118 protein-coding genes and 1 tRNA gene (1 of these 119 cut by a window edge) are annotated in these 115343 nt (G+C 63.3%); 65 read left to right on the plus strand and 54 right to left on the minus strand.

The genetic code is table 11. The features are described 5' to 3' along the window. The 5 genes in view from C0606_11260 to C0606_11280 are tightly spaced (at most 24 nt apart) and all read left to right on the plus strand, a layout consistent with a single transcriptional unit that may run on beyond the window. Nucleotides 1–524 carry the end of a nitric-oxide reductase large subunit gene (locus tag C0606_11260; protein ID PLX37084.1) on the plus strand. Its footprint begins 847 nt before the window's first position, so the window shows 524 of its 1371 coding nt (coding positions 848–1371); the start codon falls outside the window, past its left edge; the stop codon is at nt 522–524. Between the two features lie 24 nt (nt 525–548). Continuing rightward, nucleotides 549–1376, plus strand: a complete 828-nt coding sequence (locus C0606_11265) for an AAA family ATPase (protein ID PLX37085.1) — start codon at nt 549–551, stop codon at nt 1374–1376. A gap of 14 nt (nt 1377–1390) precedes the next feature. Next, nucleotides 1391–3346, plus strand: a complete 1956-nt coding sequence (locus C0606_11270) for a nitric oxide reductase D protein (protein ID PLX37086.1) — start codon at nt 1391–1393, stop codon at nt 3344–3346. Between the two features lie 14 nt (nt 3347–3360). After that, nucleotides 3361–3987: a copper oxidase gene (locus tag C0606_11275; GenBank protein ID PLX37320.1), complete on the plus strand. Its 627-nt coding sequence runs from the start codon at nt 3361–3363 to the stop codon at nt 3985–3987. Between the two features lie 6 nt (nt 3988–3993). Further along, on the plus strand, nt 3994–4293 hold the full coding sequence (locus tag C0606_11280; GenBank protein ID PLX37087.1) for a hypothetical protein: 300 nt from the start codon (nt 3994–3996) through the stop codon (nt 4291–4293). A 356-nt stretch (nt 4294–4649) separates the two neighbouring features. Here C0606_11280 and C0606_11285 read toward each other — a convergent pair whose 3' ends face one another. The 3 genes from C0606_11285 to C0606_11295 form a co-directional block, all read right to left on the minus strand. Beyond that, nucleotides 4650–5381, minus strand: a complete 732-nt coding sequence (locus tag C0606_11285; GenBank protein ID PLX37088.1) for a cyclic nucleotide-binding protein — start codon at nt 5379–5381, stop codon at nt 4650–4652. A gap of 232 nt (nt 5382–5613) precedes the next feature. After that, entirely contained in the window at nt 5614–7263 is a 1650-nt protein-coding gene (locus C0606_11290) for a putative transporter (protein PLX37321.1), read from the minus strand. A 155-nt stretch (nt 7264–7418) separates the two neighbouring features. Continuing rightward, nucleotides 7419–9458, minus strand: coding sequence for an N-methylproline demethylase (locus tag C0606_11295; protein PLX37089.1), 2040 nt, complete (start codon nt 9456–9458; stop codon nt 7419–7421). Here C0606_11295 and C0606_11300 point away from each other — a divergent pair. Both C0606_11300 and C0606_11305 read left to right on the plus strand, forming a co-directional pair. Beyond that, the gene (locus C0606_11300) at nt 9417–10268 is read left to right on the plus strand and encodes a hypothetical protein (protein PLX37090.1); all 852 of its coding nucleotides are present in this window, start codon (nt 9417–9419) and stop codon (nt 10266–10268) included. The two genes, C0606_11295 and C0606_11300, sit on opposite strands and share 42 nt — an antisense overlap. Before the next feature lie 111 nt (nt 10269–10379). Next, nucleotides 10380–11462 (plus strand): ABC transporter substrate-binding protein, encoded by a 1083-nt coding sequence (locus C0606_11305; GenBank protein PLX37322.1) that lies wholly within the window; start codon nt 10380–10382, stop codon nt 11460–11462. A 75-nt stretch (nt 11463–11537) separates the two neighbouring features. Here C0606_11305 and C0606_11310 read toward each other — a convergent pair whose 3' ends face one another. From C0606_11310 to C0606_11335, 6 genes are read right to left on the minus strand one after another with little or no spacing between them, the layout of a single operon-like run. Beyond that, entirely contained in the window at nt 11538–12605 is a 1068-nt protein-coding gene (locus C0606_11310; GenBank protein ID PLX37091.1) for a peptidase, read from the minus strand. Nucleotides 12606–12631: 26 nt separating this feature from the next. After that, entirely contained in the window at nt 12632–13399 is a 768-nt protein-coding gene (locus C0606_11315) for an ABC transporter ATP-binding protein (protein PLX37092.1), read from the minus strand. Beyond that, nucleotides 13396–14232, minus strand: a complete 837-nt coding sequence (locus C0606_11320) for a peptide ABC transporter ATP-binding protein (protein PLX37093.1) — start codon at nt 14230–14232, stop codon at nt 13396–13398. Before C0606_11320 ends, C0606_11315 begins: the two co-directional genes overlap by 4 nt. Then, on the minus strand, nt 14229–15140 hold the full coding sequence (locus C0606_11325; GenBank protein ID PLX37094.1) for a D-ala-D-ala transporter subunit: 912 nt from the start codon (nt 15138–15140) through the stop codon (nt 14229–14231). Before C0606_11325 ends, C0606_11320 begins: the two co-directional genes overlap by 4 nt. Continuing rightward, nucleotides 15137–16168, minus strand: a complete 1032-nt coding sequence (locus C0606_11330; protein ID PLX37323.1) for a peptide ABC transporter permease — start codon at nt 16166–16168, stop codon at nt 15137–15139. The genes C0606_11325 and C0606_11330 overlap by 4 nt, the downstream gene beginning before the upstream one ends. A gap of 57 nt (nt 16169–16225) precedes the next feature. After that, complete coding sequence (locus C0606_11335; GenBank protein PLX37095.1) at nt 16226–17824, minus strand: ABC transporter substrate-binding protein; 1599 nt, start codon at nt 17822–17824, stop codon at nt 16226–16228. 545 nt (nt 17825–18369) lie between these two features. On the opposite strand from C0606_11335, the gene C0606_11340 reads away from it, so the two are divergent. Continuing rightward, on the plus strand, nt 18370–19056 hold the full coding sequence (locus C0606_11340) for a hypothetical protein (protein ID PLX37096.1): 687 nt from the start codon (nt 18370–18372) through the stop codon (nt 19054–19056). 456 nt (nt 19057–19512) lie between these two features. Here C0606_11340 and C0606_11345 read toward each other — a convergent pair whose 3' ends face one another. Both C0606_11345 and mmsA read right to left on the minus strand, forming a co-directional pair. Beyond that, nucleotides 19513–19743 (minus strand): hypothetical protein, encoded by a 231-nt coding sequence (locus tag C0606_11345; GenBank protein ID PLX37097.1) that lies wholly within the window; start codon nt 19741–19743, stop codon nt 19513–19515. Nucleotides 19744–20010: 267 nt separating this feature from the next. Next, nucleotides 20011–21510: a methylmalonate-semialdehyde dehydrogenase (CoA acylating) gene (mmsA, locus tag C0606_11350; GenBank protein ID PLX37098.1), complete on the minus strand. Its 1500-nt coding sequence runs from the start codon at nt 21508–21510 to the stop codon at nt 20011–20013. Nucleotides 21511–21944: 434 nt separating this feature from the next. Here mmsA and C0606_11355 point away from each other — a divergent pair, with 434 nt between their 5' ends. Next, a complete protein-coding gene (locus C0606_11355; protein PLX37099.1) occupies nt 21945–22406 on the plus strand; it encodes a hypothetical protein in 462 nt (153 codons plus the stop codon). A 369-nt stretch (nt 22407–22775) separates the two neighbouring features. Here the strand turns inward: C0606_11355 and C0606_11360 are convergent, their stop codons facing one another. Together C0606_11360 and C0606_11365 are read right to left on the minus strand one after the other, a co-directional pair. Then, nucleotides 22776–23237 carry a hypothetical protein gene (locus C0606_11360; GenBank protein PLX37100.1) on the minus strand — a complete coding sequence of 154 codons (462 nt, stop codon included), beginning with the start codon at nt 23235–23237 and terminating at the stop codon, nt 22776–22778. Nucleotides 23238–23332: 95 nt separating this feature from the next. Next, the gene (locus tag C0606_11365; GenBank protein ID PLX37101.1) at nt 23333–23686 is read right to left on the minus strand and encodes a divalent-cation tolerance protein CutA; all 354 of its coding nucleotides are present in this window, start codon (nt 23684–23686) and stop codon (nt 23333–23335) included. Nucleotides 23687–23885: 199 nt separating this feature from the next. On the opposite strand from C0606_11365, the gene C0606_11370 reads away from it, so the two are divergent. From C0606_11370 to C0606_11380, 3 genes are all read left to right on the plus strand, one after another. Beyond that, nucleotides 23886–24668 carry an NAD kinase gene (locus C0606_11370; GenBank protein ID PLX37102.1) on the plus strand — a complete coding sequence of 261 codons (783 nt, stop codon included), beginning with the start codon at nt 23886–23888 and terminating at the stop codon, nt 24666–24668. 118 nt (nt 24669–24786) lie between these two features. After that, nucleotides 24787–25320: a two-component system response regulator gene (locus C0606_11375; GenBank protein ID PLX37324.1), complete on the plus strand. Its 534-nt coding sequence runs from the start codon at nt 24787–24789 to the stop codon at nt 25318–25320. A 57-nt stretch (nt 25321–25377) separates the two neighbouring features. Further along, complete coding sequence (locus C0606_11380) at nt 25378–25845, plus strand: histidine kinase (GenBank protein ID PLX37103.1); 468 nt, start codon at nt 25378–25380, stop codon at nt 25843–25845. Here the strand turns inward: C0606_11380 and C0606_11385 are convergent, their stop codons facing one another. Next, nucleotides 25846–27042, minus strand: coding sequence for a hypothetical protein (locus tag C0606_11385; GenBank protein PLX37104.1), 1197 nt, complete (start codon nt 27040–27042; stop codon nt 25846–25848). It abuts the gene before it with no gap. Nucleotides 27043–27326: 284 nt separating this feature from the next. Between C0606_11385 and C0606_11390 the strand changes: the two genes are divergently transcribed. Together C0606_11390 and C0606_11395 are read left to right on the plus strand one after the other, a co-directional pair. Next, nucleotides 27327–27683 (plus strand): hypothetical protein, encoded by a 357-nt coding sequence (locus C0606_11390; protein ID PLX37105.1) that lies wholly within the window; start codon nt 27327–27329, stop codon nt 27681–27683. A gap of 15 nt (nt 27684–27698) precedes the next feature. Continuing rightward, nucleotides 27699–28181, plus strand: coding sequence for a hypothetical protein (locus tag C0606_11395; GenBank protein ID PLX37106.1), 483 nt, complete (start codon nt 27699–27701; stop codon nt 28179–28181). Between the two features lie 13 nt (nt 28182–28194). Here C0606_11395 and C0606_11400 read toward each other — a convergent pair whose 3' ends face one another. Beyond that, nucleotides 28195–29205: a lytic transglycosylase gene (locus C0606_11400; protein ID PLX37107.1), complete on the minus strand. Its 1011-nt coding sequence runs from the start codon at nt 29203–29205 to the stop codon at nt 28195–28197. Between the two features lie 210 nt (nt 29206–29415). Between C0606_11400 and C0606_11405 the strand changes: the two genes are divergently transcribed. Beyond that, entirely contained in the window at nt 29416–29874 is a 459-nt protein-coding gene (locus C0606_11405; protein PLX37108.1) for a dehydratase, read from the plus strand. 4 nt (nt 29875–29878) lie between these two features. Beyond that, nucleotides 29879–30760 carry a CoA ester lyase gene (locus C0606_11410; protein ID PLX37109.1) on the plus strand — a complete coding sequence of 294 codons (882 nt, stop codon included), beginning with the start codon at nt 29879–29881 and terminating at the stop codon, nt 30758–30760. Between the two features lie 15 nt (nt 30761–30775). Here C0606_11410 and C0606_11415 read toward each other — a convergent pair whose 3' ends face one another. From C0606_11415 to C0606_11425, 3 genes are read right to left on the minus strand one after another with little or no spacing between them, the layout of a single operon-like run. Further along, a complete protein-coding gene (locus C0606_11415) occupies nt 30776–31399 on the minus strand; it encodes a negative transcriptional regulator (protein ID PLX37110.1) in 624 nt (207 codons plus the stop codon). A gap of 39 nt (nt 31400–31438) precedes the next feature. Next, nucleotides 31439–32044 carry a flavin reductase gene (locus tag C0606_11420; GenBank protein PLX37111.1) on the minus strand — a complete coding sequence of 202 codons (606 nt, stop codon included), beginning with the start codon at nt 32042–32044 and terminating at the stop codon, nt 31439–31441. Between the two features lie 4 nt (nt 32045–32048). Next, nucleotides 32049–32618: a nitroreductase gene (locus C0606_11425; protein PLX37112.1), complete on the minus strand. Its 570-nt coding sequence runs from the start codon at nt 32616–32618 to the stop codon at nt 32049–32051. 485 nt (nt 32619–33103) lie between these two features. Here C0606_11425 and C0606_11430 point away from each other — a divergent pair, with 485 nt between their 5' ends. After that, a complete protein-coding gene (locus tag C0606_11430; protein PLX37325.1) occupies nt 33104–34054 on the plus strand; it encodes a hypothetical protein in 951 nt (316 codons plus the stop codon). Nucleotides 34055–34082: 28 nt separating this feature from the next. Next, a complete protein-coding gene (locus tag C0606_11435) occupies nt 34083–34490 on the plus strand; it encodes a thioesterase (protein PLX37113.1) in 408 nt (135 codons plus the stop codon). Nucleotides 34491–34508: 18 nt separating this feature from the next. Here C0606_11435 and C0606_11440 read toward each other — a convergent pair whose 3' ends face one another. Together C0606_11440 and C0606_11445 are read right to left on the minus strand one after the other, a co-directional pair. Next, entirely contained in the window at nt 34509–35342 is an 834-nt protein-coding gene (locus tag C0606_11440) for a glycerol acyltransferase (protein PLX37114.1), read from the minus strand. A 148-nt stretch (nt 35343–35490) separates the two neighbouring features. Next, nucleotides 35491–37446 carry a threonine--tRNA ligase gene (locus C0606_11445; protein ID PLX37115.1) on the minus strand — a complete coding sequence of 652 codons (1956 nt, stop codon included), beginning with the start codon at nt 37444–37446 and terminating at the stop codon, nt 35491–35493. Nucleotides 37447–37776: 330 nt separating this feature from the next. On the opposite strand from C0606_11445, the gene C0606_11450 reads away from it, so the two are divergent. Together C0606_11450 and C0606_11455 are read left to right on the plus strand one after the other, a co-directional pair. Beyond that, nucleotides 37777–38625, plus strand: coding sequence for a hemolysin-type calcium-binding protein (locus C0606_11450; protein ID PLX37116.1), 849 nt, complete (start codon nt 37777–37779; stop codon nt 38623–38625). A 151-nt stretch (nt 38626–38776) separates the two neighbouring features. Further along, nucleotides 38777–39148 (plus strand): hypothetical protein, encoded by a 372-nt coding sequence (locus C0606_11455; protein PLX37117.1) that lies wholly within the window; start codon nt 38777–38779, stop codon nt 39146–39148. Nucleotides 39149–39273: 125 nt separating this feature from the next. Here the strand turns inward: C0606_11455 and C0606_11460 are convergent, their stop codons facing one another. After that, nucleotides 39274–39600 carry a membrane protein insertion efficiency factor YidD gene (locus C0606_11460; protein PLX37118.1) on the minus strand — a complete coding sequence of 109 codons (327 nt, stop codon included), beginning with the start codon at nt 39598–39600 and terminating at the stop codon, nt 39274–39276. 120 nt (nt 39601–39720) lie between these two features. Between C0606_11460 and C0606_11465 the strand changes: the two genes are divergently transcribed. Both C0606_11465 and C0606_11470 read left to right on the plus strand, forming a co-directional pair. Further along, entirely contained in the window at nt 39721–40146 is a 426-nt protein-coding gene (locus tag C0606_11465; GenBank protein ID PLX37119.1) for a GNAT family acetyltransferase, read from the plus strand. Between the two features lie 14 nt (nt 40147–40160). Continuing rightward, nucleotides 40161–40712 carry a phosphohydrolase gene (locus C0606_11470; protein ID PLX37120.1) on the plus strand — a complete coding sequence of 184 codons (552 nt, stop codon included), beginning with the start codon at nt 40161–40163 and terminating at the stop codon, nt 40710–40712. A gap of 97 nt (nt 40713–40809) precedes the next feature. Here C0606_11470 and C0606_11475 read toward each other — a convergent pair whose 3' ends face one another. Further along, nucleotides 40810–41247: an iron-sulfur cluster assembly scaffold protein gene (locus C0606_11475; GenBank protein ID PLX37121.1), complete on the minus strand. Its 438-nt coding sequence runs from the start codon at nt 41245–41247 to the stop codon at nt 40810–40812. A gap of 255 nt (nt 41248–41502) precedes the next feature. On the opposite strand from C0606_11475, the gene folE reads away from it, so the two are divergent. The 3 genes from folE (at nt 41503) to C0606_11490 (ending at nt 43821) form a co-directional block, all read left to right on the plus strand. After that, nucleotides 41503–42135 carry a GTP cyclohydrolase I FolE gene (folE, locus tag C0606_11480; GenBank protein PLX37122.1) on the plus strand — a complete coding sequence of 211 codons (633 nt, stop codon included), beginning with the start codon at nt 41503–41505 and terminating at the stop codon, nt 42133–42135. A 119-nt stretch (nt 42136–42254) separates the two neighbouring features. After that, a complete protein-coding gene (locus tag C0606_11485; GenBank protein ID PLX37123.1) occupies nt 42255–42704 on the plus strand; it encodes a phosphoribosyl-AMP cyclohydrolase in 450 nt (149 codons plus the stop codon). Between the two features lie 106 nt (nt 42705–42810). Further along, complete coding sequence (locus tag C0606_11490; protein PLX37124.1) at nt 42811–43821, plus strand: NTE family protein rssA; 1011 nt, start codon at nt 42811–42813, stop codon at nt 43819–43821. Between the two features lie 10 nt (nt 43822–43831). Here C0606_11490 and C0606_11495 read toward each other — a convergent pair whose 3' ends face one another. Continuing rightward, nucleotides 43832–44263, minus strand: coding sequence for an inosine-5-monophosphate dehydrogenase (locus tag C0606_11495; protein PLX37125.1), 432 nt, complete (start codon nt 44261–44263; stop codon nt 43832–43834). A gap of 170 nt (nt 44264–44433) precedes the next feature. Then, nucleotides 44434–45207 (minus strand): rhomboid family intramembrane serine protease, encoded by a 774-nt coding sequence (locus tag C0606_11500; protein PLX37126.1) that lies wholly within the window; start codon nt 45205–45207, stop codon nt 44434–44436. A gap of 578 nt (nt 45208–45785) precedes the next feature. On the opposite strand from C0606_11500, the gene C0606_11505 reads away from it, so the two are divergent. From C0606_11505 to C0606_11515, 3 genes are all read left to right on the plus strand, one after another. After that, the gene (locus C0606_11505; GenBank protein ID PLX37127.1) at nt 45786–46430 is read left to right on the plus strand and encodes a PAS domain-containing protein; all 645 of its coding nucleotides are present in this window, start codon (nt 45786–45788) and stop codon (nt 46428–46430) included. A 135-nt stretch (nt 46431–46565) separates the two neighbouring features. Further along, complete coding sequence (locus C0606_11510) at nt 46566–47198, plus strand: pilus assembly protein PilZ (protein ID PLX37128.1); 633 nt, start codon at nt 46566–46568, stop codon at nt 47196–47198. 420 nt (nt 47199–47618) lie between these two features. Then, the gene (locus C0606_11515; GenBank protein ID PLX37326.1) at nt 47619–48140 is read left to right on the plus strand and encodes a transglutaminase; all 522 of its coding nucleotides are present in this window, start codon (nt 47619–47621) and stop codon (nt 48138–48140) included. A 177-nt stretch (nt 48141–48317) separates the two neighbouring features. Here C0606_11515 and C0606_11520 read toward each other — a convergent pair whose 3' ends face one another. Both C0606_11520 and C0606_11525 read right to left on the minus strand, forming a co-directional pair. Further along, nucleotides 48318–48851: a gamma carbonic anhydrase family protein gene (locus C0606_11520; GenBank protein PLX37129.1), complete on the minus strand. Its 534-nt coding sequence runs from the start codon at nt 48849–48851 to the stop codon at nt 48318–48320. Nucleotides 48852–49158: 307 nt separating this feature from the next. Beyond that, nucleotides 49159–49479: a hypothetical protein gene (locus tag C0606_11525; GenBank protein ID PLX37130.1), complete on the minus strand. Its 321-nt coding sequence runs from the start codon at nt 49477–49479 to the stop codon at nt 49159–49161. Nucleotides 49480–49758: 279 nt separating this feature from the next. Between C0606_11525 and C0606_11530 the strand changes: the two genes are divergently transcribed. After that, nucleotides 49759–50418, plus strand: a complete 660-nt coding sequence (locus tag C0606_11530) for a hypothetical protein (protein ID PLX37131.1) — start codon at nt 49759–49761, stop codon at nt 50416–50418. Between the two features lie 91 nt (nt 50419–50509). Here the strand turns inward: C0606_11530 and C0606_11535 are convergent, their stop codons facing one another. Continuing rightward, the gene (locus tag C0606_11535) at nt 50510–50722 is read right to left on the minus strand and encodes a DUF3126 domain-containing protein (protein PLX37132.1); all 213 of its coding nucleotides are present in this window, start codon (nt 50720–50722) and stop codon (nt 50510–50512) included. 243 nt (nt 50723–50965) lie between these two features. Then, nucleotides 50966–51802, minus strand: coding sequence for a serine O-acetyltransferase (cysE, locus tag C0606_11540; GenBank protein ID PLX37133.1), 837 nt, complete (start codon nt 51800–51802; stop codon nt 50966–50968). Between the two features lie 262 nt (nt 51803–52064). Here cysE and C0606_11545 point away from each other — a divergent pair, with 262 nt between their 5' ends. Then, nucleotides 52065–52871: an enoyl-CoA hydratase gene (locus C0606_11545; GenBank protein ID PLX37134.1), complete on the plus strand. Its 807-nt coding sequence runs from the start codon at nt 52065–52067 to the stop codon at nt 52869–52871. 378 nt (nt 52872–53249) lie between these two features. Here C0606_11545 and C0606_11550 read toward each other — a convergent pair whose 3' ends face one another. Both C0606_11550 and C0606_11555 read right to left on the minus strand, forming a co-directional pair. Further along, nucleotides 53250–54119, minus strand: coding sequence for an alpha/beta hydrolase (locus tag C0606_11550; GenBank protein PLX37135.1), 870 nt, complete (start codon nt 54117–54119; stop codon nt 53250–53252). Between the two features lie 56 nt (nt 54120–54175). Next, nucleotides 54176–54928 (minus strand): alpha/beta hydrolase, encoded by a 753-nt coding sequence (locus C0606_11555; protein ID PLX37136.1) that lies wholly within the window; start codon nt 54926–54928, stop codon nt 54176–54178. A gap of 267 nt (nt 54929–55195) precedes the next feature. Here C0606_11555 and C0606_11560 point away from each other — a divergent pair, with 267 nt between their 5' ends. From C0606_11560 to C0606_11580, 5 genes are all read left to right on the plus strand, one after another. Next, the gene (locus tag C0606_11560) at nt 55196–55444 is read left to right on the plus strand and encodes a zinc-finger domain-containing protein (protein PLX37137.1); all 249 of its coding nucleotides are present in this window, start codon (nt 55196–55198) and stop codon (nt 55442–55444) included. Between the two features lie 14 nt (nt 55445–55458). Beyond that, a complete protein-coding gene (locus C0606_11565; GenBank protein PLX37138.1) occupies nt 55459–56634 on the plus strand; it encodes a monooxygenase in 1176 nt (391 codons plus the stop codon). Nucleotides 56635–56743: 109 nt separating this feature from the next. Next, nucleotides 56744–57517: a competence/damage-inducible protein A gene (locus tag C0606_11570; protein PLX37139.1), complete on the plus strand. Its 774-nt coding sequence runs from the start codon at nt 56744–56746 to the stop codon at nt 57515–57517. A gap of 47 nt (nt 57518–57564) precedes the next feature. Further along, nucleotides 57565–58077 (plus strand): xanthine phosphoribosyltransferase, encoded by a 513-nt coding sequence (locus C0606_11575; protein PLX37140.1) that lies wholly within the window; start codon nt 57565–57567, stop codon nt 58075–58077. 171 nt (nt 58078–58248) lie between these two features. Further along, nucleotides 58249–58334: transfer RNA gene (locus tag C0606_11580), tRNA-Leu, on the plus strand. Nucleotides 58335–58494: 160 nt separating this feature from the next. On the opposite strand, the gene C0606_11585 is transcribed toward C0606_11580, so the two are convergent. The 7 genes from C0606_11585 to C0606_11615 all read right to left on the minus strand — a co-directional run bounded on the left by C0606_11585 (nt 58495) and on the right by C0606_11615 (nt 62815). Next, a complete protein-coding gene (locus tag C0606_11585; protein PLX37327.1) occupies nt 58495–58980 on the minus strand; it encodes a cytochrome C in 486 nt (161 codons plus the stop codon). Nucleotides 58981–59007: 27 nt separating this feature from the next. Further along, complete coding sequence (locus C0606_11590) at nt 59008–59541, minus strand: L,D-transpeptidase (GenBank protein ID PLX37328.1); 534 nt, start codon at nt 59539–59541, stop codon at nt 59008–59010. A 216-nt stretch (nt 59542–59757) separates the two neighbouring features. After that, on the minus strand, nt 59758–60141 hold the full coding sequence (locus C0606_11595) for a hypothetical protein (protein PLX37141.1): 384 nt from the start codon (nt 60139–60141) through the stop codon (nt 59758–59760). Nucleotides 60142–60271: 130 nt separating this feature from the next. Beyond that, nucleotides 60272–61168, minus strand: a complete 897-nt coding sequence (locus C0606_11600; protein ID PLX37142.1) for a cytochrome C — start codon at nt 61166–61168, stop codon at nt 60272–60274. Continuing rightward, entirely contained in the window at nt 61165–61725 is a 561-nt protein-coding gene (locus tag C0606_11605; GenBank protein ID PLX37143.1) for a cytochrome C, read from the minus strand. The genes C0606_11600 and C0606_11605 overlap by 4 nt, the downstream gene beginning before the upstream one ends. 62 nt (nt 61726–61787) lie before the next feature. After that, nucleotides 61788–62102 (minus strand): hypothetical protein, encoded by a 315-nt coding sequence (locus C0606_11610; protein ID PLX37144.1) that lies wholly within the window; start codon nt 62100–62102, stop codon nt 61788–61790. A 227-nt stretch (nt 62103–62329) separates the two neighbouring features. After that, nucleotides 62330–62815, minus strand: coding sequence for a hypothetical protein (locus C0606_11615; protein ID PLX37145.1), 486 nt, complete (start codon nt 62813–62815; stop codon nt 62330–62332). Nucleotides 62816–63158: 343 nt separating this feature from the next. On the opposite strand from C0606_11615, the gene C0606_11620 reads away from it, so the two are divergent. After that, nucleotides 63159–65048 carry a transcriptional initiation protein Tat gene (locus C0606_11620; protein PLX37146.1) on the plus strand — a complete coding sequence of 630 codons (1890 nt, stop codon included), beginning with the start codon at nt 63159–63161 and terminating at the stop codon, nt 65046–65048. A gap of 241 nt (nt 65049–65289) precedes the next feature. Continuing rightward, a complete protein-coding gene (locus C0606_11625; protein ID PLX37329.1) occupies nt 65290–65502 on the plus strand; it encodes a rubredoxin in 213 nt (70 codons plus the stop codon). A 19-nt stretch (nt 65503–65521) separates the two neighbouring features. On the opposite strand, the gene C0606_11630 is transcribed toward C0606_11625, so the two are convergent. Next, complete coding sequence (locus tag C0606_11630) at nt 65522–67675, minus strand: hypothetical protein (GenBank protein PLX37147.1); 2154 nt, start codon at nt 67673–67675, stop codon at nt 65522–65524. Between the two features lie 252 nt (nt 67676–67927). Between C0606_11630 and C0606_11635 the strand changes: the two genes are divergently transcribed. From C0606_11635 to C0606_11650, 4 genes are all read left to right on the plus strand, one after another. Continuing rightward, nucleotides 67928–69502, plus strand: a complete 1575-nt coding sequence (locus C0606_11635; protein PLX37148.1) for a hypothetical protein — start codon at nt 67928–67930, stop codon at nt 69500–69502. Nucleotides 69503–69600: 98 nt separating this feature from the next. Continuing rightward, nucleotides 69601–70863: a hypothetical protein gene (locus C0606_11640; GenBank protein ID PLX37149.1), complete on the plus strand. Its 1263-nt coding sequence runs from the start codon at nt 69601–69603 to the stop codon at nt 70861–70863. Nucleotides 70864–70891: 28 nt separating this feature from the next. Further along, nucleotides 70892–72394, plus strand: coding sequence for a hypothetical protein (locus C0606_11645; protein PLX37150.1), 1503 nt, complete (start codon nt 70892–70894; stop codon nt 72392–72394). A gap of 402 nt (nt 72395–72796) precedes the next feature. Continuing rightward, entirely contained in the window at nt 72797–74539 is a 1743-nt protein-coding gene (locus C0606_11650; protein PLX37330.1) for a hypothetical protein, read from the plus strand. 82 nt (nt 74540–74621) lie between these two features. Here the strand turns inward: C0606_11650 and C0606_11655 are convergent, their stop codons facing one another. After that, nucleotides 74622–75677, minus strand: a complete 1056-nt coding sequence (locus tag C0606_11655; protein ID PLX37151.1) for an AraC family transcriptional regulator — start codon at nt 75675–75677, stop codon at nt 74622–74624. Nucleotides 75678–76028: 351 nt separating this feature from the next. On the opposite strand from C0606_11655, the gene C0606_11660 reads away from it, so the two are divergent. From C0606_11660 to C0606_11720, 13 genes are all read left to right on the plus strand, one after another. Further along, nucleotides 76029–76895, plus strand: coding sequence for a Fis family transcriptional regulator (locus tag C0606_11660; GenBank protein ID PLX37331.1), 867 nt, complete (start codon nt 76029–76031; stop codon nt 76893–76895). 125 nt (nt 76896–77020) lie between these two features. After that, nucleotides 77021–78541, plus strand: coding sequence for an aldehyde dehydrogenase (locus C0606_11665; GenBank protein ID PLX37152.1), 1521 nt, complete (start codon nt 77021–77023; stop codon nt 78539–78541). A gap of 103 nt (nt 78542–78644) precedes the next feature. Next, the gene (locus C0606_11670; protein ID PLX37332.1) at nt 78645–79067 is read left to right on the plus strand and encodes a DUF779 domain-containing protein; all 423 of its coding nucleotides are present in this window, start codon (nt 78645–78647) and stop codon (nt 79065–79067) included. A gap of 94 nt (nt 79068–79161) precedes the next feature. Further along, nucleotides 79162–80844 carry a hypothetical protein gene (locus C0606_11675; protein PLX37153.1) on the plus strand — a complete coding sequence of 561 codons (1683 nt, stop codon included), beginning with the start codon at nt 79162–79164 and terminating at the stop codon, nt 80842–80844. A gap of 254 nt (nt 80845–81098) precedes the next feature. Then, nucleotides 81099–82790, plus strand: a complete 1692-nt coding sequence (locus C0606_11680; GenBank protein PLX37154.1) for a 2-acylglycerophosphoethanolamine acyltransferase — start codon at nt 81099–81101, stop codon at nt 82788–82790. 208 nt (nt 82791–82998) lie between these two features. Next, on the plus strand, nt 82999–83865 hold the full coding sequence (locus tag C0606_11685; protein ID PLX37155.1) for a quercetin 2,3-dioxygenase: 867 nt from the start codon (nt 82999–83001) through the stop codon (nt 83863–83865). A gap of 188 nt (nt 83866–84053) precedes the next feature. Next, entirely contained in the window at nt 84054–85007 is a 954-nt protein-coding gene (locus C0606_11690) for an ABC transporter permease (GenBank protein ID PLX37156.1), read from the plus strand. A gap of 104 nt (nt 85008–85111) precedes the next feature. Next, nucleotides 85112–85993 carry an ABC transporter permease gene (locus tag C0606_11695; protein PLX37157.1) on the plus strand — a complete coding sequence of 294 codons (882 nt, stop codon included), beginning with the start codon at nt 85112–85114 and terminating at the stop codon, nt 85991–85993. Further along, on the plus strand, nt 85990–86784 hold the full coding sequence (locus tag C0606_11700) for an ABC transporter ATP-binding protein (protein ID PLX37158.1): 795 nt from the start codon (nt 85990–85992) through the stop codon (nt 86782–86784). The genes C0606_11695 and C0606_11700 overlap by 4 nt, the downstream gene beginning before the upstream one ends. Nucleotides 86785–86811: 27 nt before the next feature. Beyond that, entirely contained in the window at nt 86812–87525 is a 714-nt protein-coding gene (locus C0606_11705; protein ID PLX37159.1) for a DNA/RNA nuclease SfsA, read from the plus strand. A gap of 165 nt (nt 87526–87690) precedes the next feature. Further along, nucleotides 87691–88524: a type I methionyl aminopeptidase gene (gene map / locus C0606_11710; protein PLX37160.1), complete on the plus strand. Its 834-nt coding sequence runs from the start codon at nt 87691–87693 to the stop codon at nt 88522–88524. Between the two features lie 11 nt (nt 88525–88535). Next, on the plus strand, nt 88536–89246 hold the full coding sequence (locus C0606_11715; protein PLX37161.1) for a hypothetical protein: 711 nt from the start codon (nt 88536–88538) through the stop codon (nt 89244–89246). Between the two features lie 127 nt (nt 89247–89373). Next, nucleotides 89374–91629, plus strand: a complete 2256-nt coding sequence (locus tag C0606_11720) for a bifunctional diguanylate cyclase/phosphodiesterase (protein PLX37162.1) — start codon at nt 89374–89376, stop codon at nt 91627–91629. Nucleotides 91630–91655: 26 nt separating this feature from the next. Here the strand turns inward: C0606_11720 and C0606_11725 are convergent, their stop codons facing one another. The 4 genes from C0606_11725 to pcaD all read right to left on the minus strand — a co-directional run bounded on the left by C0606_11725 (nt 91656) and on the right by pcaD (nt 93870). After that, a complete protein-coding gene (locus C0606_11725; GenBank protein ID PLX37163.1) occupies nt 91656–92084 on the minus strand; it encodes a cytochrome C in 429 nt (142 codons plus the stop codon). After that, nucleotides 92077–92484, minus strand: a complete 408-nt coding sequence (gene cueR, locus C0606_11730; GenBank protein ID PLX37164.1) for a Cu(I)-responsive transcriptional regulator — start codon at nt 92482–92484, stop codon at nt 92077–92079. Before cueR ends, C0606_11725 begins: the two co-directional genes overlap by 8 nt. A 152-nt stretch (nt 92485–92636) precedes the next feature. Continuing rightward, a complete protein-coding gene (locus C0606_11735) occupies nt 92637–92969 on the minus strand; it encodes a cytochrome C (protein ID PLX37333.1) in 333 nt (110 codons plus the stop codon). A gap of 118 nt (nt 92970–93087) precedes the next feature. Continuing rightward, on the minus strand, nt 93088–93870 hold the full coding sequence (gene pcaD, locus C0606_11740; protein PLX37165.1) for a 3-oxoadipate enol-lactonase: 783 nt from the start codon (nt 93868–93870) through the stop codon (nt 93088–93090). 148 nt (nt 93871–94018) lie between these two features. Between pcaD and C0606_11745 the strand changes: the two genes are divergently transcribed. Together C0606_11745 and C0606_11750 are read left to right on the plus strand one after the other, a co-directional pair. After that, on the plus strand, nt 94019–94948 hold the full coding sequence (locus C0606_11745) for an ATPase (GenBank protein PLX37166.1): 930 nt from the start codon (nt 94019–94021) through the stop codon (nt 94946–94948). After that, entirely contained in the window at nt 94945–96201 is a 1257-nt protein-coding gene (locus tag C0606_11750; protein ID PLX37167.1) for a VWA domain-containing protein, read from the plus strand. The genes C0606_11745 and C0606_11750 overlap by 4 nt, the downstream gene beginning before the upstream one ends. 24 nt (nt 96202–96225) lie before the next feature. Here C0606_11750 and C0606_11755 read toward each other — a convergent pair whose 3' ends face one another. Then, a complete protein-coding gene (locus C0606_11755) occupies nt 96226–97944 on the minus strand; it encodes a hypothetical protein (protein PLX37168.1) in 1719 nt (572 codons plus the stop codon). A gap of 122 nt (nt 97945–98066) precedes the next feature. Continuing rightward, complete coding sequence (locus C0606_11760; protein PLX37169.1) at nt 98067–98573, minus strand: 4-hydroxyphenylacetate 3-monooxygenase; 507 nt, start codon at nt 98571–98573, stop codon at nt 98067–98069. A gap of 496 nt (nt 98574–99069) precedes the next feature. Here C0606_11760 and C0606_11765 point away from each other — a divergent pair, with 496 nt between their 5' ends. From C0606_11765 to C0606_11790, 6 genes are all read left to right on the plus strand, one after another. Next, complete coding sequence (locus C0606_11765; protein ID PLX37170.1) at nt 99070–100005, plus strand: branched-chain amino acid ABC transporter permease LivH; 936 nt, start codon at nt 99070–99072, stop codon at nt 100003–100005. Nucleotides 100006–100009: 4 nt separating this feature from the next. Next, nucleotides 100010–101353, plus strand: a complete 1344-nt coding sequence (locus C0606_11770) for a branched-chain amino acid ABC transporter permease (protein PLX37171.1) — start codon at nt 100010–100012, stop codon at nt 101351–101353. Next, nucleotides 101350–102195 carry an ABC transporter ATP-binding protein gene (locus C0606_11775; GenBank protein PLX37172.1) on the plus strand — a complete coding sequence of 282 codons (846 nt, stop codon included), beginning with the start codon at nt 101350–101352 and terminating at the stop codon, nt 102193–102195. Before C0606_11770 ends, C0606_11775 begins: the two co-directional genes overlap by 4 nt. Continuing rightward, nucleotides 102192–102923: an ABC transporter ATP-binding protein gene (locus C0606_11780; protein PLX37173.1), complete on the plus strand. Its 732-nt coding sequence runs from the start codon at nt 102192–102194 to the stop codon at nt 102921–102923. The genes C0606_11775 and C0606_11780 overlap by 4 nt, the downstream gene beginning before the upstream one ends. Nucleotides 102924–103025: 102 nt before the next feature. Further along, nucleotides 103026–103379 carry a hypothetical protein gene (locus C0606_11785; protein PLX37174.1) on the plus strand — a complete coding sequence of 118 codons (354 nt, stop codon included), beginning with the start codon at nt 103026–103028 and terminating at the stop codon, nt 103377–103379. 139 nt (nt 103380–103518) lie between these two features. Then, the gene (locus C0606_11790; protein ID PLX37175.1) at nt 103519–104622 is read left to right on the plus strand and encodes a branched chain amino acid ABC transporter substrate-binding protein; all 1104 of its coding nucleotides are present in this window, start codon (nt 103519–103521) and stop codon (nt 104620–104622) included. A 93-nt stretch (nt 104623–104715) separates the two neighbouring features. On the opposite strand, the gene C0606_11795 is transcribed toward C0606_11790, so the two are convergent. From C0606_11795 to C0606_11830, 8 genes are all read right to left on the minus strand, one after another. After that, nucleotides 104716–105057 (minus strand): alkylhydroperoxidase, encoded by a 342-nt coding sequence (locus C0606_11795; GenBank protein ID PLX37176.1) that lies wholly within the window; start codon nt 105055–105057, stop codon nt 104716–104718. A gap of 108 nt (nt 105058–105165) precedes the next feature. Continuing rightward, complete coding sequence (gene fghA / locus C0606_11800) at nt 105166–106011, minus strand: S-formylglutathione hydrolase (protein ID PLX37177.1); 846 nt, start codon at nt 106009–106011, stop codon at nt 105166–105168. Nucleotides 106012–106100: 89 nt separating this feature from the next. Beyond that, nucleotides 106101–106502 (minus strand): hypothetical protein, encoded by a 402-nt coding sequence (locus tag C0606_11805; GenBank protein PLX37334.1) that lies wholly within the window; start codon nt 106500–106502, stop codon nt 106101–106103. A gap of 80 nt (nt 106503–106582) precedes the next feature. After that, complete coding sequence (locus tag C0606_11810; protein PLX37178.1) at nt 106583–107692, minus strand: S-(hydroxymethyl)glutathione dehydrogenase/class III alcohol dehydrogenase; 1110 nt, start codon at nt 107690–107692, stop codon at nt 106583–106585. Between the two features lie 81 nt (nt 107693–107773). Then, entirely contained in the window at nt 107774–108964 is a 1191-nt protein-coding gene (locus C0606_11815; protein ID PLX37179.1) for a methylamine utilization protein MauG, read from the minus strand. A gap of 4 nt (nt 108965–108968) precedes the next feature. After that, complete coding sequence (locus tag C0606_11820) at nt 108969–109703, minus strand: SCO family protein (GenBank protein PLX37180.1); 735 nt, start codon at nt 109701–109703, stop codon at nt 108969–108971. An 88-nt stretch (nt 109704–109791) separates the two neighbouring features. Continuing rightward, nucleotides 109792–111111, minus strand: a complete 1320-nt coding sequence (locus C0606_11825) for a selenium-binding protein (GenBank protein PLX37181.1) — start codon at nt 111109–111111, stop codon at nt 109792–109794. A gap of 110 nt (nt 111112–111221) precedes the next feature. Continuing rightward, the gene (locus C0606_11830) at nt 111222–112049 is read right to left on the minus strand and encodes an IclR family transcriptional regulator (GenBank protein ID PLX37182.1); all 828 of its coding nucleotides are present in this window, start codon (nt 112047–112049) and stop codon (nt 111222–111224) included. Nucleotides 112050–112225: 176 nt separating this feature from the next. Here C0606_11830 and C0606_11835 point away from each other — a divergent pair, with 176 nt between their 5' ends. The 3 genes from C0606_11835 to C0606_11845 all read left to right on the plus strand — a co-directional run bounded on the left by C0606_11835 (nt 112226) and on the right by C0606_11845 (nt 114944). Continuing rightward, nucleotides 112226–113593, plus strand: coding sequence for a TrpB-like pyridoxal phosphate-dependent enzyme (locus C0606_11835; GenBank protein PLX37183.1), 1368 nt, complete (start codon nt 112226–112228; stop codon nt 113591–113593). 532 nt (nt 113594–114125) lie between these two features. Beyond that, nucleotides 114126–114341 (plus strand): hypothetical protein, encoded by a 216-nt coding sequence (locus tag C0606_11840; protein ID PLX37184.1) that lies wholly within the window; start codon nt 114126–114128, stop codon nt 114339–114341. A gap of 54 nt (nt 114342–114395) precedes the next feature. Continuing rightward, entirely contained in the window at nt 114396–114944 is a 549-nt protein-coding gene (locus C0606_11845; GenBank protein ID PLX37185.1) for a hypothetical protein, read from the plus strand. A gap of 23 nt (nt 114945–114967) precedes the next feature. Here C0606_11845 and C0606_11850 read toward each other — a convergent pair whose 3' ends face one another. Further along, the gene (locus tag C0606_11850; GenBank protein ID PLX37186.1) at nt 114968–115336 is read right to left on the minus strand and encodes a hypothetical protein; all 369 of its coding nucleotides are present in this window, start codon (nt 115334–115336) and stop codon (nt 114968–114970) included. Nucleotides 115337–115343: the final 7 nt, after the last annotated feature.

Here is a 115343-nt window from a genome sequence, read left to right on the forward strand (position 1 = left end):
GGAAGGGTGGCCGGGATCATCCGAACAAAGCGGCGATCCTGTGGGCGCTGGGCTGCTCGACGCTTGCCTTCTTCGGCGCCGGCGTGTGGGGCTTCCTGCACACGCTTGCCCCGATCAACTACTACACGCACGGTACCCAGATTACCGCTGCCCATGGTCACCTCGCTTTCTTCGGTGCCTATGTGTCGCTCAATCTCGGTATCATCACCTTCGCGATGCCGCACCTGACCAACCGGGCACCGTACAACCAGGTGCTGAACATGCTCAGCTTCTGGCTGATGTCCGGCGGTATGGCGTTCATGACCTTCACCCTGACCTTTGCCGGTGCGGTTCAGACCCACCTGCAGCGCGTCAACGGCGAATACTTCATGGACGTCCAGGATCAGCTCGCGATCTTCTACTGGATGCGCTTCGGCTCAGGTGCCGTGGTCGTGATCGGCGCCCTGCTCTTCCTGTACTCGGTCCTCGTGCCGCGTTCCACGGAAGTGATCTCGGGTCCGGCTTCTGCTGCCCCGGCCGAATAAGGCCAACCAGAAAAGGCACATGCAATGAGCCTTACGACATCCGACAGGATCGTCTCCAGCGGGGAAGGGAGCGACAGCTCCCTTCCCTTCTACTCGCCGACCGCCGACGAGTGCGCGATCTTCGAAACCGCCTACCGCAACAAGCTGCCGCTCCTGCTCAAGGGACCGACCGGCTGCGGCAAGACCCGGTTCGTCTCGCACATGGCCGCCCGGCTCGGCCTGCCACTTCACACCGTCGCTTGCCATGACGACCTCACCGCCGCCGACCTCACCGGTCGCTACCTATTGAAGGGCGGAGATACGGTCTGGGTTGACGGGCCGCTGACCCGCGCCGCGCGCGAAGGCGGCATCTGCTATCTCGACGAGGTTGTGGAAGCGCGCAAGGACGTCACCGTCGTGCTGCATCCGCTGACCGACGATCGCCGCATCCTGCCGCTCGATCGCACCGGCGAGATCCTCGAAGCACCCGACAATTTCATGCTGGTGGTGTCCTACAACCCCGGCTACCAGAACATCCTGAAAACGCTGAAACCGTCGACCCGGCAGCGTTTTCTGGCCCTTGATTTCACCTTCCCCGCACCCGACCGCGAGGCGGAGATCGTCGCCAAGGAAAGCGGTCTCGAGATTAACCGCTGCAAGGCGCTTGTCCGGTTGGCCGGCAAGATCCGCGAACTCGCCGGCCAGGATATCGAGGAAGGTGTCTCGACCCGCCTGCTCGTCTATTGCGCCAGCCTCATTCGCGACGGCTTGACCATGGAGCGGGCCATCCACGTCGCACTGATCGAGCCGATCACCGACGACAACGACGTCAAGCGCGGTCTCGCCGACATCGTCGTCGCCGTCATCGGCTGACGTGGGGGTCGCCCATGTCCGGCATCAACTTTTGGGAACCGGAAGAGGCCATAGGCACGCTATGGCACCGCTTCGTCGAAAAACTCGACGAAACGCCGCGTTTTCCCGAAGCTGCCGTGACGCTGGAGACCATGCGCACCCGCCTTAGCGTCTTCTTCCACGGACTTGGCGGCGACAAGGGTGTCGAAATCGTCCAGGCCGTCAAAAGTGAATCGGGCCACCGGCTGTCGTGGCGCCGCCGCCTCGGCCGCGCCAAGGAGCGCGAGGAACGCCCGAGCTATGACGGTGAGCGGCTTTCCCTGCCGCAAAGCGTCGACGCGTTCCCCGAGAAAGACCTCAACGAGGCACTCTTCCTGTGGGTAGCAGCCTGGACGGCCTTTGCCGGCGAAGCGCCGGAACTACCGCCGGGCAAGTTGCGCGCCGACATCGCCACGCTGCGCTACTCGCTCGAAGTGACCCGCCGAACCCTCGACGCCTGCCCCGGCCTGCGACCGATCTACGGACGCCTGTGCAAATCGCTGCGCGAAACCCGGCCGCGCTGGAAACTTCCGCCGGAAGAAGCCGCGATGGAGACGGTCGTTCGCCATCTCATCGGCGAGCAGGCTTGCGTCGAGGACGAAGCGGTCGCCCGCCTCCTGGCGGCCGTGAGCAATGACGATATCGACCTCGCCGACCTCAAGCCTGTCAGCGGCTATCGCCCGTTCCGCCCGATCGTTCTGTGGCCGGACCACCGCCGGCTGGCGACCTCCGGCCGACGTCAGCGCGAGGACGCGGATCCGGCCAGCAACAAGGCGAGCGAGGAAAAGGAACAGTCGCAAAAGAAGCGGTTCCGCGCCAAGCGGCAGAAGTCCGACGAGGCGAACCGCCGCGACAGCATCATCCTGCACCGGTTCGAATCGATCCGCTCCTGGGCCGAATTCCTCAACATCAACCGCACCATTGACGATGAGGAACCGGATCAGGCGCGCAAGGTCGCCGACGATCAGGACGAAATCGGCCTGGTCGAAACGAAGAAGCGGCCGGCGACCCGGCTCGCCTTCGATCTCGATCTGGCGCCCGAAGACGTCGACCGCGAGCGGCTCGCCGGAGAGCATCTCTACCCCGAATGGGACTATCGCAGCAGCTCCTACCTGCCCGAACAATGCCGGGTGCTGGCTACTGAAGCCGATAAGGTTGAGGCGGTGCCGAGTTTCCTTTCCGCCCCCGAGACCCGCAAGCGTATCCGCGCCGTCAAGCGCCGCTTCGAGGCGTTCCGGCCGAAGCGCATACAGTTCCATCGCCAGCCCGACGGCAACGAGCTCGATATGGAGGCGCTGGTGCGCTCCTACGTCGACATCGCCGCCACCGGACAGGGGTCCGACCGCATCTACACCACGACGCGCACCGAGGCCCGCGACCTCGCCGTGCTGACCCTCGTCGACACATCGCGCTCGACCGAAAGCGTGGTCGAAGGCCGTCCGGTCATCGATATCGCCCGCGAGGCGCTTATCGCGCTGTGCCACGGCCTCGACGCGGTCGGTGACGACCATGCGGTCTATGCATTTTCATCGCTGCGCCGAGATCGGGTCTATCTCAGCCGCTGCAAACGCTTCGATGAAAAGACCGGACCCGGCGTCGAGGCCCGCATCGCAGCCCTCAAACCCGGCTTCTACACACGGCTCGGCACCGCCATCCGGCACGCATCGAGCGAGCTGTCCAAGCGGCCGTCGCAGCACCGCCTGCTGCTGGTGCTCACCGACGGTAAGCCGAACGACCTCGACCACTACGAAGGCCGCTACGGCATCGAGGATACCCGCCGCGCCGTTCTTGAAGCGCGTCGCCTCGGCCATTCGGTCTTCGCCATCACCATCGACAAGCGGGCGCGCGATTATGTGCCCCATGTCTTCGGCCGAAACGGCTACGCGATCGTCTCCCACCCCGCGAAGCTGACAGAGGCCCTCCCCCTGCTCTACAGGCAACTGGTGCAGTAATGGACGACATCGATATGAACGTTGAGGATCGGGCGCCGTCAGGCGAAACCCGAGCAGAAGCGGCGCCGGCACCAGCCGCACCGCATAATCCGAACGAAGGCTGGGGCCCGCTGTCGGGCCTGCCGGGCAATCCGATCATGTGGCTACTGATCGCCAGCGAATTGCTGGTCTTCGGCGCCGCCTTCGTCGGCTACGCCGGCGCCCGCATCATGGACCCGCAAACATTCGTCGAGTCGCAGGATCATCTGAACCGCCTCGCCGGCGCGCTCAACACAATGGTGCTTCTGACAAGCGGCTATTTCGCCGCCCGTGCCGTCGCCGCGATCGAAGCCGGCGACAGCCGCATGAACCGGCTCTGGCTGCTCGCTGCCGGTTCGCTCGGCGTCGTCTTCCTGATCGTGAAGTTCTTCGAGTACGCCGAGAAGGCCGAGGCCGGCATCGGCATGGAAACCAACACCTTCTTCACGCTCTACTATCTGATCACCGGCTTCCACGCCCTTCACGTCGTTTTCGGCCTGGTGATCCTCGCCATCATCGCCAAGTGGAACTCGCTCGAAAATATCGAGACCGGTACCGCCTTCTGGCACATGGTCGACCTGATCTGGGTGATCGTGTTCCCCGTGATCTACGTGATGAGGTAGACAGCCATGCTCCGCAATTTCCTCACACGCCATCGCCTCGAAGCTGCTTGGATCGGCCTGATGATGCTGACCATCGGCACCATGGTGTTCGGCCGCGTCACCGGAACGGCGGCCCTCGGCACGGGTTTCCTCGTGGCGCTCGCCTTCGTCACTTTCTTCAAGTGCCGGGTGATTCTGCGTCGCTATCTCGGTCTTGACCGGGCACCCGGCTGGGCCACGACCTATGACGTCTTCGTCGCCGCCGTGCTGATTGTCGTGCTCGGCCTCGTCATCATCGGCAACAACATCGCCGGGACGGCCGCCTGACAGCCACACGCTTCCAACCATGTGCCACAGCCGCAGCTTCTGCGGCGGCACTTGGCGCGCGCGCTATCTTCAAATCATTCAAAGAAAAAAGAGGCCCAAATCCTTGGATTTGGGCCTCATTCGACAAGGCTATTCAGTCCATGAGGAGCCAAACGAAGAACTCTCGAGATAGGGGCGGTGGAATGATGGCTCTTCGGTCACCGTCGAGAAGTCTCGTTGACTGTTCCTTTATCGCCCGACCGCGCAAAACCCTCCTTGACGATCGTCAAGTCGGGAAAATGAAGTATAGGGAAAGCACTGAGCGCTGTTTTCCAGCGCGGTTTCGAGCCCCGCGTTCACCGGGTGCCAGACCGCTGTCAGCCCCGGGCCGGACCGCTGTGACGCTGAAGAACGGTCGCGCGTTCTTCCTCGACGAAATCGCGCAATTTGCCGACATCGGCGATCGAAGCCAGGTTCTGGTGCACCTTGACCCCATATTCCTTCAGCCGCTGGAACGCGCGTGACAGGCTTTCCGGCTTCATACCGAGACGGCCGGCGATCAGCGCCTTGTCGTAAGGCAGCATCAGCGTGCACGGCCCGCTGTTCTGCGGCGCCATTTCGATCAGGAACTCGGCCACCCGCTGCGCGCCGGTATGCGCCTTCAACTGCTCGATCTGCTGCACCAGCACATGCAGGTGCTGCGAGGTCGAGGCAAGCATGGCGAGCGCGATCTCGGGCCGCTCGATGATCTGGTCGAACAGCCGGCGCACCGGAATGACGGCAAGGCGACAGTCGGTAACCGGCTCGGCGCTGACCGGATAATGCCCGCCGGTAAAGGCGGCGGCTTCGGCAAAACTCTGACCGCGGGTGAAGACATGCACGATGGCCTCTTCGCCAGCCGGCGTCAGCCGATAGACCTTCACCCAGCCCTCGAACAGGACGAAAAACGCCTCCGCCGGATCGCCCTGCAGGAAGATCGTTTCACCGCGCTCATAGGAGTGGACGATGGCATTGGCGAAAAGGCCCTCGAGAGCCTCGTCGGGAATGCCACTGAAAATCGCGGTATCCCGAAGGATAGCGCGATCGCCGTCCCGCAATCCGATGGTCATAGCATTGCCTCGCCTATCGACTTTCCGGCTTGTTTTTGTCCGGCCGCGCGATGATGCCATCCCCCGTGCGTGGCCGTGAATCCCGGTGTCTGTATTTATCGTTTGTCGGCATGCAGGCGCCCTTGCCCGGAGGCAACTCGCACAACATCCCTTTGGTTAGTGCGCTGACACTATCGTCGCAGGCAGCCGAAAAAAAGGTCTTTTCGCTGCGGGAAAACACCGACAGCCAAGGCTAGAGCAGGAAAAGCACCAGGATCTGAGGCGCCAGAATGCGCAGGCACATTACCAGCGGATAGACGGTCGCATAGGCAATCGACTGCGCGGCTGCCGGCGACATCGCGTTGGCAAAGGCAAGCGCCGGCGGGTCGGTCATCGAACCGGCCAGAACACCCGACAGGCTGAGATAGTTCACCTTGAAGATCAGCCGCCCCACAAACCCGACGACCAGCAGCGGCACGAGCGTGATCAGCACCGCATAGCCCATCCACACGAACCCGTCGCCGTTGAGCAGCGTCTCGACGAACTTGTCGCCGGCCTTCAGCCCGACCGCGGCAAGAAACAGAACAATGCCCAGTTCGCGCAGCGCGTGATTGGCGACCGGCGGCATGAACCAGACGAACGGCCCGAAATGGCCGAGCCGGGCAAGTAGGATCGCGACCACGAGCGGTCCGCCGGCCAGGCCGAGCTTGAGCGGAGCCGGCAAGCCGGGCAGCAGAATCGGAATGCTGCCGGCCAGAACACCGAGCACGATACCGACGAAAACGGCCGAGAACTGAACCTCGTCGAGGCGGCGCTGCTGGCCACCGAACATGCCCCGCACCGCCTTCAGATCGGACGCGGCTCCGACGATCGTGAGAATGTCGCCGAACTGCAGCGGCAGGCAGCCGTCGGCTGACAACTGGGTGCCAGCGCGCGAGACACGCGAGATCGTCACCCCGTGACCCTCAAGGCCGAAGTCCCGGATGCGTTTGCCAAGCGCCTTCGTTTCGGTGACCGCGACCCGTTCCCACGCCATATCGGTGCCGCGGGTCGTCGTCAGCGCAACATCGACTTCCTCGCCAAGGATGATGACCATGTTGCGCAACTGATCGGCCGGGCCAACCAGATGCAGCACGTCGCCCATGTCCACCGGCGTCGACCGGCTCGGGTGGATCAGTTCGCTCCCTTTGCGCATGCGCGAAGCGACAACGCCCTTGTCGTAGAGGTCGGGCACTTCGCCGAGCTTCAGCCCGACCACGTTCGGATTTTTCACCGCAACATTGATCGCAGGCAGCTCCGCCGCGCCCCTCTTGCGAAGCCGGTCGTATTCCAGCTCTTCCTCATCGATACGAATACGCAGGACGAATCGCACGAGAAGCATGGTCAACAGGATGCCGATGATGCCGAACGGATAGGCGACTGCATAGCCAAGGCTCGGCAGGGCCAGTGAATTGGCGTTCGCGCCGACATCCTTCAGCACCTGCGTTGCCGCGCCGAGCCCCGGCGTGTTGGTCACCGCCCCCGACATCAGCCCGACCAGCGCCGGCAACGGGATGTCGGTGACGAAGTTCAGCACCACGGTGACAAGCACGCCGAGAACGACGATCGATGCGGCCAGCAAATTGAGTTGAAGCCCGGATTTCTGCAGCGAGGCGAAGAAACCGGGACCGACCTGCACGCCGATGGTGAAAACGAAAATGATCAAACCGAATTCGCGCACGAACTCGATCGTCGCCGGATCGAAGGAAATTCCAAAGGCCGAGGCGATGTGGCCGACGAAGATGCCGGCGAACAGCACGCCGCCAATGCCGAGCCCGACACCGCGATAGTGCCAGCCGCCAAGCACGAGGCCGAGGGCCCCGGCAATCGACAACGCCACCGTGGCCAGAGCCACGTCCGGCATGCCTTGCACGAACGCGATTATGGAGTCCATTCGCGGATCACCCTCCTGGGCGATTGCATCAATTGGTCAGGTCTGAGTTGGGAATCACAGGATGGGCCCTCATCCCGCCGCCGTCAATCGGGGTTTCGCCTCGGATTTGAACCGATTCAAACAGTCTACATGGGCAGACACAACCGAAGCGCCTCATAGATCGCGGCATGGATGTTGCGGCTCGCGACCGCGTCGCCGATCCGGTAGAGGCGGTAGCCACCATCCGGGTTGCGAGCGATCGTCTGCGGCTGTAGCGCCAGGTAGGCCGGGTGATCGAGCTCGCCGCGATTGATCGATCCCTCCTTCAGCGCGAAATAGAGATCGTCGAGCGGCAGCGTGCCGTGTTCGACGACGACCTGATCGACCTCGCGCGTCTCGATGCGCTGCGAATAATCGCTGCCGAGCGTCGCGACGACGCCGTTGCCCGCCCGCGCAACCGAGATCAGCCGCGTATTGATGGTGATCCGCACGCCGTGCTCGGAAAAGCTCTCGGCGTATTTAACGTGGTTGAGGCCGCCGACGTCGGGCGCGAAGAAGCGCTCCGGCGTGACGATCTCGAGCTGCGCGCCGCTTGCGGCGATTGCTTCCGCCGCCTGCAGTCCCGGATGCTGGCCGTTGTCATCGAACAGAAGCACATTGCGACCCGGCTTGGCGTCGCCGGAAAGAATATCCCAGCCGCTGACGACGAGATCGGACCCCGCATCGAGAATATCCGTGTTCGGCAACCCGCCCGTTGCAACGATCACCACATCGGGTGCTTCGGCCAGCACGTCGTCTGCTTCGGCGAACACGTTGAAGCGCATCGCGACGCCGAGCCGTTCGCATTCCTCGGCCCGCCAGTCGACGATGCCGATCAGCTCCGAGCGGCGCGGACTGCGCGCCAGAAGCCGCACCTGCCCGCCCGGCCGGTCGGCCGCCTCGAACAACACAACGTCATGCCCGCGCGCAGCGCTCACCCGCGCCGCCTCAAGCCCGGCCGGTCCTGCCCCGACGATGACGATCTTCTTGCGTTCACCCGAAGTCGGCGGGATGTCGTGCGGGATCGTCGCCTCGCGGCTCGTCGCCGGATTGTGGATGCACAGCGCCTCGCCCCCCTCATAGATGCGGTCGAGGCAGTAGGTCGCGCCGACACAAGGGCGGATGCGGTGTTCCTCGCCGCGCGCGATCTTTTTGACGATATGCGGATCGGCGATATGCGCCCGCGTCATGCCGACCAGATCGAGCTTGCCCTCGGCAATCGCGTGCCGCGCTGTCGCGACATCGGCGATGCGCGCCGCATGGAACACCGGGAATTTGGTCTCGGCGCGGATCTCACCGGCGAAATCGAGATGCGGCGCCGAACGCATGCCCTGCACCGGAATGACCTTGCTCAGCGCCGCGTCGCTGTCGATATGGCCGCGAATGACATTGAGAAAATCGACATGGCCGCGCGCCACGAGACGGCGGCAGATTTCGACACCCTCCGCGCGCGAAAGCCCCCGATCCCAGTCCTCGTCGACGACGAGGCGCGCACCGACGATGTAGTCGGCACCGACCGTGTCGCGGATCGCATCGAACACCCGATGGGTGAAGCGCAGCCTGTTGTCGAGGTCGCCGTTATATTCATCGTCGCGCCGGTTGGTCGCCGGCGACCAGAAGCCGTCGAGCAGATGGCCGTAGCATTCGATCTCGATGCCATCGAGCCCGGCCTCCTTCATGCGCGCTGCCGCCGCCGCATAGTCGCGCACGATGCGATCCATGTCCCAGTCTTCCATCTCCTTCGGGAAGCTGCGATGCGCCGGCTCGCGCACCGGCGAGGCCGCCAGCACAGGCAGCCAGGCGTCCTTGTTCCAGCTGGTGCGCCGGCCGAGATGGGTAAGCTGGATCATCACCGCCGTGCCGTGCTCGTGGCACTCTTCGGTAAGGCGCCGCAGATGCGGCACGATCTCGTCGCGATAGGCGTGCAGATTGCCGAAGGCCGGCGGACTGTCGGCCGAGACGATCGCCGAGCCCGCCGTCATGGTCAGCCCGATACCGCCCTTTGCCTTTTCGACGTGATAGAGCCGGTAGCGATCCGCCGGCATGCCGTCTTCCGCATAGGCCGGCTCGTGCGCGCTCGACATGATGCGGTTGCGCAGCGTGAGATGCTTCAGCTGAAACGGTTGAAGCAGCGGATCGGTGCTCATGACGAAGGCTCTCCTTGCGCGCAAACGAATATCGAATGGTGGACCGGCAGCGGGGCCGACGGCAAGCGGCTGAACGCGATCGCGCCGTGCATTTTTCCGCCACGCCGGCGCATTTGCCGGCAAAGAGCGCTTGTCGAGCACCTCATCGCGCTCTTAGTTGAGGACATGAGCAAACCGCGCCTTCTCGTCACCGGCTTCGATTCCTTCCCCGGCGTTCCGGTCAACCCGACGGAATGCGCGATGGCGCGCCTTGCCGAACGCTACCGGGACGACGGACATCTCGCCTTCCATGTCGTCGAGACGAGCTACGAGAAGAGCTTCGCCGGCCTGAAGCCAGTGATCGAGCGCCACCGCCCCGACATCGTGCTGCTGACCGGGGTCGACCGGACAGCGCGCGGGCTGCGGCTTGAGACACTCGCGCGTAACACCATCGACGCGTCCCGCATGGACAATCGCGATGTGCGGCCATCCTCCACGTTGATCGACCCCGCCAGCGCCGAAACGCTTCCGGCGACGGTTCACCTGGAACCGGTCCGGCGCACCCTTGAGGCCCACGCCATCGCCTGCGAAATGTCGGACAATGCCGGCGGCTACCTCTGCAACTACCTCTACTACCGGGTGCTTGCCCACGCCGCGTCGCTGGAACGTCCCTACAGCGCCGCTTTCGTCCACGTTCCGATGACCGTCGAGGCGCATATGGCGGCTGAAACGGCCCCCCAAGATGGCCACATCACCCTGCCGGAAGACGCCCTTGAGAGCGGTCTTTCGGCGATCATCGAGACGCTTCTCGCCACCCGCTCCGGCCAATAAACCAAAGCACCGCGAACCCGCTTGCCGCCACGTCACGGGTGTAGCAAACTCCCCCGCGAACCGATGCCCTGGGAGAGGATCGACATGACAACCAAAGACAAGAAATCCCTGATGGATCGCCGTCAGGCGCTGAAACTCGGCGCAACCGGCATGGCCGGCGCGCTGGCTGCTCCGGCGATTGCCCGCGCCGCCGACGGCATTACCTGGAAGATGGTCGCCTCGTGGCCGAAGAACGTCCCCGGCGTCGGCATCAACGCCCAGCGCGTCGCCGACATGATCACCGAAATGTCCGGTGGCCGGCTGACCGTGCAGCTCTTCGGCGCGGGCGAACTCGTGCCGCCGTTCGAGTGCTTCGACGCGGTCTCCACCGGCACCGCCGAGATCATGCACGCAACGCCCTATTACTGGCAGGGTAAGGACAAATCCTTCCACTTCTTCACAGGCGTTCCCTTCGGCCTGACGGCTGTCGAACACGCCGCGTGGCTGCGCTTCGGCGGCGGCCAGGAGCTCTGGGAAAAAGCCTATGAGCCGTTCGGTGTGATCCCGTTCTATTCGGGCTCGTCGGGCGTTCAGGCCGGTGGCTGGTTCCGCAAGGAAATCAACTCGCTGGAAGACTTCAAGGGCCTCAAGATGCGCATCGCCGGCCTTGGCGGCGAAGTCATGCGCCGGGTCGGCGTCAACGTCACACTGCTGCCGCCGGGCGAAATCTTCCAGGCCATGGAAGCCGGCACCATCGACGCAGCCGAATGGGTTGGCCCGTGGAACGACCTCGCCTTCGGTCTCTACCGCGTGGCGAAGTACTACTACATGCCCGCCTTCCACGAGCTCGGCCCCGCGCTCGAAGTCAGCGTCAACAAGGCCGCCTACGAGGCGCTCCCGGACGATCTGAAGGCCGTTGTGCGCACCGCCGCCATGGCCTCGGCGATGGAAGCGACCGCCGACTTCACCTACCACAACATCACGTCGCTGAAGCCGCTTCTGGAAAAGGAAGGCGTGCAGTTGACGACGCTTCCCGACGATGTCGTCGCAGCGCTTGGCGTCGAGTCGGAAAAGGTGCTGGCCGAGATCGGCGAAACGAGCCCGCTGGCGAAGGAAATCTACGACAGCTTCACCGCCTATCGCACCGAAGCGACGGCCTACGCCGCCGTCAGCGACCAGGCGGGTCTCGCCATGCGCGCCGCCGTCATCAAGTAACGTCTCGCAGCATTTCAAAAAAAAGAACCCCGGCATGCCCTGCGTGCCGGGGTTTTTCTTTTCAGATGAAGGCCCCTACTCGCCCCAGGTGGTTTCCAGCACCCGGATCCAGTTTTCGTGGGAGATGAGACGCATCGTCTCCTCGTCATAGCCGTGCGCGCGCATGGCCGCCATCAGCCGCGGCAGGCCGGTAGCGTCTCCAATATCGGCAGGCACTTCGGCGCCGTCGAAATCCGAACCGATGCCGACATGCTCGACGCCCATCGTCTCGATCATCGCATCGAGATGGCGCAACATCAGGTCGAGGCTCATATTGGCGCCGCGCTGGCCGTCGGGCCGCAGGAACTGGGTGGCAAAGTTGAGCCCGACGATGCCGCCGCTGTCGCGCACAGCGTGGAGCTGCTTTTCCGTCAGATTGCGGGCGTGCGGGCAGATCGCGTGCACGTTCGAATGGCTGGCGATCAGCGGCGCATCCGAGATCGCCGCGACATCCCAGAAGCCCTTCTCGGTGATGTGCGACAGGTCGATGGCGATGCGGCGCTGATTGCACGCCCTGACAAGCGCCCTGCCGGTCTCGGTCAGTCCGCCGCCGATATCCGGCGACGAGGGATAACGGAACGGGACCCCATCGCCAAAGATCGTCGGCCGGCTCCATACCGGTCCGAGCGAGCGCAGACCCGCCGCGTAGAACACGTCGAGCGCATGGAAATCCGGGTCGATCGCCTCCGCACCCTCGAAATGCAGCACGGCGGCGACCGCGTCATTCGCCACCGCGGAACGGATGTCCGCCGCCGACCGGCAGATGCGGAAATCGCCGCCCGACTGCTCTTCCATCCGGGTCAGCAGCGAGATCATGTGGAACGCGGTCGGCAACGCTTCGGCCTGCGGAACCGGATCGGGCAGCGGCACGTCGTAGCTCGCCCCCTGCATCTGCCCGAGCAGATCCTCGTCGAAGGGCGACGGGATCCACACCGCGAACAGCCCGCCGGCAAAGCCGCCCTTCTTCATGCGCGGCAAATCGAGGTGGCCGCGGTCATCGCCGTTGACGAAATCGGCGACCGGGTCGTCGGTCGTCTTCTCCGCCAAGCGCGACAGCACATCGTTGTGACCGTCGAAAACAGGCGTAAGCGTTTCGGCATCCATGAAGCGTGTCTCCAGAAAAAAGACTGTCAGGCGGTTTCGCCGCGTCGGAACCCCTCGCTCGCGCGCAGCAGGTCCTGTGTATAGGCCTGCTCGGGGCTGTGGGCGCGCAGGGTTTCGCGGCTCAGTTCCTCGACCGCCGCGCCGTTCTGCATCACCACAAGCCGATCGCACATATGCGACACGACGGCGAGGTCGTGACTGACCAGCACGAAGGTGAGATTGTGTTCGGCACGGATGCGGTCAAGCAGGTTCAGCACCTCGGCCTGGATCGAGGCATCGAGTGCCGAGGTCGGCTCGTCGAGCAAGAGGATACGCGGCTCGAGGATCAGCGCGCGGGCCACCGCGACGCGCTGGCGCTGACCGCCGGAAAGCTGGTGCGGATAGCGAAAGCGGAAGCCGCCGCCGAGCCCGACCTCGTCGAGCGCCTTGCGGATGCGCGCTTCGCCATCGCTGAAGCCGTGGATGGCGAGCGGCTCCGACAGCACCTGATCGACCGTCTGGCGCGGATGCAGCGAGGCGTACGGGTCCTGAAACACCATCTGCACCTGGCGATAAAAGGCCGGCGTGCGCGGGGTCCGGAGTTCCTCACCGGCAATGCGGATCGCCCCTTCGCTGGTCGGCGCCAGCCCACAGATCGCGCGCAGCACCGTCGACTTGCCCGAGCCGGACTCGCCGACGATGCCGAAACTCTCGCCCTCGTCGACCGACAGGCTGAGCGACTTCACCGCCCGCACCGTCTGCTCGTTGGCGCGAAAGGTCACCGACAGGTTTTCGATGTCGAGGATAGCCGTCATAGCGCCCACGCCTCGTCGCGTTCAAGCACCGGCAAGGGCCGCACACCGCCGGCAATCTTCGGCAGGCAGTTGAGCAGCCCGCGTGTGTAGGGATGCTCGGCATGCTGCAGGTCGGACGCCTTCAACTCCTCGACGACCTTGCCGGCATACATCACCAGCACCCGGTCGCAGAACGACGAAACGAGCCGCAGATCGTGCGAAATGAAGATGAGCCCCATGCCGCGATCGGCCACGAGCCGGTCGAGGATCGCCAGAACCTGAAGCTGCACGGTGACATCGAGCGCCGAGGTCGGTTCGTCGGCGATCAGAAGGTCCGGATCGCCGATCAGCATCATCGCCAGCATCGCCCGCTGCCCCATGCCGCCCGACAATTCGTGCGGATAGGCATCGAACACCCGCTTCGCATCGCGGATCTGCACGGCTTCAAGCATCTCGAGCGCCTTGTCGCGCGCCTCGCGCTTGCCGGCCTTGTGCTGCACCGTATAGGCCTCGACGATCTGCCGGCCGATGGTCATCACCGGGTTGAGCGAGAATTTCGGGTCCTGCATCACCATCGACATGCGCCGGCCGCGCAATGCCCGCCAGGTCTTCTTCCTCGCCTTGCGCAGATCGATGCCGTCGAACTCCATCCGGTCGGCGGTGACGATGCCAGGCGACTGGGTCAGCCCGAGGATTGCTCGCCCGGTCTGCGACTTGCCCGACCCGGACTCGCCGACAATGCCGAGCCGCTCCTGGCCGAGCGAAAAGCCGACATGGCGCACCGCCTTGATGGTGTCGGTGCGCGTTGGATAGGTGACGCTGAGGTTCTCGACCGTGAGAAGGGTGTCCGTCATGACCGCCCCTTCGGATCGAGCACGTCGCGCAGTCCGTCGCCAAGCAGGTTGAAACCGAGCGACACGACGAAGATGGCAATGCCGGGCATTGCCGCGACCCACCACTGATCGATCAGGAAGCGCCGCCCCGACGCGATCATCGCGCCCCATTCCGGCGACGGCGGCTGCGCGCCGAGACCGAGGAAGCCGAGGCCGGCGGCCGTCAGAATGATGCCCGCCATGTCGAGCGTCACGCGGATGATCACCGAGGACAGGCACAACGGCACGACGTGGCGCAGGATGATGCGGAACGACGAGGCGCCCTGCAGCTTGATCGCGTTGATGTAGTCGGCGCCGCGCACCGTCAGCGTCTCGGCCCGCGCAATACGGGCGTAAGGCGGCCAGGACGTGATCGCGATCGCGATGATCGCGTTCTCGATGCCGGGCCCGAGCGCGGCGACGAAGGCGAGCGCCAGAACGAGCCGCGGGAACGCGAGGAAGATATCGGTGATGCGCATCAGCACCACATCGAGCCAGCCGCCGAAATAGCCCGCCGTGGTGCCGACCGCGAGCCCGATCGGAGTGGCGATCACCGCGACCAGCGCGACCACCAGCAGGGTGAGGCGCGAGCCGTGCACGATACGGCTGAAAATGTCGCGCGCCTGCTCGTCGGTTCCGAACCAGTACTCGGCCGACGGCGGCAACAGCCGGGCGGTGCGCAGATCGCCGCCGGCAACCGGCGAATAAGGCGCGATCACATCGGCGAACACCGCCATGAAGATCAAAAGCAGCACGATCGCCGCGCCGATCACGGCGAGCTTGTTCTCCAGAAAGGCGATCCAGATGCGGTAGCTCTGCCCGAGCCGGGCCTGTCGGCGCGACAACGGGTTTTCGGTCAGGAGCCACTCGCGGCGCTCGCTCCAGCTCATCGCTCCCCCCTCACCCGCGGATCAAGCAGCCGGTAGAGAATGTCGGACAATGTGTTCAGCCCGACGAACACCGCGCCGATCACCAGCGTCGAGCCGAGCACCGCGTTCATGTCGGCGTTCTGTAGTGAATTGGTCAGATATTGCCCAAGCCCCGGCCAGGCGAAGACGGTTTCCGTCAGCACCGAGCCTTCGAGCAGGCTTGCATAGGATAACGCGATCACGGTGACGAGCGGCACGGCGGCATTGCGCAACGCATGGCCCCAGATGATGCGCCACTCGGCAACGCCCTTGACGCGCGCGGTGACGACATATTCCTGCGCCAGCTCGTTCAGCATGAAGGAGCGCGTCATGCGGCTGATATAGGCCATCGAGAAATAGCCGAGCAGGCTCGCCGGCAGGATCAGATGACTGAAGGCGTTGGCAAAGACGCCCCATTCGCCGGCCAGCGCCGCATCGACGAGCAACATCCCCGTCTTCGGCGTGACGATATAGTCGTAGGCGATATCGAGCCGGCCCGGACCGGCGGTCCAGTCGAGCCGTGCGTAGAAGACCAGAAGCGCCATCAGGCCGAGCCAGAAGATCGGCGCCGAATAGCCGATCAGCCCGACCACGCGGACGATCTGGTCCGACAGCTTGCCCTTGCGTACGGCCGCCAGAACACCGAGCGGCACACCGAACAGCGTGCCGATGACGATGCCGCCGCTGGCCAGTTCGATGGTCGCGGGAAACACCCGCAGGATATCGTCGATCACCTTGTTGGCGGTCAGCACCGAGGTGCCGAAATCGCCCGTCAGCGCCTTTTGCAGATACATCCAGAACTGCTCGTAGAGCGGCCGGTCGAGACCGAGTTCGAGGAAGACGCGCTGATAGACCTGCGGCGGCGCACGATCGCCGACCACCGCAAGCACCGGATCGACGGGCACGATCCGGCCAATGAAGAAGGTCACCGCCAGAAGGCCCAGAAAAGTCAGGGCGAACGAGGCGATCACGCTTCCGACTGAAATGAGGAAACGCCGGACGGCGCGCACGAATGAATGTGCGGTGCCGCCCGGCTCAAGGCTGGTTATGTCCGACAATGTCGCGAACTATTCCTTGGTCACTTCCGCGACGCTGTTGGTATCGAAGGACGGGCCGATGATGAAGCCATTCACATTCTTGCGCATGGCATCGACTTCGACTTCTTGGAACATGATGACGAAGGGCGAGACCTGCTGGTGCTCGCGCTGCGACTTCTGATAGGTCGCCGCCCGTTTGGCCGCATCGCCCTCAAGCACGGCAGCCTGGGTTTCCTTCGTCATTTCCGGGATATCCCACGCATTGCGCCATGCCAGAGGCTTGGCCGCCGCGTCGTCGGAATTGTCCGGATTGCTGGCGAAGGTATCGGCGTTGGTGTGCGGGTCCTGATAATCCGGGCCCCAGCGGCCGATATAGATGTCGTGGTTACGGGCGCGATACTTGGTCAGCGTCTGCTTGCCGTCGCCCGGGATGATCTCTAGCTTGACGCCGGCCTGCGCGAAGGTCTGCTGGATCGCCTCGCCCATAGCCGTGATTTCCGGCGTGTTGCGGGTGTCCATGGTGACCGAGAAGCCATCCGGATAGCCGGCCTTGGCCAGCAGTTCCTTGGCCTTGGCGACATCGAGCGAATACGGCGTGTCTTCAACCGCGCCGAGGAAGCCGCGCGGCAGATAGGCCTGATGCACGATCGCCTTGTTCTTCATGATCGTGTCGGCAATCGCGCCATAGTCGACGAGGTATTTCAGCGCCTGACGCACTTCCGGCTTCGCCAGGATCTCGTTCTTCTGGTTCAGACCGAGATAGTAGATCGTGCCCTTCACGCCCTGCTGGATCTTGATGTCCGGGTTGGAGGAAAGCGCATCGAGCTGCTCGGAGCCGAGCTTGCGGGCAACGTCGATGTCACCCTTCTGCAGCAGAAGCTGTTCGGTCGCCGGTTCGGGGATGTGGCGGTAGATCACCCGCTTCATCGCCGGCGCGGCGCCGGAAAAATTGTCGTTGCGTTCCAGAACGACGATTTCATTGGCCCGCCAGTCCTTGATCGTGAACGCGCCGGAGCCAGCATAATTCGTCTTCAGCCAGCCATAGCCGAGGTCGCCGTCGGCCTCGTGTTCCATCACGACCTTCTTGTCGACCACGGACGCCACCGTCGCCGTCATGCAATAAAGCACGAAGGACGAAGCGTAAGGCTTGTCCATCTCCATGGTGACCGTGTAGTCGCCGGTCTGCTTGATCTTGTCCATCGCGTTGTCCGGCGTCAGGCCGAACTGCCCGATGATGAAGGCCGGCGACTTGTCGAGGATCACCGCGCGCTGCAGCGAGAACGCCACGTCTTCCGCGGTCAGCGGATTGCCGGAGGCGAACTTCAGCCCTTCGCGGATCTTGAAGGTCAGCGTCTTGCCGTCTTCGGAGACCGTCCAGCTCTCGGCAACGACGCCATACATCTTGGAGACGTCGTTGATATCGAACCCGATCAGCCGCTGATAGGCGTTGCCGGCGATCTCCGCGGTCGAGAATTCGAAAATTTCAGCCGGATCGAGCGAAATGATGTCATCGATCGCCCACGCTTCGACAAGCGTGTCGGGCGTGGTTTCCGCCTGCGCCGGCACAAGCCCGAAGGCAGGCATGAGCGCGAGCGCGGAAACCGCGAGAAGGCGCGAAATTCGGTTCATCTGGAATCTCCTTTGCGACAAGGAACGGCCCCTGTTCCGGCTCTACCGTGAAGGCCATGCTGCGTTGTGAATAAATCCACAGCCTGACGAATTAAGGACACTGGTCCCTACGAAAGTCAAATGAGTCTCTGACGAGGTTTTTTGCTCCAAAACATCGAATTTGAGGAAACTTGTTCCTTTTTTGTCAATGATTTAGCTGAGCAGGCACATCAAAAAACCAGCACCAAGAAAGCGCAAGAAAACGAAGACCCCGCCGTTTTCGCAATCGGCGGACGACATCGGAACAACAACAACCGCAAATAGGAAACGCCGGCTCGCCACCGCCCTTTACCAAGACATGGACACTTGCTTGCGAGCACTTCGCGACCTCCGATAGTGTGTTGGGAACAAAAATGAAATCGAACTCTACAGAGCCCGTATACGCACGCTGTTCGGAACCATGGAAAGGCATCTGAAAAGTTGCCCCACAGAAGCCGGCCGGCGGGGTCGCACTTTCACAGTCAGGGGTAACCAAGGTGCAGGTAAGATCACCACAAAATAAGGGCGTGCCGACCTTTTACGATCCGCTCGTAACGGTCAAAGCCATCGGGGAGTTAACGAAAATTCTGGCGGAGAACAGTCTCAGCATCGAGACCAATTCGGACTTCGCCGTTCTCGAAACCGAATGTGAGCAAATCCCGGAAAAGGACCTGAGCGAACAGTTCAGCACCCGCTTTTTCGACATCACACCGGCGACGGGTTTCTGGCTCGGCGCGCGCAATGCCGACAAGAAGCTGGTGTCGCTGCAGGCGGCACGGATCGAGAACCTAACCGGCGTGTCGCTCGCCGATCACTGGATGCAGCAGCAAAGACGCGTCTATTGCGATCCTTATGGAGAGGGGGAACTCGGCGACCAGCACTGCCCGGGCGCCTACCTGGTGACCGGCAACGTCGTCTATCACGGCGATATGTGGCTGGATAAGGAACTGCGCGGCAAGGATCTCGGTTCGATCCTGTGCCGGATGGGTCAGTTGCTGGCATTCGCCAAGTGGCAACCGGACTACATCTACTGCTTCATGAGCGAAAAGCTGGTGCAGAAAGGCTTTTCAACCGGCCAGGGTTACTTCCACATGCAGCCTATTGGCACTTGGTGGCAAACGCCGCCCAAGCATATCCGCCATGATGACTGGCTGCTTTGGAATACGTCCGGGGATCTGCGCTATCTGGCACAGATAATTGCCGGATCGGCCTGATCGGCGCGGTCATGCAACCGAGCAAACGGTGTCCTGTCGCTGTCGTCAGCGGCAGGATAAGCCGCTCATAGGCGATATCGATCTCACCGAACATGTCGGAGATGGTGCGCGCCGACACCACGTCGTAGCGTGCCTCGCCGGCAATCGCCTCCGCGTAGCCTTCGGCCGCGAGCCGTTCCAGATTGTCGTCGGGTGTCGCCCGGCGCTTGGCCAGCGCGTCCCTCGACCACGCCGCGCCGTAGCACCGCGTGACATAGGCGTTGTCGCCGATGAAGACGAAGGGCGGAGACGCGCCCCCGTCCAGGTCGGCGGCGCAGAATGTCAGCTTCGAGATGATCGGCTGAATGTCGGCAGTAATCTGCCCACCAGCCTGCCGCCAATACCGCCAGAAATCGGAGATATCGTCACACGACAGACCTCTGTCGAGAAGTGCTGTATTTTGCCTCTCGCAGAAATTCATTGAACCCGACCACCTCCTGCGCTCTGGATCAGATTGGAAATGCCTTCGACATAGCTGCACGCCATGTCCACTTCGGCATCCGCCAGATCGAAGATCGTATCCTTGCCGTATTCCTGCATGATGTAGGCCCGGAACAATTCCTCGATGCCGAGGGACTTGACCAGGTACACCAGCGTCGCGACCCGATTGTCACGCGATAGCGCCTTCGCATCCTCAAGGATGCGCATAACATCTGAATAAACCGTTTTCTCAATCATAGCACCTTACCGAGATCAGCCTCTGCTGGATGTCAAATAAGACGAAATACAATCAGCTCGACAATCCCCGAAAACTCTGGGTTTGCAACCAAATCGAACCACAACGCAGTGAAAATACCATAAAACTCGCCTTGTTTCGCCGACCATCCTTAGCGAAACGGAAAAAGCCCGACTAAAAAGCCGGGCTTTCCGTTTACACAGCGGTCAGAAACGCCGCAACGGCGCTGACACGAAGGCCTACTTCATCGTCGGAATGACGAATTCCGCGCCTTCCTTGACGCCCGACGGCCAGCGCGCCGTAACCGTCTTGGTCTTGGTGTAGAAGCGCACCGAGTCCGGACCGTGCTGATTGAGATCGCCGAAGCCGGACCGCTTCCAGCCGCCGAAGGTGTGATAGGCGAGCGGCACCGGGATCGGCACGTTGATGCCGACCATGCCGACATTGACCTTCGCGGCGAAGTCGCGTGCCGCATCGCCGTCGCGGGTGAAGATGGCGACGCCATTGCCGTATTCGTGCTTGGACGGCAGCGACAGCGCCTCGTCGTAATCGTGCGCACGCACCACTGACAGCACCGGACCGAAGATCTCTTCCTTGTAGATGCGCATGTCCGGCGTGACGTTGTCGAACAGGCAGCCACCCATGAAGTAGCCGTTCTCGTAGCCCTGCATGACGAAGTCACGGCCGTCGACGACGAGCTTGGCGCCTTCCTTGACGCCGAGATCGACATAACCGCGCACGCGCTCGAGCGCCTGTTGAGTGACGAGCGGACCGTAATCGGCTTCCATGTCGTTCGACGGGCCGACCTTGAGCGCCTCGACGCGCGGGATCAGCTTTTCCATCAGCGCGTCGGCGGTGCCCTCGCCGACCGGCACGGCAACCGAGATCGCCATGCAGCGTTCGCCGGCCGAGCCGTAGCCCGCGCCGATCAGCGCGTCGACGGTCTGATCCATGTCGGCATCCGGCATGATGATCATGTGGTTCTTGGCGCCGCCGAAGCACTGGGCGCGCTTACCGTGCGCCGCGCAGGTCGTATAGATGTACTCGGCGATCGCCGAAGAGCCGACGAAGCCGACGGCGCGGATGCGCGGATCGGTGAGGATCGCGTCGACCGCTTCCTTGTCGCCATTGACGACGTTCAGGACTCCCTCCGGCAGGCCGGCTTCGATCATCAACTCGGCAAGACGCATCGGCACGGACGGGTCGCGCTCCGACGGCTTCAGGATGAAGGCGTTGCCGCAGGCGATCGCCGGCGCGAACTTCCACATCGGGATCATCGCCGGGAAATTGAACGGCGTGATACCGGCAACGACACCGAGCGGCTGGCGCATCGAATACATGTCGATCGCCGGGCCGGCGCCCTCGGTGTACTCGCCCTTCAGCAGATGCGGGATGCCACAGGCGAACTCGACCACTTCGACGCCGCGCTGGACGTCGCCCATCGCGTCGGGAACGGTCTTGCCGTGCTCGCTCGACAGCAGGCGAGCAAGACTGTCCATTTCCTTCTGCACGAGGTCGAGGAACTTGAACATGACGCGCGCGCGACGCTGCGGGTTCTGCGCGGCCCAGGCGACCTGAGCGGCTTCGGCGTTGTCGATGATCGACGCGACTTCCGCCGCCGATGCCAGCGCCACCTTAGCCTGCACTTCGCCGATATTCGGATCGAATACATCGGCAAAACGCCCTGACGTTCCGGCCACATTCTTGCCGCCGACAAAATGTCCGATTTCGCGGGTCATGCCTCTCTCCCTGTTTGTTTGTTCGAGCGGGCGAAAAGACACCCGCCAGCCGAAAGGCACGGGATACCGCGCCCGGCATTTGACCGTTGCCGCAGCTGTCTGAAACCCGCCGACGGCAACGCCATCGGTCGTTTTATCGCGGCATTTGGTTTTGCGAAAGGGACCTTCAAGCGGGCTGCCGGGAAAACCGGAGCTTGGCAACAGCCGGCCGGATGACCGCTGTCAAAAAAATTTCGCTTTGCGGGAATATTCCCTGCGCAAGGCACGTATGTGTCTTGCCTCGTCACGCCGAGTTGACCGGCGGCGCGCTTGAGCGGCGCACATGCCAGTTGCTACCGTCACGAGAATTGTTGCCGGGGTAAAACGAATTTCGACCGGGCGGTCCGGTCGTCGATCCACGCGCTTCGCAGGTCGCGCATCCAACGAACGTTCTTATGGAGATACACATGGCCAAGCTTCGCCTCCTCGCCGCCGCCCTCTGTCTCGGCGTCGCCACCACGACCGGTGCTCACGCTCTCGACGACGAGATCGGCGCCCGCCAGCAGCTCATGCAGGACATCAAGGCCGCGATGGGCGCGTCCGTCGCCATGGTCAAGGGCGAGATGGAATACGACGCCAAGCGCGCCGAACTCGCCATGCGCACGATGAACGCGGCGGCGATCGGCCTTCCGATGTTCTTCACCAAGGACAACTCGGAAGACCTCGACACCGAAGCCGGCCCGAAGATTTGGCAGAACATGGACGGCTTCAAGACCGGCGCCGGCATTCTCGCCGGTACGTCCGACGCCGCGGCCAAGAAGGCCAGCGAAGGCCTCGACGCCTTCAAGATGGCGTTCGGCGATGTCGCCAAGACCTGCAAGGGCTGCCACAGCGAATACCGCGTCGAAAAGAAGTAAGCGCCCCCGGACTTCAGTCCGCTCCCATCGAGACGCGTCCGCCTACCAGGCGGGCGCGTTTTTGTTTGTCTTCCGCTCCGCGTGAACGCCGCTTCACGGAGCTGCAAAGCTTCGTGAAGACGCCAGTTTCCGCTGGTTCTCAGGCGAGTTGCGGCGCTAACCTCCACTCGTTGCCTCGTCCGGGGAAAACCGAGGGAGAAGCCAGATGAACCCGAACAGATATCGAGTAGCCACGCACGAAACCGACGCCGAACCGCTGTGGAGCGGCTTCGTCTTCGCAGCCGTTTTTTGGGGAATGGTCATCGGCGGCGCGGTCAGCATGTGCTAACGCCCGCCGAGTAGTACCAACCCTAGCAGATGGCCGTCACATCAAGACGAAACCGCCTTCACAGCGTATCCAATCACCTCACCTACGATCTTCGTTATCGCAGCACGGCGGGTATCTGTCGCGACGTCATTCGCAAGTTCGGTAAGCGATGTACCCGGAGTCTTTGCCTCAACAACCTCCGGCATCATGTTGAGGGCCGCCAACGCTTTCGAAGTCAAAACAATGTGCGAGAGGCAGTCTCCATGTAAGGACCTAACAAACCCTTCGCTAACGAGCCAAGAGGCAGCACTTCTAAGGAAGTCATCAAATTTCATTCCATCAATCGGATCCGCAAATTTGATTGATTTTGTGCCAAGTGGACCCGGCGTGTCGTGAAGCAATTTAAGCCCGAGACCCTCGCCAATCATACGTCGGTCAATCTCCGTGACGACCGGGAAACTCTCATACAGCTGAGCAAAAATAAGCCCTACCACTTCGTTGAAAAGGTCGATATTGCGCGGCATGTCTATTGTCCGAAATTTTGTGAAGAGAAGTCGAAAACAACAATCTCATAAGTTGCATCAAAGCAGAATATTCACCCAATTTTCAAGGTGTGTAGTCACCCTTTCCCCTCACTAATCTCAGCTTTCGCCGACGACGTCTCGTCAAAAATCCAGTCGCAGAAGGCAGGGTTCCCACCCTCGGTCGGCAGCACGAGCACGGCCGGCACATCATAAGGGTGGCGCTCGACGATCGCAGCGACAACCGCATCGGCCAGGGTCGAGCGCGTCTTGACCAGCATCACCACCTCGTCCCCCTCCTCGACCTCCCCTTCCCATCGATAGACCGAGATCATCTGCGGCAGAATGTTGACGCAGGCACATAACCTGTCGGCGACCAGCGAACGCCCGACGCCGAGCGCCGTCTCCTTGTCGGGAAAGGTCGAATAGACGAGGACCGGATGGTCGGGCATGGCTGCCTCCGCGGCTGTTCGAGACCCGCGCGATGGTGCGACGGAGCGCCTGGCGAGGCAAGCGGAACCGCCGCGCCCCTCCGCCCGGCCGCGCAACCAACGCATCAATTGGCTTGACGCCGGTGCCATGCTAGACCACCGCGCAATGCGCAGGACGATCGCAGTCCAGCACAAACGCAGTCCGTGAGGAACCGCCCGCATGGCAAACGCGGCGAACACAATCGAGAAGGTCGCCTTCGTCGCCAGCCCGACGGACGAGGCCCGCCTCGCGCTGAGGCGGTTGTCGGAGATCTACGGCGATACGCCGCCCGATGAGGCCGACGTCATCGTCGCGCTCGGCGGCGACGGCCTCATGCTGCGCGCCCTGCATCAGTTCATGAACACCGGCAAGCCGATCTACGGCATGAACCGCGGCTCGGTCGGCTTCCTGATGAACGAGTTCCGCGAGGAAGAACTGCTGGAACGCCTCAACAAGGCGGAACCGACCGGCATCCGCCCGCTGCTGATGGAAGCCACCGATATCGACGGGCTGCACCACACCGCGCGCGCGATCAACGAGGTGTCGCTGCTGCGCCAGACCTACCAGGCCTCGAAGCTGCGTATCTCGATTGATGGTCGGGTGCGGCTCGAGGAGCTGATCTGCGACGGCGTGCTGGTCGCGACGCCGGCGGGCAGCACCGCCTATAACCTTTCGGCCCACGGTCCGATCCTGCCGATCTACGCGCCGCTTCTGGCGCTGACGCCGATCAGCGCGTTCCGGCCGCGCCGCTGGCGCGGCGCCCTTTTGCCCGACCGTGCACAGGTCAGGATCGACGTGCTTGACGCCGTAAACCGCCCCGTCAGCGCCGCGGCCGACCACAACGAAATCCGTTCGGTCGCCGAAGTTCTGGTGCGCCAGGATCCGGACTCGCAAAGCCTGATCATGTTCGATCCGGACCACAGCTGGGACGAGCGCATCTTAACCGAACAGTTCCGATACTGATCGGTTTCGCCCCGAATCAAACGCAGTGTGATAGCGTCTGCCCACCATTCAATATCGGGGCGACCGGTGGGGACCCTGCCGGCATTTTGGATTTGTCATGTCGTCAACCTATCGCGACATCATGAAGCTCGACCTGTCGACGCTTCGCTTTCTGGTCATTGAAGACAACACCCATATGCGGCGCATCATCCGCATGCTGTTGACCGGCTACGGCGCGCGCGACGTGCTCGAAGCCGAAGACGGCGCCGGCGGCCTCGAGGCCTTTCAGGCCAACTCGCCCGATATCGTCATTACCGACTGGGTGATGCCGATCATCGACGGCCTTGAACTGACCCGCATGCTGCGCTCGACCGAATCCAGCAGCAACGCCTATGTCGGCATCATCATGCTGACCGGCCACTCCGAGAAGAAGCGCGTCGTGGAAGCCCGCGACGCAGGCGTCACCGAGTTTTTGTGCAAGCCGATCTCGGCCCGGGCCTTGTATCTGCGCATCGCCAACACCATCGTCAATCCACGCCCGTTCATTCAAACCCGGTCGTATTTCGGACCCGACCGCCGCCGCTATGACAACCCGTCCTATCAGGGCGAAGAACGGCGCAAGCAGGCGCCGGAATTCGTTGGCTCCGGCGCCATCGCCGGCCTGAGCCGATAGCAAGCGGCAAGAGAAGGTTCGAGGAGGAAGAAGATCGTGCCCTCAGACAAGCCCGTGATGATGAACTCCCCGATCGACCTCGGCAAAAAGGTGCCTGACCTGCCGAAGGGAGCGAGCGTCGACCCGATCGCCGCCGCCGAAAAGGCGCTTGAGTCGATGACCGAGGACTTCAGCGCCTGGATGGACGAAGAGGCACGCCGTCTGACGGAAGCCTGGCAACGGGTCTCGAAGGAAGGCATGACGGCGAACGGACGCGAGGCGCTCTATTCCCCTGCCCACGACATCAAGGGAGAAGCGGCCACCTTCGGTTATCCGCTCGCCGGTGAAATCGCCGGCGGCCTGTGCCTGTTGCTGGACGCCGACGTCGCGCCCGACAAACTGCCGCTCAAACTGGTCGGCGCGCATGTCAACGCGATCATGGCGATCGTCAAGGAAGAGGCGAAGGACGCCGAGCACCGGGTCGGGCGCACGCTCGAGCGGGAACTGGCCACGCTTGTCGACGACTTCCTCGCCGGCAACGGCTGATCACGCCGCTTCTTCGAGCGCCGACTCCAGATACAGCGCCGCGGTGCGCTCGATGCGCAGTTCCTCGCGCGCCATGTCGAGCCGTTCGCGCGCCGCGTCGCGCGCCGCCTCGCTGGCGAACCGCCTGAGCAGCACGAGAAGTTTGTCGGCATTGGCCGGCGCCAGATGCTCGTAGCGGGTAAGCACACGTTCGATCATCCGCCGGGAGAAACGCGGTGTGTCGCCGGCTTCCCCATCGAGCGCCATCTCGCGATAGACCGCCATCACCAGCGCAAACACCTCGATCGCGGCTTTCGGCAGACCTGCCTTGCCGAACAGGGCTTTTTGCACCGACACGCGGCCATCGGCCATGATCGCGAAGACCCGCGCGACCGGTACACCGGAGAGCTGCGCCATCGCCGTCTCGACGAAACGCATGTTGCCGGTGCACAGCGCCCGCAACAAAAGCGCCGTGGTCAACTGGCCGCGGCTGCGCAGATGGGCAACCAGCACGTCCATGTCGGTTTCGATGACTTCGGCGGCCAGCGTCACCGTCGCCTTGTCGCACGCATCGCGCACGCAGCGGTCGGCCCGCTCACTCCCCAGACTGAACCTGTCGACGGCGAAGGCGCCGAGTTGCGAGCCGAGCTGGGCGATCAGCATCTGACGAATGGAGACCGGAAGATCGGGGCGGGCAAGCAGGATCGAGCGCAGGCGGGCATCGCCACCGTGGCGCTCCGTCAGCCGCATCATCGCGGCGTGTCCGATTTCCGCCCCTGGATTATCGGCGAGAACCGAAACCGCCTCGGCAGACCCGACCTCGGCGAGCGCGGCGGCAAGCGCGGGCGACACATAGGGTCGGGCCGCAACCGCGCTCTGGCACGGCGTATCGCCGATGGCGATGATGTCGACCAGTTCCCTGTCGCGAAGAACCGGTGAACGCTGCAGCACGATCGCGGCGATCTCCGGCTGATCGTTGGCCAGCGTCAGCATCACATGGCGCGGCGCCAGAGGGCTACGAACCAGGGCTTCGGCAAGCGCCGCGCGAACCCGCACGGCGGGATCGTCGAGCGCCAGCGTCAACGCCGCTTCCACATCGTCCCGATCCATCGGTTCGAGATCCTGCTTCAGCCACACCTCGGCAAGCCCGCACACCGCTTCAACACGGGTGTCGACCGAAGCCCCCTCAATCCGTCGCAGCCACTCTCTCACAATCATGCAACGCACCGTCCGAATACGCAGTCAGCACAGGATGGCGCACAACTTCAGCGCCGTCACATGGATGGTCTCACGCAAAGACTTAATGTTCCGTTCACCGTGTTTTTTAAGAGTTCCGTCCGTGCGGCATGGCTGCCCGCTTGCCAGCGTGGCTAGGAAAAAAGACGTTGCGACGTCTTCCTTTGGGGAACTACGATTGTTTCCATGCTTTTCTGGAACCACCGATCGGTTCCTGAAAATCTCCGGGGGAAACAACAATGCTGACAAAAAGAACAATGACAGGAATGGCTTTGGGCTTGCTCGGTGCGGCAGCCCTGATGACGCAGACGACCGAGGCCCACCACTATGTCGGCAACTACAAGTCCGACATGACGACAATCAAGGGCCGCATCACCGAGGCCTTTTTCGGCAATCCGCACGGCCACATCATGGTTAAGAGCGGCGGCACGACCTGGGAAGTCATTCTCGGCTCGGCTTACGATTCCAAGAAGAAGAAACTCGCCGACCAACTCAAGGTCGGCATGTCGGTCAAGGTGATCGGCTGGCCGCATTTCAGCGATGACATGAAGGAAATCCTTCCCGCCTCGATCCGCACCAGCGAGCGCCTGATCGAGATGTATCGCAGCACCAGCGACCGGTGAGGTCCCGCCTTGGATATGATCACGCCATTCCTCGCCACGCTTGAGCACAGCGACTTCGCCAGGGCCCTGCGCGAGACGATGCTGTTTTACCCGATCATCAACACGCTGCACATTTTCGGGATAGCGCTCTTGTTCGGCGCCATCGCGAGCTTCGATATCGCCGTCATCGCGCGGCGCCCGGCGGACCGCCTCGCCCATCTGAAGGCGCAATGCATCCCGCTCGCCGGGGTCGGGCTCGTGCTCGCAATCGTCACCGGAGTCACCCTGTTCATCGCCCGCGCGCAGCACTACGCGGCACATCCGGTGATGCTGGCGAAATTCGCTTTGCTGGCAATCGGCCTGATCAATATCGCGCTGCTGCACGGCAGCCGGAACTACCGGGCGCTCGACACGAGTCTCGACGCGGAAGGATCCCCGCGACTTCGCGCGGCTGCCTGGATTTCGCTGCTGTGCTGGATCGGCGTCATCATCGCCGGCCGCTTCGTCGCCTATTTCTGACGCGCACCCCGGATCAGGCCGGCGGCAGCAGATCCTTCGGCTTCGAAGCGCCGTTGACCTGCAGATAGGCGGTCAGATCGAGCGGCTTGCCATCGCTTGAAACGGCGACTGCTGCCGGCTTGGCCGGCGCCGATGACGGTGCGGAGAACATCCCCCGCACGCCTTCAAGCCGCGCCACCTGTGCGGTCAGCTCCGCGGTAAACCCGCTCCAGCCGCTGCTGCTGACCGGCTCCGCCGCGCTTCCGTCGGTGCGGAACAGGGAGTCGAAGGCCGACGCGGACTGCGTCGCGCTCCATCCGGCATGGACCCGCGCGGCGGCGTCGTCGGACGCGGTGTAGCCCATCAGGCCGAACACTTCGGAGAAGCGCGCATTGGTCGCCGAGGCCGTCATCACCTCACCGGTTGTCGCCGCGCCCTGATGCTTGCTCACCAGCTCGGCATAGACGTCGCTCGCCGAGCGCGCCGAGCCGTTCGAATTATAGAAAATGCTGCGATTGGCCGAGGCCTGCTTCGGGAACTTCGCTGCCGCCGAGGCGTTCGGCGCGGATTCGGCGAGCGTGATCAGCTTTTCCGCCCCGCGCGCGCCGAGGAAGTGCGCGATGTAGAGTTCACCCGCGCTCGGCTGGCGGCCGAGCTGCGATGTCAGCGATTCCGCATTCTTCTGCGTATAGGCCGCGGCCATATAGGACGACACTTTCGGGTCGTGCCGGAGCGACAGGATTTCCTGGCGCATATCCGCATCGGCCACCCGGTAGCTGCCATTGCGGGTGCGCTGGATCTGGGCCGCGTATTTGCCGAGCCCGAATTCCGCGCCCGATTCCTTCATGGTTTCGAGCCAGGTCGACTCGATGAACTGGAAAAGACCGGCAGCACTCGACGTCGAAGCGCGCGCGCCCGGATTCAGGCTCGACTCGCGCTCCGCCGTCCGCAGGAGATAGTCGAATGACGTTCCTGTGGTCTGGCTGGCTGTTGCGAACGCCTGCTCGATGCGCCCGGCAATCGATGGCGACGTGTCGACTTTCATTGGCCTCGCCTTTCAGGCACTGCCCCTCATCACCCCTGAATCTCGGTCGTTTATGGTTAATGAAACGTTAACTGCCCCGATCTTCACCGCTGAAGCAGCGGCATTTCCGTTGCCGTCGCACCAAGAGTGGCCTTTACTTGGCCAAGAGGATTCGCAATTCGGCGCGGTGCGGTGCGAGAAAAAACACCCCCCGCCAGCACGGAGGACCCCATGCCCGGGCTTTATTTCGAGGAATTCGAGGTCGGACACGTATATCAGCACAGCCTGCGCCGCACGGTCACCGAAATGGATAACATGTTGTTTTCCAACATGACCTTGAACCCGCAGCCGCTCCATATCGACTTCGACTTCTGCGCCAACGAGACCGAATGGGGCCAACCGCTGGTCAACAGCCTGTTCACGCTCGGTCTGATGATCGGCATCTCGGTCAACGACACCACGGTGGGCACGACGATCGCCAATCTCGGAATGACCGATGTGAAGTTCCCCAAGCCGCTGTTCCACGGCGATACGGTGCGCGTCGAGACCGAGGTGATGACGAAGCGCGAATCGAAATCGCGCCCCGATGCCGGCATCGTCGAGTTTGAGCATCGCGCCTACAAGCAGAACGGCGATCTCGTCGCCATCTGCCGCCGTCAGGCTTTCATGAAACGCAAGCAGGCAGACTAGTCCGATGCGCTCGCTTCTGTTCGTACCCGGCGACAGCCCGAAGAAACTCGCCAAAGGCCTCGCAAGCGACGCCGACGCGCTGCTGATCGACCTCGAGGACTCGGTCGCCGCCTCGGCGAAGTCCGATGCCCGCGCGGTCACCGCCGAATTCCTCACCGACGCGATCCCGCAGAAAGAGCGGCCGCGCCTCTACGTCCGCATCAACGCCCTCGACACGGGGTTGAGCGATGCCGATCTCGACGTGGTGATGGCGGCAGCGCCCGACGGCATCATGCTGCCGAAATCCCAGTCGGGCCGCGATGTCACCCACCTCGACGCGAAGCTCGCCGTACGCGAGGCGACATTCGACCTCGAAGACGGCGCGACACGCATTCTTGTGGTCGCAACGGAGACTGCCGCCTCGCTGTTCGAGATGGGCAGCTATCGCGGCGCCAGCCGCCGCCTGCTCGGCATGGCCTGGGGCGGCGAGGACCTCGCGGCCGACATCGGCGCCAGCCGCAATCGCGACGAATACGGCCACTACCGTGACCCCTACCGTCTTGCCCGCACCCTCTGCCTGCTCGGCGCCGTCTCGGCCGGCGCAATGCCGCTCGATTCCGTCTACACCAACTTCCGCGATGACGACGGTTTGCGCGCCGAGGCGACCATTGCGATGGAGGACGGCTTCACCGGCAAAATGGCCATTCACCCCGCCCAGGTGCCGGTCATCAACACGGTATTCACGCCGAACAAGGCGGCTATCGAGCGCGCCGAGCGGATCATCGCCGCCTTCGCCGCATCGGGCGATGTCGGAGTGGTCGGGCTGGACGGCGAGATGCTCGACATGCCGCATCTGAAGCAGGCGGAGAAGATCATGGACCGGGCGCGGCTGGCCGGGGTCGTCTAGACAGCAACAACGTCCCTACTCGTCGATGACGAGATCCATCAACCGGGCGATCTCGTCTGTCTCCGCTCCAAGACCGGCAGCACGGATGCCTGCGCTCGCGCCCTTGCGCGCGGCTTCGGGTTTGTTTTGCGCCAGCTTCCAGGTGCCCTGAATATCGGTGACGGTCATCGCAACCGGTACGATCTGGCGCAGCAGCCGGGCATAGGCATCCGGGTCGACCTTGTCGATCTTCCACGGCGCCTTGTCGGCGAGCCGCTCTTCCATCGTGTCCGACAGGCGTTGGAGAATGCCGTGCAGTTCAGACTGATCGAGCTGCCGCAGCGTCCCGCGCACATGAACGGCGACGTAGTTCCACGTCGGCACCTGATCGTCCAAACCGTACCAGTCCGGCGACACATAGGCATCGCCGCCCGAGACCACGATGACGGCCTCGACAGGCTCGCCGAGCAACCGGACGATCGGATTGGAGCGTACCAGATGAGCCTCCAGCGAGGCGCCATCCGCCGACAGATTGAACGGGATATGGCTGATCAGCGGCCCGCCATCGGCATTGACGGCCAACACGCCGAACGCGCGGTTTCGCGCAAAGGCGATGTTGTCGTCCTGTGGCGTCTTCCGGTAGGCGGGGTTGGGATGCATGGCTCACCTCCTGCGGCGGACTGAACAATGAACCGCCGGTTACCCGCCTGCGGGACGGTCGAGCGAGAACACGTTGTCGACCACGGCATAATCCATGTAGCCGAGCCGCGACAACAGCTTGAGACGCGGCGTGTCGACCTTGCCGTCGACGATATAGGCATCGTCGATATGAATACCGACCACCTGGCCGAGCACCATGTGGTTGTCGGTTTCGTTGCCGTCGATATCGCGGATCGTCAGGCTTTGCAGGAAGCGGCATTCGAGCGCCGCCGGAGACGCCGCCACGCGCGGAACCTTCACCAGTCGGCACGGCGCAGCCTCAAGACCGGCCGCCTCGAACTCCGACGCCCCACGCGGCAGCGGTGCGGATGTCGCGTTCATCGCATCGCGCAGATCGTAGGTCGCCAGATTGCAGACGAATTCGCCGGTCGCCTCGATATTGGCGATACTGTCCTTGCGACCGCTGCTGGAAAACATCACCACCGGCGGAATGTTGCCGACCGCATTGAAGAAGCTGTAGGGCGCAAGATTGGGGCGCCCTTCGGTGTCGAGCGAACTGATCCAGCCGATCGGTCGCGGCGCGACCAGCGCCTTGAACGGGTTGTGGGCAAGCCCGTGCTTGTTGTCCGCGCTCTCGAAAAACACCGGCTCAGCCTTCCGACCATTCGGTGATCAGACTGTCGAGATCGGGCCTTGCGCGATCGGCCGGCTTCTCCGTCTGCGTTCCGAGATGGATGAAGCCGGCGAACCGTTCACCTTCCTGAAGGCCGAGCATGGCGCCCGCCTCGTCATCGAAGGCATACCACTCGCTCAGCCATTGGCCGGCGAAGCCTTCGGCATGGGCGGCCAGAAGCAGGTTCATGCAGACTGCGCCCGCCGACAGCTCCTGTTCCCAGACCGGGATCTTGGGATGAAGGGCAGCCCGGCTGACGACGGCGACCACGAGCGGCGCACGGGTAAAACGCGTGCGTTCGACCGCCAGCAACTCCGGGTCGGTCGCGCCACGTGCGGCTACCATCGCCTCGAGCTTGGCGCCGGCCGTCTCGGCCGCCGGACCGCGAAACAGGATGAACCGCCACGGCGCCAGCTTGCCGTGATCGGGAACGCGCGCAGCGGCCGTGAGCAGTGCGCGAAGCGTTTCCCCCTCCGGCGCCGGTTCGGCAAGGTTGAGCGCCGCGACCGAGCGTCGCGTCAGCAGAAAATCGAGAAAATCGGACATCGAAACCGGTTCCTGAAGGTGGCGGGAGTGTTAGGGAAAAGGATAGGAGCGTTTGTGTAATGTCAATGGCAGCAACCTTCGGACTTGAAATCGCCACTGTTTTCAGAGATCGAGGGATACAAACACAAAAAGAGACTTCTCGAGGAAACCTCGACGCCATGAGGATCACTCCCGCCCCGATGTGCTTGCCTGTTCGTTTCTCCGTGTTGTTGCGGAGCGCGGGGGCGATGGTGGCGCTGCTGTTCGTGCTGGCAGTGACGAACATTGCCGCGGCGCAGCCCGCGCCGCCGAAAGCCGGCCCGCCGATGGGAGCGCCTCCGCTTGCCGCCCCGCCGATCGGCGCTCCTCCGGGCGGTGTGTCGGGCCCCGGTCACTCCGGCTTCGACGCGGGCGTCATGCCTGGACCCGCCGGCGGCGACATGCGGATGGATGTCATCGGTGACGCCCTCGGCAATCCCGACCAGACAGCCGCCGATACCAAGGCAATCGTCGACGAACTTGCCGGCGACCTCATCGCCTCGACCGAACCGCCTCTTCCCAAGCCAAAACCGACGCCGGAAGAACTCGCTGCCGCCGCAAGGGCAAAGGTCGAGGCCGAACACGCCGCCGCCCTGCTTGCCTACGCCCCCGCCGCGACATCGGAAACCGGCACGCCGCAAGAAGGCATGGAAGGCACGCTCTACCTCGTGGCCAAGCTCGAGACCGACGGCGAACCGATCAATCAGGGTATGGTCTGGCGGGTCTATTCCGAACCCGAACCGCAAGCCGAAAAGCTCGAACTCGTCGCGACCGCCACAGGCGGCGACGCCGAATTCCGCCTCAAGCCCGGGTCCTATCTGGTCCATGCCGGCTATGGGCTGGCCGGCTCCACCAGCCGCATCTCGATCGGCCCCGGCCGTGTGCGCTCGGAAACCGTCGTGCTGAATGCCGGCGGCATGATGCTGCACGCCGTCATCGACGAGAACGTTCCCCTGCCGCTTGAGCAGGTCAATTTCGACCTCTTCGTCTATGACGACGACACGCTGCAGAACCGCAAGCTGGTGAAAAAGGACATCAAGGCCGAGACGATCCTCAGACTAAACGCCGGCACCTATCACGTCGTCAGCACCTATGGCGATCTCAACGCCGAGGTCCGTGCCGACATTCGCGTCAAGGCCGGCAAGCTCACCGAGGCGACCGTCTACCACAAGGCGGCCGGCGTGACGCTGAAGCTGGTCAACGAACCGGGCGGCGAAGCCCTCGCCAACACCTCCTGGTCGGTCCTGACACCGGGCGGTGACGTCGTCGCCTCCAGTATCGGCGCGTTCCCGTCGTTCATTCTGGCGGAAGGCGACTACACCGTCGTCGCCAAACACAATGAGCAGCTCTACAATCGCGAGTTCTCAGTCGAAGCCGGCCTCGACCGCGAGGTCGAAGTCGTCGTGATGCAGCAGTAGGGGCCACATCCGGGCTCGAGGGGGACGAATTTTGGAAACCTACCGCGGGACGGTCTATCCCTATCAGCTCGACCACATGGGGCACATGAATGTGCAGTGGTACGTTGCCAAGTTCGACGAAGGAACCTGGCATTTCTTTTCCGCGCTCGGCATCACACCGGACTATATCCGCGACGAGGATCGCGGCATGGCCGCTCTCGAACAGGTCATCCGCTACAAGTCGGAAGTGATGGCCGGCGAACTGCTGGTCATAGACACCGAAATCCTGGAAATGCGGGAGAAGACGGTTCGCTTCCGTCACACCATGCGCCGCGCCGGCAGCGGTGAGACTGTTGCCGAGACCGACCTCGTTGCCGCGCATCTCGATCGCATTGAGCGCAAGGCCTGCCCGTTTCCGGATCACATCCGTTCCGCCGGCGAGGCACTGATCGGCTAGATCCGGTTTCGCCCCGGTTCAGGTAGCCTGCGGCGCGGCCGTGGTTCCTAACGCAAGCACGGATTCGTGCAGATAGCTCATCATCTGCTTGCGGTCGCGCATGCCGGCAAGCATCTCGTAGCCGATGATATCGCCGACGCGCACCTGCAACGCCGTGCCGACCAGCCTCTTGAACTCGCGCACCAGCAGCGACAGGCGAAGCGTCAGGCTGACGTGACTGGCGACGTGAAACAGCCGGCTGTTCTGGCCCTCGAAATAGACCGGCAACACGGCCGCGCCCGCCTCATGGATCATCCGCGCCGTGAAGGTCTTCCAGGGCAGCTCGCTCGCCCTCCCGAACGGTGACGAGGCCGTCGCCACGCCGCCGGCGGGGAACACCACGATGGTGACGCCCTCTTTCAGCAGCGCCAGCGCCTCGCGGCGCACGGCAAGGTTCTGCGCCATCGCTTCCTTTGTTTCGGCAAAGTCGATCGGCAGCGAATAGGGCCGGATTTCCGGCACCTTCAACAGTTCCTTGTTGATGAGAACCCGGAACGGCCTGCCGAGCTGTTCGGCAAGCGCCAGAATGGCGATCCCGTCACCGATCCCGAAGGGGTGGTTGGCGACCATGACCAAAGGCTGATCGGGCAGTTCACGCGGCGGCCACATACCCGAAGCGATGTCGAGCTTCACATCGACCAGGCCAAGCAGATCGCCCATCACCCGGTCGGAAGACCCGATGATGTCGTTGCGCCATATTTCGTAGAGGCGAACGAGACGCTTGCGACCGCACAGGCCTTCGATTGCCCGGATCACCCACTGCTTCGGCAACGGATCGTCCGGCGAGGCGTAGCTCAATTCCTTGAATTTCAAACCCAGTCCCCGCCCCGGCATCTCTTCGCAAACGGACGGCCGCGCCCGATTCCCGCGACCTGACCGCCGTTCTAACGAAAAAACGATGACGGTTGTGTCACACCGTCATCGTTCTTTCGTCGACGTGTCGAAAAATTGCCGCGGAGGATCAATCGCGCCGCAAATCCGGCGCCACCGCCTCCTCGACCAGCGCGGCAACCGCCTCATCAAGGCCCATCGAGACCTGATCGCGCGAGCCGAGCCGGCGGATGTTCACCGTGCGCTCTTCCGCCTCGCGCTTGCCGCAGACGATGATCACCGGCACCTTGGCCAGGCTGTGCTCGCGGACCTTGTAGTTGATCTTCTCGTTACGAAGATCGAGGTCGGCCTGCAGCCCCGCCTTGGTCAGCACCTTGTGGACTTCGCGGGCGTAATCGTCGGCTTCCGAGGTGATGGTCGTCACCGCCACCTGCATCGGCGCCAGCCACAGCGGGAAATGCCCGGCGTGGTTTTCGATCAGGATGCCGAGGAAGCGCTCCATCGAGCCGCAGATGGCGCGATGGATCATCACCGGGATCTTCTTCTCGCCGTCGGAATCGACATAGAAGGCGCCGAACCGTTCCGGCAGGTTGAAGTCGACCTGGGTCGTGCCGCACTGCCATTCTCGGCCGATCGCGTCACGCAGCGTGTACTCGAATTTCGGCCCGTAGAACGCGCCCTCACCCGGATTGATACCGGTCTTGATGCGCCCCCCGGATTCCGCCTCGATACGCTCGAGAACCTCGGTCATCACCTCTTCGGCATGGTCCCAGCTCTCGTCGGAGCCGACACGCTTTTCCGGCCGGGTCGACAGCTTGACGACGATCTGGTCGAAGCCGAAGTCGGAATAGGTCGACAGGATCAGATCGTTGATCTTCATGCACTCGTCGGCGAGTTGCTCTTCGGTGCAGAAGACGTGCGCGTCGTCCTGCGTGAAGCCGCGCACGCGCATCAGCCCGTGCATGGCGCCCGACGGCTCGTAGCGGTGCACGATACCGAACTCGGCCAGCCGTAGCGGCAGGTCGCGATAGCTCTTCAGCCCGTGCTTGAATATCTGCACATGGCCCGGGCAGTTCATCGGCTTCAGCGCAAAGATACGCTTGTCTTCCGCGTCATCGCCAGCCGACTGCACCGCGAACATGTTCTCGCGATACCAGCCCCAGTGGCCGGAAATTTCCCACAGCTCCTTGTCGAGGATCTGCGGCGCGTTGACCTCGTCATAGTCGCCGGCCAGACGGCGGCGCATGTAGGAGGTCAGCGACTGGAACAGGCGCCAGCCCTTGGCATGCCAGAACACGACGCCCGGCCCTTCTTCCTGGAAATGGAACAGGTCCATCTCGCGGCCGAGCCGGCGGTGATCCCGCTTCTCGGCCTCTTCCAGCATGTGCAGATAGGCCTTGAGGTCGTTGTCGTTGGCCCAGGCGGTGCCGTAGATGCGCGACAGCATCTGATTGTTGGCGTCGCCGCGCCAATAGGCGCCGGCCACCTTCATCAGCTTGAACGAGGTGCCGATCTTGCCGGTCGAGGGCAGATGCGGGCCACGGCACAGGTCGAGCCAGTCGCCCTGCCGGTAGATCTTTAGCTTCTCTCCTTCCGGGATCGCGTCGACCAGCTCCACCTTGAAGTGCTCGCCGTGGTCGCGGAAATATTCCTTGGCCTCGTCACGGCTCCAGAATTCCTTCGTGAACGGCGTATTGCGGGCGATGATCTCGCGCATCTTCGCCTCGATCTTCGGCAGATCGTCGATGGTGAAGGGCTCGTTGCGATGGAAGTCGTAATAGAAGCCGTTCTCGATCACCGGCCCGATGGTCACCTGCGTGCCCGGATAAAGCTCCTGCACCGCCTCGGCCATGACATGGGCGGCGTCGTGCCGGATCAGCTCCAGCGCGCGCGGATCGTCATTGGTGATGATCTCGATTTTGCCGTCGTGATCGATCGGATCGGTGAGATCCTGCATCTCGCCGTCGAGCGCGATCGCGAGCGCCTTCTTCGACAGCGACTTGGAGATGCCAGCGGCAATATCGGCACCGGTCACGCCGTCGTCGAACGCGCGTGCGGAACCATCGGGAAATGTCAGGGAAACCATTCTTCTCTCCTGCTCACTCTCTGCCAACCAACGCAGGTAAGCTCTTTGATTCGCCGTATGAGACGGCGGTCGAATGGCCGGATAAATGGCTCGTCAAGCCGGACTCGTCAACCGCTTAAAGGAAGATGACGGCAAGCCGAATACGCCATTCACATTCCATTCAGCGGCACATTTTTACCATGGTCTTCACTTATCGACGGCGTCGCCGATCATGAATGCCCCGAGGGACGCCTTTCGCCCGGGGCGCGATGACAGAGGCAACAAGCGGCGACCCTGGCTACCAGCGACACGGGATTGGGGCGGCAGCCAACATCTGGGACGGACAACACAATGGCTATCATTCACGGTTCCGACTACAACGACGACCTCTACGGCACCGCCGGCGATGACGACATCTTCGGCTATTTCGGCGAAGACCTGATCTACGGGTATGGCGGCCGCGACTACATCGACGGTGGCTTTCACAACGACACCATCTATGGCGGCAATGGCGCCGACTATCTGCGCGGCGGCCGCGGTCACGACTACATCAACGGCGGTAACGGCATCGACGTCGCGAGCTACACTAACCACGGCACATGGGTCGACGTCGACCTCGCCGCCCGCTCGTCGACCGACGGCTATGGCTATGTCGATGACCTCATCAAAATCGAGGATGTGATCGGCTCCGAGTACAGCGACGTCATCGCCGGCAACTTCAAGGACAACCTGATTTTCGGCGGCAACGGGTCCGACGATCTTTTCGGCGCCGGCGGCAACGATACGCTGAAGGGTGGATACGGTCGCGACCTCATCCGCGGTGAAGCGGGAGCGGACCGGATTGTCGGCGGCGCGCATGATGACCGCCTGTTCGGCGACAATGGCGCCGACCGGTTGTTCGGCAACGCGGGCTTCGACACGCTCAATGGCGGCCGCGGCAACGATGTGATGACCGGCGGCCCGGGCGATGACGTCTTCGTCTATTCGAGCTTCACCGGCGACACGGATCGTATCGTCGACTTCCAGGATGATGTCGACTGGCTGCGCCTCAATGTCGGCGCCGGCGAAACCCTCGCCGACGTGCTGGCAATGGCGACCCAGAGCGGTTCGGATGTCGTGTTCGATTTCGGCAGCAACGAGATCCTGACAGTGAAGAACATCACCATCGCCGATCTGTCCGACGACATCATTCTCGTCTGATCCAACCTGCGGGTATAACGGCCGCCCTCCCCGGCCCAATCAGACCGCAAACAGAAACGCCCGGCTCGCCGGGCGTTTCTCATTTGTGTGATCCCCTTTCAAGGATTTTTCCCCTAAGCTCAATTCGGGAAACAAAGGAGGGGATTCCAACATGCGTATTCTGACGACGATTTCGCTCGCCCTTTTGACTGCGCTCGCAGCGCCGGCTTTCGCCGGGGTCGCCCCATCGGCATCGACACAGCGACCCGTCGCGACCGCACCGGCTCAGCAGGACGGGCTGATCCGCGTTGCCGCCGCCCGCAAATACTTCGTTGTGCTCGGCTCGTTCCGCTCGCGCGGCGCCGCCAATCAGCGCTGTTCGATGTTCGGTGACGGCTATGTCGTCTCGACCAACGACTACCCGAATTTCCGCAACGGCTACTGGGCCTGCGTCATCGGCCCGCTTTCGCGCGGTGAAGCCGACGACCAGATGTGGGCCTCGAAGGAAGCCGTGCCGGACGCCTATGTGAAGGCGGGGTGGTAATACGCGCGTATTCCCGAACCGAAGGTCCGCGTGAGCGAATAGTGGGAACCGGTTTTCGGACAAGAATACGCGGGAAAACAAACCGCAAAAAGCTCATACGAAGACCGGAGTGCATTAGCCCACGCTCAATCGTCGAGCCGGGTCGCCGGGTCGATGTGCTTGCCGGTCCAGCGCGCATAGCGCCACGGCAGATACCAGCGCGCGTCTCGCGGTTTTTCCTCGGGGATCGGATCGAACCCCGAGGATCCCCAGGGATTGCAGCGCAGGATACGGGCCAGTGCCATCCAGCCGCCCGGCCAGAAGCCATGCCGCTCGATCGCCTGATCGGCATAGTCTGAACAGGTCGGCAGATGCCGGCACTGCCGGCCGACCAGCGGCGACAGGACGATCTGATAGACCCTGATCAGCATGCGGGCCGGATGAAGCATGGCGGAACATTCCCTGCGCGGCATCGGCCGCAATTCTCTCGTCCCAGACAGCTAGTCTCTTCCAAGGGCGACGACAAGGCCGATTGCGCGGTCGTGCGGCAGCGGCGATAGTCGCCGTTTGCCGGCAACCAAAGAGCACATGAGATGACCATCCTGCAGTTTCGCGACATCGGCGACGACGATATTCCCTCGGTCGTCGCCCTGTGGACACGGGCTGGGCTGACGCGCGCGTGGAACGATCCGGAGCGCGATATCGCGCTTGCCCGCCGCGACGGCAACTCGACCATCCTTCTCGGCTTCGACGCGGACCGCCTCGTCGCTACCGTCATGGTCGGCCATGACGGCCATCGCGGCACGGTCTACTATCTCGGCGTCGACCCGGATGTACAGCGCGGTGGTTTCGGTCGCCAGACCATGCAGGCCGCCGAAGCCTGGCTCAAGGAACGCGGCATCTGGAAGCTGAACCTTCTGGTGCGCAACGAAAACAGCGCCGCGATCGGCTTTTACGAAGCGCTCGGATATGTCGTCGAACCAAATGCGCAGCTCGGCAAGCGCTTCGACAACGCCTGAAAAAGCCAAACGCCATGTCCGACACACTGCTCATCACCCGCGCCCTGACCTTTGCCGCCGAAGTGCACACCGACCAGCGGCGCAAGGGCGCGCGCGCCGAACCCTATATCAACCACCTCATCGAAGTCGCCACCCTGGTCGCCAGCGCGACGGGCGGCACCGATCCCGAATTGGTTGTCGCCGCGCTGCTTCACGACACGGTCGAGGACACCGACACCACCATCGGCCACATCGCCGAACACTTCGGTGACGACGTTGCCGGCATCGTCGAGGCCATGACGGACGACAAGTCACTGCCGAAAATGGTACGAAAGGCCCGCCAGATCGAGAAGGCACCGGGCCTCGACCCGCGCGCCAAGATGGTCAAGATCGCCGACAAGGTCTCCAATCTGACCAGCCTCCTGGAAAGCCCACCCGACCAGTGGCCGCACGAGCGCATCCACGCCTACGCGCAGTGGGCAGAGGCTGTCGTCGCCGGTTGCAGAGGCGTATCGGCCGACCTCGAACAGCGCTTCGACGCCGCGCTGCAAGACGTTCTTGCCCGCTATCCCGGCGCAGAATCCTGATCCGCCACCTTCGCCAACGACTTCAAGCGCTCGAGAATAGCTCCGCCAAAAGAACGCCTTGGGCGGCGCTTTGGAATCAGATCGTCAAACAGGTGAATCAGTTTGCCCGCGCTGCCTCGATCTGCTCGATCGCGTCGACCACGGCGTCAAATGCCAGCATCGTTGAGGTATGGCGGGCCTTGTAGTCGCGCACCGGCTCGAGCAGCTTGAGATCGGCAAAACGGCCTTCCGGCGGCGCACCGTTCTCCTTTAGCATGCGCCTGAGCGCGTCGCGCGCTTCACGAACCTCGGTTGCCGTCGCCCCGACGACATGGCGCGCCATGATCGAAGATGACGCCTGCCCGAGCGCGCATGCCTTGACGTCATGGGCGTAGTCGGTGACGACATCGCCGTCCATCTTGAGATCGACCGTGATCGTCGACCCGCACAGCCGCGAATGTGCAGTTGCCGTGGCGTCAGGCGCATCGAGCCGGCCGAGCCGGGGAATGTTGCCGGCAAGCTCCAGAATGGCAGTATTGTAGACGTCATCGAGCATTGAAGGTGTCCCCTGCCGCTTCCTTTCGCGGCCCAGCCTCCTATATAGATATCTGCGACCGGGAGACGCTACCGTTTTGCATCTATCGCATGCGGTGACGCTTCCTATTATAGTGTTCGGCAATGCGGCGGTCATCCGCCAATGCGACACGATATTACGATCGCCAGACGTGGGAATTGTCTCCTTACGTGAGGGCCCTATGTCTATGGCATCGTAACAAACGCCGGGATCGGCCCTTTGACGAGAGACGCGCACATGGACGCCATTGTTAAGTCGCTTCGCCCGAATTCCGTTGAGAAACAGAAGGCCGAGATCTCCCGCCCGACCCGCGAGGAAGCCGAAGCTGCCGTGCGCACGCTGATCGCATGGACCGGCGACAATCCGGATCGGGAAGGCCTGCTCGATACGCCCAAGCGCGTCGTCAAGGCGTTCGAGGAATTCTACAGCGGCTACGACAAGGATGCCGACCATCCGCTCGGCCGCGTGTTCGAGGAAGTCGGCGGTTACGAGAACATCGTGCTGGTGCGCGACATCCCGTTCTATTCGCACTGCGAGCACCACATGGTGCCCTTCATCGGCAAGGCGCATATCGCCTACTACCCGAACGAAGGCGTCGTCGGCCTGTCGAAGCTCGCCCGCGTGGTCGACATCTTCGCCCGCCGGCTGCAGACCCAGGAACATTTGACCGCGCAGATCACCAATGCCATCGACGATGCGTTGAAGCCGCGCGGCATCGCCGTCCTGATCGAGGCCGAACACCAGTGCATGTCGCTGCGTGGCGTGCAGAAGGCCGGCGTGTCCACCATCACCACCGAGTTCACCGGCGTCTTCCAGGACGACCCGACCGAGCAGGTGCGCTTCATGACGATGATCCGCTCGGGCAGCTAGGCCCGACGCGGACCATCTCCCAGTTTCTTCCAGGACGCCGGAAGGCCGCCGCAAGCCCCCCGGTGCTCGATCAGCATCGGGATTGCAGTGCCGTGTGCGCAGACCAGACCAGCCACCCCGTGTTCGCCGCGCGCGGCGACAAGAACGCCGTTGAAAAAGGCACGAGCTTCGCACCCAAATTCGACAAGGACGGCCTGATCATCTGCATCACCACCGACGCCGACAGCGGCGAAGTGGTCATGGTCGCCTACATGAACGCGGAATCGCTCGCCCTCACCCTCACGACCGGAGAGGCCCACTACTGGAGCCGCTCGCGCCAGGAACTCTGGCACAAGGGCGCCACCAGCGGCTCGGTGCAGCGCGTTGTCGAGGCCCGCACCGACTGCGATCAGGACGCGATTCTGCTGAAGGTCCGTACGGACGGCAGCGGCGCCTCCTGCCATCTCGGCTATCACTCCTGCTTCTTCCGCACCATTCCGGTCGGCAGCGAACCCTCGCCGGAGACGCAGCTGACGATCTCGGCAGACGCGCCGGCCTTCGACCCCGACGAGGTCTACGGAAAGAAGTAAGCGCGCGGGCCAACCGCCCGGCGATCGGACAGATTTCCGCCATTCACGCTTTGTCGACGTCCTCGCCCTATCCTCCTTGACTGGGGGATGTTTTGGGTAGAGGACGATGTTCGACTTTCTCAATCGGTCGGTTGCGCGCGATGTTCCCGATGGCGATGGGCCCTCGGTTGCCGCGCCGCGCCCGTTCCGCCCCAAGATCGGCCTTGCGCTCGGCAGCGGCGCCGCCCGCGGCTGGGCTCATATCGGCATCATCCACGCGCTTCGCGAAGCAGGCTACACCCCCGACATCGTCACCGGCACGTCGATCGGCGCCATTGTCGGCGGCTGTTTCCTCGCCGGCAAACTCGACAAGCTGGAAGACTTCGCCCTCTCGCTCAGCAAGCGCCGAATGCTCACCTATCTCGACATCGGTTTTGGCGGCAGCGGGCTGATGAGCGGCGCACGCCTCTCCAAGGTACTGCGCCAGAACCTCGGCGACCTGCGCATCGAGGAATTCAACAACTCCTTCGTCTCGGTGGCGACCGAACTCGGCACCGGCCACGAGATCTGGCTGCGTTCGGGCGACATGGTCAACGCCATCCGCGCGTCCTACGCCCTGCCCGGCATCTTCCAGCCGGTTCAGATCGGCGGCCGCTGGCTGGTCGACGGCGCGCTGGTGAACCCGGTCCCGGTGTCGGTGGCGCGCGCGCTCGGCGCCCGCGTCGTCATCGCGGTCACGCTGCACTCCGACGTGTTCGGCCGCGGCACCACGGTGGTGCACCCGATGCCGCCCTCACCGGTTACCGACCTTCCGGGCACACCTGAAGACGACGAGGAAAAGGCGGCCGGCTCTTGGACCGGCATACAGGCCCTGCTCGGCCGCCAGTTCTTTGGCGGCGGCGATGACGGCCTGCCCGGGATCTCCGGCGTGATGATGGAAGCCTTCAATATCATCCAGGACCGGATCGGCCGCTCGAGGCTTGCCGGCGACCCGCCCGACATCACCATCGGGCCGAAGCTCGGCTCCATCAATCTGCTCGATTTCCAGCGCGCCGAGGAGGCGATCGCGATCGGCTACGAGACCGGCCGCAAGGCCGTTCCCGAAATCGCCGAACTCGTCGCCGCCCTCAGCGAATAGACTGCGGAACTCAGACGGTCGCGATGTAGCTGCGCATTTCTTCGGCTTCGCGGACGGCCTGCTCGATGCGGAACTTGACCACGTCACCGATCGAGATGACGCCGATCAGATCGCCGTCGCGCATCACCGGCAGGTGCCGGAAGCGGCCGCGCGTCATGCGCTCCATAACCTCGGGGATGGTCTCTTCCTCTGTGCAGGTCACGACCTTCGCGGTCATGCAGCTCGAAGCCGCCATGTCCATCGCCGCAGCGCCCTTGCGCGCGAACGCATGGATAATGTCGCGTTCCGAAATGATGCCGATAACGTCATCATCGGCGCTGTGCACCACGATGGCGCCAATGCCCTTCTCGGTCAGCACATCACAAATCTCGGAAAGGGTCTGTTCGGGCAATGCGGTGATAACATCGCGCCCCTTTTCGTTGAGAATGGCAGCAACGGTCATGAATTATCCTCCCTTATAAGCGCCCTTTGCGGGCCTGTTTTGTGTCCGCCGCACATTCGCGAAGCGGTTGGGAGAAATGATGACACAATGTCGCAGGAACGCAAACCATTCCCAAAGTCGAAGGATTCACATACCCGATCAGACCGTCCGACGACGCCCGTTTGCCATCGTCACATCGGCGGCAGGACGTCGTCCCAGCGCCGCGCGGGCTGCTCCGGATGCTTCGGATCGAACACCGAGAACATCAGCAGGCCGACGAAGAAGCCGCCGATATGCGCCTGCCAGGCGATTTCCCCTTCAACGCCGGCGATCGGCGGCGCGCCGATTCCGACCAGAAGGTTGAGACCGAACCAGACGGCAAGGAAGATCAGCACGCGCCCGTCGCGCAGTGCCACCAGAAGCGGCGGCGCCGGATAGCGCCATGCTTCAGCGCCAACGGCGCGCACCCGGCGACGGAAAAAGACGAATCGAGCCGCCGCCGCCATCAGCCCGGAAACCGCGCCCGACGCCCCGATGACGGGAACGAATTCACCGGGATGGGCGATCAGATGCGCCACCGCCCCGCCAATGGCCGCCGCCGCGGACAAAAGCAGAAAGCGTAGCGCGCCGAAACGCCAGGCAACCGCGCTGCCGAACGCCGCCAGCCAGAACACATTGACGGCGAGGTGAACCCAGTCGCCATGAAGATAGGCGTATGTCACGAACATCCAGAGATCCGCACCCGCCCCGCCGGGCAGCCCGAGTTCCGCCGCCTCAGCTCCGAAGCGCGCGGGAATGAACGCGAAGCGGATCAGCACCTCAAGGTCGGTATCGGCGCTGATCAGATACATGCGGGCGGCATGGATGCCCGCAAGCAGCACCGCCAGCGCGACCACCACGGGCGGCATGTTGAAGACCGGCTCCCGGCTCGATGCATCTTCGTTTTGCCGCGCGAAATTGTTCATGACTCTCCACCGCGTGAGGACTGAGGCAGCTATAGCAAAGGACGGCGTCGAGGGAACCCGTATTCGCCAATTCTCGATTTGACACGACGGCGCACCGGAATCCCGCGGATGCACAGGCCGACGCCCCGCAGCGGGACGCCGGACAGAAAAAAGGCCCGCGTGAGTTTCCTCACACGGGCCTCAAGAATAGTCACGCCCCCGAAAATTCCCCTAGAGCGACAGTGGCTCGCTGCTGGCCTCCAACCCCCGGCCAATCAGCGAAAATGGAGTAACGGTTGAATAACCCAATCCGAGGTGTTTTTTCAATCTTCACATGAAGTTAAGGTTAATTCCGGTTAGGGCTGAGCCCCCTGCGCGTTAACTTCTGTCGCCGCCCGTCAGCCCCCCCTGCAATCGCCGGCTGCGCACCACGCCGACCACCCCTGCCATTCCGCCGCACCTCCTTCGCCGGCAAATGGCACACCTCCTGCTCCCCATCACCCTCAAGCGGCTATCGAGGCGCAAAACGTCCCGATACCGAACAGGGGCACGCGTGCTCCGGGGCAACAATTGGGGAATTGGCAGGGGAGCGAGCCAGGATGAAACAGGCTGCGATACAAAAGCTGTACGCTTATTGGGACAGCTTGCGTGGGGCTCGCCCCGCGCCGGAACGCCGCGAGATCGAGCCGAGTGAGATCCGCGAACTGCTCGGCGACACCTTCATCCTCGAATTCGAAGGCCCCGACCGCTACACGTTTCGCCTGGCCGGCACCCGCATGTGCTCGGCCTATTGCCGCGAACTGAAGGGGCGCAACTTTGCCGACCTGTGGATCGGTAAGGACCGCGAAGCCGTCAACAACATCATCGCCGCCATCACCACCGATGGCGCCGCGACCGTACTCGGCTTCCAGGGACGCAACCAGCTCGGCAAGACACTCGATTTTGAATTGCTGCTGCTCCCCCTGCGCCAGAACGGCGAAGGCTTCAATCGTATTCTCGGCCTGTGCGTGCCCGTCGACACGCCCTACTGGATCGGTGTTCATCCCATCCGCGAACAGTCGATCATCTCGACCCGCCTGATCTGGCCGAACCAGCGCCCGTTCTTCCTGCGTCGCCAGCGCCGCCCGGACTCTGTCGATCTCGACACGATTGCGCCGCAGCCGCCGGCAATCGTCCCTCATCAGCCCGACGTTACTTCACGTCGCTACGGTCATCTCACCGTTTACGACGGCGGGCGCGGCTGATCTGCAGACAAGCCGGACGTAATCGTTCCAATATTGGTACGATTTCTTACACCTTCTTAACCCGCGCCCCTCTACAGTTGTCGTCAGAGGGCGGTCGTTCCGATCGTCCGTGTTGGATTCCGCAAGGGTTCGGAGATGGCTTTTTCGGCGGCAACGGCGGACACGATCAATTTGCCAACGGCGGATTCCCTGCCGACGCGGCGATTTCAGCGTGTCAAAATCAATGTCCTTGGCCGCTATATGCTGGCCAGCCAGCGCGAGTACCCCTGCCAGGTCATCAATATGTCGCCAGGCGACGTGGCCCTCATCGCGCCGGTCTCCGGTGATGTCGGCGAACGCGTGATCGTCTATCTCGACCAGATCGGCCGTATCGAGGGCGAGATCGTCCGTCAGACGGTCGAAGGTTTCGCGCTGACCATCAACGCGACACCCCGCAAACGCGACAAGCTCGCCTCGCAGCTGACCTGGCTCGCCAACCGGCTCGAGCTGAATCTGGCCGAAGACCGGCGCCACGAACGCATGGTCCCCGAAAACCCGATGACCCAGCTCACCACGTCCGACGGCAAGGTTCACAAGTGCCTGGTCATCGACGTATCGCTGTCGGGCGCGGCCATTCGCATTCCGTTCCGTCCGCCGATCGGATCGCGCGTCGTGCTCGGGCGCATGCAGGCCCGTGTCGTCCGCCATATGGACGAAGGCATCGCGGTCGAATTCGCCACGGTTCAGAGCCACGAGTCGCTGAAAGCCGGCATTCAACCGGCCATCTAGACGACGTCTTTTTCTTTTCTCGAATTTTTTTTCAAGAAAAAACCGGCGCAAGCCGGTTTTTTTTATTGCCTGAACTTGACCGCTCGCGCACCACACCGAACGCCGCCGACAGACTGAACCTCATAAAATCGCACATAAATTCAATGCGTTATTTCAGCCTATGCCAATCGATAAAATTCGATTCAATTTCAAATAAAATAAGTATAAAAGTCGAATAAATTTCATCACTTATTTGATTTAAATAGTACTATAAAGTTTAGCGTCAAATAAAAACGCCTCTGACATAGTGAAGCCATCGATTGGGAGGGTTTCACCATGGGACTTACAGGGGTATATTGGAAATTCGCGTCGGGATTACTTGTCGCCTTGGCGCTGAGCACCGGACCGGCCGAGGCCGCCGGCAAATACGGCCAGCGCTTCATGCGCACCACCGGAATTACAGCACCGCCGATCGGCCATGTCAGGTTTTGTGAGAGCAATCGTGGGGAATGCCGCTCACACACCGCACAGGCCAAGGTGATGACGCTGACCCGCGCACGCTGGCAGGAACTTCTCAGCATCAACGACGACATCAACCGGCGGATCGAACCGGTCACCGACCGCGATCTCTACAACGTCGACGAGCTGTGGACCTATCCGAAACGCAAGGGCGACTGCGAAGACTACGTTCTTCTCAAGCGCCGGGAGCTGATCCAGCGCGGCTGGCCTGTCGGCGCCCTGCTGATCACCGTGGTGCGCGACCAGAATGGCGACGGCCACGCGGTACTGACGGCGCGAACCGATCGCGGCGAATTCATTCTCGACAATCAGGTCAGTGCTGTCCTGCCCTGGAACGAAACCGACTACCGCTTCATCAAGCGCCAGTCCGAAACCGACGAGGTTGCCTGGAAAAACATTTCCGACACCCGCGTCTGGTCGGTCGGCAGCCTCGCCAAGCGCTAGACGGAACGACAATTCGGCGGCAACGCCCGCCACGGACATTTGGTGAGAGACACAGGAACAGACCCGGTCACGTCCCCACCTCCCCGTCCCTACCCAGACCGGGTACTGAGAGCCGGCTCGTCACCCCACGAGCCGGCTCGCCCCTTTTCAGGGATGAGTTTGTCTACCGGGGCGGCATTACACGTCGATGCGGCGCATCTCGCGGGCATAGCGTTGCCAGTTCTCAACATAATGATGCGCTGACCAGGTCAGGCTTTTCACCGCCTCCTCATCGAGCTGACGGATCGCCTTGCCCGGCATGCCGACGACCAGCGAATTGTCAGGGATCTCCTTGCCTTCCGGCACCAGCGCGTTGGCGCCGATCAGGCAGTTGCGGCCGATCTTTGCGCCGTTGAGGATCGTCGCCCCCATTCCGACCAGCGAATTGTTGCCGATCGTGCATCCATGCAGGATCACCCCGTGACCGATGGTGCAGTCGTCGCCGATGGTCAGCGGAAAGCCGATGTCGGTGTGCAGGATGCTGCCGTCCTGTACGTTGCTGCGCGCACCGACCGTCAGCGGCTCGTTGTCGCCGCGCAACACCGCGCCCCACCATACGCTGGCATCTTCGGCAAGATTCACCGCACCGATCAGCACGGCATCGGGCGCCACCCAATAGCGGCCTTGTTCCGGAACGGTCGGAGCGACGTCACCCAGCGCGTAGATCGGCATTGTTGTTTTCCTTGAGCAATGTTCGTGAAGCCAGTCAGGCCGGTCGACTGAACGCACGCTGCATCCGGCCGCCGGCAATGATGGCGAACCGTGCCATGAGCGCGCCAAAAAATCGAGCGACGCGACGTCGCCCGCTTCAGTCAGATACGACAAATGGAATTGGCGAGTGTGACCGGGAATACGCTCAGGGCATTGCGCGTGATCATTGATTCACGCGACATGCCCCAGCCGATTTCTTTGACGGTGTTCTTTTCCGAAAACCGGTTCCCACTTTTCGCTTACGCGGACCTTCGGTTCGGGAATACGCTCAGAAGGTCAGCGCGATGGCGAAGTCGAGCACGACGATGCCCGAGCAAAGGCTCCACATGCCGGCGATCGCGGTGCTGGCGGCGAGCCAGCCAACCGGGCGGTTCTCGATCCGACGGCCGCGAATGGCGTTACGCATGATGATGAAGGGGCCCGCGAAGGCGCACATGATCACCGCGGCGATGACCGCGAACCAGTTCTCGAGCGAGAATTTGAACGACGGCGGCTCGTGCGTCACGAGCTGATAGAAGCTGCCCAGAATCCCGGCAGCGACGAAGCCGGTCAACAAAGCAAAAACCGCAACGGCGAGATCGGCGCCCATCGACAATACCCCCTTGCGCACCCAAAACGGTACGAATGCCACATGCCCGATCGTTCACCGCAAAAGCCGTGCCGGTCGCCATCGATGGGGGAAAACCGCCGCTGCGTTAGGGCTTCCGTAACCATAAATGCGCGACCGTGTACCGCGACGGAACACTTGTTCCGGAATGGCGCATCGGTCCCGAATGAAGACCCGCTGCGCGCATTTCTCGTTCACGCGTTGGCAGGGAATACCGTGTCGTCAGCCCTTTCGATCAGACAGGATAGCGGACGCAGCTGGATGATCACGGCAATCGCCGTGGCAAGCCTGATCGGCTTGATCGTCGTACTGTTCCAGCTGACGATCGACTGGCTTGGCGGCGAAGCGCTGAAAGCCGGCCTCAGCACCGATGCGAGCCCGACGGCAATCGTCATCCACGGCGAAACCCTGCACATCCCGCAGAACATGATCCGTTTCGCCGACCAGCGCCGCGACGGCCCCGCCGAGCGCATCGACCTTGTGCTGCACTGGCCGACGCTGACCGGCTATGATGAAACCCACGCCAATGCCTTCGACGACATCTCGGCCGACGCGCCGATCGTCTTCGTGTCGATCGCACCGCGCATGACCGAAGTCGATTCCACCGGCCGTCTGGTCAATCTCTACGCCCGGTTCTTTGCCGATGGCGGCCCTGGTCCCGACGGCCTCGAACGCCGCTCGCTGCTACCGGGCAACGGTTACGATACCGAAGAGATCTACTTCGAAGCCGGCTCCGCCCACCCCTTCGTCGCCCGCTGCACCAAGCCGGACGGCAGCGGAATCCCGAGCAATTGCCTGCGCGAAATCTATGTCGGCTCGAACCTGTCGCTGACCTACCGGTTTCGCCGTCCGCTGCTTGCCGAATGGGCCGCGCTCGACCGCGGCGTCAGTGCCCTCGCCGCATCGTTCCTGAAAAAGTAGCCGCCGGCCTCAACACAAACAAAAAACGCCCCCGCGGCCGTCATGGCGCGGGAGCGCTTTCGTTCGTTTCGAATGACGATGCCGGGAGCGTCTACTCTTCCAGATCGAATTCCAGGATTGCCATCTGGAAGTTCCACGACAGATCGTCGTCCTCGTCATCGCGGAAGATCACACCGATGAATTCGTCGCCGATATAGACCTCGGCGGAATCGTCCTTCTGCGGCCGGGCGCGAACACCGATGCGCGGAAGATCGAACTTCTTGCGCAGAAAGGCTTCAAGTTTGCGGATTTCGTCTTTGTTCAAGGATCGTCTCCTGCAGTCCTGCGGTGGCGCCGATCCGCCCTCACCCGAAGCGGGCGGCGAGCCAGACGCCGTGAATTGATACCGATGGCAGTTCCGGCACACCGGGCAGCCACCCGGAAAATCCGTGAAGTGCCCGGCGGGAGTCGCCATCTGCCCCTGTAGTGGCCGACGACGCGCCCGCGGTCAACGCATGGCGGGCGCGAAATTCGACCAATGGCAAAACCGCAACACCGTGCCGACGCTTCAGCTGCCGTTCGACGACAGCTCTTCGGAAAGGGTCTGGTCCATCATGATCGACGGCTCCTCGCAACCCGCCTGGCCAACCACCCTGGCCGGCACGCCGGCGACCGTGACATGGGCCGGAACAGGCTTCAGCACGACGGAGCCCGCCGCGATGCGCGAGCAGCAGCCGATCTCGATATTACCGAGGATCTTGGCGCCGGCACCGATCAATACGCCCTTGCGGATCTTCGGATGACGGTCGCCGTCTTCCTTGCCGGTGCCGCCGAGGGTGACGCCCTGCAGGATCGACACTTCGTCGCCAATCTCCGCCGTCATGCCGACGACGAGGCCGGTCGCGTGGTCGATGAAGATGCCGCGGCCCATCTGCACCGCCGGATGGATATCCACCTGGAACACTTCCGACGCACGGCTCTGCAGATAGAGCGCGAAGTCCTGGCGTCCCGCGTTCCAAAGCCAGTGCGCAAGCCGGTGCGTCTGGATGGCATGAAAGCCCTTGAAGTAGAGAACCGGCTCGATGTAGCGCGAGCACGCCGGGTCACGCTCGAACACAGCGCCAAGATCGACGCGGATAATCTCGCGCAGCTTCGGATCGGCCGCCACCGCGTCGTCGAAGGCGTGGCGGATATGCGCGCCGTTGATGCCGCCATGGTCGAGCCGCGCGGCGATACGATGCGCGACGACCGCCTCGAGCGACTCATGGCTCAGCACCGTCTCGTAGATGAAACCGGCGAGCTGCGGTTCCGCCGACGCGATTGCCTCGGCTTCCTCGCGGATCTGGTTCCAGATCGGATCGTGTAATGCGAGGCTATCCGAAGCCGCTTCGCGTATCTGACCCATTGCGCCCGCTCCCGTATCCCGTTGTTCAAGCGCCATCGTTGCAGCGCCTGTTTCCGTGTCTCCATAAATAGGACATCGGGCGCCAAATCCAAACAGCTCGCAAAGATTTGAGCACAGCGAGGTCAAGAGACCTTAAACGCACTTGCCGCCACCCGGCGAAAATCTCGTCTCCGTCTTCCGTCGCCTTGACTCCATGCGTGCCGGGCGAAGACAACGATTGCCGAACTGTAGCAAACGTCGTTCCAGACAGCCGGAGAGCCCGATGACCCCCACCGTTCCCTCGACCGACCCGCATATCGTCGGGCGCATCGAAGCCCCGATCGGCTGGCTGATCATCGACAACCCGGTGCGCCGCAACGCCGTGTCGCTGTCGATGTGGAAGGCGATCCCGGCGGTCGTCAAGGAACTCGACCAGCACCCGGATGTCCGCGTCATCATCATTCGTGGCGCCGGCGATGCCGCCTTCGTGGCTGGCGCCGACATCTCCGAATTCGCCGAGACCCGCAAGGACGCCGCGAGCGCGCTCGCCTACGAAGAGGCGAACGCCGCGGCCTATGCCGCCCTGCGCCACGCGGTGAAGCCGACGATCGCCATGATCAAGGGTTTCTGCATGGGCGGCGGCATGGGGCTTGCAGTCGCCGCCGACCTGCGCTTCGCCGCCGATGATGCCGTGTTCTCGATCCCCGCCGCCCGGCTTGGCGTCGGCTACCCGCCCGACGGCATCCGCGATGTCGTCAAGCTGATCGGCCCGTCGCGCGCCAAGGATCTGTTCTTCACCGCGCGGCGCGTCCACCACGAGGAAGCCCTCGCGCTTGGCCTCGTCGACCGCGTCATCTTCGCCCTCGATCTGGAAGCCGAAACGCGGGCTGTCGCCGAAACGATTGCTGAAAACGCTCCGCTGACGCACATCTCCGCCAAGGCCGCCATCGACGCCGTCGCCGGAGACCCGGCCGCCGCCGACTGGGAGCATGTCCGCGCGATGACGAACATCTGTTTCGACAGCGCCGACTTCGCCGAGGGGCGCACCGCCTTCATGGAAAAACGGAAGCCCGTCTTCGAAGGCAAATGACCTTTCGGGCGCACAACTTCCCTAACGGAAGTTCTTGAATCGATTTCTCATGCTGGGGAATCAATTTCTCAACGGCGTGAATCGGATTATCGGAAAATCCGGCCAACACCCTCGAAAGACTCACCTTTTGTTAACCATGCCCGTTAACCGTCGATTAACCATAAATCGACGGTTTGCGCGACGCCCTGCGAACCCCGAGACTCTGCGGTTTTCGGCAGTTTTCCGGCACTTTAGCCAACCGCGCGGAGCGGCTCCGCCGGGCGCAAAATCCGCACTTGAATCACTCTGTGAAGGCGTTGAAGCGGCCACTTTGAATCGGAATCTGAACTTTCGGAACCAGCCCTAACCGATTCTGCCGACTCAGCTTTTCGAGCGCTCTTAAACCAGGATCTTGCGCAGGAATTCGACGACGGCGTCGGCGAAAACGTCGTTGCGGTCGCCCGCCACCATGTGGCCCGCTCCGGAAACATCGGCGTAATCCGCCTGCGGCACGAGTTCGAGAAACTCGCGCGCATGGTCTTCCGAAACCAGTTCCGAACGCCCGCCGCGCACCAACAGGACCGGCACGTGGATATGGCGCACGGCGTCGAGCATCCGCGCTTCCATATCGGCCGGCTCGTTGGCGACCGACCTCGGCCCGGACAGGAACCGCGGGTCCCAGTGCCAGCGATAGCGACCGTCATCGTGTAGGCGCAGATTTTTCCTGAGGCCTTCCAGCGAGCGCGGCCGCTCCCGGTTCGGGAGATAGGCGGCGACCGCGTCGGCCGCCTCGTCGATGGAGGCGAAGCCCTCCTCCATGCGGTCGCGCATGAAGCCGGTGATGCGGGCAACGCCGTTCGGATCGAGCCGGGGAACGATGTCGACGAGGATCAGCGCGGACAACAGCGAGCCGTCACTTTCGCCCTCGGCGAGCATCCCGGAAATGCCGCCGAGTGAAGCCCCAATCACGATCGGCGCCGAGCCATACCGCTGCGCGATCTGCCCGGCGACGGCAACGAGATCGGCGGCGTAGTCGGCGAAGGTGTAATCGCCGCCCTCGACCCATTCGCTATCGCCATGGCCGCGCTGGTCGAGCGCAATCGCCCGCAGCCCTTCGCGCGCCAGACGCGCCGCCGTCTCCTCCCACGCGTAGCGGGTCTGCCCGCCGCCATGCAGCAGAAGCACGACCGGCCCGCGCCCCTCTTCACCCTCGTGGAGATCGCCGACGAGGCGATTGCCCGCCGTTCCCGAAAATTCGACTCTGTGCACCCTGTCGCCCCCTCGCCCGAGCCCGGTTCTCGTACCGGCCGCTCGATGCCCGATCGTCAGGACCGGCGCGTCCAGAATTCCATCGTGCCGGCCTTGTAGGTCTTGTCGCCCACGGCGAGCATATGATCGCGGCCCGGTATATCAAGCACCTCGGCGTCGGGCAGCAGCGCGGCAAGCTCGTCGGCCGAGCCGGCGATGGTGTCCGTGGTCCCGACGGCGACGAGAATCGGCATGGTCAGCGTCGCGAGCGTCGCCGGATCGATCTTCTGCCGCGACGAACGCATGCAGGCGGCCAGCGCCAGAAAATCGCTCTTCGTCTGCTCCGCGAATTTGCGGAAGGCACGCCCCGTTGCATCAGTGACATGCGAAATCGATTCGGCCTCGAGCGCCTCGGCAATCGGTTCCGGCGCACCGACACCCGTCACCATGCCGTAGCCGAGGCCGCCGAAGACAGCGGTGCGGACCCGATCCGGCGCCGTTGCGGCCAGGAACGCGGTAATGCGCGCGCCCATCGAATAGCCCATTACATCGGCGCTCTCGATGTCGAGATGGTCGAGCAGACGCTTCGCATCCTCCGCCATGGTCGGCGCGCCGTAATACGCCGGATCGTAGAGCTTCTCGCTTTCGCCGTGGCCACGATTGTCGACGCCGATCACCCGCCGGCCGGATTTGACCAGCATGTCGACCCAGCCGGTGTAGACCCAGTTCACATGGGCGTTCGAGGCAAAGCCGTGAATGAGCAGCGTCGGCGCGCCCTCGCCCTTGTCGAAATAGGCGATCTCCACACCCTGCGAATCGAATGAATCCATGTCCGGCCTCGCTCGCGCCTGCATTTTGTCCTGATCGAAGCGGCGAACATAGGGGCTCGCCCCGACGCTGAAAAGGCGTCATCCGTCGAAACCGCACAACGCGGCGCACACCGCACGCCGAGCGCGGCGAAAGGGTCTGTTCATCACACGGCCGGCTCGCTATTGTGCCGACCACTGCGCCCATTCCCGCGCAACACCTTGCAATCGACCGTTCCGGCAGTCCCGAGCATCCGCCGTTTCGGTCCCCAGCGATGGAAGCTTGCCGCCATGGCTCACCAGATCGTTCCCCATTTCTGCAACGACGACGGCGTCGCCTCAATCCGCGTCGGAGCCCGCGAGTTCATGTGCATCGGCGCCCGCGCGCCGTTCGATCATCCGCACGTCTTCCTCGACATGGGCGGCGACAGCGAAGCGGTCTGTCCCTATTGCTCGACGCGCTTTGTCTACGACGCGTCGCTCGGCGCCGGTGACGCCGACCCGGCCAACTGCGTCGTCGTCGCAGAAGCCGCCGAATAACACCCTCCACAAAGATGGAACGCCACATTGCCATTGCCGGCGCCGGCATCGGCGGCCTCGCCGCGGCGCTTTCGCTTGCGAAGGTCGGCATGCGCGTCACCGTGCTGGAACGCGCGCCCGCGCTGCATGAGGTTGGCGCCGGGCTGCAGATCTCGCCGAATGCCAGCCGCATCCTGATCGACCTCGGGCTGCACGACGCGCTGAAAGCCGTCGCCGTCGCGCCCCTCTCGATCCGCATCCATGCCGGCCGCAGCGCCCATGAGCTGAACCACGTCAATCTCGGAGAGAACGCCGAGAAGCGCTACGGCGCGCCCTACTGGTCGATCCATCGTGGCGAACTGCAAGCCGTGCTCGGCGAAGCCGCCCGCGCCAATCCGAATATCGACCTCCGCCTCGGCGCCGCCGTCGTTGACGCAAACGAAGACGCCTCCGGCGTTACCGTGATGCTCGAGGGCCCCGACATTCCCGCGCCGGTCACCGCCGACGCGCTTGTCGCCGCCGACGGCGTCTGGTCGAAGGTCCGCGCCAATGTGCTGAAACTTCCCGGCGCCGCCTTTACCGGTCGCACGGCCTGGCGGGCACTGCTGCCGATCGAAGCGGCACCGGCGCAATTCCGGTTCAATGGCGGACTGTGGATCGGCCCGAGCGCCCATCTCGTCCACTATCCGGTTTCCGGCGGCACAAAGTTCAACATCGTCGCAATCGTCAAGGACGACTGGAACGAGGAGGGCTGGAGCGCGCCCGGCGACCCGGCCGTTCTGCTGCGACGCTTCGCCAACTGGGCACCGCTTGCTCGCGCCGTTCTCTCGCTGCCCGATGAATGGCTGAAATGGGCGCTCTGCGGCATGCCGCCGGCGGGCCAGCCCTGGCATCGCGGCCGCGTCGCCCTGCTCGGCGATGCCGCCCATGCGATGCTGCCCTTTGCAGCGCAAGGCGCGGCCATGGCCATCGAGGACGGCGCCATCCTTGCCCAGGAGCTTGGCAGCGACCAGCCCGTCGAAGCGGCGCTTAGCGCCTACGAACACCGCCGCCGCCCACGCGTCGAGCGGGTCGTCGCCACCGCGCTCGAGAACGACAAGCTCTACCATGCGTCCGGCCCGGCCGCGCATTTCCGCGATGCGGGCCTGCGCGTGCTCGGCTCGCGCATGCTGCTTGCCCGCTACGACTGGATCTACAGCTGGCGGCCCTAGAGCCCCGGTTCTCCCCCGGTTTCCCCAGCCCCGTTCCCGTTGGGGCTTGAGTGCGCCGCGCGCCTGCCCTACACGACAAGGAACGAGGAAACGCAAGGGCAGAAGCCGCATGACCGCATCGCACCCGTCAGATGCCGCGCCGTCGGGCACTATCGTCACCGCCGCGATCCTCGTCATCGGCGATGAAATCCTTTCCGGCCGCACCAAGGACAAGAACATCGGCTTCATTGCCGAATACTGCACCAATATCGGCATCGACCTGAAGGAAGTGCGTATCGTCCCCGACGAGAATGACCGTATCGTCGACGCGATCAACGAACTGCGCGCCCGCTACACCTATCTCTTCACCACCGGCGGCATCGGCCCGACCCACGACGACATCACCGCCGACGCGGTTGCCGAGGCCTTCGACACGACGCTTGAGATCAACGACCGCATCGTCGAGATCATGAAGAGCCGCCGGCCGGGCTACGAGATCACCCCGGCGCGCCTGCGCATGGCGCGTGTGCCGAAAGGCGGCGGCCTGATCGAGAACACGGTGTCCGGCCTGCCCGGCTTCTACATCGGCAATGTCTACGTGATGGCCGGCGTGCCCTCCGTCATGCAAGCGATGTTCGATGCCCTCGTGCCGATGTTGCGGACCGGTGACAGGATCCTGTCGGAGACCATCGATGCCGGTCGCCCCGAGAGCGTGATTTCCGCCCCGCTCGGCGCCATTCAGGAAGCCCATCCAGACACCATGATCGGCTCTTACCCCTATTTCGAGGAAGGCCGTTTCGCCACGCGCATCGTCGTGCGCGCCCGCGATGCCGCCCTCTTGAAGACGGTCGCCGGCGAGGTCGAAGCCATGCTCGACACCCTGCCGAAGACCGACAAGCACTGACTGAACAACCCGAACGAAACCGACCGAGAGAGACCGAGAGAAACGCCATGAGCGACGGCCCGACCCCCGACAAAGCCTTTCCCGTATCCTGGGACCAGTTCCACCGCGACGCCCGCGCGCTCGCCTGGCGTCTGTCCGGCCAGGGCGACTGGCAGGCCATCGTCTGCATCACCCGCGGCGGCCTCGTGCCGGCGGCAATCGTGACGCGCGAACTCGGCATCCGCCTGATCGAGACGATCTGCGTCGCCTCCTATCACGACTATCAGGAACAGGGTGAGCTCAAGGTCATCAAGGAAATCGCCGACCACGTCACCGAGATCGGCGGCGAAGGCGGCAAGGGCGTGCTGGTCATCGACGATCTGGTCGACACCGGCAAGACCGCGAAGATCGTCCGCGAGCGCCTGCCGAACGCCCATTTCGCCACCGTCTACGCCAAGCCGATGGGCCGGCCGATGGTCGACACCTTCGTCACCGAGGTCTCGCAGGACACCTGGATCTACTTCCCCTGGGACATGGGCCTGTCGTTCCAGCCGCCGATCTCGAAGACGAGCGCCGGCTGATCCGCCCTCTCAGCCCTGCAACCGCAGGGCACGGAACGGCTCACGCCTCGCCGCGCTTGACCGCGCGATGCCGAGGCCTTACCGGAAAGGTGCCGGCCCAGATGGAACCGGCACGCCTTATTGCTCGTTGCGCCCGATGGCTCAGGGCGCCCGACGGCTCGGGGCGCGAATGCGGACGTGGTGGAATTGGTAGACACAAGGGACTTAAAATCCCTCGGGCCTAGCCCATGCGGGTTCGAGTCCCGCCGTCCGCACCACCTCTTCTCTCACGCTGAACTCGCTTTCGCTCATCAGCTCCGAGGGGCGGCCTGACCGGCCGGCGCGCGCTCGAGCTTGCGAACACTTCGTGTTCGAGTTTGGTCCACTCAAGTGCACCAGTCGCTTTAGCAGGCAGCCTCTCCGGCCCGGAACTCCCCGCTACCCCGATGACGCAGCCTTCGCGGCATTCATCTGATCGTGACGGCGGCGGACCTGTTCCGGCCAGCGGCTCTTGATGTAGGACAGCACGGCGATGATCTCGTCGTCGCTCAGGACGCCCTCGAAAGGCTGCATGCTCGACTGGTAGTCGTCGAGACCGGCAAATCTGGCGACACCCTGCTTGGTGATACCGAACAACACATCATCGGTGTGATGCCAGGTGTGCCCCGTTTCGTCGTGCGGCGGCGCGGGAAGCAGGCCATCCGCTCCACGCGTCTTCCAGTCCGGCTGGCCCTCAAGGTTGTCGCCGTGACAGGCGGCGCAATGCTCCACGTAGAGAACGCGACCCGAGGCAACGACCGCTGGGTCATCGGGCCGAAACAGGCCGACAGCATTTTCGGGATGACCTCGCGCGACGATGACGGAATACGCCACCGCCGCCACCGCGAGCATCACTCCGCCAACGGCAAGTCGACGCTTCGAGATTATTGCGGTCATGTGAACCCCCTTCCCTCACACAACGACAATCGAGGAGCCATTGCGAACACGGTCATAGAGATCGACCACGTCCTGGTTCAAAAGCCGCACGCAGCCGCTTGAGACGGCCCGGCCGATACTGCCTGGCTCATTGGTGCCGTGAATGCGGTAGAGCGTGTCGACCCGTCCTTCGAAGATGTAGAGCGCGCGGGCACCGAGCGGATTGCCGAGCCCCGGCGGCATGCCGCCATTGCGCACGCTGTACTTCTCCAGCTCGGGCGAGCGCTCGATCATCTCGTCGGGCGGCGTCCATTTCGGCCATTTCTGCTTCCAGGCAATCCGCGCCCGGCCCGACCACGCGAAACCGGCACGGCCGAGGCCGACCCCGTATCGCCGCGCCATCCCGTTTTCCTCGACGAGATAGAGATAGAAATTCGCGGTATCGACATAGAGCGTTCCCGGCGCTTCGCCGGTCGGGTCGGGAACGTGGGCGCGATAGTATCTTTCGGGCACCTTGCGCAAATCGACCGCGGGCAATGGGAACAGTTCGTCCGGCATGGCGCGATACATCAGCACCGGGGCGGACGGTGTGGCCGGAACCGGCGTAAGTGCCGGCTTTTGCTGCCGAACGGTTTGCGAACAACCGGCAACCAGCAACCCGGACAGGCTCGCCAGCGTACCGATGAATTGCCGACGACTGACCTCGTCCGGCCGAATGGAAACAGACATGAACATCTCCTGATGAATTCCAATTGAGTGACTGGCCTTTGCCAGCCCGTGCGGAAATCAGGAGATTGCTTGCGGTGGGCGAGACGGCGGAGCGGTTGCCCGACCGGAAGAGAGGAGATCGACATATCCCGGCCCGACGTTATGGGCCGATCGTGCCAGGTCTGCGGCGTCACCGGTCAAGGCACCGAGATCGGTATGGCAGGAAGAGTGTCCGCGCTTCGCCGTGCCGCCGAACGCCTTGCAGCAATTGGCGTCGGCATTCGATACGGCAACAGTCGAACCGAGTGTATCATCCTCGGCGGCCTCATCCCCCGGCATGTCCGCGCAGACGAGCGCGGCCGGCCCGAAACCGGGCGCAGCCGTCGCCTTCGCCAGCATCGGCATCCAGCCGTTGCCCCAGACGGCAAACGCCAGAACAAGGATGAGCAAGCTTCTCAACATGACCGTGTGATAGCGCGGCCAAGCGCTCCTCCTGAACTGACATTTCCGTCAAACGGTCGTGAACGCGCCGTGACCTCGTACCAGGTCAACCTCTCCAATGCCCCGGCAACAAAGATTGGTCTGGAAAGCATCACTTCGCTGGTTCCTCATCGAGCAGATAGGTGGCGACCGCCTTGCGGTCGGCATCGGTCAGGAACGATGTGCCGTCATCCACGACTTTCGCCATCGAAGATCCGAAGACGTCGCCATCGGGCATGATCCCGGTTTCCAGCGCATACGCGATATCGCCGGGTTTCCAGCCGCTTTCGTGAAGCGCAGCGGTTGAGATTGCCGGAGCGCTCCCCCCTTCGGGAAGCGCCGGATTGCCTTCCAGGCGCCGGTTCGTCAGCCGCGCACCGGCAAGGTTTCGCGGCGTGTGGCAGGCTCCGCAATGAGCCGGTCCGCGAACGATGTATTGCCCGCGGTTCCATTGCTCGCTCTTGCCCGGATCGGGACTGAGCGGTGTGTCCGACAGGAATGCTGCGCGCCAAAGCTTCAGCCCGGGGCGAAACGAGAAGGGAAAGTGAAGTGCCTGCGGCCGCGACGGCGCGGCAACGGCCGGCAGCATCCGGAATGCCGCCCACAGATCGGCGACATCCTGATCGGAAAGATGACGGTAGAACGGGTAAGGGAACGCCGGATAGTACGGCTCGCCGGACGGCGAAACGCCCTGCCGCACGGCGCGCGCGAAGTCGTCCAGCGACCAGGCTCCAAGCCCGTGTTTCTCGTCAGGTGTCAGGTTCGGCGTGTAGAACGTGCCGAACTTGGTTTCGAGCGCCAGTCCGCCAGCAAGCGGGGCTCCGCCCTTTGCACTGTTCGTATGGCAAGCAATGCAACCCGCCATGCGGGCGAGATAGGCGCCACGCGACGCGTCGCCTTTCCTGTCCGCCAGGACGACCGGCTCGCCGATCGGCCATAGCCAGAGCGCCCCCGCCCCGGTACCGGCCAAAGCCAGCACCAGAGCAGCAACGATACCGACCCGCTTCATTTCCTTTCCCGGCGAAAATCGCTGTGACAGTCAGAGCAGGTTTTGACGACCAGCCCGAAAACGCGCTTCGCCGGCATCGCCGCGAGCTCGTTTTCCGACACCGTCATCGAAGATGAACTGGCCATCATCACGGCACCCGTACTTCCGCCAGATGAAGCTCCCGCCGCGCGATCCGGCTCATTCTCGGCGGCAGCGGCAAGACCCGCACTCTGCACCTCAAGGCGCCTCGCGAGATCGGCAAAGGTCTGCCAGTCACGCCAGATCGCCTTGCGCGCTTCGGAGGGTGGATGGGAGCTTCCTTGCGGAAACAGCTTGGTCAGAGCATCGCCCGAGTGCTTGTTGATGATTGCGGCGGTCCGTTTCACCGCATCAGCGTCGTAGGGGGCCGTCCCCTTGAACATTTCCGCCGTCGCCTTCACGGCCTTTGCCATGGCGGACATGGCGTCCATCCGTTCCTTGACGACACCGACGGCACCGCCATGGGCGAGCGCGGCGGCAACCGCCAACGCATAGAGAGCGGAAGCACCAGCTCCCGCGCGAAGATATCTTCCAGTCATTGTGAGAGTCCCGTTTCCGTTGGATCGCAGTCGTGACCGGACACCGGCCACAGCTTCACCTGTCAGGAACGGGAAATGCGCGGAGGGGGCGGATCGAGTATCGCGAGACGGCCGCGGGCGATGGCGAGCGGCACGACTTCGTGAACCGCCTTCTGCTTCATGGGCAACGTCACGGACGTATCGACGATCGCGAGCACGGCCGCCCCACAATGGATCAGCGGCTCGTGTTCCGAGCCGGCGGGCTGTTTGTGATGCTCATCGCCGAACTCCAGACAAAGCGGCCCGTGGCAGTGATGACCGCCGCCGGTAGCGTGATGTCCGGTCAGCTCTTCGGCATGGGAAAACCGCGCGCCCGCAAACGCGAAGGAAGCCACCATCAAAAGGACGAGGAAACTGCGGAGGGTTCGCACGTTGTTCGTCACTCGCGGTTGTTTTCGGGCACACCCCGCCGAAGCGGCAAATGCGAACATACCGCGTTTTCTCACAAATGCCACGCATTTGCAAAACGGCGCAGTCCCTCCCCTTCGCTCGCCTCCAGCAATCGGCAACGCAGTTCGCAGCCATGTAGTGCGGGGGAGTGGCGCAGATTCCGGAGCCCCTCGTCTCAGGCGAAGGTGTCCAGCTCTTCGAAAAACGACTTGTGATCGATGTACTGCGTTCCGTCGCAGGAAAACGACATGTTGATCATGCCATTGATCAGATTGATCGCGGCATTGCGCAGATAGAGCGTTTCGTCGCTCAACCGCAGGCGCCGGAATTCCGCGAGCAATCGGACAAGCTGCTCCTCATCGATGACCGGCACCTCACCGGCGTGATCGGTATCCGGGAAGCGGTCGAGGAACCCGTCGGCGAGAACCTCTTCGCGCACGTATTTTTCGTAGCCAAACGGATCATGCGCAAACCAGCATGTGAGCTGGCACGACGAATAGTGGATCTTGGTGTGGAAGACGCCCTTGCGCGTCAGCATGATCCGCACGACGTCGTGGACCTGATCGATGGCCTTGTCGAAAAGGCTTTCGACCCGGCTCTGGTCGAACAACTGCGACCGAATCGACGGATCCCCCTTGATCTGCAGCCACCTGCTTGGCATCGGCTCCCCCCACCGGATTGACGTATCGTTCTGACAGGCATGATACCTGCCCTTTTTGCTTGGCAATACAATGGCATCGCCCCGATGGGATGCCAAATCCCTTGGAGGATAACCGGCCCCGCGCACGAGAAAAGCTGCAACCCGCTGCTTCTGTCACAAAACCTCAGCAGTCCGAACATAGAACTCTCACTCTCGGACAGATCGCGGCCTGCTCCGGTCAATTTGTCGTTATTCCGGTCGCCTTCCACCTGAGAGTGGGTCAGGAAACCGATACACTTGGCTGCGGATCTGACGAGCGCAAACACATTCGAGCACTGACCTTGGGCTACAGAGGGTTCCCCCCATGTCTTCATCGCACAAGACCGACCTGACCTTTGACGAATTCGACGAGATCGTCTCTCCGCGTCCGCAAGAAACCGACTTCGACCGGATCGTGGAAGCCGCCATCAGCCGCCGCAGCCTGCTGGGCGGCGCGCTCGCCTTCGGCAGCTTCGCAATGCTGAGCAGCACCGCGCTGTCGACCGCCAAGGCCGCGAGCGACCGCTTCGCCTTTGCCGCTATCGCGACCAACTCCGAAGACCTCGTGACGGTTCCCGAAGGCTACTCCGCCGACGTGCTGGTGCGCTGGGGCGATCCGCTGTGGTCCGACGTCGCCGACTTCGACCATGCGACCCGCGGCACCGCTGAGACCCAGGCGCGCGCCTTCGGCGACAACACCGACGGCATGCAGGTCTACTCGATCGGTGACAAGACCGTGCTCGTCGTCAACAACGAGTACACCAACCGCGAAATCATCTGGGGCAATCGCGCCGAAGGCAAGTCGGAGAACGCCGACGACATCGCCAAGGGCATGATGGCGCACGGCATCACGATCGTCGAAATCGCCAAGCAGAACGGCAAGTGGGGCATCGTCAAGGACAGCCCGCTGAACCGCCGCATCACCCCCAAGAGCGAGATGGAGCTGACCGGTCCGGCTGCCGGCCATGACCTCCTGAAGACCGCTGCGGACGCGACCGGCACGAAGTCGCTCGGCACCTGGAACAACTGCGGTTCGGGCCCGACCCCGTGGGGCACCTACCTGACCTGTGAAGAGAACTTCAACGGTTACTTCTCGGCTTCTGAGGAAGGCTGGGAACAGTCGCCGGAACTGAAGCGCTACGGCATCTCGGCCAAGGACTGGGGCTACGGCTGGGCCGACATCGACGAGCGTTTCGACGTCTCCAAGCATCCGACCGAACCGAACCGCGCCGGCTACGTCGTCGAAATCGATCCGCGCGACCCGACCTCGACGCCGAAGAAGCGCACCGCGCTTGGCCGCTTCAAGCACGAGAACGCCGAATGCGTCGTCAACAATGACGGCCGCGTCGTCGTCTATCTCGGCGACGACGAGCGCGGTGAGTTCGTCTACCGCTACGTCTCGAACGGCGTCTACGCGCCGGGCGGCGACACCGACGACCTGCTGAACGACGGCACGCTCTACGTCGCCAGGTTCAACGAGGACGGCAGTGGCGAGTGGCTCGCCCTGACCCCGGAAACCACCGGTTTCGCCAGTCAGGCCGAGATCTGCGTCTACACTCGCCAGGCCGGCTCGAAGGTCGGCGCCACCACCATGGACCGCCCGGAATGGATCTCGGCCAATCCGAACGCGGCCGAAGTCTACTGCGCGCTGACCAACAACAAGAACCGCGGCATCAAGACCAATGCCGGCGGCGACGAGACCCCGGTCGGCGGCCCGAACCCGCGCGAGGCCAACAAGTTCGGCCAGATCGTGCGCTGGCGTCCGCAAGGCGGCGACCACACCGCGGACACGTTCGCCTGGGACCTGTTCGTTCTTGCCGGCAACCCGACGGTCCATTCCGATGCCCGCAAGGGTTCGGAAAACGTCAACAAGGACAATATGTTCAACTCGCCGGACGGTCTCCAGTTCGATTCCAACGGGCTGTTGTGGATCCAGACCGACGGCAACTACTCGAACGAGAAGGACTTCGCCGGTCAGGGCAACAACCAGATGCTCGCGGGCGACCCGGCAACCGGCGAAATCCGCCGCTTCCTGGTCGGCCCGAAGGAATGCGAGGTCACCGGCCTCACCTGGACGCCGGACCGTCGCGCCATGCTCGTCGGCATCCAGCATCCGGGTGAACGCGGTGACAGCCACTGGCCGGAAGGCGGCAACGCCGTGCCGCGCTCGGCGATCGTCATCGTCACCCGCAATGACGGCGGCCTGGTCGGCTAACCGACACCTTGCACTGGTGCGGCACGCCAATCGGCGGCGGACCAGCAAGTGAGACACGAAGCGGCCGGGAACATAGCCTGTTTCCCGGCCGTTCCTTTGCGACGATCAACCGATGCGGATGAGAAAGCCCATGCGAAAGCCGGCAAACCGGCGGCAATTCCTAGCCGCCCTTCTCTCCGGTCTAGCAACGCTGGTCGGCCTCAAGCGCGGACACGCAGCCCCGGCGACGAAAATCGTGCGGCTGGAGAAGTGGCAGTGCACCAATCAGGACTGCGATCCCTACATCTACGATCCGTCACTCGGCGACATCAACACCATCGATGAGGACAATCCGATCCCGCCGGGTGTCGCCTTCCAGAACCTGCCCGACGACTGGATCTGCCATGTCTGCGGCGATCCCAAGAGCCACTTCATTCCACTGGGCGAATGGGTCAAGGTCGAAGTGCCGGCCTGACACGTCGACCAGCGCCGGCTCACAGCAACGTGTCGATGTCGAATGCCGGGCCGACGTCGAACTTGATCTTCTCGACACTGGTCAGGATATCGGTTCCGAGATTGCCGAGCGTATCGACGACCTTGTACTTGTTGGCGCCGATCTTGGTAACGTCGTAGCGGTTCTTGCCGCCGTCGAAATGGGCGACATCGATACCGCTACCACCGATCAGGGTGTCGTTGCCGGCATTGCCAAATAGATGGTCGTTGCCGGCTTCTCCCTTCAGCTTGTCGCGACCGCTCCCACCCTTGAGGATGTCGTTCGCGCCGCCGCCAATTATCAGGTCGTTGCCGCCAAGGCCGAGCAGCGTGTCCTTGCCGTTGTTACCATCGAGCGTATTCGCCCCGGCCTTGCCGGTCAGCTTGTCGTCACCGTTCGCGGACACGACATTCTCGATACTCTGCAGCTTGTCCCGCCCCTGGCCTGTTGCCTGCGCCCCGGTCTTCCGCAGATCGACGGTCGCATCGGCCTTGCCGGTATAGACGGCCGTATCCCGCCCGCTGCCGCCGTTCACGACATCGTTGCCCGCCGCGCCAATGAGCCGGTCATTGCCCGCTTCGCCCCTGAGGACGTCATTGTTGCCGCCGCCATTGAGCGTGTCGTTATTGCCGCCACCGCTGAGCGTGTCGTTGCCGTTTCGCCCTTCCAGACTGTTCTTCGCGCCATTGCCGGTGACCTTGTCGGCTTTCTTTCCGGCGATGTAATTCTCGATCACCGTGTCGGGCCCGATCACCATCGATCCTTTGGTGCCGTAGACGGTCGACAGCTTCGTCGGGCGCAGATCGACCACCTGACGCGCCGTATCGGTGCGGAAATCAATCGTATCCCGGCCACCCGTATCCCAAAGCGTGAACGAAAGCGGCTGACCACCGCCGATCAGGTTCGACGACGTGTCGCCCTTGCACAAGACATCGAAGATGTCGTCCATATAGTCGCCGGTATTGGAATTCACGCCGTAACGGGTGTTGCCGTGATAGGCCTTCTTCGGCGCCCCGTAGAGATCATGGACCGCAACCAGGTCAGCGATCATCGGCGTGACGACAAGCGCATAGTCGGCATTGTCGTTCGTGTTCATCGACTGGTTGATGTACGACATAATCGTCTTGTTCCAACTGTCGTTCTTGAACAGGACGCTGTCGGGATAGGAGACCGGACTGCCCTGCCCGGCATTGTAGTCGCCAGCATGCGCCAGTCCGATCGCATGGCCGATTTCGTGAATGAAGGTCTGGAACAGGTAACTGTCGAAGGTCACGTTGTAGACAGAATCCAGATCCTTGCCGATGTTGATATTGACGCTGGTGATGTTCGCGCCGCTGGTCTTCGAGTTCGCCCAGGCCGCGCCGAGCTGCTCATCGTCGAAAGTGATATCGGCGGTCGCGAGGCCGTTGATGATGTTGTTCTGATTGGAGACGTTGACGAAGGTTAGCCCGGTCACCTTCTCCCAGGCATCGAACGCATGACTCACCAACGGGCGCAGCGCCGGGTCCATATCCGACAGATCATAGGTGATCGTCTCCTTGTTCCAGCTTCTGCGGACGCCGCCGAAGAAGTCCCAGCCGGAATCGGTGAGCCGTTCGGATATCTCGTCGAGGCTCCAGTTCCGCAGCGGACCGGTATTCGTCGAGCTCGTCTCCTCGACGCCAACGGTATAGGCGCCGGTTCCGTTGTGCCCCTGTTCCTCGGCGATGATGTAGTAGGTGCCGGTGCGCGACGCCGTCACCTCCAGCGTTGAAACCGCGTAGGTAATGCCGTTGACGACGGTGGTCTCGAATTCGTCGAAGGTCAGCACGTTGCCGTTGTTGTCGGCGAGCGCCAGAAACGTCTCCATCGAGAAGGAGTACATCTGGATCTTGTAGCTCTTGCCCTGCTGCAGATCGATGCGGATCCAGTCGCTGTCGCCCAGTGTCCCGATCGCACCATCGAAGGTCGAGTTGACCGTCATGACGCCACGATCGGTGAAATTGTGGGCGTAGTTCGGCGCTTCGATCCACTCGGCCCAGGTTTCCCCGGCATGCGGGATATTGTTTGCCGCAATCGTCTGCCCTGGAACGTCGCTTCCGGTGCTCGTCGCACTGAATTCGGCATAGACGCAGTCTTTGTCGAACCGTGTCATTGCACTGCAGATGTCACACATGACCGCAGATCTCCCCTGTCCTTCCGCGCGATCGCATCCGCCGCGCGCACCGCACGGCCGGTTAAGGAAAGATTAATGCCGCAGCGGTCGCACACATCACCCAATTGGGTGGGTTCGGCGGCCACAGACGCAGAAACGGGCAGAAACGTAATGACAGTTTCGTGAGGACACCGCCCGGCCACCTGACGGGCAACCTCGTTTTCCTTAAGTTCGGATACGGGGCAGTCACCAAAGGGGAGTTCGGGACCGACAATGAAGGCGCCGCTTGAGAGCACGCTCCGCTCGGCCCTGTCCTTGCTGCCCGACGACGCAGCGCAGGAAGCGTTGTCCCGCATGCTGCGAACCATGCGCGGCGCCTCCGGCGATGACGGCTACGTTGTCCCATGGGCTGACTTCACACTCGACGGCCGGTTCCGGCGCGGTGGCGCCTCCGACCTGGTTCACCGGCACACCAAGCTCGCGGCAAACAGCCGGGAGCATCCCGATATCGCGGCTCTGGCGGATTTCGTTCAGCGCGAAACGCCGACCGCGGGCGCCCTGCATCTGGATACAAGCCGTGGCGCCCTGACCTGGCTCCTGCCCGTCACCACGTCGCGAACGCCGACAAAACCCGAAACCAGCCTGCGGGCACTCTCCATCACCTTGCCGGTGTTTCGCTTCATTCTTGCCTATTTCAACGAAGCCGCGCGGCTCAGCCGCAGCGAGGAAAAGGTGATCTTCCAGCTGATTGCCGGCATCGACCTGCGCCAGGCCGCCGAACTCGACCGCGTTTCCTACGAAACCAAGCGCATGCACGTGAAGAACGCGGCCCACAAGCTTGGCTGTCACGGTCAGCGAGAAACGGTGCAGAAAGTACTGGGGCAACTCGTCCACCTTTTGACCCTGATCGATGCGGATACGGGAACCACCGACATCGCCGAAGACTTTGTCTCCCGCTATCTCGCCAATGACTGCCGGCTCACGGTGCGGCGGCTTGGCAACGGCAACCTGCTCCGCGTGCTCGAAAGCGGCCCGTCCAGCGGCCGCCGAATGCTGATGATCCACGGCATGATGTTCCCGATTTCCCTGTGCGACCTCTCGCGGCATCTCGAGGACGCCGGCATCCGCCTCCTGATGCCGATCCGCACCGGATTTCTAGACGGCACGCCGGCAACACCGACGCAGGCGAGTGGCAATCCCATCGAACGCGCCATCGCAGACATCGCGCTGTTTGTGGAAGAAGCCGGGATCGGCCCCATCCCCGTGATCGGCATTTCCCTCGGCGCCGTCATCGCAACTCGCTTTGCGACGCGGTATCCGGCGCTCATCGAACACCTTGTGCTGTTGTCGACCAACCTCGCCCGCACGGCACGCTCCAGCGAGAGCCGGGCCGGCGAGTTCTACGGCGCCATGCGCGAACTCACCAATGACTCGCGCCTGTTCGACGCCATCAACAACCAGTTCGCCGAGTATTATTCCGACCGCGCGACCTGCAAGACCATGCTGCTCAGCCTGTTCGGCACAGCCGGCAAGGACCGCGATGTCCTCGACGGCACCTATACCGGCACGCCCGCCTACGCCATGTTCGCCGACCTCTATCAGTATTCGACCTGGGGCATGACGGCGGATTTCGTCTTTACGATGCGCGACTGGTCGGCCGAGAAGACCGAACTTCCAGTCCCCGTCACCGTCATTCACGGCGCCGACGACCCGCTCACGCCGCTGAGCGATCTGGTGCCGATCGGGGAACGCGCGAAGTCGTTTTCGATCACCGAGATTGCCGGCGGAGGCCACTTCACCTCTGTCTCCGACGCTCGCGACGTCTGGCACAGAATCTCCAGGCTCTGAATCCGGATAGGCTTTTAGAAGTGCACGTATTTTTACCACATACGAGCTATGTCGACCTGCCCCGACCGAGCCGTGCAATGTGAACGGCAGCCCTGCAAATGGCGCAAATTGATCACTCACAGCGTGATACTTTCGTAGCGGAAATTCCGCACGGAACCGAAGCAACGTGCCCGACCAAAAAAACTCGGAAAGAGGGTGTGCGCCTGCATGGTTCCGTCGCGCTCAAAGGAGGGACACCAATGCTCCGTAACAGCTTTCTCAAAGCGACCAGAGTGAGAACAACCACAGCCAGCGCGCTCGCAGTTTTCGCTATTCTCTTCGCGTCAACGGGTGCGGCTTTTTCACAAGGCGCATCAAATGACGTCCAGGCGGCTCTGGATCCGTCCGAATTCTCCGCGAAGGTGAATACCGTTCCCCTCACCCTGAAGGATTTTCCGAGGGCCGAAACCCATCACATGATGGCGGTTTCGATCAAGGTGTTCGATCTTCTGGGCCAATGGCACCACATTCGCGAACTGACGCCGATCGACAATCAAACAGTCGTGCGCTCGAACCGGGACACTCTCTATTCCGGCATCGTACTCGATCTGACGACTCCGGCGGTCATCACCAGACCCGATACCGGTGAACGCTACCAGTCGCTGCTCATACTGAACGAAGACCATTTTGCGAAACAGGTGATCTACGAGCCGGGCGACTACGAACTGACTCAGGACGCGATGGGCAGCCGCTATGTCTACATCATCGTCCGCACGCTCGTAGACGCGGAAGACCCGGATGATCTTGCGCTCGCTCACGCCGCCCAGGACGGCCTGAAGGTTTCTCAGGCGGACAAGGGCAAGTTCGAAGTCCCGAATTGGGATATGGATGCCCTCGACGAGATGCGCGACGCCCTCAAGGTGCTCGGGAAATACCTCAAGAAACGCGATACCGCATTCGGCGCCTCCATCGAGGACGTGGACCCGATCTCCTACGTCGTCGCCACCGCCGACACCTGGGGCGGCTGGAAGCCCGAAAACGCCGTCTATCAGAACTTCATCCCGGTGAAGAACGACGGCGAAACGCCTTACGTCCTGACATTGAAGGATGTTCCGAACGCGCCGAACGCCTTCTGGTCGATCAGCGTCTACAACGATGCTGGCTTCTTCGAGAAAAACGACTTCGACAAATACGTCATCAATAGTGCGAAGGCCGAATACAACGAGGACGGCAGCGCGACCATCCATTTCGGTGGCGATCCGTCCCAGCCGAATTTCCTGCCGATCATGAGGGAATGGAACTACATGCTGCGAATCTACCTGCCACAGGAAGCCTATTTTGACGGGTCCTGGACCTCTCCCGAAGCGACTCCGGCTGAATGACAACCCGCAAATTTTGGAGGAACCGACAATGAAAACGACACTGTCCTTCCTGGTCGCATTTGGCCTTCTGGCCGGCGCGCCGACGGCCGAGGCACAGACCTACGCCGCGGACGTGCCTGAATCCATCACGACGCCCGACGTCGTCGAAACCGAACGCCTCGGCACGCTGAAATTCTTCGACGGAATGCCCGATGAGGCAACCGTCAAGAAGGTCTATGACAACATCGACTTCTCGCGCGCCGTCGAAACCTTCCTAAACGGCATCCCAGCCGCCTCGATCTATGGCATGTGCCACGGTATGGAGGAAGCCGGCATCCCGGCACACACCATCGGCATGACCGAGGAGCTTCTCGACGCCAGAGGGCTTCTGCTCACCGGCAACTCGACCACGGTCTACGTGATGACCTGCCTCGACCTGAAACAGGGTCCGGTCGTCATGGAGGTTTCGCCGGGCCTTCTCGGTGGCGTCGACGATGCCTTCTTCCGTTGGGACACCGATGTCGGCATCACCGGCCCGGATCAGGGTCGCGGAGGGCGCTACCTGTTCCTGCCGCCGCACTATGACGGGCCGGTCCCGGCGATGGGCTTCCACGTCATCAAGACCAGGACCAACACACATTGGCTCTTCGCCCGCGCTTTCGTGACAGAGGCCGGCGTGGAAGCTGCTGTTGCCGGGGTCAAGGCGGGAACCAGGATCTATCCGCTGTCGCAAGCGAAAAACCCGCCGGAGCAGGTCTTCGTCAACTTTTCCGGCAAGCAGCTCAATACTGTGCACGCCAATGACGTAACCTTTTTCGACGAATTGAACGCGATCGTCCAGAACGAGCCGGCCGATGCCTTCGATCCGGAAATCGCCGGTCTGTTCGCCGCGATCGGCATCAAGAAAGGCGTGCCGTTCGAACCCGACGCGCGGATGAAGAAGATCCTCACCGACGCCGCCGCCGTTGGCAACGCCACGGTTCGCGCCATCACCTTCCGCCCGCGCGATCGCGACCGCTTCTATTTCTACCCGGACCGCAACTGGTACACGAGCTTTGCCGGCGGCAGCCACGAATTCCTCGGCGATGGCGCGCGCGGCCTCGACGACCGGGCGATGTTCCACTACTCCGCAACCGGCATCACGCCGGCAATGGCCTCGCCGCAGGTCGGCACCGGTTCGATCTACGCCTTCACGCCGCATGACGCGACCGGCGCCTATCTCGACGGCGGCAAGACCTACAAGGTCACCCTGCCGGCGCCGATCCCCGCGAAAGACTTCTGGTCCTTCGTCGTCTACTCGACCCAGCACCGTTCGATGCTGGAGACCGACCAGCGCCTCGCTGGACTCGACAGCACGCTCGAGGACGTCAAGCCGAACGAGGATGGCTCCTATACGGTCTGGTTCGGCCCGAAGGCCCCGGAGGGCAAGGAAGGCAACTGGGTCCAGACCATGCCTAAGAAGGGATACATGGTCATTCTGCGGCTCTATGGTCCGCTTGAGCCTTGGTTCGACAAGACCTGGAAGCCGAGCGACATGGAGCTCGTGAAATAACGATCCGACAGGGCGGACAATCGCCAGAACACGAACCGCAAAGGCCGGCATCCGCCGGCCTTTGTCATTTCCGGCCCGCCTTGCGTTCATCGCAAATCTCGAGGCCCATCCCGCCCCTTCCAAAGAGGGGCCTGCGCGCATCCGGCAAACCACTGCCTGGCGCAAAATGGATCATCGAGCAGCGCGGCTTTCGCTAAAATTTCCCCGTCCAACGACAGCGACTCCTTCGGCTTCAACCGAACGGAGCGAAAGGGAGCCTGACCATTTCCGGGCCCTTTCTCGAAGATGGAGGGAAAAATGAAGATCGCAGGAAACCGAGTTGCGACATTTGCCGCGGCCGCCTCAATGCTGGTCGCAATGTCGGGCGGCGTATTCGCCGCAAACGAGCCGTCATCGCGCTACATGGGCGCGCCTGCCGAACTGGTGACGGCGCCGAACGGCGCGATCATCAACAAGGAAGTCGTCGAGGAACTCCCCAAAACCGGTTGGACGGCCGGTCCCGAGATCGAGAACCCGGCGAAGGGCGTCTACGTGCTAGGTGGTTATCTCATCTCCGCCTGCATCGTCGTGGAAGCCGAGGACGGCCTCATCGTCTTCGATACCGGCGACACCAAGAAGGACGGTGAAAACCTCCTGAAGGCGATCCGCACCTTTACCGACAAGCCGGTCAAGGCGATCGTCTACGGGCATTCCCACTATCCGTTCGGCGCCGGTATTCTCGCCGAAAACAATGAGGCGACGGTCTACGGACACCCGAACCTCAATGCGGTCGTCGAAGAGAACATGACCGCCGGTGGCGCACCAGCTTTCTTTCCGGAAATCAGCCCGCTATTGACCGCCCGCGCGCTGCAGCAGTTCAACTTCTTCCTCCCCGCCGAAGGACCCGATGCCTGGTTCAGCCCGACCAACCTGTCGGCAGGCGAACTGGCGTTCCTGCCGGTCAACCGGCCGGTCGAGGATGGCGAGATCATCGACGTTCTCGGCATCAAGATGCAGTTCTTCACCAAATACGGCACCGACGACAAGGTGCACACCACGGTGTGGCTGCCCGACCGCAAGATCCTCATTGAAAACGGATTGTGGGCTACGCCGCCGAATATGTACTCGATCCGCGGCGACCTGTTCCGCGACGCCCGCGAGTGGATGAAGCTGGTCCGCCTCATGCGCGATCTCGAACCGGAGGTTCTCGTCGGCTATGCGCATCGCCCGATTGTCGGCAAGGACCAGATCCACGAGACGCTGAACGCCTATGCCGACGGCATCGCATTCACCCTCGACCAGACGCTGCGCCACATCCTCGGCGGCTACGGCCCGGAGGATCTGCGCAACACGATCAAGATGCCGGAATATCTGGAAGCCGACCCGCACAACTTCCAGAGCTACGGCGAATTGTCGTTCCAGACACCGGCGATCTACTACTACGCCGTCGGCTGGTACAACAACGACGCCGCGACGATCTTCCGGCCCTCGCCTAACGAAGAAGCCGAGCGGATCGTCGCCCTGATCGGCGGACGCGACAAGGTTCTGGAGGCTGCCAAGGCCGCGTTCGAGAAGAAGGAATATGCCTGGTCCGCGCAGCTTGTGAATTACCTCTACAAGCTCGACGACAAGGACAAGGACGTTCGTGCGTTCAAGGCCAAGGTGCTGCGCCAACTCGGCTATCTCGCCACCGGCGCGAATGCCCGCTCGCATCTCCTGACCCAGGCCCTGGCGCTTGAGGGCAAGATCACGTTGCCCCGTCTCATTCCGCCGCAACCGGCCAGCATCGCCGCGGCGCCTGCTGCCACCGTTGACTACTTCCGTGTCCGCATCGATCCCGAAAAGAGCGGCGAAACCGACAAGTTGATCCGGCTCGAATTCACCGATGGCGCAAAATCGGTCGTCGGCCTGCACATCCGGCGAGCCGTCGTCGAGTTCGTCAACGATCTGGACGCCTATCCGCGTGATGCGGACGTCACGCTTGCACTCTCCGGCGCGACTTGGGCCAAGGTCGCACTCAGCACCGACGAGGTCGGCGATCTGATCGCGGCCGGCGAAATCGAGGTCAAGCACGGTTCCGCCGAAGACGCCGACAAGCTGTTCGACATGTTCGATCGCTACCGCCCGGAAAAAGCCGTGCTCATCGCACCGCATCTGCACGATTGATCGGTTCAGGCAGTCCTGAACACCGGCCGGGGCGGCGTCGGAAACGATGCCGCCCCGTTGCCATTTCCGTCCTCGGGAATGTTCAAGGAAAGCGGTATTGCTGCGGCGACATACCGGTTTCGCGGCGAAAGGCGCGGGCGAAATGGGCCGCTGACGAATACCCGAGCTGAACCGAAATCTCCGTGACCGAATTCGTCGTACCGCGCAGCAATTCCTTCGCGCGGATCACACGCGTGGCATTGACCAGACTGCGGAAGTCGGTGCCGTCCTGATTGAGCCCGCGCTGCAGCGACCGCGTACTGGTCTCGAACGCCCTTGCCGCTGCGTCGAGCGATACCGTTCCCGCCAGTATCTGCACCCGGATATGGGCGGCGACATCGTCGGCGAGACTTCTCGGGCTCGCACTCAACGTCCGCGCCCGCGCCAGATCGTCTATGGTCAATGTCTGCGGCGCAGCGCGGCGCCCCGAGGCGCGTAGCAAGGGCTCGGTTTCAAAGACAACACTGACCGCCCTCGCATCGAACACGATCGGACATTGAAACGCGTCCTCGAACCGGGCGCCGCGCGACGGGCGCGGGATATCGAGCTCGATACGCACCGGCCGCCAGCCACGTGGCATGAACGCCCGGCAGAGATTCTGCATGATCGCCGCCGTTCCGATCGCAACGGTGGTGTAGCCGTCCAGATGCCGCGCGGCGCTCAGATAGCTGAAGCGCGCAATGCCGTTTCCCGCCGCCAGCGAGACCTGGTCGCCGCGGCTGTGATAGCCGATCGTGTGGATCGCGCGATTGATCGCCTCGCCAAGCGAGCCGGCCTGATAGACGTAGTCGCCCCACACGCCGTAGGTTTGCGCCGTCTGGACCTGTGCCAGCTCGAGCCCGAAATACGCATCGCCCACACATGCTTCGACCTCCTTGAAGAAGGTCGCCATCGTCGCGTGCGGAATGAAGCAGGCGTCGTCCTGCAACAATTCGATATCGAGCATTGCCGCGCGATTGGCCCGTTGCAGAGTTCGGGCACCATATGCCTGACGAATGAGGTCGGGCGAATTGGCGAGCGCCAGAGCAGACACCATCGTCCGCTCGCCTGAGCGAAGCCTGCCGTATGCCGATCTCATGTCGTCAGCGCGCAACGGCATTCCCCCTGTCCGTTCTCGGCTACAGCTCTCAGGACACAACCATAGAAAAGCCTTCCGGTGCACCACTCGAATTTAACGCGAACCCGACATGCCGCCAACCGCCCTTCCGTCAGGCGAAGCATCGGCCGCAGCCGCGTCGCGCACCCGACACGCACCGGTAGATTGCGCACTGTCCATCTCCTGTGACAAACTGTCCACCCTTGGCAAAACGCGCGAGCACAAGCGCGCCGGGACAGGGCGACGGGAGGACGGCCCGCCTTGAACGCACGCCATACCGAAAAGGTCATCGAGACGGCCCAGTCGAAGTCCGCCGCGGCACAATCGCGGCTGGCAGCATCGTGGCGCCGATCCATCGTCACGCACGGCCTCGACCCCGCGGAACACCGCGCGCCCGAACGGCTCGATGAGCCGGCGCTGAAAGAAAAGTGCGAAAAGCTCGAACGCTTTCTGACCATCGCCGCCCCCAAACTCGACCGGCTCTACACGCTGGTCGGCTCGTCGGGATGCGGCGTGCTCCTGACCGACGCCGACGGCGTCATCCTCGATCAGCGCTGCAGCGAAGCCGATGCGCAGGTGTTCCGGAAATGGGGTCTGTGGCGCGGCGCGATGTGGAGCGAGGCCGCCGAAGGCACCAACGGCATCGGCACCTGCCTTGCCGAAAAGCGCCGGCTGATCATCCATCGTGACGAGCACTTCTTCGCCCGCAATACCGATCTGAGCTGCATGGACGCACCGATCTTCGGCGCCGACGGCCGTGTCATCGCCGCGCTCGACGTGTCGTCCGCCCGCACCGACAAGACTGAGGATTTCAACCGCCTGATCGCGGCGATGGTGGCGCAGATGGCCGGCCAGATCGAAGCCGACTTCTTCCGCGCATCCTTCCCGCGATCCCGCGTCATCGTCGCCGAAAGCGACGAAACCGGCGATGCCATCCTGATTGCCGTCGACGAAGACGACATCGTCGTCGGTGCCAACCGCGCCGCCCGCCGCGCCTATGATCTCGGCAGCGAACCGGCCCTTCAGCCCCGTCCGGCGGCAGATCTGCTCGAAGGCCATACCGACGGATCAGGCTTCCAGAAGGCGGAACGCTCGACCGTCAAGCAGGCACTGATACGGGCAAACGGCAACGTCTCGGCGGCCGCTCGCGAACTCGGAATCGGCCGAGCAACCCTCTACCGGCGCATGAAACGGCTCGGTCTCAGCGAAAATGACGGCTGATGTGTCTCACATCTGAGACAGGCTTGCGAAGCCAAGTGCCGCGCCCATCCTGACTTTCAAAAGCCGACTACACATCCTCCCGAAGTGCACGGGCACAAAGCCCGAAAACCCTGGGAGGAATATCCATGAATGTTGTGCCGCAGATCGCGGATCATGCCGCTGCGCCCTTCAAAGCCCGCTACGACAACTTCATCGGTGGCAAGTTTGTCGCGCCGAAAAGCGGTCGCTACTTCGAAAACACCTCGCCGATCACCGGCAAGGTGATTTGCGAGATCGCCCGCTCCGACGCCGCCGACATCGAGGCCGCGCTTGATGCCGCCCACGCCGCCAAGGACGCCTGGGGCAAGACCAACGTCGCCCAGCGCGCCTATGTGCTGAACCGCATCGCCGACCGGATGGAAGAAAACCTCAACCTTCTGGCGCGCGCCGAAACCTGGGACAACGGCAAGCCGATCCGCGAGACGACCGCGGCCGACCTGCCGCTCGCCATCGACCACTTCCGCTATTTCGCCGGCTGCATCCGCGCGCAAGAAGGCACGCTGTCGGAAATCGACCACTACACGATCGCCTATCACTTCCACGAGCCGCTCGGCGTCGTCGGCCAGATCATCCCGTGGAACTTCCCTCTGCTGATGGCGGTGTGGAAGCTCGCGCCCGCGCTCGCCGCCGGCAACTGCGTGGTGCTGAAGCCGGCCGAACAGACCCCGGCCTCGATCATGGTGCTGATGGAACTGATCGGCGACCTGCTTCCCGCCGGCGTGCTCAACGTCGTCAACGGCTTCGGTCTCGAGGCCGGCAAGCCCCTCGCCTCCAGCCCGCGCATTGCCAAGATCGCCTTCACCGGCGAAACCACCACCGGCCGACTGATCATGCAGTACGCCTCGCAGAACCTCATCCCGGTGACGCTCGAACTCGGCGGCAAATCGCCGAACATCTTCTTCGAGGACGTGCTGGCCGCCGACGACGAGTTCTTCGACAAGGCGATCGAAGGCTTCGTGATGTTCGCGCTGAACCAGGGCGAGGTGTGCACCTGCCCGTCGCGTGCCCTCATTCAGGAATCGATCTACGACCGCTTCATGGAACGAGCCCTCGCCCGCGTCGCCGCCATCAAGCAGGGCAGCCCGCTCGATCCCGAAACCATGATCGGCGCGCAGGCCTCGTCCGAGCAAATGGAGAAGATCCTCTCCTACATCGACATCGGCCGTCAGGAAGGCGCCGAAGTGCTGTCGGGCGGTGAGCGCAACCATCTCGGTGGCGACCTCGAAGGCGGTTTCTACATCAAGCCGACCGTCTTCCATGGCAACAACAAGATGCGCATCTTCCAGGAAGAAATCTTTGGCCCGGTGGTTTCCGTCACCACCTTCAAGGACGAGGACGAAGCCCTGCACATCGCCAACGACACGCTCTATGGCCTCGGCGCCGGCGTGTGGAGCCGCGATGCCAACCGCCTCTACCGCTTCGGCCGCAACATTCAGGCCGGCCGCGTATGGACCAACTGCTACCACGCCTATCCCGCCCATGCGGCCTTCGGCGGCTACAAGCAGTCGGGCATCGGCCGCGAGACCCATTCGATGATGCTCGACCACTATCAGCAGACCAAGAACCTGCTGGTCAGCTACAACCCGAAGAAGCTCGGCTTCTTCTGATATCCCCCGGGAGAAGTCCGCACTTCTCCCCTCTCCGCGAGGCCTCTCGCGCGGGCCCCCTTCGGGGGGCCCGATGGGCGGCCGCGACAAACCGGAGACGGTCATGAACGACACCCCCATCTCCTGCGCCACAAACGGCGCGCCGCTGCCCGGCACCGAGCCGCTCGCACGGGTGACCGCGACACCCGCCGCCCGCGAGCTGATCGCCGAGATCCGCGCCGATCACGGCGACATCCTGTTTCACCAGTCGGGTGGATGCTGCGACGGTTCAGCCCCGATGTGCTACCCGACGAGCGACTTCATCATCGGCGACACGGACATCAAGCTGGGCGAGATCGACGGCGTCGAAGTGTTCATTTCCGGACCGCAATTCGAGGTATGGAAGCACACCCAGCTCATCCTCGACGTGGTGCCCGGACGCGGCGGCATGTTTTCGCTCGACAATGGCCGCGAGCGCCGCTTCCTCACCCGCTCGCGAGTGTTTTCCGAGGACGAACTGCAGGCGCTGGAGCACAGCGCACGCTGACGGTCCGACGGGGCAAGGGCGCCGCCACACCAACCCGATTCACGTTTTCTCCAGAGCTTTTTGAGATCATCGCTCCGAACCAACGGAGATCGCGATGCTCAACTGGCACCGGCTCGGCTCAACCGCCTACGCCAACCAGCGCTACGATACGCTTGTCCTGCTCGAGGGGGTCGTGAAGACACCCTATCTCGACACCGCATCGCCGCCGGCACCGACCATCGGCATCGGCTTCAATCTCGAATATCATCTCGGCACGGTACTGCGCGCGATCGTCGGCAACGCGCACTGGAGCCAGACGCTCGAAAACCGGCTGCAGGCGGTCATCGATGCCGGCTTCAGCTCGGGCCAGAACACGCTACTTCAAGACCGCCTGAATGCGGTCATGCGGGAGTGGCACAACACCCGCGACAGCGACGTCCCGACCACCTTTGCATTTGCGACGACAGCCCAGATCAAGGCCGCGCTTGCCACCGTAAGCACCGAATACGAGGATATCGTCACCGCCAAACTCGGCGATATCCCGGACTCCGAAGAACGCGTCGCGCTGTTCACCCTCGCCTATAACAGCCCGGCCCTGATCGGCCCGAAGCTGACCGCCGCGATCCAGAACGGCAACCGCGCCGAGGCCTGGTACGAGATCCGCTACAATTCGAACGGCAGCGAGAGCCTCGGCATCGCCAATCGCCGCTACGTCGAGGCCGACACTTTCGACCTGTTCGACGACGACAGCCCGAGCAAGGCCGAGGCAATGAAGATCGGCCGCATGTATGCCGATCACCGCGACGACATTCTCAGCTACGAGGCGAGCTTCGATCCCGTCAGCGCCGGCGTAACCAAGGGCGTCGCCGGCATCGCCTCGATCCTCGACGAATACGCCCCGGCGGTCGCAAAGCTCGAAGCCGTGTTCGATATCGGCCCGGCCTTCAGCTTCGAGGAGCTGCAGGTCGCGAGCAGCGGCAACCGTCGCCTCACCGGCGACGGCACGGCTCACGACGACAGCGGCAACAACCAGGACCTCCTGATCGGCTCGGTGCACGCCAACCGGCTCAGCGGCAATGGCGGCAATGACGGCCTCATCGGTCTTGGCGGCAACGACGCCCTGTTCGGCGGTGGCGGCAGTGACTGGCTCGACGGCGGCGCCGGCAACGACACGCTCAGCGGCGGCGGCGGCAACGACCGCTACGTCTACTCCGGCGGCAACGACAAACTCGTCGAACGGCCCGGATCCGGCAACGATTTCCTGATCATGCGCGACGCCGGCACCCTGCGCGCCGCCAACATCGAACATCTCGCCATAGACGACGCGCTCGGCGGCCTCGCCCGCGTTTTCGGCAACGACATACGCACAATCGACCTGTCCTCAGGCAACGACCGCGTGACGCTCGTCATCAACAACGTCAAGGCGCGCGCCAGCGACGTCACCATCGACACCAGTGGCGGCAAGGATCGCATTGCCATTGTCGACCGAACCGACTGGAGCGACTGGTCGGACAATGGCGACCCGGCCAAGACCTTCACCTTCGAACACTTCAACGGCAACGACCGCATCGACCTGCGCTCCTTCGACATCGACAAGGTGGTCACCGGCACGGAGGGCACGACGCTCTCCACCGGCCTCGTGCTGATGGCACCCGACGCGGTTCTCAAGAAGGGCGGCTCCGTGCTGATCGAAAACACCACCGGCGACTGGGTGATCGCCAGCATCGACCATGCCGCCGACGACACGTTCGGGCCCGCTTTCAGCGGCAACATCACCGAGGACAGCTTCCTGATCTGACCCCGAACTGACGCTGGGGCAGATACCGCAGGCCTCCGAAATTCCCCCTAAGTCCCTCAGATATGGGCGGATTGACGCAACGTTTCCCTGGGATTTCCCTTGGCAATCGGGCCGGAAAGCGGCAAACTCCGTCGAGCAAAGTCTGGAAAAACCGGCAACGGGTGAACGGGCTCGAAAATACGGGGAAGCGCATCGGGACCGGCCGCATCGGGCATCGACAAGACCGGCGGCCTTGAGACGCGTGCGAAGGCACAATGACAGATCATTCAGCAGGCGCGGGAGAAATCCTGCGCGAAAACGGGCAGCACCCGTCGACGGAGCACTGTCCGACATCCGAAAAGGCGGCACCGGGCGCGGCACCCGGTATCGATCCTGACAAGGTCTATCACGCGCCCGAGCCGCCACGACCGATCGATCCCGCCTTCTGGAACCGCTCGCTGTTCGAAGCACTGCTCGACACCCGTACCCGTTTCGGCCGCGACCACGTCGCGCTGGAAGACGCCGAGGGGCAGGTTCTCACCCTCGACAAGATGGTGCTCGCCGCCACCATTCTCGGCAGGAAGCTCGAAGCGCTGACCGAACCGGGCGAGCATGTCGGCGTCATGCTGCCGAATGTCGCCGGCGTCGCCGCGACCTTCTTCGGCCTGCAATCGGTCGGCCGCATCCCGGCAATGCTGAATTTCTCCGCCGGCCTGCGCAATCTGCAGGCGGCCTGCACGGCAGCGGCCGTCGAAACCATCGTCACCTCGCGCCGCTTCGTCGAACTGGCCGGCCTCGACGATGTCGTCACCGCGCTCGGCCACTCGCGCCGCATCATCTGGCTGGAAGATGTCCGCGCCACCATCGGCACGCTCGACAAGGTCGGCGGCCTCTTGCGCGCCCGCTTCGGCGAAGGCGGCATGCGCCGCAAGGCCGCGAAACCGGAAGACGTCGCCGTCATCCTGTTCACCTCGGGCAGCGAGGGCCTGCCGAAGGGCGTTGCCCTCACCCACGCCAACGTACTGGCCAATGCCGCCCAGGCAATCGCCTATTTCGACCTCAACGAAGACGATCGCATCTTCAACCCGCTGCCAGTGTTCCATTCCTTCGGCCTGACCATCGGGCTTATGCTGCCGCTGTTTGCCGGCATCATGGTCGAACTCTACCCCTCGCCGCTGCACTACAAGCAGATCCCCGGCGCCCTGGCGAAATCGAAATCGACCATCCTGATCGGCACCGACACCTTCGCCGGTGGCTGGGGCCGCATCGCCAAGCCGGACGAAATGCGCTCGCTGCGTCTCGTCGTGCTCGGCGCCGAACGTGTGCGCGAACAGACCCGCGAGCTGTGGCACAAGAAATTCGGCGTCGACCTGTTCGAGGGCTACGGCGTCACCGAGACCTCGCCGGTTCTGGCCTGCAACAAGCCGACCGCGCAGCGTATCGGCACCGTCGGTCGCCTGTTCCCCAAGATCGAGGCGCATCTGACGCCGGTCCCAGGCCTGCCCGGCTGCGGCCGCCTCATCGTGCGCGGCCCGAACGTGATGGCCGGCTACTACCGCATCGACAATCCGGGCGTGTTGGAACCCTGCAGCGGCGAGCACGACACCGGCGACATCGTCTCCATCGACGCCGACGGCTTTGTCGCCATTCGCGGCCGCGCCCGGCGTTTCGCCAAGGTCGGCGGCGAGATGATCTCGCTGGCCGCTGTCGAAGCCTTCGCCTCGACCGCCTGGCCCGACGCGGCGCACGCCGTCGTCAACCTGCCTGACCCGAAAAAGGGCGAAACGCTGGTGCTGGTCACCGACCAGATGGACGCCGACCGCGAAACGCTCGTTCAGACCGCCCGCGCGCAGGGCATTTCCGAATTGATGATCCCCAAGCGGATCGTCGCCGTCGACGGTCTTCCGGTGCTCGCCACCGGCAAGCTCGACTATCTCGGCATTCAGGAAATCGCCAAGGACGTCTGACGGCGCCCGCGACTGTCGACCCGCACCCGTTATTTCAGGGGATGTGAACGCGGATTGTTCACGAGAGCGAACGCTGTGTTCAGTCCGGGCGGGCTTCACGGCAAGCGTAAAAGCACCATTTCATCGGCAACGAGAAATCGTCATCGGCCACAGGCTTTCACGTCCGCCATCGCGCAGGCGCAGCCGGCGGCAACGACACGAGGATATCATGACCGCTGAATTCACCCCCGCCCACCCCCGCACAATCGTCCGCACGACCCGTGGCGTCGAGGCCACCGACGGCGCCGGCGTCAACATGCGCCGCATCATCCATCAGCCGGAACTGGAAATGCTCGACCCCTTCCTGATGCTCGACTGGTTCCACTCCGACGAGCCGCAGGACTATCTCGCCGGTTTCCCGAACCATCCCCATCGCGGCTTCGAGACCGTCACCTACCTGATGCACGGCCGCATGCGCCACTGGGACAACAAGGGCCATGAGGGCGTCATCGAACCGGGCGGCATCCAGTGGATGACCGCTGCCGGCGGCATCATCCATTCCGAAATGCCGGAACAGGAAGACGGATTGCTGTCGGGTTTCCAGCTCTGGGTCAACCTGCCTGCCGCCCTGAAGATGAAGCCGGCCGGCTATCAGGAGTTCGACAGCGCGGAAGTGCCGGTCGAGGAACATGACGGCGTCTCGCTGCGCGTCATTACCGGCCGCACCGCCGGCGGCACCGAGGGTCCGGTGCGCGACATCTCCACCGAGCCGTTCTTTGCCGACATCCACTTGAAAGCCGGCGCGGCGCATTCTGAGCCGGTCGCAGAAGGCCACGCCGCCTTCCTCATGGTGCATGAAGGCACGCTCGAAGTTGCAGGTAGCGACGGCACGGCAACGACACTCGAAGCCGGTGACCTTGCCGTGCTCGGCGACGGTGACGGCGTCACCCTGACCGCCGGCCCGGAGGGCGCGAAGACGCTGCTCGTCGCAGCCCGGCCGCTGCGCGAGCCGGTTGCCCGCGGCGGCCCCTTCGTCATGAACACCCGTGAGGAAATCATGCAGGCCTTCGACGACTATCGCGCCGGCCGGCTTTGATGCCTCGCGCCGGTCGGCTGTGACCGGCCCGACGGCCTGCCCGGAGTTTACCGTCTGGCAACCCTGACGATTGACGCTCTGACGATTGACTCCGGCGGCGAAAAATCGTCTCTCGCTTGAGTGCCGGTCCGCCCCCGACCATTGCGGCGGACCTGTCACGCGCTGTTCAACGGGAGGAGTTCACCACCATGCGCAAGCTTTTGATCGCGCTCGCTGCTGCGACCACTCTGGTCGCGCCGGCGCAGGCCGCCGACAAGGTCACCGTCGCCGTTACCGCAATCGTCGAACATCCGGCGCTCGACGCCTGCCGCGATGGCGTCAAGGACGCCCTAAACAAGGCCGGCTTCACCGACGAGAACATGACCTTCGTGTACGAGTCGGCGCAGGGCAACCCGGCCACCGCCGCCCAGATCGCCCGCAAGTTCATCGGCGAAAGCCCGTCGGTCATCGTGCCGATCTCGACCCCGTCCGCGCAGGCCGTCGTCGCCGGCACCAAAGATATCCCGGTCGTGTTCACCGCCGTCACCGATCCGGTCGGCGCCAAGCTGATCTCGAACGCCGAAAAGCCGGGCGCCAACGTTACCGGCCTGTCCGACTTCTCCCCGCTCGACGACCACATCGCGCTGATGAAGGAAATCACGCCGGACGTGAAGAAGGTCGGCGTCATCTTCAATCCGGGTGAAGCCAATTCGGTGTCGCTGATCGACGGCCTGAAGGCCCGCATGCCGGGCGCCGGCCTCGAACTCGTCGAATCCGCCGCCACCAAGTCGTCGGAAGTGCAGGCCGCCGCCCGCGCCCTCGTCGGCAAGGTCGATGCGATCTACATCCCGACCGACAACACCATCGTGTCGGCGCTCGAAGCCGCGATCCAGGTCGCCGAGCAGAACAAGATCCCGCTCTATGCCGGCGACACAGACTCCGTGCCGCGCGGCGCCGTTGCCGCCATCGGCTTCAACTATTTCGACATCGGCGTGCAGACCGGCGCGATCGTCGCCCGCGTGCTGAAGGGTGAAAAGCCCGGCGATATCGCCGTCACCGTTGCCGCCGGCACCAATCTGGTGGTCAACCCGGCAGCGGCCGAAAAGGTCGGCATCACCATCCCGCAGGCGGTCATCGACCGCGCGACCACGGTCGTGAAATAAGCGGTATCGCTTGACGAACACGGACCGGGCGGCCAAAAACCGCCCGGTCTTTTGTTTTCGCGGCCCGCCTCACCGGACCGCACCGCGCGAGCGAGGGGATCCGCGTGAGTGAAATCGCATTCTTGGGCGCCGTCGAGCTTGGGCTCGTCTATGCCTTCGTCGGCATTGGCGTCTATCTCGCCTTCCGCATTCTCGACTTCCCGGACCTGACCGTCGACGGCTCGTTGCCGCTCGGCGCGGCCGTCTCCGCCGTGCTCATTCTCGCCGGCGTCAATCCGTGGCTGTCGACCTTTGCCGCGATGATCGCAGGCTCCATGGCCGGTCTCGTCACCGCCTTCCTCAATGTCCGCTTCAAGATCCTGCACCTTCTCGCCTCGATCCTGACCATGATCGCGCTGTTCTCGATAAATCTGCGCGTCATGGGCCGCCCCAACGTGGCGATCATCGGCGAGGAAACGGTGCTGACACCGTTCTACGGCCTGTTCGGCATCCCAGATCACTACATGCGCCCGCTGTTCCTCGCCGTGCTGGTCGCGGTCGTCGTCGTTATCATCGCCCGCTTCCTCGCCAGCGATTTCGGCCTCGCCATGCGCGCCACCGGCACCAACCAGCGCATGGCCCGCGCACAAGGCATCACGACGAGCGTTCATGTCTTCACTGGCATTGCGCTGTCGAACGCGCTGGTCGGGCTGGCCGGCGCGCTGTTCGCCCAAACCAATGGCTTTGCCGACGTCACCGCCGGCGTCGGCACAATCGTCGTCGGTCTCGCCGCCGTCATCGTCGGCGAGACGATCCTGCCGAGCCGGCGCATCGCGATTGCGCTGATCGGCTGCGTCATCGGCTCGGTGCTTTATCGCATCGCCATCCAGCTTGCATTGTCGGCCGACGTGATCGGCCTCAAGGCCTCCGACCTCAATCTCGCCACCGCCGTGCTCGTCGCCGTCGCACTGATCCTGCCCCGCCTGCGCAAGGGAGCAGCCCAATGATCCGCGTCGAAGACCTGCATATCACCTTCGCCAAGGGCACCCCGCTCGAAAAGGAAGCCCTGCGCGGCATCGACCTGACGATCGAGACCGGCGAATTCGTCTCCGTCATCGGCTCAAACGGCGCCGGCAAGTCGACGCTCCTGTCGGCGGTCGCCGGCGACGTACTGCCGACCAAGGGCCGCATCGTGATCGGCGATCGCGACGTCACCCGCTGGCCGACGGCAAAGCGCTCCGCCCTCGTCGCCCGCGTCTTCCAGGATCCGCTCGCCGGTTCCTGCGGTGCACTCACCATCGAAGAGAACTTCGCCATCGCCGCGGCCCGCGGCACCCGCCGCGGGTTCGGCTCGGCGCTGTCGGCCACGCGCCGGGCACTGTTCCGCGAGGCCGCCGCCGAACTCGGCCTCGGCCTCGAAGACCGCCTCGGCGACCGCATGGACCAGCTGTCGGGCGGCCAGCGTCAGGCGATGTCGCTGATCATGGCGACGCTGGCAAAATGCGAGGTGATGCTGCTCGACGAGCACACCGCCGCGCTCGACCCGCACATGGCCGAATTCGTGCTCGAGCTGACCCGCCGCCTCGTCGCCGAACACGGGCTCACCACCATGATGGTCACCCACTCGATGCGCCAGGCGCTCGATGTCGGCACCCGCACCATCATGCTGCACGAGGGCCGCATCGTCCTCGACGTCAAGGGCGAGCAACGCTCCGGCCTCGGCGTCGACGATCTGGTCGCCATGTTCCGCAAGGTGCGCGGCCAGGACCTCGAAGACGACGCCCTGCTGATCGAATAGGCCCCACATCGCAGCGAAGGACCCGCCATGCGCCTGCCCGAGACGCTCGCCACCGGCCGCCTCATCAAGCGCTACAAGCGCTTCCTTGCCGATGTGGAACTCGACAGCGGCGAGGTGATCACCGCCCATTGCGCCAATCCCGGCTCGATGCTCGGCCTCAACGCGCCGGGCAGTCGCGTCTGGCTGTCGAAGTCGGACAACCCGAAACGCAAGCTCGCCTATTCCTGGGAACTGATCGAGGCCGACGACACCCTTGTCGGCATCTCGACGGCACATCCGAACGCGCTGGTCGCCGAAGCGATCGAGGCCGGCACCATTGCAGAACTCACCGGCTATGAGCGCATGCGCCGCGAAGTGACATACGGCGTCAATTCCCGCGTCGACATTCTGCTCGAATCCGATGATCGCCCGCTCGCCTATGTCGAGGTCAAGAACGTCCACCTGCTGCGCCAGAGCGGCCTTGCCGAATTCCCGGACTCGGTCACCAAGCGCGGCGCCAAGCATCTCGTCGAACTCGGCGACATGGTCGAACAGGGCCACCGCGCGGTGATGATGTTTTTGGTTCAGCGCGGCGATGCCGATGAAATGGCCCTCGCCCGCGACATCGACCCTGCTTACGGTGCCGCTTTCGACGAGGCTTTGAAGCGCGGCGTGGAGGCAATCGCCTACCGCTGTTCGATCAGCCCGGAGGCGATCGAGGTGACCGATGCGGTCCCGATCCGCGACGTTTCGAGGGGCTGACACGGGACCCGGCTGGCCTTTGGCGCGAAAAGAGAGGCTGGAACCGGCGCACGAATTGGCTATATGTCGTAGGATTGCGGCCAAGCACGAAGAGTAACGCGCATGAAACGCGCCGGGCGACGAGCCGCCATCAGCCGAACAACAAACTGGACACGCGACCGCTTCATGACCACCTACGCCGACGCCGACACCCTGCCGCTCAAGAATACCGGTCAGATCCGCCTGCACGGACCCGACGCATTCGAGGGCATGCGCCGCGCCGGCCGACTGGCCGCGGAATGCCTCGACGAGGTCGCCCCGCTGGTGCAGCCGGGCGTGACGACCGAGGAAATCGACCAGTTCGTCTACAAGTTCTGCATGGACAACGGCGCCCTGCCGGCGACGCTCTATTATCGCGGCTACACCAAGTTCAGCTGCACCTCGATCAACCACGTCGTCTGCCACGGCATCCCGAACGAAAAGCCGCTGAAGGAAGGCGACATCGTCAACATCGACGTCACCTTCATTCTCGACGGCTGGCACGGCGACTCCAGCCGCATGTACCCGGTCGGCGCGATCAAGCGCGCCGCCGAGCGCCTCATCGACGTCACCTATGAATCGCTGATGCGCGGCATCGGCGTGGTCAAGCCGGGCGGCCACACCGGCGACATCGGCGCCGTGATTCAGGACTATGTCGAGGCCGAACGCTGCTCGGTCGTGCGCGATTTCTGCGGCCACGGCGTCGGCAAGCTGTTCCACGACACGCCGAACATCCTGCACTACGGCCGCCGCGGCGAAGGCGTGGAACTGAAGCCGGGTATGATTTTCACCATCGAACCGATGGTCAATCTCGGCCGGCCCAACGTGAAGGTGCTGACCGACGGCTGGACCGCGGTGACCCGCGACCGCTCGCTGTCGGCCCAGTTCGAGCATTCGATCGGCGTCACCGAGGACGGCTGCGAGATCTTCACCACGTCGCCGAAGGGCCTTCACAAGCCCCCCTACGACACCAGCGCCTGAGGAGGCGGGCGATGCCGGACGATCCTTCCGGTTTTTCCGAAGCGAGCGCCCAACCCCATTTCCACGGGCACCGGCAGCGCCTGAAGCAGCGTTTCGTCGAAAGCGGCGAGGACGCTCTTGCCGACTATGAGCTGCTCGAACTCGTGCTGTTCCGCTCGATCCCGCGCCGCGACACCAAACCGATCGCCAAGACGCTGTTGGAGAAGTTTGGCTCGTTTGCCGAGGTGATCGCCGCGCCCCGCGCACGCCTGCTGGAAGTGCCCGGCATCGGAGAGGCGACCGTCACCGACCTGCATCTGATCTTCGCCTCGGCACGCCGCTTCACCCGCGGCCAGGTGCGCGGCCGCACCGTGCTCGCCTCCTGGAGCGCCGTCATCGAGCATTGCCGCGCTTCGATGGCCTTTTCCGACCGCGAGCAGTTCCGCGTGCTGTTCCTCGACAAGAAAAACGCGCTGATCGCCGACGAACTGCAACAGACCGGAACGGTCGATCACACGCCGGTCTATCCGCGCGAGATCGTCAAGCGGGCGCTCGAACTCTCCGCCACCGCCATCATCCTGGTGCATAACCACCCGTCCGGCGATCCGACCCCGTCGCGCGCTGACATTCAGATGACCAAGCAGATCGTCGATATCGGCGAGCCGCTCGGCATTGCCGTGCACGATCACATCATCGTCGGGCGCGACGGCCACGCCAGTTTCCGCGGGTTGAAACTTATTTGACCTTCAACCGGAAAACCTTCCTTAACCTCAAATAATCACCCAGGATTTACCAGTTTCCTGCGGGAATTCTTTTACACATTAGGCCTAAAGTCCGCTGCCAGTTGGTAGAAAACCAGGGGACAGGGACTTGGCCGAGGGAAATTCCGCGCGCCAGAAAGTGGGCATCGACACCGATTACAAGAAATCGGTCAGTCTTCATGTTCTCGCCCCGGTCGCAGCACTGTTCATCGCCATCATCGTCCTGACCGGTCTGATCGCCGGCTACCTTGCGCTGAACAGCGACAAGTCGCTGACGATGGTCGACCGCAGCGAAATCCAGGTCGCCTTCGACGAACTCGGCCAGCGCATTGCCCGCGAACATCAGCAGGCGGTCAACGAGGCACAAGGCACAGAACACTTCCAGGAGAAGCCCGAACGCCGGGAGCTGTTCGAACTGATTGCGCAGCACCTGATGTCGGCGCAGCATCATCTGGTACCGATCATTCTGCCCGACGGCGACAGCGAACCGCTGGTATTCGGTGTCGAACAGCTCGGCATGCGCGTCGAGCCCGAAGCGATCCTGTCCGATATCGTGCCGCTGTTCACCAGCGAAGCGTGGCGGGGTGACGTACCCCGGCGCATGGCCGCAGGAAGCTGGGCGAGCCAAACCCGCACGGGCTTCCTGACCGTTGCCGGCAAGCCGGCTCTGGTGGTGATCAACTGGGTTCCCGGCGGACAACACATCGAAGCCGGCAGCGATGACGGCCTCGGAAGCTTCCGCCTTGCCAGCGTTGTGTTTATCGACAACGCCGTGCTCTCCAGCCTCAACAAAAGCGCTGGACTGGCGGGCCTTCATCTCGATCACCCCGACCATGAACATCCGCACCATTCCAAGACGGTACTCGCCGACCCGGCCGGCAACGCCATCGCGACCCTGCTCTGGGACCGAGATCTTCCCGGCCAGGACTGGATCCGCGACACCGCGCCCTACGCGCTGGTCGGCGTTACCCTGATCCTCGGCCTGATCATTCTCATCCTGCGCGCCATCGGCGATGCGGCAACCCAGCTCAAGGCAAGCCAGAACCGCGCGCTGACGGAAGCCCTCACAGATCCGCTGACCAAGGCGCCGAACCGGCACAGCTTCGTCACGCATCTGGAAACGGCCCTCGCCGAAGCAAAGAACGGCGGACGCTGCCCGTCGGTGATCTATGTCGACATCGACCAGTTCAAGCAATTCAACGACACGCTTGGCCACGATACCGGTGATGCGATCATCCGCGCGGCTCTGCAGCACCTGCGCAGCCATTGCCACGACGGCGACCTTATCGCCCGTATCGGTAGTGACGAGTTCGCCATCCTCAGCACGGAAAATGCCGATCGCGAGGCGATGGAACGTGCCGCCTCGCGGATAACCGCCGCGTTCAACCAGCCGCTCGAATTCGGCGAACACACCTTCCCGATCTCGCTGGCGATCGGATCCACGCGGGCGCCGGAGGACGGCGACACGGCCGAAGAATTGATGCGCCGTGCCGACATCGCGCTGCATCACGCCAAACGCGACAAGAGCCGCGTCTGGGTGCACTTCCAGCCGTCGATGGAAAAGGACGTCCGCCTGCGCCACGAAATCGTCAGCGATCTGCGCAACGCCATCGCCAATGACGAGCTGTCGCTCAATTATCAGCCGCTGATGACCTCGGACGGCAAGACCGCCGTCGGCGTCGAGGCACTGCTGCGCTGGACCCATCCCGAGCGCGGCCCGGTCTCGCCGGCTGTGTTCATTCCGATTGCCGAGGAGCACCGGCTGATCGGCGAAATCGGACGCTGGGTGCTCAAGACCGCCTGCCGCGATGCCGCCGCCTGGCCCCACCTGTCGCTCGCCGTCAACATCTCGCCGCTGCAGATCCGCCAGACCGGCTTCGTCGAAGACCTCATGTCCATCCTCGAGGAGGCGGACTTCGATCCGACCCGGCTCGAGATTGAGGTCACCGAGAACGTCGTGCTCGACCACGCCGACACCGCCTCGACGATCTTCGACGCCATTCATCAGCACGGCATCCGTATCGCGCTCGATGATTTCGGCACCGGCTATTCGAGCTTGAGCTATCTGGAGCGCTTCCGCTTCGACAAGCTGAAGATCGACCGCTCGTTCCTGCGCAACATCGAAACCTCGCGCCCGGCCGCCGCGATCGTTCACACGGTGATCGCCCTTGGCGACGCGCTCGATGTCACGATCACCGCCGAAGGCGTCGAAACCCCCGGCCAGCATCGCTTCCTGCAGGCCGCCGGATGCCACCAGCTTCAGGGTTTCCTGTTCTCGAAACCGGTGACGGCTGATGTGATTTCAGAGCGCTTCGCAACCGAACAGGTCGACGAGACGCAGAACGCCATCGCTCGCAGCGCCTGAGCGGCACTGCAATTCACCCCCGTCCGTCAATAAATACCGTTTGCCCGCTGCAGCGTACGCACGAAGGCGATGATGCTTTCGACCTCATCGGGCCGCACATGGGGCACCGGCGGCATCGCCCCGAACTTCCAGTGATGCGGCATCACACCGATCTGCACGGCCCGGTGAAACGCGACGTCGCCATGGTGGTTGGGTTCATAGATGTTGTGAACGAGCGGCGGCCCGCCCGCGCCTCCGACAGCGTTTTCACCGTGACAGGACGAGCAGTTCTCGCTGAACAGCGCCTGCCCCGTCGCCGCCGCGCCCGAAAGCGGCGGCATCGAGATTTCGACCACATGGTCGAGCGCGTTTGCATCAGAAGCGAGCCGCTGCCAGGCGATTGCACCGCCCGCGACGACCACGGCGGCGGCGAGAGCGACCAGGGTCCCTTTCGAAGACCCGTTGCGCTCAGTCATCGCAACACCCCTTCTCACTCCCCGCGAGCCCTTCGAGAATCGGGCAGTCCGGCCGATCGTCCCCGTGGCAGGCTTCGGCCAATTCGTTCAGCGTCGCGCGCAGCGACTGCAGTTCGGCCACCTTGGCATCGATCTCGGCAATCCGGGTGCGCGCCAAAGCCTTGACGTCGGCACTCGCCCGGTTCTTGTCGTCGTAAAGCGAAAGCAGCTGGCGGCAATCATCGATGGAAAATCCGAGCCCGCGGGCACGCTGCAAAAAACGCAGCCTGTGAATGTCGGCATCGCTGTAATCGCGATATCCGTTGTTGCGCCGCGCCGGCGAGACCAGCTTGATCTCCTCGTAATAACGAATGGTTTTGGCCGGCAGTCCACAGGCCTGCGCGGCATCGCCAATGTTCATCCCTGATCGTCCATTTTGGTTGCCCGCCGAGACCCTGGCGGGACTACCAAGTAAAGGGCTTCCACCCCCCGGAAGGTCAAGTAGATAACGACGATAATCGCAAAGTTGTGACAGCAGAACAGCCGCCAACATTCCTGCGAACTGGAATGTAATTACTTCTGAATATGTTCAATGTAGCCGAGCAGAGCATCGATATCGGCCGGCTCCAGCGCCACCTCCGGCATGTCCTCATGACCGGTGACAATGCCCTCGGCAAGCGCCTCGCTGAGATCATCGACCGGATAGGATTGGCCGAGATCGCGAAAGGCCGGAGCCCCCTCGACCGAGCTGGCATCATCGGTACCAACCGCATGGCACGACCCGCACAGGCTCGTCGCCAGTTCCCTTCCCCGTTCAAGCAATGCGGAATCGTCCGCCTCGGCAAAAGCCGAAGTCGTATTTGCGAAAAAGAGTGCGGCGAAGACGATATTCGGCGTGCGGCGCATGGTGCCTCCCGGTACGACGTTCTTTTCGAACACCCCGGTTCTGTCCGGGGACTCGTGGCGTCATTGGATCACACGGTCGTCGCTTGCCCGACGCGCGTCAAGCGGATGTTTGCCGCAGTCATGCCGTCAGGAACGAAAGCACCGTCTCGTTGAAGGCCGCCGCCTGCTCGACATTGCTGAGATGGGCGGCATCCGCCAGCACGGCCAGCCGTGCACCCGGGATCGCGGCAACGATTGCCTCGGCATGCGAGACCGGCGTTCCCGGATCCTGCTCGCCGACGACGACCAGCGTCGGCGCGGTGATCGCCCTGATCGTCTCGCGCTGGTCCATGCCGCCGATCGCTTCGCACGAGCCCGCATAGCCTTCCACCGAGGTCGCGAGGATTATCGCCCGTATCCGTTCGATAACGTCGGGGTTGGCCGCACGAAACGGCTCGGTGAACCAGCGCTCCAGTGTTGCCGGCGCCATCGCCGCGAGCCCCTTCTCGCGCGCCGTCTCGGCCCGCTCGGCCCACATCTCCGGCGTCGGCATATGTGCCGATGTGTCGGCCAGAACCAGCTTGCCGACCCGCTCCGGCGCGTTGGTGGCCAGCCACATGCCGAGCATGCCGCCCTTCGACAGCCCGACCCAGTCGACCTTGTCGATGCCGAGCCCGTCGAGAACGGCGATCACATCGCGGCCCAGCCGGTCGAGCGTGTACGGGCCGGCCGGCGCCGAGGATCTTCCATGACCGCGATCGTCGTAGCGAAGAATGCGGAACCGGCCGGAAAAGGCCGCCATCTGATCGTCCCAGAGCTCCAGCGACGTGCCGAGCGAATTGGAGAACATCACCACCGGCAGGTCGTCCGCGCCGGAGAGTTCCGCGTAGAGCTCGGTGCCGTCATCGGTGGTGATCATCATGGCCGTTCCCCGTTTCCTTGTGAAACCCGACCACAATGGCCGGATTCGTAGTGTCATTGCCGGCGATTTTTTCCCAAGATGGCGGAAGAAACAACGCCGCGATTGCCCTATAGTGATCCGACAAGCAAAACCGGGAGGATACGCCAGCATGACCACCGAGGAGACCGCGCTTCCAGGCTCTATCGAAGACACGCTGGCCATGCTTCGCGCGGCCGGCTACGTCGCCGACCGGTCTCTCGCGACCGTGCTGTTCCTGTCGCTGTCGATGCGCCGCCCGCTGTTTCTCGAGGGCGAGGCCGGCGTTGGCAAGACGGAGATCGCCAAGGTCCTGTCCTCCTCGCTCAACCGGCCGCTGATCCGCCTGCAATGCTATGAGGGTCTCGACGTCTCGAGCGCCGTCTACGAGTGGAACTATGCCGCGCAGATGGTCGAGATCCGGCTCGCCGAGGCCGCCGGCGAGACCGACCGCGACCTGCTCGGCAAGGACATCTTCTCCGAGCGCTTCCTGATCAAGCGCCCGGTGCTGCAGGCGCTCGAACCGACCATGACCGGCGCGCCGGTGTTCCTCATCGACGAACTCGACCGCGCCGACGAGGCCTTCGAAGCCTTCCTGCTCGAAGTGCTCGCCGACAATCAGGTCACCATCCCCGAAATCGGCACCGTACGCGCCAGCGAGCCGCCGATCGTGCTGATCACCACCAACCGCACCCGCGAGATCCACGACGCGCTGAAGCGCCGCTGCCTCTATCACTGGGTCGACTATCCGAACGCCGAACGCGAACTGGAGATCGTCCACCTCAAGGTGCCCGGCGCCGGTGAACGGCTGTCGAAGGAAGTCGTTGCCTTCGTCCAGAAGCTGCGCGCCGACGAGGAACTGTTCAAGCAGCCGGGCGTTGCCGAGACGCTCGACTGGGCGACGGCATTGACCGAACTCGACCAGCTCGCGCTCGATCCCGCGATTGTCTCCGACACCCTCGGCGTGCTGCTGAAATACCAGGACGACATCGAACGCATTCACGGCTCCAAGGCGCATCAGATGGTCGAGGAGATCCGTCGCGAGCTGACGGTGCCGGCATGATCGACGACGGTGCCGGCGGGGCAGCTCAGACACCCTTCGAGCCGCCGGCAACCGGCGGCAAGCTTGCCGACAACATCGTCTTTTTCGGCCGCACCCTGCGCGATGCCGGGTTGCCGGTCGGGCCGGGCAAGGTCATCGACGCGATCCGCGCGGTCGAAACCGCCGGAATCGCCAACCGCGAAGACCTTTACTGGACGCTGCACGCGGTCTTCGTGTCGAAGCGCGAACACCGCGCCGTCTTCGACGAAGCCTTCCGCATCTACTGGCGCTCGCGCGGCCTGGTGAGCAAGCTGATCGCGCTGATGTCGCCGGTCGCCCCGCCGCGCGCCAACACCGAAAAGCCGAAGGCGGGTGCGGCCCGCGTCGCCAAGGCCCTGTCGCAGGGGCGCGAACAGCCGACCAACGTCGACAAGCCGCAGATCGAGATCGACGCCAAGCTGACCGTATCGGGCCGCGAAGTCCTGCAGAAGAAGGATTTCGCGCAGATGGATGCCGACGAGATCGCGCTCGCCAAAAAGGCGCTGCAGGCGCTGATCATGCCGATCGACGCGGTGCCCACCCGACGGCTCGTACCGGCTCCTTACGGGCGCCGCATAGATCCGCGCCGGTCGATGCGTGCGAGCCTGCGCGCCGGCGGCGATATCATCGCCATCCGCCAGCGCAAGCCCGATGTCGTGCGCCCGCCGATCGTCGCGCTGTGCGACATTTCCGGCTCCATGAGCCAGTACAGCCGCGTCTTCCTGCATTTCCTGCACGCGCTGACCGAACATCGCCGCCGCGTCCACACCTTCCTGTTCGGCACCCGGCTGACCAATGTCACCCGGCAATTGCGCATGAAGGATCCCGACGAGGCGCTCGCCGCCTGCTCCGATCAGGTCGCCGACTGGTCCGGCGGCACGCGCATCGCCGCCGCCATCCACGACTTCAACCGCCACTGGTCGCGCCGCGTGCTGAGCGGCGGGCCGATCGTGCTGTTGATCACCGACGGGCTGGAACGGGATTCGGATGAAGACCTCGCCCACGAGATGGACCGGCTGCATCGCTCTTGCCGGCGGCTGGTCTGGCTCAATCCGCTGCTGCGCTTCGACGGCTTCGAGGCACGCGCCCGTGGCGTGCGCGCCATGCTGCCCCATGTCGACGAGTTCCGCGCCATCCATTCGCTCGACGCGATCGCCGGCCTGTGCGAAGCGCTGTCGGGCGCCCGTGACCGAACCGGCGAAACGGATCCCCGCCGCTGGCTTAAATCGGCCTGACTCACGCAAGAAGGCCAGAATCGATCAGATCAGGAAATCGGCGGCGGTCAGATCCGCAAGCTTGGTGTCCTCGACGATCACCGTCGCGCCCGAACGCAGAACGAGATAGGCGTCGCCGTCTTTCATGAAGGCGTCGGCCTTGACCGCGGCAATTGAGCCGTAGCCGAAGGCCGTCAGGTCGATCACATCGATGCCGTCCTGAAAGTCGGTGATCCGATCGCGCCCGCCATTGCGCACGAAGACGAAGGTGTCGCCCCCCGTCCCGCCCTCAAGGCTGTCCGCTCCACCGCCACCGACAAGCGTATCGCGCCCGGCGCCGCCTTTCAGCGTATCGGCACCTGTCCCGCCGCGCAGCAGATCGTTGCCGGCGAAGCCGAACAGGCGGTCGTTGCCGCCATCGCCGGTGAGCGTGTCATGGCCCGCGCCGCCCGACAGTGTGTCGTTGCGCGCGCCGCCGCGCAGCAGATCGTTTCCGCCATCGCCGTTGAGAAGGTCGCGTCCGTCCTCGCCGAAGATCCGGTCATTGCCGCGTCCCCCGGAGGCCTCATCGCCGCCACCGCCGCCCTTTAGCGTGTCGGCACCATCGCCGCCTCTAAGACTGTCCTCGCCGGTTCCACCGACGAGCCGGTCGTTACCCGCCTTGCCGATGATGAGATCGTCGCCGCCGAGTCCGTTGAGCGCGTCACCCGAACCCGTGCCGTTGAGCACGTCGAACCCGTTCGACGGGCTGGTGCTGTAATCGACCTGCGGCCCCATGCGATCGAGTTCCCGTGTCGGCGCCGCATAGGATATGAACCCGTCACCGGTCGCTTCCGCCTGGAAGTTCTCGACCTTGTCGGCCTGATTGACATAGTCGACGGCAAACACCGGTTTGCCGTTGCCGAGGAAATCCTCCTTGAGGATCTGGATCGTTTCGTTGTCCGGCCGGAACGCGTTGTTCTCGTCCTTGTTGCCCCGGTAGTAGGTATCCTCGACACCGATCGCCCCGACCGCATTGAGGAAACGGGCTTTCAATGCACCGTGCCCGTCACCCGCATCGGCCATGATAAACGCGCCGTTCTGCAGGATGACGAAGAAGTCCGGATTGGTCTCGCGCGCGTGCTCGGTGAGCCGGACGATGAACCGCATCATCCGCACCGCCGCCTCCTCGACATTGGCGGGATCGCCGGCATGGTGCTGCGAATTGGGGACGGAATTGTCCTCCAACACCTCAACGCCCCAGTAGTAGTAGGCGTCCACGATGTCGAGATAGGCGGCGTCGAAGCCGCTCTTGACGATCTTGTCGAGCCAGCCGGTGCCGCCATCGTTGAAGATGACGTCCTGCCAGTCCTTGTCCCAATAGCGGACCTTGCGCGATTCCGGCCAGTCGGGATTGCTCGGCCCGAGCCAGTCGGGCGCCTTGTTGGTCAGCGGAAACGACGCCTTTGGCCCGTCATCCTCGGTCCAGTTACTCGGAACCTTCGTCCAGTTGTCGCGCCAGTGGCTGCGGAAGTCGCTCGCTTCGCCGATCGACATATAGGCGGCAACCACGGATTTGCCGCCCGGGCCGTCCTGGATGCGATCGATCTCGGCCGCCGAGAACCGGTCGCGGTCGAGACCGGACGAGGAAAAGTCCATGACAATGAGGTCGTGAGGCTTGTTGGCGAGCACATCGGCATCGAGCGGTTGACCATTGCGCCCCTGAAGCTGGTAGCCCCAGGTCTTCACGGTGATCGCGCCGTGCTGCGTCTTAAAAACCGCCATGTCCGCTCTCACTCCGCTGTCCACGCCAGATATCGCGCTTAACCTGACCCGCAATAGCGGCGAGCCGGAGGCATCGTCCAATCAAGGACGCGTGTAGGCTAGAACGAAAAGGAAAACGCGGATTAAAGCGTGCGGTATTCGCGGTCGATATGGAGCAGCGCGCCGCCCTCATCGCCGAGCGTCGCATCGACGACCCGGCCGATGATGATCGAATGGGTGTCGGCCTCGACGACCTGGTCGACCCGCACGTCGACGGCAACACGAGCAGCCGAAAGCACCGGCGCACCGGTCTCGAGAACATCCCACACACCGAGCCCGAAACGGGCGTCGACCGAAAGCCCGCCGCGCCCGGCAAAGGCATCGGCAATCGGCTCGGCCCCGGCGGCAAGCGTGTTGATGCAAAAGCAGCCATTCGCCTTGATCGTGGCATTGGCCGGGCTGCCGTGGTTGACACAGACAAGCACCGTCGGCGGCGCGTCGCTGACCGAGCACGCTGCCGTCACCGTGATCCCGGCGCGCCCCGCGGGCCCGTCGGTCGTCACGACGTGAACGGAGCCGCCATATCGGCTCATCGCGTCACGGAAGGTCTGCCGGTCGACTGCCGCCTCCGTCCGTTCCACCTGCCTCATGACCGCTCCTGTCATACGCACCTCGTCGCCAAGCAAAACGCGCCAAAATGTCCACGCGCCGGCATCCGTACTATCACGTTCCGGTGAGCGCCGCACAGTGTTCCGTCCGCCGCCCGGAGGCGTCGCACGCTTTCTGCCATGTAGGGCCGCCCGCGCAAAAGCCCATAGGGGCGAGCGTTTTTCCCGAAAAACACAATCGACCCGGGCTGCCTCGGACAAAATGGCAGGCAAATCCGGCGCTTGCGGGAATTGGTCGGCGAACGAACATTTGCACCTTTTTTCGGCGTGCGACCGCGGTAAGCGATTGTTTCGGGCGAAAGGAGTTGCTAGACGAAAGGACTAACGGGATACGGTTTTCTGCCGATGTCCCGACCAACAGACTGGCACGCGTCGGCGGAGAGCAAACGGCGTGCAATGTCAGTCGATCCTACAGAGCTCGAGCAGTTCGCGTTCGCCCAACCGGGCGGAGCCCTGCTCTCGGGGAACAGGTGGGGATATGGAGTATTTCCTGCAGCAGCTGATCAATGGGGTTGCGCTCGGGTCCATCTATGGACTGATCGCGATCGGGTACACGATGGTGTACGGCATTATCGGCATGATCAACTTCGCCCATGGCGACATCTTCATGATCGGCGCCTTCATCGCGCTGATCGCCATCGTCGGGCTCGGCCTGACGGCGTCCACCGGCATCGGGGTCCTGTTCATAGCCCTCGTTCTGGTGCTGATCGTCGCCATGCTGCTTGCCGCGGTCTATGGCTGGACGGTCGAGCGGATCGCCTATCGGCCGTTGCGCGGCTCGTTCCGGCTGGCGCCGCTGATCACCGCCATCGGCATGTCGATCACCCTGCAGAACTATGTGCAGATCACCCAGGACGCCCGCGTCAAGCCGCTGCAGCCGCTGATCTCCGGCGGCATCACGCTGATGGAGACCGAAACCGAGAACGGCCTGTTCGCGGTCCAGCTCTCCAATATCCAGATCCTGATCATCGTCACCACCGTGGTGCTGATGACCGGCTTCTCGCTGCTGATCGCCCGCACCTCGCTCGGCCGCGCCCAGCGCGCCTGCGAACAGGATCGCAAGATGGCCGCCCTGCTCGGCATCAATGTCGACCGCACGATCTCGCTGACCTTCGTGCTCGGCGCCGCGCTCGCCGCCGTCGCCGGCCTGATGTTCCTGCTTTATTACGGCGTGATCGACTTCTTCATCGGCTTCCTCGCCGGCGTGAAGGCGTTCACCGCAGCCGTGCTCGGCGGCATCGGTTCGCTGCCCGGCGCCATGCTCGGCGGCCTTCTCATCGGCCTGATCGAGACCTTCTGGTCCGGCTACTTCTCGGTCGAATACAAGGACGTTGCGGCCTTCTCGATCCTTGCGATCGTGCTGATCTTCCTGCCCTCCGGCCTGCTCGGCCGGCCTGAAGTCGAGAAGGTCTGATCGCATGAGCGCAGCACCTTCCAAACTGGCCGCTTCGGTCAAGGAGTCGGCGATTGCGGCTGCGATCGCACTCGCCATGGCCGCGCCGATCATCGGCCTGAAGACCGAGACCAAGCTCGGCGGCCTCGAACTGACCCAGCGCTGGGACATCGTCGCCATCGCCGTCGTCGCCGTGTTCTTCGGCCGCCTGCTCCTCAGCATGTTCGTGTGGAACACCGACACGCCGGTCACCTCCGTGATCGGTAGCCTGGTGCCGAAACAGTCGAATTTCAGCCGGTTCGCCAAATTCGTCGTACCCGTCGCCCTGCTGGTCGCCCTCGCCTTCCCGTTCCTGCCGACAACGGACCGCTACCTGCTCGACCTGTCGATCCTTGTGCTCACCTACGTGATGCTCGGCTGGGGCCTGAACATCGTGGTCGGTCTCGCCGGCCTGCTCGACCTTGGCTACGTCGCCTTCTATGCCGTCGGCGCCTATTCCTACGGGCTTTTGTCGACGCGCTTCTTCCCGATGCTGGTCGAGATGGGGATCGCCAGCCCCACCCTGATGGATTGGGCATTCTGGATCTGCCTGCCGCTGGCCGGTTTCCTCGCCGCTCTTTGGGGCATCATTCTCGGCTTCCCGGTGCTGCGCCTGCGCGGCGACTATCTCGCCATTGTCACCCTTGCCTTCGGTGAGATCATCCGCGTCGTGCTGCTTAACTGGTACACCTTCACCGGCGGCCCGGACGGCGTGTCGCGCATTCCCCGCCCATCGTTTTTCGGCATCGATTTCAAACGCGGTGAAGGCGGCTTCGCCGACATCTTCGGCCTCGACTATTCGTCGATGCACCGGATCATATTCTTCTACTACCTGATCCTGGCACTTGCGCTTCTGACCAACGCCTTCACGCTGCGCATGCGCAAGCTGCCGATCGGGCGGGCCTGGGAAGCGATGCGCGAGGACGACATCGCCTGCCGGTCGCTTGGCATCAACACCACCAACACCAAGCTGACGGCATTTTCCATCGGCGCCATGTTCGGTGGCTTCGCCGGCTCGTTCTTCGCCACCCGCCAGGGCTTCATCTCGCCGGAATCCTTCACCTTCATGGAATCGGCCGTGATCCTGGCGATCGTCGTGCTCGGCGGCCTCGGCAGCCAGATCGGCGTCGCCATCGCCGCCGTCGTCATGATCGGCGGTTTCGAGTTCTTCCGCGACTTCGCCGAATACCGCATGCTGATCTTCGGCCTGCTCATGGTCTTCATCATGATCTGGAAGCCGCGCGGTCTCATCTCGACGCGCAAACCAACGGTCGCCCTCGTGAAAACCAAGGCCATCGGCGCCGAGAATATTGCGGAGGGCCACGGATGAACGCCTGGGCCAACAACCCGCTGCTGCGGGTCGAACACCTCACCATGCGCTTCGGTGGCCTCCTGGCCATCAACGACCTCAGCTTCGAGGTCGGCCGCGGCGATATCACCGCCCTCATCGGCCCGAACGGCGCCGGCAAGACGACGGTGTTCAACTGCATCACCGGCTTCTACAAGCCGACCGAGGGTCGCCTCGATATGCGCCACCATGACGGCGACGCGTACCTGCTGGAGCGCATGCCCGACTTCATGATCTCGCGCGAGGCAAAGGTCGCCCGCACGTTCCAGAACATCCGCCTGTTCGGCGGCATGAGCGTGCTGGAGAACCTGATGGTCGCCCAGCACAACAAGCTTATGGACGCCTCGATGTTCTCGATCGCGGGCCTGTTCGGCCTGTCGCGCTACCGCAACGCGGAGAAGCAGGCCATCGAGCACGCCAAGTACTGGCTCGAGCATACCGGACTGATCGAGCGCGCCGACGACCCGGCCGCCGATCTGCCCTACGGCGACCAGCGCCGGCTGGAGATCGCCCGCGCCATGTGCACCGAGCCCGAGCTGTTGTGCCTCGATGAGCCCGCCGCCGGCCTCAACCCGCGGGAAAGCGCCGATCTCAACAATCTGCTGCGCTATATCGGCAAGGAACACGGCACCTCGGTGCTGCTGATCGAGCACGATATGTCGGTGGTGATGGAGATCTCCGACCACGTCGTCGTGCTCGACTACGGCGAGAAGATTTCCGACGGTTCGCCGGACCACGTCCGCAACGACCCGGCGGTGATCGCCGCCTATCTGGGCGTCGACGACGACGAAGTTGATGACGTTGAAAAAGAGGTCGGCGTATGAGTGAGAAAGCCCCCCTCCTCGCCGTCCGCGGCGTCAAGACCTTCTACGGCAAGATCATCGCGCTGAAAGGCGTCGACCTCGACGTCCACGAAGGCGAGATCGTCACCCTGATCGGCGCCAACGGTGCCGGCAAATCAACGCTGATGATGACGATCTGCGGCAACCCGCATGCCAGCGAAGGCTCGGTCGTCTATCAGGGCGAAGACATCACGCAATTGCCGACGCATGAGATCATGCGCCGCGAGATCGCCCAATCGCCCGAAGGCCGGCGCATCTTCCCGCGCATGACGGTGATGGAAAACCTCCAGATGGGCGCGGCCGTCACCGACCTGAGCACTTTCGACCATGACCTGGAGCGGGTCTTCGCCCTCTTCCCGATCCTCGAGAAGCGCCAGAGCCAGCGTGGCGGTACGCTGTCGGGCGGCGAACAGCAAATGCTGGCGATCGCCCGCGCGCTGATGGGACGGCCAAAGCTGCTGCTGCTCGACGAGCCCTCGCTCGGTCTGGCGCCGCTCATCGTCAAGCAGATCTTCGAGGTCATCCGCGAACTGAACGCGACCGAAGGCCTGACCGTCTTCCTGGTCGAGCAGAACGCCTATCACGCGCTCAAACTCGCCCATCGCGGCTACGTCATGGTCAATGGTGAAATCACCATGACCGGCACCGGCAAGGAGCTGTTGAGCCGCGAAGAGGTTCGCGCAGCCTATCTCGAAGGCGGCGCTCACTAGCATTTCGGCCGGCGGCGCGGGGACATCGCCGCCGCCGGCCCCAAATATCCCGGGCACGATCCCGCCCATGCCGGCGGTACGGCCCGTGAAACGGAGACCGAAATGGGTATCATCTGGGAAAATTCCTTCTGGGTCTTCCTGCTGTTCACCTGCGCGATCGTCGGCGGGGCGGCATGGATGACCGGACGCGCGGTCGCGGTAACCTGGCGCCCGTTTTTTCAGATCTTCTGGTTCAGCGCCCTGCTCGCCTGCGCCGACCGTTTCCTGAGCTTCGCATTGTTTGAGGGAACGCTGCTGTCGGTGCACTACTGGCTGGTCGACTTCATCGTGCTTCTCGCCATCACGCTGATCAGCTGGCGCGTGGCGCGCACGACGCAGATGGTCACCCAGTACAGCTGGATGTATGAAAAATCTTCGCCATTTACGTGGCGGAACAAGCCGGGGGTCACGGGCTAGCGCGAGCCGGCCCGATCGCTTCGGAAGTGGTCCCGCTTGCCGGTATCATTTCCGCTTAAAAGGGGGCAGAATGGCCCGCAGTGGGCACTGTCGCCTATCACTTCAGAGGTGCGAAACAATTTCGCAAGGGAGTCTCAGAATGAAAAAAGCTTTGTTGGCAGGTGTTGCGCTGTCCTTCGGCATGGCCGTTTCCAGCGCCGCGTGGGCGGATATCACCATTGCGACCGCCGGTCCGATGACCGGTCAGTATGCGTCGTTCGGTGCGCAGATGAAGGCCGGCGCCGAGCAGGCCGTCGAAGACATCAACGCCAATGGCGGTGTCCTCGGCGAGAAGCTCGTGCTGAAGATCGGCGACGACGCCTGCGACCCGAAGCAGGCCGTGGCGGTCGCCAACCAGATGGCCGGTGAAGGCATCGCCCTGATGGCTGGTCACTTCTGCTCGGGTTCGTCGATCCCGGCCTCCGCCGTCTACGCCGAAGAAGGCATCATCCAGATCTCGCCGGCTTCGACCAACCCGAAGTTCACCGACGAGCGTCCGGGCCCGGGCACCTATCGCGTCTGCGGTCGTGACGACCAGCAGGGCCAGGTTGCCGGCAAGTTCCTTGCCGAGAAGTTCGCCGACAAGAAGGTCGCGATCGTTCACGACAAGACCGCCTACGGCAAGGGTCTCGCCGACGAAACCATGAAGTACATGGAAGAAGCCGGCAAGAAGGCCGACATGTACGAAGCCTACACCGCCGGTGAAAAGGACTACACCGCGCTCGTGTCGAAGCTGAAGGCCGAAGGCATCGGCGTCCTGTACGTCGGTGGCTATCACACCGAAGCCGGCCTGATGGTCCGCCAGATGCGCGACCAGGGCATGGACACCGTCCTCGTCTCGGGTGACGCACTCGTCACCGACGAGTACTGGTCGATCACCGGCGACGCCGGTGCCGGCACCCTGATGACCTTCTCGCCGGATCCGCGCAAGAACCCGGACGCGGCCCCGCTGGTCGAGAAGTTCCGCGCCAAGGGCGTCGAGCCGGAAGGCTACGTGATGTACACCTACGCCGCGATCCAGGCTTGGGCCGCCGCCGCGACCGCTGCTGGCAAGACCGACTACGACGACGTCGTCAAGGCGCTGAACGACGGTCAGTTCAACACCGTTCTCGGCAACCTGTCGTTCGACGACAAGGGCGACGTCACCCTGCCGGGCTACGTGTTCTACGAATGGAAGGACGGCAAGTACGATTACCTGAAGTAATCGGCTTTCCCCGACCAGATACGGAAAGGCCCGGCGTTTCGCCGGGCCTTTTTGTTTGTCCGCCAGGGCGGACCCTTGGTTCGAGACTACGCCCTATTCGCCGAACTCGTCATAGCCGGCCAGCGCCTTGCCGCCATAGACCGCCGACGGGCCGCCGCCCATCTGGATCGCCAGACCGATCGCCTCGGCGACTTCCGCACGCGTCGCGCCATTCTTTCGCGCCTCCATGACATGCCAGGCGATGCAGCCCTCGCAGCGGATGGCGATGCCGATCGCCATGGCGAGCAGTTCCTTGTATTTGCGCGACAGGGCGCCGTCCGGATAGGCGGTGCCGCCAAGTGCGCCGAACGCCTTCATCACATCGGGGATTTCTTCGCGCAGCAGCTTGTTGTTGGCGATGAGGTTGGCATTCTGTGCCTTGTAGCTGTCGGCCATGGGTCGGTCCTTGCTTGTTGAGAGTTGGAATTTCGAACAGGAGTCATAGGGGCGCGACGGTGATCGCACCTTGAAATCGATCAAACGGAAAGCGGTGTCAGCCCGGCCTTAGCCGGCGAGCCGCTCCGCATGCCAGCGAACATGATCGCCCATGAAGGTCGAGATGAAATAGTAGGAATGGTCGTAGCCCGGCTGACGGCGGAGAGTGAGGTCGACACCGGCTGCCGCGCACGCCTCGGCGAACAGTTCAGGCTTCAGCTGCACTTCAAGAAAATTGTCCGCCTCGCCCTGATCGACGAGGATGTCCCGCGCCCAGCCGCGCGCCGCCATCAGCTCGCACGCGTCGTAGTCGGCCCAAAGCGCCCGGTCCTCACCGAGATAGCCGGTGAGCGCCTTTTCGCCCCACGGCACACGGCTCGGCGCAACGATCGGCGCAAAGGCCGAGACCGAGCGGAAGCGGTCCGGGTTCTTCAGCGCAATCGTCAGCGCGCCATGCCCGCCCATCGAATGGCCGGTGATGCCCTGCCGCGCCATGTCGAGCGGAAACGCCTCGGCAACGACCTTCGGCAACTCGTCGACAATATGCGAATACATGCTGAAATTGGCGGCAAACGGCGGCTGCAGCGCATCCACATAGAAGCCGGCACCGAGACCGAAATCATAGGCGCCATCGGCATCGTCCGGCACGCCCTCGCCGCGTGGGCTGGTATCGGGTGCGACAAAGGCAATGCCATGCTCGGCGCACCAGCGCTGCGCGCCGGCCTTCGCCGTCACGTTTTCCCAGGTGCAGGTCAGCCCCGACAGATACCAGAGCACGGGTACCGGACCCTTCTCGGCAGCTGGCGGCAGATAGACGGCGAACTCCATCCGCGTGCCGGTCTCGGCGCTGTCGATGGCGTAGACGCCCTGCGTGCCACCGAAGCAGCGGTTTTGCGAAACGGTTTCCATGTCGATCTCCGAGGATGTCGGGATATTGGCTGGGACCGCGGCGGAGAAAACTCCGCCGCGCGGATCAGATCAGGATTGGCGGTGTCGGGCCGGCCTTAGCGGAACCACTGCTCGCGCGCGACCTTGCGGCTACCGCCATAGGTCCACACGCCTTCCCAGCTTCCGTCCGGCTGTTCGATATAGAACGCCATGCCAAAGGTCCGGCCGGAGACGTAGCCGACCGACAGGATGCTGTCGGACGGTTCCGCCGCGCCGATGTTGAACTTGCCATCGCGAATGACGGCGCCAAGCCCGGTGCCGACATAGGTCGTGCCGGCGATCTTCCAGACCACCTTGTAGGTCTTGCCGGTGCGGCTGACCTGCACCGTACCGCGGTATTTGCCGCCCGAGTCCGGGTTGTCGCCGACGACCGTGTAGCGCCCGACCGGATCGGCCGCAGCCGGCAGCACCGCCATCATCATCGCCAGAAATGCCGCGGCGAGCGCGCCAACATACATCTTCATCCCGTGTCCTTTCGCAATGCCTTTGCGGATCCGGGACACGCCGCACCGGGCGCCGCATCCCGGACACCCCGATATCAGTAGAGAATGACGCTGCGGATCGACTCGCCGCTATGCATCAGGTCAAACGCCTTGTTGATATCGTCGAGCGGCATGGTGTGCGTGATCATCGGATCGATCTCGATCTTGCCGTCCATGTACCAGTCGACGATCTTCGGCACGTCGGTGCGCCCGCGCGCGCCGCCGAACGCCGTACCGCGCCACGAGCGGCCGGTGACGAGCTGGAACGGCCGCGTGGTGATCTCCTGTCCCGCGCCGGCAACGCCGATGATGATGCTCTCGCCCCACCCCTTGTGGCAGCATTCGAGCGCCTGGCGCATGGTCTTGGTCAGGCCGATGCATTCGAACGTGTAGTCGGCACCGCCCTTCGTCAGGTCAACCAGATAGGGCACCAGATCGCCCTCGACCTCGGCCGGATTGACGAAGTGGGTCATGCCGAAGCGCTCGCCCCAGGCCTTCTTGTCGTTGTTGAGGTCGACGCCGACGATCATGTTGGCACCAACGAGGCGCAGGCCCTGAATGACGTTGAGGCCGATGCCGCCGAGACCGAACACGACGCAATTGGAGCCCGGCTCCACCTTGGCCGTGTTGATCACCGCGCCGATGCCGGTGGTGACGCCGCAACCGATGTAGCAGACCTTGTCGAACGGCGCGTCGGGATGGATCTTGGCGAGCGCGATTTCCGGCAGCACGGTGAAATTGGCAAACGTCGAGGTGCCCATGTAGTGGTGGATCGGCTTGCCGTCGAGCGAGAAACGCGAGGTGCCGTCCGGCATCAGGCCGGCGCCCTGCGTGGTGCGGATCGCCTGGCACAGATTGGTTTTCGGGTTGAGACAGTAATCGCATTCGCGGCATTCCGGCGTGTAGAGCGGAATGACATGATCGCCCGGCTTCAGCGAGGTGACGCCCGGCACCACTTCGCGCACGATGCCCGCGCCCTCGTGACCGAGGATCGCCGGGAACAGCCCTTCCGGATCGGCGCCCGAGCGGGTGAATTCGTCGGTGTGGCAGACGCCGGTCGCCATGATCTCGACCAGCACCTCGCCCGCCCGCGGCCCTTCGAGCTGCACCGTGGTGACCTCAAGCGGCTTGCCGGCCTCGAAAGCGACTGCTGCACGAACGTCCATGTTTCTTCCCTTCTTCGCTTGGGACCGGGGGAAGGACTTCCCGCCGGCAATCAATGATCTCGCCGCAACGGCGAGGCAGATTCAATCGTTCCAGTTATCCGGCGGTGCCACGCGGGCGTCCTCGACGAGACGGTCCCGTCCGGCAGACGTCAATGTTGTCAGAAACCCAACCAGATCGCGTATCTCCGGCTCCGTCAAGCCGAGTGGCCGGATGCGCGGATCCTGGCCCTCGTGAGGCGCCCCGCCGCGATTGTAGAAGGCGACGACCGCGTCGAGCGAGGTGATTCCCCCGTCATGCATGTAGGGCCGCGTCACCGCCACGTTGCGTAGCGACGGTGTTCGAAACACCCAACGGTCGGCCGGATCCTGCGTCACCTCATAACGCCCGACATCGGGCATTGCCGGCAACGATACGGCATCGATGATGGCGCGCGGCACATCGTGACGAACGCCCGGCGCGACCTCTACCGGCACCGTGCCGCCAAGCCGGCCCTGGCGGAGTTGCTCGCGCTCAAAACCATAGCCGATGTCGTGCAGACCCTGATCGGTGAAGAGCGCAGTGTCGTCGCCGGCCGGATGGCAGGAAATGCACCCGGCCTTGCCGGAAAACAGCGCGAAGCCGCGCTGCTCGGAGGCCGAAAGAGCGTCCGCCTCACCACCATAGCGCCAACGGTCGAAACGGCTGTCACCAGCAACGAGCGTGCGCTGATAGGCACCCAAAGCCTGGCCGATACGGTCGACGCTCGGCCCCGCCCCAAACACCGCCTGAAACAGCGGCCGGTAGTCATCCAGCCCGGCGATCAGCGTCACCACATGGCCGACCGACGGATTGGCCATCTCGTTATGCGCGGTCAGTGGCGCGAGATACTGCGTCTCGAGCGCCGTCTCGCGCCCGTCGTGGAACAAGTGACGCATGTAGCCGACATTGATCAGGCTCGGCGCGTTGCGCCGTCCGCTGCGGCCCTCAAGCCCGACCGCGGTCGCGATCTCCACATTGGTGAAGTCCTGCTCGGGGATATGGCACATGGCGCACGACATGGTGCCGTTGAGCGACAGCCGGCGATCGAAGAAAAGCTTGCGTCCGAGCGCGATCTTCTCGCTCGTCGGCGGATTGTCGGCGGGGTGCGACTGCACCGGCAGGCCGAGCGGCGGCGTCAGCGAGCGCGCGAGCGCCCTCTCCGCCCAGTCCTCATCAGCAAGGACCGGGGCCGGCAGCAGAGCATAAAGCAGCGCGACAAACCCGGCTTTCCGTCTCCAACCCCGCACCGCCACCTGCCTAGCGCCCCACCTTCGCCAGTGCGCGCGGGCGTTCCATCATCAGCGTCTCGATATCGGTGAGGATCAACCTCGGATCGATCATGCCAAGCCCGTAAACATTGCGGATGCGGCCCTCGGCATCAACCAGATAGAGCCGCAGAAGGTGATTGATGACCTCGGAATCCGGCCTGCGGTCGACCGCCTGACCGAACCCATCGAGGATCGGCCGCAGGACTTCCTCCGACGAGGTGGTGAAGGCGCGCCAGCCGATCTTGCCCGCACCCTTGGGGTCGGCCAGCACCGGATAGAGATAGCTCTCGATGGCGTCCGGCGTATCGCGCTTCGGGTCGAAGCTGATGGTGACGAGCTGGACGCTCTTGTTCAGCCGTTCAGCGCCCTCGCTCGCGTCGTAGATGTCGTAGAGCGTGGCGGTCGCCAGCGGACAGCCATTCACGTCGCTGCACAGCGCATAAATGAAGCTGACCAGCGAAATCCGCCCGCCGAGCACCTCGGCCAGCGCCGCCTGTTCGCCGCGATGATCGAGCAGTACGCCGTCCGGCGCCCGCTTGACCGGCGGCAGGGTGTAGCTTCCCGCCATCGGCGGTTCGAAATCGAAATCCGCGCTACGCTCAATCAGGTCGGCAAAGGCAAGCTGTTGCGGCTTGACCTGTTGAAACCGCGCGGCAAAGGCTGCGACGCCGGCCGCCAGCCCGACCATGACAATGGCGCTGATGACGAAACGTTTGCCCTTCATCGATGCTCCCCCCGGCAAATCCCAAAACGATCAGATGGGAGGGGCCGGACGCCCGAAGACGCCCGGCCCCAACAGCATTTGAGAGGCATCAACTGCTGTAGAGCGAATTCGCACCGAAGCGCATGATGTGGGCGCGCCCGAGACCTTCCTTGATGAAGTCGATCGAGAAGTCCTCGGTCAGTTCCTTGCCGTCCCACTTGTAGGCCTTCAGGTACTGCTCGTTGTCGTCGCCCTTCTTGTCCCAGTTGGCGAGCAGCGACGAGGTGAAATACACCCGCTTGCCGTCCCAGCTCTGCGAGACCATGTTGACCTGCGCGGCAATCTTCTTCTCGTAGATCTGCGTCGGCTTGAACGGATCGGAGATGTCGAACAGCCGCGTCTTGCCGTCCATGAAGGTGTTGACCCACAGCGTGTTGTCGTCGGCACCGATGGAGATATCGACCGGCAGCGGGATCGAGGCCGGATCGCCGATATCGGCGACGTCCTTGGCCTGCCACTCGCCGTTCTCGTCCTCGTAGATGAGATGCAGCTTCGAGGTCAGCGCCGCGCTGGTGAAGGCGTAATTGTGGTCCGCGCCCCAGGCGAAGCGGATCTCGAGCGGCGCACCCGGCACGCTCATCACCTTCTTCGGCTGGCGGGTATGCAGGTCCCACTGCACCACCGTCTGGCCGAAGCGCTTCATGGCTTCCGGGTCCTGCAGCATCTGGCCGAAGTCCATCATGTAGTTCGACCAGCCGGTGAACGACGACGTCAGCATGACGTTCTTGCGGATCAGCGCGCGCACGTCATAGCCGTAGCCGTCGACCACATCGCTGGCGATCGTGGCGCCGCGCGGGTCTTCCTTGGTCGGCATCCAGTGGGTGGCGAGGAATTCGCCCTCGTCGGAATACTCGACCAGCGCCGTACGTCCGCCATGATCGCGGTCGTTCGACAGAGCCGAAATCATCATCCGGCCCGGCAAGCTGTAGAAGGTGTGCGGACCGACCGCGCCGCCGCTATCGGCGACGAAGGTGTCGATGGTCTTGTGCAGCGTCGGCTTCGAGGGATCGCTGTGAATGTCGAAGATGAAAATCTTGTTGGTGTCGAGCCCACCGGTCCAGAAATAGCGCCGGTCGGACGAGAAGCCGCCGTGATGCGCCTCGTTGCGGCCGCCCACCGACAGAGAGTTGATCACCTTGCCGAAGGTCCCGGAACCGGGACGCACGTCGACCGTGACCAGCTTGTCTGAACCGTCGCCGATCCCTTCCATGCCGAGCGTCCAGACATAGACGTAATCTTCCTGTCCGGTGATCTTCGGCATATAGGGCGACTGGCAGGTCTCGTCGGCCTGAACCGCCAGCGGCGCCACCAGCAAGGCCAGCGCACAGACCGCCCCGCGCAATCCGTTCGCGAAAACGCTTTTCTTCATTCTACCCTCCCCTTTAGACGGCCGTTTTCCGGCCCGTTCTCCGGATTTTCCGGATCTTTTTGGAGTGCGGCCGCGGTTTTCCGGCGTGCCGCCTCGTGTTCGTCCTTTCCTCAGTCGTGGCGCACGATCGGCGCCGCCTGGCCAAGAGCGGCAACGGGCAGACCCGCCACCAGCGTCTTCAGCGTTTCTCCAATGGCCTCGATGCCGTGCTCGGCAATGCGCCGGCGCGGTCCGACCACGCCGACACTGAGCGCAACGCCCGAGCCGCCGGCCGAAATCGGCACCGCGACACTGGTGACGCCGACATCGATTTCCTCATCGCACACCGCATAGCCGCGCGCTCGCGTCGCCGCGAGTTCGGCACGAACCCCGTCCAGGTCCGTCACTGTGCGGTCGGTGAAATGTTCGAAATCGCGGGCAAGCAGCCGCTCGATCTCATTCTCGCCGAGAAAGGCGAGGATCGCGCGCGCCGACGAGCACGCATGCACCGGCCGCAGGCCGAGCCCGGGATGGATATGGGCACGGCGGCTATCGGCCGGCGTCGTCACATGAATGAGGTCGACCTCGGAACCCGTATAGCGGCCGAGAAACCCGGTTTCCTCGAACGCCGCACCGACAGCTTCGGTCACCGAATGAAAGAGTTGCACCACCTGCGAGGTGGTCGCCGCCGAAAGCACCATCGAGACGAAGTTGGAGCCGAGCCGCAGCCCGCCATCTTCGCTCGCTTCGAGAATGCCCTCATCGCGGAACTGACCGACGAGGCGGTAGGCCGTCGCGCGCGGCAGCTCGAGACCCTGCGCGACCGCCGCGATACTCGGCGCCTCCGGCGACGCGGCAACGAATTTCAGGATCTGGCAAAATCGGTCAATCACAATGTGTCTCAATATTTCGGACAGATTCTCGAATTTCAGGATATGACGCTCCTTGAATTCCGTCAAACGTCTTCTCGAAGATGGCTTGAAAGACGCGCTCGCGGGCCTTCCCAGCCTACCCGCACCGCTTTTTGCAAAGCGATTGGTCGCAGCGGAACTTTCGCCACGCTCGGCGCTGGTACAGGCCGGACGGATGCTTTACCAATTGCAATTGGAGGGACGTCGTAAGGGAGTTCTCGACAATGTCTGAATCAACAAAATATTTCCTGCCGGAAGAGCGGATTCCAAAGGTCTGGTACAATATTCAGGCCGACCTGCCGAAGCCAATGGCTCCGGTCCTGCACCCCGGCACCAAGCAGCCGGTCGGCCCGGACGATCTGGCGCCGATCTTCCCGATGGCGCTGATCGCGCAGGAAGTTTCCACCGAGCGCGAGATCGAGATCCCGACGCCGGTGCGCGACGTCTACAAGCTGTGGCGTCCCTCGCCGCTGATCCGCGCGCGCCGCCTGGAAAAGGCGCTCGATACCCCGGCCAAGATCTACTTCAAGTATGAGGGCGTCAGCCCGGCCGGCAGCCACAAACCGAACACCGCCGTGGCACAGGCCTTCTACAACAAGGAAGCCGGCATCACGAAGCTGTCGACCGAAACCGGCGCCGGCCAGTGGGGTTCCTCGCTCGCCTTTGCCGGCTCGCTGTTCGGCATCGAGGTGAAGGTCTACATGGTCAAGGTCAGCTACAATCAGAAGCCCTATCGCCGGGCGCTGATGGAGACCTATGGCGCGACCTGCATCCCGAGCCCGTCGACCGAGACCGCTTCGGGCCGCGCGATCCTCGAAAAGGACCCGAACTCGCCCGGCTCGCTCGGCATCGCCATTTCCGAGGCCGTCGAGGTCGCCGCAACAAGCCCCGACACCAACTACTCGCTCGGCAGCGTGCTGAACCACGTCTGCGTGCACCAGTCGATCATCGGCATGGAAGCAATGGAGCAGATGGAAATGGCCGGCGACGAGCCGGACATCATCATCGGCTGCGCCGGCGGCGGCTCCAACTTTGCCGGCATCGCCTTCCCCTATGTCGGCGCAAAGCTGCGCGGCGGTGCCGATCCGCAGATCATCGCGGTCGAACCGGCGGCCTGCCCGACCATGACGCGCGGCGTCTTCGCCTACGACTTCGGCGACACCGCCCATCTGACCCCGCTGGCCAAGATGCACACGCTCGGCGCAGGCTTCATGCCGCCCGGATTCCACGCCGGCGGCCTGCGCTACCACGGCATGGCGCCGCTGGTCAGCCATCTCTTGGACCTCGGCCTGATCGAGGCCCGCGCCGTGCACCAGACCAAGTGCTTCGAGGCCGGTGTCCTGTTTGCCCGCAACGAAGGCATCGTGCCGGCGCCGGAATCGACCCACGCCGTACGCGCCGCCGTCGATGAAGCGTTGAAGTGCAAGGAAGAAGGGACGTCGAAGACGATCCTGTTCAACCTGTCCGGCCACGGCCACTTCGACATGCAGGCCTATATGGACTACTTCGCCGGCACGCTCGAGGACCGCGACTACGACCACGCGGCGCTCGAAGCCTCGCTCGCCGAGCTGCCCGAGGTGGCCGCGGAGTAAGGCTCAGCGAGCCATCCGGCCAACACCGGCACGAAACGAAAAACCCCGGCGGAGTAATCCGCCGGGGTTTTTTGTTGTGGCGCCAAGTCCCCACGCCCAACAATGAAAATATAAAAACTTCAAATACTTAAAACAGCTCTCCGAAATTATTCCCGGGGAACGTTCGTCAAATACAATTTGCCAAGCAATCCAGAAAATAGGAACGCAAGATGCGAATTGGATATATGGCGACAACGTCCTCTCGGCAATGACAGCTGCTACCAAACAAGTGGATTCGAGAGGAAATCGACAACAAGTCGAATGCCTGAAACTCCGCTCTGATATGAGCAACGCGGAAACGCGCCTTTCAGGTCTCGAGCGCAACATTGAATCGGCAATCCGGCACGTTGAACATTTGCGTAATGATCGAGAAATCGCACTTTGGTCAGCAGGGGCTGGAGCCATTGCGACAGCACTTGGCGCACTAGGAAGTGCGATAAAGGCAGTCGCAAAAGCGAAAGATGTAGCCCGCTCTCTTTCCCGAGGTGGAAGGTTGGACACTGCTGAACTGCTCTCGCTGGCGCCAGTCATTGGCGGTTTGATTATGGCCGTTATGAACCTGCACCGAGCCGCCAATGCGTCCAACCGTATCCGCTCGACTCTCAGCGAGCTTGAAAAGCTGAGAAGTGAGGCCGAGGGACTAGAAAACACCCTGCGCGTTTTGCGTGGCCACTACAAAATATACAACTGCCAAGATATGATTGGATGATGTCAGGGCACACTCCAGCCCACCTCATGGAACTCAGGCCCGAAAAGAGAAACCATGCCGCGAGACACCTACCGAAAGGCAGCGCAGCAGTCGGACGATCGAACCGAACAGGGCGATACCCTGATCGTGACCGGAAACAATTTGGCCTACCTGGTCCTGTTCTGGCTTGCGATCTATCCGGCAACTCTTGCTGCGCGCATTGGGCTTGAGTTCCTTTTCGAAGACCCGCTGAGCGCCTGGAGCATCGTAGACATGATGTGGAACCAGATCACCTTGGGTTTCTTTCCATACGTGGCGGTTCTCGCGCTGCTTTGGCTTTCCGTCGACTACGTTCGCATCCTGCGCGTGCAGGTCGACCGGGCCCCTGGCACGCTGGTGTGGGAAAAACTCACAATGCGCGGCAACGAGACCATCATCCGCGACCTAGCCGATGTCCAGGCGGTGGTCCAGCCGCACCAACGGCTCCTTTTTCCCGAACGCGCCCACATCGTCTTCGAGGATCGCAAACTGCCGCTCGAAATCCGCCACATCCTGCGCGAGCGCCATCCTGTTAACGCCCGCGCGCTGGCCGACTTCGCCGGCCTGCCCTTCATCGCGAACTGAGCGCCGAAATCAGCGCTTCCCCCTCAACCCCCGCAGCGCGTGAAAACGCGGCTACCGAGCGCGAAGCTGTCTTCAGAGATGAAGCGGTAGGACCCGTTGATGACGTTCACTTCACCTTCCTGATTGCATTCGGCGCGGAAGGTGACGCTGTCGCCCTGACGCGCGACATTGCTGACCGTGCAGTACATCTCATAGGCGTTGTTGAGCTTTTCGCCGTTGATGTTGCGCATCTTCATGCCGATCATGTCGCCATATTTGCCGACGAGCGCTTCCTCGCTCTGCCCGCACAACGACCGGTCGGTGACATAGCGCCCATCGGTGAAGGGAAGCGGCCCGGCCAGCGCGGCAACGGAGCTTGCGAGAAAAATCATAACGGCAGCAAAGAGTTTCATCGGAACA

The sequence above is a fragment of the Hyphomicrobiales bacterium genome (genome assembly GCA_002869065.1).
Lineage (GTDB): Bacteria > Pseudomonadota > Alphaproteobacteria > Rhizobiales > Rhodobiaceae > Rhodobium.

Coding starts and splice junctions, on each gene's coding strand:
- C0606_11385 (PLX37104.1), bottom strand. CDS start 27,042: ATGATTGTGAGAGAGTGGCTGCGACGGATTGAGGGGGCTTCGGTCGAC.
- C0606_11810 (PLX37178.1), bottom strand. CDS start 107,692: ATGGACGTTCGTGCAGCAGTCGCTTTCGAGGCCGGCAAGCCGCTTGAG.
- C0606_11510 (PLX37128.1), top strand. CDS start 46,566: ATGGCTTTTTCGGCGGCAACGGCGGACACGATCAATTTGCCAACGGCG.
- C0606_11465 (PLX37119.1), top strand. CDS start 39,721: ATGACCATCCTGCAGTTTCGCGACATCGGCGACGACGATATTCCCTCG.
- C0606_11395 (PLX37106.1), top strand. CDS start 27,699: ATGATCACGCCATTCCTCGCCACGCTTGAGCACAGCGACTTCGCCAGG.
- C0606_11690 (PLX37156.1), top strand. CDS start 84,054: ATGCGCAAGCTTTTGATCGCGCTCGCTGCTGCGACCACTCTGGTCGCG.
- C0606_11755 (PLX37168.1), bottom strand. CDS start 97,944: ATGGCGGTTTTTAAGACGCAGCACGGCGCGATCACCGTGAAGACCTGG.
- C0606_11300 (PLX37090.1), top strand. CDS start 9,417: ATGCTTCAGCTGAAACGGTTGAAGCAGCGGATCGGTGCTCATGACGAA.
- C0606_11295 (PLX37089.1), bottom strand. CDS start 9,458: ATGAGCACCGATCCGCTGCTTCAACCGTTTCAGCTGAAGCATCTCACG.
- C0606_11400 (PLX37107.1), bottom strand. CDS start 29,205: ATGAAAGTCGACACGTCGCCATCGATTGCCGGGCGCATCGAGCAGGCG.
- C0606_11415 (PLX37110.1), bottom strand. CDS start 31,399: ATGCATCCCAACCCCGCCTACCGGAAGACGCCACAGGACGACAACATC.
- C0606_11780 (PLX37173.1), top strand. CDS start 102,192: ATGAGTGAGAAAGCCCCCCTCCTCGCCGTCCGCGGCGTCAAGACCTTC.
- C0606_11525 (PLX37130.1), bottom strand. CDS start 49,479: ATGGGCGCCGATCTCGCCGTTGCGGTTTTTGCTTTGTTGACCGGCTTC.
- C0606_11500 (PLX37126.1), bottom strand. CDS start 45,207: ATGAACAATTTCGCGCGGCAAAACGAAGATGCATCGAGCCGGGAGCCG.
- C0606_11515 (PLX37326.1), top strand. CDS start 47,619: ATGCGCACCACCGGAATTACAGCACCGCCGATCGGCCATGTCAGGTTT.
- C0606_11770 (PLX37171.1), top strand. CDS start 100,010: ATGAGCGCAGCACCTTCCAAACTGGCCGCTTCGGTCAAGGAGTCGGCG.
- C0606_11590 (PLX37328.1), bottom strand. CDS start 59,541: ATGTATCGCGCCATGCCGGACGAACTGTTCCCATTGCCCGCGGTCGAT.
- C0606_11560 (PLX37137.1), top strand. CDS start 55,196: ATGGCTCACCAGATCGTTCCCCATTTCTGCAACGACGACGGCGTCGCC.
- C0606_11360 (PLX37100.1), bottom strand. CDS start 23,237: ATGCCGCGCAATATCGACCTTTTCAACGAAGTGGTAGGGCTTATTTTT.
- C0606_11305 (PLX37322.1), top strand. CDS start 10,380: ATGGATCGCCGTCAGGCGCTGAAACTCGGCGCAACCGGCATGGCCGGC.
- C0606_11505 (PLX37127.1), top strand. CDS start 45,786: ATGAAACAGGCTGCGATACAAAAGCTGTACGCTTATTGGGACAGCTTG.
- C0606_11725 (PLX37163.1), bottom strand. CDS start 92,084: ATGACTGAGCGCAACGGGTCTTCGAAAGGGACCCTGGTCGCTCTCGCC.
- C0606_11275 (PLX37320.1), top strand. CDS start 3,361: ATGAACGTTGAGGATCGGGCGCCGTCAGGCGAAACCCGAGCAGAAGCG.
- C0606_11320 (PLX37093.1), bottom strand. CDS start 14,232: ATGACGGACACCCTTCTCACGGTCGAGAACCTCAGCGTCACCTATCCA.
- C0606_11610 (PLX37144.1), bottom strand. CDS start 62,102: ATGGTGGCTTCCTTCGCGTTTGCGGGCGCGCGGTTTTCCCATGCCGAA.
- C0606_11355 (PLX37099.1), top strand. CDS start 21,945: ATGGAGATACACATGGCCAAGCTTCGCCTCCTCGCCGCCGCCCTCTGT.
- C0606_11265 (PLX37085.1), top strand. CDS start 549: ATGAGCCTTACGACATCCGACAGGATCGTCTCCAGCGGGGAAGGGAGC.
- C0606_11270 (PLX37086.1), top strand. CDS start 1,391: ATGTCCGGCATCAACTTTTGGGAACCGGAAGAGGCCATAGGCACGCTA.
- C0606_11285 (PLX37088.1), bottom strand. CDS start 5,381: ATGACCATCGGATTGCGGGACGGCGATCGCGCTATCCTTCGGGATACC.
- C0606_11620 (PLX37146.1), top strand. CDS start 63,159: ATGTCTTCATCGCACAAGACCGACCTGACCTTTGACGAATTCGACGAG.
- C0606_11615 (PLX37145.1), bottom strand. CDS start 62,815: ATGCCAAGCAGGTGGCTGCAGATCAAGGGGGATCCGTCGATTCGGTCG.
- C0606_11345 (PLX37097.1), bottom strand. CDS start 19,743: ATGCGCATCCTTGAGGATGCGAAGGCGCTATCGCGTGACAATCGGGTC.
- C0606_11475 (PLX37121.1), bottom strand. CDS start 41,247: ATGCTCGATGACGTCTACAATACTGCCATTCTGGAGCTTGCCGGCAAC.
- C0606_11455 (PLX37117.1), top strand. CDS start 38,777: ATGCGTATTCTGACGACGATTTCGCTCGCCCTTTTGACTGCGCTCGCA.
- C0606_11445 (PLX37115.1), bottom strand. CDS start 37,446: ATGGTTTCCCTGACATTTCCCGATGGTTCCGCACGCGCGTTCGACGAC.
- C0606_11335 (PLX37095.1), bottom strand. CDS start 17,824: ATGAACCGAATTTCGCGCCTTCTCGCGGTTTCCGCGCTCGCGCTCATG.
- C0606_11490 (PLX37124.1), top strand. CDS start 42,811: ATGTTCGACTTTCTCAATCGGTCGGTTGCGCGCGATGTTCCCGATGGC.
- C0606_11675 (PLX37153.1), top strand. CDS start 79,162: ATGCTCAACTGGCACCGGCTCGGCTCAACCGCCTACGCCAACCAGCGC.
- C0606_11705 (PLX37159.1), top strand. CDS start 86,812: ATGCGCCTGCCCGAGACGCTCGCCACCGGCCGCCTCATCAAGCGCTAC.
- C0606_11425 (PLX37112.1), bottom strand. CDS start 32,618: ATGTCCGATTTTCTCGATTTTCTGCTGACGCGACGCTCGGTCGCGGCG.
- C0606_11325 (PLX37094.1), bottom strand. CDS start 15,140: ATGAGCTGGAGCGAGCGCCGCGAGTGGCTCCTGACCGAAAACCCGTTG.
- C0606_11495 (PLX37125.1), bottom strand. CDS start 44,263: ATGACCGTTGCTGCCATTCTCAACGAAAAGGGGCGCGATGTTATCACC.
- C0606_11645 (PLX37150.1), top strand. CDS start 70,892: ATGAAAACGACACTGTCCTTCCTGGTCGCATTTGGCCTTCTGGCCGGC.
- C0606_11635 (PLX37148.1), top strand. CDS start 67,928: ATGAAGGCGCCGCTTGAGAGCACGCTCCGCTCGGCCCTGTCCTTGCTG.
- C0606_11450 (PLX37116.1), top strand. CDS start 37,777: ATGGCTATCATTCACGGTTCCGACTACAACGACGACCTCTACGGCACC.
- C0606_11575 (PLX37140.1), top strand. CDS start 57,565: ATGAGCGACGGCCCGACCCCCGACAAAGCCTTTCCCGTATCCTGGGAC.
- folE (PLX37122.1), top strand. CDS start 41,503: ATGGACGCCATTGTTAAGTCGCTTCGCCCGAATTCCGTTGAGAAACAG.
- C0606_11410 (PLX37109.1), top strand. CDS start 29,879: ATGCGCTCGCTTCTGTTCGTACCCGGCGACAGCCCGAAGAAACTCGCC.
- C0606_11310 (PLX37091.1), bottom strand. CDS start 12,605: ATGGATGCCGAAACGCTTACGCCTGTTTTCGACGGTCACAACGATGTG.
- mmsA (PLX37098.1), bottom strand. CDS start 21,510: ATGACCCGCGAAATCGGACATTTTGTCGGCGGCAAGAATGTGGCCGGA.
- C0606_11520 (PLX37129.1), bottom strand. CDS start 48,851: ATGCCGATCTACGCGCTGGGTGACGTCGCTCCGACCGTTCCGGAACAA.
- C0606_11685 (PLX37155.1), top strand. CDS start 82,999: ATGACCGCTGAATTCACCCCCGCCCACCCCCGCACAATCGTCCGCACG.
- C0606_11805 (PLX37334.1), bottom strand. CDS start 106,502: ATGTATGTTGGCGCGCTCGCCGCGGCATTTCTGGCGATGATGATGGCG.
- C0606_11750 (PLX37167.1), top strand. CDS start 94,945: ATGATCGACGACGGTGCCGGCGGGGCAGCTCAGACACCCTTCGAGCCG.
- C0606_11790 (PLX37175.1), top strand. CDS start 103,519: ATGAAAAAAGCTTTGTTGGCAGGTGTTGCGCTGTCCTTCGGCATGGCC.
- C0606_11850 (PLX37186.1), bottom strand. CDS start 115,336: ATGAAACTCTTTGCTGCCGTTATGATTTTTCTCGCAAGCTCCGTTGCC.
- C0606_11650 (PLX37330.1), top strand. CDS start 72,797: ATGGGCGCGCCTGCCGAACTGGTGACGGCGCCGAACGGCGCGATCATC.
- C0606_11835 (PLX37183.1), top strand. CDS start 112,226: ATGTCTGAATCAACAAAATATTTCCTGCCGGAAGAGCGGATTCCAAAG.
- C0606_11555 (PLX37136.1), bottom strand. CDS start 54,928: ATGGATTCATTCGATTCGCAGGGTGTGGAGATCGCCTATTTCGACAAG.
- C0606_11315 (PLX37092.1), bottom strand. CDS start 13,399: ATGACGGCTATCCTCGACATCGAAAACCTGTCGGTGACCTTTCGCGCC.
- C0606_11380 (PLX37103.1), top strand. CDS start 25,378: ATGATGAACTCCCCGATCGACCTCGGCAAAAAGGTGCCTGACCTGCCG.
- C0606_11595 (PLX37141.1), bottom strand. CDS start 60,141: ATGTTGAGAAGCTTGCTCATCCTTGTTCTGGCGTTTGCCGTCTGGGGC.
- C0606_11665 (PLX37152.1), top strand. CDS start 77,021: ATGAATGTTGTGCCGCAGATCGCGGATCATGCCGCTGCGCCCTTCAAA.
- C0606_11530 (PLX37131.1), top strand. CDS start 49,759: ATGATCACGGCAATCGCCGTGGCAAGCCTGATCGGCTTGATCGTCGTA.
- C0606_11365 (PLX37101.1), bottom strand. CDS start 23,686: ATGCCCGACCATCCGGTCCTCGTCTATTCGACCTTTCCCGACAAGGAG.
- cueR (PLX37164.1), bottom strand. CDS start 92,484: ATGAACATTGGCGATGCCGCGCAGGCCTGTGGACTGCCGGCCAAAACC.
- C0606_11570 (PLX37139.1), top strand. CDS start 56,744: ATGACCGCATCGCACCCGTCAGATGCCGCGCCGTCGGGCACTATCGTC.
- C0606_11290 (PLX37321.1), bottom strand. CDS start 7,263: ATGCCGGACGTGGCTCTGGCCACGGTGGCGTTGTCGATTGCCGGGGCC.
- C0606_11670 (PLX37332.1), top strand. CDS start 78,645: ATGAACGACACCCCCATCTCCTGCGCCACAAACGGCGCGCCGCTGCCC.
- map (PLX37160.1), top strand. CDS start 87,691: ATGACCACCTACGCCGACGCCGACACCCTGCCGCTCAAGAATACCGGT.
- C0606_11715 (PLX37161.1), top strand. CDS start 88,536: ATGCCGGACGATCCTTCCGGTTTTTCCGAAGCGAGCGCCCAACCCCAT.
- C0606_11775 (PLX37172.1), top strand. CDS start 101,350: ATGAACGCCTGGGCCAACAACCCGCTGCTGCGGGTCGAACACCTCACC.
- C0606_11760 (PLX37169.1), bottom strand. CDS start 98,573: ATGAGGCAGGTGGAACGGACGGAGGCGGCAGTCGACCGGCAGACCTTC.
- C0606_11795 (PLX37176.1), bottom strand. CDS start 105,057: ATGGCCGACAGCTACAAGGCACAGAATGCCAACCTCATCGCCAACAAC.
- C0606_11820 (PLX37180.1), bottom strand. CDS start 109,703: ATGAAGGGCAAACGTTTCGTCATCAGCGCCATTGTCATGGTCGGGCTG.
- C0606_11825 (PLX37181.1), bottom strand. CDS start 111,111: ATGAAGAAAAGCGTTTTCGCGAACGGATTGCGCGGGGCGGTCTGTGCG.
- C0606_11565 (PLX37138.1), top strand. CDS start 55,459: ATGGAACGCCACATTGCCATTGCCGGCGCCGGCATCGGCGGCCTCGCC.
- C0606_11605 (PLX37143.1), bottom strand. CDS start 61,725: ATGACTGGAAGATATCTTCGCGCGGGAGCTGGTGCTTCCGCTCTCTAT.
- cysE (PLX37133.1), bottom strand. CDS start 51,802: ATGGGTCAGATACGCGAAGCGGCTTCGGATAGCCTCGCATTACACGAT.
- C0606_11640 (PLX37149.1), top strand. CDS start 69,601: ATGGCGCAAATTGATCACTCACAGCGTGATACTTTCGTAGCGGAAATT.
- C0606_11765 (PLX37170.1), top strand. CDS start 99,070: ATGGAGTATTTCCTGCAGCAGCTGATCAATGGGGTTGCGCTCGGGTCC.
- C0606_11405 (PLX37108.1), top strand. CDS start 29,416: ATGCCCGGGCTTTATTTCGAGGAATTCGAGGTCGGACACGTATATCAG.
- C0606_11280 (PLX37087.1), top strand. CDS start 3,994: ATGCTCCGCAATTTCCTCACACGCCATCGCCTCGAAGCTGCTTGGATC.
- C0606_11785 (PLX37174.1), top strand. CDS start 103,026: ATGGGTATCATCTGGGAAAATTCCTTCTGGGTCTTCCTGCTGTTCACC.
- C0606_11680 (PLX37154.1), top strand. CDS start 81,099: ATGACAGATCATTCAGCAGGCGCGGGAGAAATCCTGCGCGAAAACGGG.
- C0606_11630 (PLX37147.1), bottom strand. CDS start 67,675: ATGTGTGACATCTGCAGTGCAATGACACGGTTCGACAAAGACTGCGTC.
- C0606_11390 (PLX37105.1), top strand. CDS start 27,327: ATGGCTTTGGGCTTGCTCGGTGCGGCAGCCCTGATGACGCAGACGACC.
- C0606_11845 (PLX37185.1), top strand. CDS start 114,396: ATGCCGCGAGACACCTACCGAAAGGCAGCGCAGCAGTCGGACGATCGA.
- C0606_11655 (PLX37151.1), bottom strand. CDS start 75,677: ATGCCGTTGCGCGCTGACGACATGAGATCGGCATACGGCAGGCTTCGC.
- C0606_11600 (PLX37142.1), bottom strand. CDS start 61,168: ATGAAGCGGGTCGGTATCGTTGCTGCTCTGGTGCTGGCTTTGGCCGGT.
- C0606_11370 (PLX37102.1), top strand. CDS start 23,886: ATGGCAAACGCGGCGAACACAATCGAGAAGGTCGCCTTCGTCGCCAGC.
- C0606_11470 (PLX37120.1), top strand. CDS start 40,161: ATGTCCGACACACTGCTCATCACCCGCGCCCTGACCTTTGCCGCCGAA.
- C0606_11745 (PLX37166.1), top strand. CDS start 94,019: ATGACCACCGAGGAGACCGCGCTTCCAGGCTCTATCGAAGACACGCTG.
- C0606_11545 (PLX37134.1), top strand. CDS start 52,065: ATGACCCCCACCGTTCCCTCGACCGACCCGCATATCGTCGGGCGCATC.
- pcaD (PLX37165.1), bottom strand. CDS start 93,870: ATGATGATCACCACCGATGACGGCACCGAGCTCTACGCGGAACTCTCC.
- C0606_11735 (PLX37333.1), bottom strand. CDS start 92,969: ATGCGCCGCACGCCGAATATCGTCTTCGCCGCACTCTTTTTCGCAAAT.
- C0606_11460 (PLX37118.1), bottom strand. CDS start 39,600: ATGCCGCGCAGGGAATGTTCCGCCATGCTTCATCCGGCCCGCATGCTG.
- C0606_11700 (PLX37158.1), top strand. CDS start 85,990: ATGATCCGCGTCGAAGACCTGCATATCACCTTCGCCAAGGGCACCCCG.